Annotated in this window: 110 protein-coding genes and 2 tRNA genes (2 of these 112 only partly in view); 41 read left to right on the top strand and 71 right to left on the bottom strand. The window is 66.9% G+C overall.

Annotation, left to right across the window (positions count from 1 at the left end; all coding sequences use genetic code 11):
- The 19 genes from C0V75_RS07005 to fabF form a co-directional block, all read right to left on the bottom strand.
- Window positions 1-3,426: the 5' portion of a glycoside hydrolase/phage tail family protein gene (locus C0V75_RS07005; RefSeq protein ID WP_101920197.1), read on the bottom strand. It extends 495 nt beyond the left edge of the window; 3,426 of the gene's 3,921 nt are visible here — the first part of the coding sequence; its start codon is at window positions 3,424-3,426; the stop codon falls past the left edge of the window.
- Between the two features lie 3 nt (window positions 3,427-3,429).
- Window positions 3,430-3,864 carry an NlpC/P60 family protein gene (locus C0V75_RS07000; protein ID WP_101920196.1) on the bottom strand — a complete coding sequence of 145 codons (435 nt, stop codon included), beginning with the start codon at window positions 3,862-3,864 and terminating at the stop codon, window positions 3,430-3,432.
- A gap of 2 nt (window positions 3,865-3,866) precedes the next feature.
- Window positions 3,867-4,739, bottom strand: a complete 873-nt coding sequence (locus C0V75_RS06995) for a DUF2163 domain-containing protein (RefSeq protein ID WP_101920195.1) — start codon at window positions 4,737-4,739, stop codon at window positions 3,867-3,869.
- Window positions 4,736-5,368, bottom strand: a complete 633-nt coding sequence (locus tag C0V75_RS06990; RefSeq protein WP_101920194.1) for a DUF2460 domain-containing protein — start codon at window positions 5,366-5,368, stop codon at window positions 4,736-4,738. Before C0V75_RS06990 ends, C0V75_RS06995 begins: the two co-directional genes overlap by 4 nt.
- A gap of 10 nt (window positions 5,369-5,378) precedes the next feature.
- A complete protein-coding gene (locus tag C0V75_RS06985; RefSeq protein WP_254216398.1) occupies window positions 5,379-6,017 on the bottom strand; it encodes a phage tail tape measure protein in 639 nt (212 codons plus the stop codon).
- Window positions 5,947-6,201: a rcc01693 family protein gene (locus C0V75_RS23145; protein ID WP_173861049.1), complete on the bottom strand. Its 255-nt coding sequence runs from the start codon at window positions 6,199-6,201 to the stop codon at window positions 5,947-5,949. The genes C0V75_RS06985 and C0V75_RS23145 overlap by 71 nt, the downstream gene beginning before the upstream one ends.
- Window positions 6,201-6,524 (bottom strand): gene transfer agent family protein, encoded by a 324-nt coding sequence (locus tag C0V75_RS23140; RefSeq protein WP_173861048.1) that lies wholly within the window; start codon window positions 6,522-6,524, stop codon window positions 6,201-6,203. Before C0V75_RS23140 ends, C0V75_RS23145 begins: the two co-directional genes overlap by 1 nt.
- On the bottom strand, window positions 6,524-6,937 hold the full coding sequence (locus C0V75_RS06975) for a phage major tail protein, TP901-1 family (RefSeq protein WP_101920192.1): 414 nt from the start codon (window positions 6,935-6,937) through the stop codon (window positions 6,524-6,526). The genes C0V75_RS23140 and C0V75_RS06975 overlap by 1 nt, the downstream gene beginning before the upstream one ends.
- A gap of 10 nt (window positions 6,938-6,947) precedes the next feature.
- Complete coding sequence (locus C0V75_RS06970) at window positions 6,948-7,343, bottom strand: DUF3168 domain-containing protein (RefSeq protein WP_101920191.1); 396 nt, start codon at window positions 7,341-7,343, stop codon at window positions 6,948-6,950.
- On the bottom strand, window positions 7,340-7,666 hold the full coding sequence (locus C0V75_RS06965; protein ID WP_371410672.1) for a head-tail adaptor protein: 327 nt from the start codon (window positions 7,664-7,666) through the stop codon (window positions 7,340-7,342). Before C0V75_RS06965 ends, C0V75_RS06970 begins: the two co-directional genes overlap by 4 nt.
- A gap of 5 nt (window positions 7,667-7,671) precedes the next feature.
- Window positions 7,672-8,271, bottom strand: coding sequence for a hypothetical protein (locus C0V75_RS06960; RefSeq protein WP_101920189.1), 600 nt, complete (start codon window positions 8,269-8,271; stop codon window positions 7,672-7,674).
- A gap of 60 nt (window positions 8,272-8,331) precedes the next feature.
- Entirely contained in the window at window positions 8,332-9,513 is a 1,182-nt protein-coding gene (locus tag C0V75_RS06955) for a phage major capsid protein (RefSeq protein ID WP_254216397.1), read from the bottom strand.
- Between the two features lie 29 nt (window positions 9,514-9,542).
- On the bottom strand, window positions 9,543-10,058 hold the full coding sequence (locus tag C0V75_RS06950) for an HK97 family phage prohead protease (protein WP_101920187.1): 516 nt from the start codon (window positions 10,056-10,058) through the stop codon (window positions 9,543-9,545).
- A 3-nt stretch (window positions 10,059-10,061) separates the two neighbouring features.
- On the bottom strand, window positions 10,062-10,310 hold the full coding sequence (locus C0V75_RS06945; RefSeq protein WP_101920186.1) for a hypothetical protein: 249 nt from the start codon (window positions 10,308-10,310) through the stop codon (window positions 10,062-10,064).
- Window positions 10,307-11,485 carry a phage portal protein gene (locus C0V75_RS06940; RefSeq protein ID WP_101920185.1) on the bottom strand — a complete coding sequence of 393 codons (1,179 nt, stop codon included), beginning with the start codon at window positions 11,483-11,485 and terminating at the stop codon, window positions 10,307-10,309. Before C0V75_RS06940 ends, C0V75_RS06945 begins: the two co-directional genes overlap by 4 nt.
- A gap of 63 nt (window positions 11,486-11,548) precedes the next feature.
- Window positions 11,549-12,904: a DNA-packaging protein gene (locus C0V75_RS06935; protein ID WP_101920184.1), complete on the bottom strand. Its 1,356-nt coding sequence runs from the start codon at window positions 12,902-12,904 to the stop codon at window positions 11,549-11,551.
- Window positions 12,840-13,133, bottom strand: coding sequence for a hypothetical protein (locus tag C0V75_RS06930; RefSeq protein WP_101920183.1), 294 nt, complete (start codon window positions 13,131-13,133; stop codon window positions 12,840-12,842). Before C0V75_RS06930 ends, C0V75_RS06935 begins: the two co-directional genes overlap by 65 nt.
- A gap of 240 nt (window positions 13,134-13,373) precedes the next feature.
- Window positions 13,374-14,549, bottom strand: coding sequence for an endolytic transglycosylase MltG (mltG, locus tag C0V75_RS06925; RefSeq protein WP_101920182.1), 1,176 nt, complete (start codon window positions 14,547-14,549; stop codon window positions 13,374-13,376).
- On the bottom strand, window positions 14,549-15,811 hold the full coding sequence (gene fabF, locus C0V75_RS06920) for a beta-ketoacyl-ACP synthase II (protein ID WP_101920181.1): 1,263 nt from the start codon (window positions 15,809-15,811) through the stop codon (window positions 14,549-14,551). The genes mltG and fabF overlap by 1 nt, the downstream gene beginning before the upstream one ends.
- A gap of 251 nt (window positions 15,812-16,062) precedes the next feature.
- Between fabF and C0V75_RS06915 the strand changes: the two genes are divergently transcribed.
- A complete protein-coding gene (locus C0V75_RS06915; protein ID WP_101920180.1) occupies window positions 16,063-16,890 on the top strand; it encodes an oxaloacetate decarboxylase in 828 nt (275 codons plus the stop codon).
- A 797-nt stretch (window positions 16,891-17,687) separates the two neighbouring features.
- On the opposite strand, the gene C0V75_RS06910 is transcribed toward C0V75_RS06915, so the two are convergent.
- The 4 genes from C0V75_RS06910 to fabD form a co-directional block, all read right to left on the bottom strand.
- Window positions 17,688-17,921 carry an acyl carrier protein gene (locus C0V75_RS06910; protein WP_023666215.1) on the bottom strand — a complete coding sequence of 78 codons (234 nt, stop codon included), beginning with the start codon at window positions 17,919-17,921 and terminating at the stop codon, window positions 17,688-17,690.
- A gap of 176 nt (window positions 17,922-18,097) precedes the next feature.
- Window positions 18,098-18,835 (bottom strand): 3-oxoacyl-[acyl-carrier-protein] reductase, encoded by a 738-nt coding sequence (gene fabG, locus C0V75_RS06905; RefSeq protein ID WP_101920179.1) that lies wholly within the window; start codon window positions 18,833-18,835, stop codon window positions 18,098-18,100.
- 64 nt (window positions 18,836-18,899) lie between these two features.
- A complete protein-coding gene (locus C0V75_RS06900; protein WP_101920178.1) occupies window positions 18,900-19,373 on the bottom strand; it encodes an ASCH domain-containing protein in 474 nt (157 codons plus the stop codon).
- A 149-nt stretch (window positions 19,374-19,522) separates the two neighbouring features.
- Window positions 19,523-20,458, bottom strand: a complete 936-nt coding sequence (fabD, locus tag C0V75_RS06895; protein ID WP_101920738.1) for an ACP S-malonyltransferase — start codon at window positions 20,456-20,458, stop codon at window positions 19,523-19,525.
- A gap of 248 nt (window positions 20,459-20,706) precedes the next feature.
- Between fabD and C0V75_RS06890 the strand changes: the two genes are divergently transcribed.
- From C0V75_RS06890 to C0V75_RS06860, 7 genes are all read left to right on the top strand, one after another.
- A complete protein-coding gene (locus C0V75_RS06890; protein WP_143710404.1) occupies window positions 20,707-22,176 on the top strand; it encodes a methyl-accepting chemotaxis protein in 1,470 nt (489 codons plus the stop codon).
- Window positions 22,133-22,672, top strand: a complete 540-nt coding sequence (locus tag C0V75_RS06885) for a PACE efflux transporter (protein ID WP_216821423.1) — start codon at window positions 22,133-22,135, stop codon at window positions 22,670-22,672. Before C0V75_RS06890 ends, C0V75_RS06885 begins: the two co-directional genes overlap by 44 nt.
- A 153-nt stretch (window positions 22,673-22,825) precedes the next feature.
- Entirely contained in the window at window positions 22,826-23,263 is a 438-nt protein-coding gene (gene rpsF / locus C0V75_RS06880; protein WP_101920177.1) for a 30S ribosomal protein S6, read from the top strand.
- Window positions 23,264-23,289: 26 nt separating this feature from the next.
- On the top strand, window positions 23,290-23,517 hold the full coding sequence (gene rpsR / locus C0V75_RS06875) for a 30S ribosomal protein S18 (protein WP_023666208.1): 228 nt from the start codon (window positions 23,290-23,292) through the stop codon (window positions 23,515-23,517).
- A gap of 12 nt (window positions 23,518-23,529) precedes the next feature.
- The gene (rplI, locus tag C0V75_RS06870) at window positions 23,530-24,102 is read left to right on the top strand and encodes a 50S ribosomal protein L9 (RefSeq protein WP_101920176.1); all 573 of its coding nucleotides are present in this window, start codon (window positions 23,530-23,532) and stop codon (window positions 24,100-24,102) included.
- Between the two features lie 174 nt (window positions 24,103-24,276).
- Window positions 24,277-25,290 (top strand): GSU2403 family nucleotidyltransferase fold protein, encoded by a 1,014-nt coding sequence (locus C0V75_RS06865; protein WP_101920175.1) that lies wholly within the window; start codon window positions 24,277-24,279, stop codon window positions 25,288-25,290.
- Between the two features lie 69 nt (window positions 25,291-25,359).
- On the top strand, window positions 25,360-26,298 hold the full coding sequence (locus tag C0V75_RS06860; protein ID WP_101920174.1) for a DMT family transporter: 939 nt from the start codon (window positions 25,360-25,362) through the stop codon (window positions 26,296-26,298).
- Window positions 26,299-26,350: 52 nt separating this feature from the next.
- Here the strand turns inward: C0V75_RS06860 and tig are convergent, their stop codons facing one another.
- From tig to C0V75_RS06845, 3 genes are all read right to left on the bottom strand, one after another.
- The gene (tig, locus tag C0V75_RS06855) at window positions 26,351-27,685 is read right to left on the bottom strand and encodes a trigger factor (protein ID WP_101920173.1); all 1,335 of its coding nucleotides are present in this window, start codon (window positions 27,683-27,685) and stop codon (window positions 26,351-26,353) included.
- Between the two features lie 25 nt (window positions 27,686-27,710).
- Window positions 27,711-27,795, bottom strand: a tRNA-Leu gene (locus C0V75_RS06850).
- Between the two features lie 230 nt (window positions 27,796-28,025).
- Complete coding sequence (locus C0V75_RS06845; RefSeq protein ID WP_101920735.1) at window positions 28,026-29,654, bottom strand: NAD(P)H-hydrate dehydratase; 1,629 nt, start codon at window positions 29,652-29,654, stop codon at window positions 28,026-28,028.
- Between the two features lie 174 nt (window positions 29,655-29,828).
- Between C0V75_RS06845 and C0V75_RS06840 the strand changes: the two genes are divergently transcribed.
- The 4 genes from C0V75_RS06840 (at window position 29,829) to C0V75_RS06825 (ending at window position 34,269) form a co-directional block, all read left to right on the top strand.
- Window positions 29,829-30,167 (top strand): P-II family nitrogen regulator, encoded by a 339-nt coding sequence (locus tag C0V75_RS06840; RefSeq protein WP_101920172.1) that lies wholly within the window; start codon window positions 29,829-29,831, stop codon window positions 30,165-30,167.
- A gap of 77 nt (window positions 30,168-30,244) precedes the next feature.
- Complete coding sequence (glnA, locus tag C0V75_RS06835; protein WP_101920171.1) at window positions 30,245-31,654, top strand: type I glutamate--ammonia ligase; 1,410 nt, start codon at window positions 30,245-30,247, stop codon at window positions 31,652-31,654.
- Window positions 31,655-31,883: 229 nt separating this feature from the next.
- A complete protein-coding gene (locus C0V75_RS22935; protein ID WP_158241793.1) occupies window positions 31,884-33,137 on the top strand; it encodes a hypothetical protein in 1,254 nt (417 codons plus the stop codon).
- 244 nt (window positions 33,138-33,381) lie between these two features.
- Entirely contained in the window at window positions 33,382-34,269 is an 888-nt protein-coding gene (locus C0V75_RS06825) for a hypothetical protein (protein ID WP_101920169.1), read from the top strand.
- A gap of 4 nt (window positions 34,270-34,273) precedes the next feature.
- Here C0V75_RS06825 and C0V75_RS06820 read toward each other — a convergent pair whose 3' ends face one another.
- The gene (locus tag C0V75_RS06820) at window positions 34,274-35,056 is read right to left on the bottom strand and encodes a DUF3445 domain-containing protein (protein ID WP_101920168.1); all 783 of its coding nucleotides are present in this window, start codon (window positions 35,054-35,056) and stop codon (window positions 34,274-34,276) included.
- A 127-nt stretch (window positions 35,057-35,183) separates the two neighbouring features.
- Here C0V75_RS06820 and dddP point away from each other — a divergent pair, with 127 nt between their 5' ends.
- Complete coding sequence (dddP, locus tag C0V75_RS06815; protein WP_101920167.1) at window positions 35,184-36,527, top strand: dimethylsulfonioproprionate lyase DddP; 1,344 nt, start codon at window positions 35,184-35,186, stop codon at window positions 36,525-36,527.
- Between the two features lie 137 nt (window positions 36,528-36,664).
- Here dddP and C0V75_RS06810 read toward each other — a convergent pair whose 3' ends face one another.
- Both C0V75_RS06810 and C0V75_RS06805 read right to left on the bottom strand, forming a co-directional pair.
- Window positions 36,665-37,300, bottom strand: coding sequence for a CDGSH iron-sulfur domain-containing protein (locus C0V75_RS06810; RefSeq protein WP_101920166.1), 636 nt, complete (start codon window positions 37,298-37,300; stop codon window positions 36,665-36,667).
- Window positions 37,301-37,372: 72 nt separating this feature from the next.
- Window positions 37,373-37,726 (bottom strand): hypothetical protein, encoded by a 354-nt coding sequence (locus C0V75_RS06805; RefSeq protein WP_143710390.1) that lies wholly within the window; start codon window positions 37,724-37,726, stop codon window positions 37,373-37,375.
- A gap of 57 nt (window positions 37,727-37,783) precedes the next feature.
- On the opposite strand from C0V75_RS06805, the gene purB reads away from it, so the two are divergent.
- From purB to C0V75_RS06790, 4 genes are all read left to right on the top strand, one after another.
- Window positions 37,784-39,088, top strand: a complete 1,305-nt coding sequence (purB, locus tag C0V75_RS06800; RefSeq protein ID WP_101920164.1) for an adenylosuccinate lyase — start codon at window positions 37,784-37,786, stop codon at window positions 39,086-39,088.
- Window positions 39,089-39,248: 160 nt separating this feature from the next.
- Window positions 39,249-39,419 carry a hypothetical protein gene (locus C0V75_RS23135; protein WP_173861046.1) on the top strand — a complete coding sequence of 57 codons (171 nt, stop codon included), beginning with the start codon at window positions 39,249-39,251 and terminating at the stop codon, window positions 39,417-39,419.
- Between the two features lie 88 nt (window positions 39,420-39,507).
- Window positions 39,508-40,602 (top strand): FliG C-terminal domain-containing protein, encoded by a 1,095-nt coding sequence (locus C0V75_RS06795; protein WP_101920163.1) that lies wholly within the window; start codon window positions 39,508-39,510, stop codon window positions 40,600-40,602.
- A gap of 265 nt (window positions 40,603-40,867) precedes the next feature.
- Complete coding sequence (locus tag C0V75_RS06790) at window positions 40,868-41,743, top strand: DMT family transporter (RefSeq protein WP_101920162.1); 876 nt, start codon at window positions 40,868-40,870, stop codon at window positions 41,741-41,743.
- 3 nt (window positions 41,744-41,746) lie between these two features.
- Here C0V75_RS06790 and C0V75_RS06785 read toward each other — a convergent pair whose 3' ends face one another.
- Window positions 41,747-42,475: a thioredoxin family protein gene (locus C0V75_RS06785; protein ID WP_101920161.1), complete on the bottom strand. Its 729-nt coding sequence runs from the start codon at window positions 42,473-42,475 to the stop codon at window positions 41,747-41,749.
- 304 nt (window positions 42,476-42,779) lie between these two features.
- Between C0V75_RS06785 and acnA the strand changes: the two genes are divergently transcribed.
- Window positions 42,780-45,467, top strand: coding sequence for an aconitate hydratase AcnA (acnA, locus tag C0V75_RS06780; RefSeq protein ID WP_101920160.1), 2,688 nt, complete (start codon window positions 42,780-42,782; stop codon window positions 45,465-45,467).
- 499 nt (window positions 45,468-45,966) lie between these two features.
- Here acnA and C0V75_RS06775 read toward each other — a convergent pair whose 3' ends face one another.
- From C0V75_RS06775 to C0V75_RS06730, 10 genes are all read right to left on the bottom strand, one after another.
- Entirely contained in the window at window positions 45,967-46,506 is a 540-nt protein-coding gene (locus tag C0V75_RS06775; RefSeq protein WP_254216396.1) for a DsbE family thiol:disulfide interchange protein, read from the bottom strand.
- Window positions 46,499-46,663, bottom strand: coding sequence for a heme exporter protein CcmD (gene ccmD / locus C0V75_RS06770; RefSeq protein WP_101920158.1), 165 nt, complete (start codon window positions 46,661-46,663; stop codon window positions 46,499-46,501). Before ccmD ends, C0V75_RS06775 begins: the two co-directional genes overlap by 8 nt.
- Entirely contained in the window at window positions 46,660-47,388 is a 729-nt protein-coding gene (locus C0V75_RS06765; RefSeq protein WP_101920157.1) for a heme ABC transporter permease, read from the bottom strand. The genes ccmD and C0V75_RS06765 overlap by 4 nt, the downstream gene beginning before the upstream one ends.
- A gap of 55 nt (window positions 47,389-47,443) precedes the next feature.
- On the bottom strand, window positions 47,444-48,100 hold the full coding sequence (gene ccmB, locus C0V75_RS06760) for a heme exporter protein CcmB (RefSeq protein WP_101920156.1): 657 nt from the start codon (window positions 48,098-48,100) through the stop codon (window positions 47,444-47,446).
- A gap of 88 nt (window positions 48,101-48,188) precedes the next feature.
- On the bottom strand, window positions 48,189-48,818 hold the full coding sequence (gene ccmA, locus C0V75_RS06755) for a heme ABC exporter ATP-binding protein CcmA (protein ID WP_101920155.1): 630 nt from the start codon (window positions 48,816-48,818) through the stop codon (window positions 48,189-48,191).
- A 64-nt stretch (window positions 48,819-48,882) separates the two neighbouring features.
- Window positions 48,883-49,257: an Mth938-like domain-containing protein gene (locus tag C0V75_RS06750; RefSeq protein WP_101920154.1), complete on the bottom strand. Its 375-nt coding sequence runs from the start codon at window positions 49,255-49,257 to the stop codon at window positions 48,883-48,885.
- 9 nt (window positions 49,258-49,266) lie between these two features.
- Complete coding sequence (gene secF, locus C0V75_RS06745; protein WP_101920153.1) at window positions 49,267-50,244, bottom strand: protein translocase subunit SecF; 978 nt, start codon at window positions 50,242-50,244, stop codon at window positions 49,267-49,269.
- 14 nt (window positions 50,245-50,258) lie between these two features.
- Window positions 50,259-51,929: a protein translocase subunit SecD gene (gene secD, locus C0V75_RS06740; protein WP_101920734.1), complete on the bottom strand. Its 1,671-nt coding sequence runs from the start codon at window positions 51,927-51,929 to the stop codon at window positions 50,259-50,261.
- Between the two features lie 34 nt (window positions 51,930-51,963).
- Window positions 51,964-52,290, bottom strand: coding sequence for a preprotein translocase subunit YajC (gene yajC / locus C0V75_RS06735; protein ID WP_101920152.1), 327 nt, complete (start codon window positions 52,288-52,290; stop codon window positions 51,964-51,966).
- Window positions 52,291-52,497: 207 nt separating this feature from the next.
- Entirely contained in the window at window positions 52,498-53,337 is an 840-nt protein-coding gene (locus C0V75_RS06730) for a 2OG-Fe(II) oxygenase (protein ID WP_101920151.1), read from the bottom strand.
- Between the two features lie 439 nt (window positions 53,338-53,776).
- Here C0V75_RS06730 and serS point away from each other — a divergent pair, with 439 nt between their 5' ends.
- Window positions 53,777-55,069, top strand: coding sequence for a serine--tRNA ligase (serS, locus tag C0V75_RS06725; RefSeq protein ID WP_101920150.1), 1,293 nt, complete (start codon window positions 53,777-53,779; stop codon window positions 55,067-55,069).
- Window positions 55,066-55,773 carry a hypothetical protein gene (locus tag C0V75_RS06720; protein ID WP_101920149.1) on the top strand — a complete coding sequence of 236 codons (708 nt, stop codon included), beginning with the start codon at window positions 55,066-55,068 and terminating at the stop codon, window positions 55,771-55,773. Before serS ends, C0V75_RS06720 begins: the two co-directional genes overlap by 4 nt.
- 98 nt (window positions 55,774-55,871) lie before the next feature.
- Here the strand turns inward: C0V75_RS06720 and der are convergent, their stop codons facing one another.
- The 5 genes from der to C0V75_RS06695 form a co-directional block, all read right to left on the bottom strand.
- A complete protein-coding gene (gene der, locus C0V75_RS06715; RefSeq protein ID WP_101920148.1) occupies window positions 55,872-57,338 on the bottom strand; it encodes a ribosome biogenesis GTPase Der in 1,467 nt (488 codons plus the stop codon).
- Between the two features lie 48 nt (window positions 57,339-57,386).
- The gene (locus tag C0V75_RS06710) at window positions 57,387-58,793 is read right to left on the bottom strand and encodes a PQQ-binding-like beta-propeller repeat protein (protein ID WP_254216395.1); all 1,407 of its coding nucleotides are present in this window, start codon (window positions 58,791-58,793) and stop codon (window positions 57,387-57,389) included.
- The gene (locus C0V75_RS06705) at window positions 58,783-59,469 is read right to left on the bottom strand and encodes a hypothetical protein (protein WP_101920146.1); all 687 of its coding nucleotides are present in this window, start codon (window positions 59,467-59,469) and stop codon (window positions 58,783-58,785) included. The genes C0V75_RS06710 and C0V75_RS06705 overlap by 11 nt, the downstream gene beginning before the upstream one ends.
- Before the next feature lie 88 nt (window positions 59,470-59,557).
- Window positions 59,558-61,396, bottom strand: a complete 1,839-nt coding sequence (locus C0V75_RS06700; protein WP_101920145.1) for an ABC transporter ATP-binding protein/permease — start codon at window positions 61,394-61,396, stop codon at window positions 59,558-59,560.
- Window positions 61,397-61,487: 91 nt separating this feature from the next.
- Window positions 61,488-62,885 (bottom strand): LysM peptidoglycan-binding domain-containing protein, encoded by a 1,398-nt coding sequence (locus tag C0V75_RS06695; protein WP_143710389.1) that lies wholly within the window; start codon window positions 62,883-62,885, stop codon window positions 61,488-61,490.
- Between the two features lie 105 nt (window positions 62,886-62,990).
- On the opposite strand from C0V75_RS06695, the gene C0V75_RS06690 reads away from it, so the two are divergent.
- Entirely contained in the window at window positions 62,991-63,545 is a 555-nt protein-coding gene (locus C0V75_RS06690) for a TIGR00730 family Rossman fold protein (protein WP_101920143.1), read from the top strand.
- Here C0V75_RS06690 and rarD (C0V75_RS06685) read toward each other — a convergent pair.
- From rarD (C0V75_RS06685) to C0V75_RS06660, 6 genes are all read right to left on the bottom strand, one after another.
- On the bottom strand, window positions 63,485-64,405 hold the full coding sequence (gene rarD / locus C0V75_RS06685) for an EamA family transporter RarD (RefSeq protein WP_101920142.1): 921 nt from the start codon (window positions 64,403-64,405) through the stop codon (window positions 63,485-63,487). The genes C0V75_RS06690 and rarD (C0V75_RS06685) overlap by 61 nt on opposite strands.
- Window positions 64,406-64,606: 201 nt before the next feature.
- Complete coding sequence (locus tag C0V75_RS06680; protein ID WP_101920141.1) at window positions 64,607-65,209, bottom strand: superoxide dismutase; 603 nt, start codon at window positions 65,207-65,209, stop codon at window positions 64,607-64,609.
- 211 nt (window positions 65,210-65,420) lie between these two features.
- Window positions 65,421-65,972: a sarcosine oxidase subunit gamma gene (locus C0V75_RS06675; protein ID WP_101920140.1), complete on the bottom strand. Its 552-nt coding sequence runs from the start codon at window positions 65,970-65,972 to the stop codon at window positions 65,421-65,423.
- Window positions 65,965-68,976, bottom strand: coding sequence for a sarcosine oxidase subunit alpha family protein (locus C0V75_RS06670; RefSeq protein ID WP_101920139.1), 3,012 nt, complete (start codon window positions 68,974-68,976; stop codon window positions 65,965-65,967). Before C0V75_RS06670 ends, C0V75_RS06675 begins: the two co-directional genes overlap by 8 nt.
- A complete protein-coding gene (locus tag C0V75_RS06665) occupies window positions 68,973-69,296 on the bottom strand; it encodes a sarcosine oxidase subunit delta (protein ID WP_101920138.1) in 324 nt (107 codons plus the stop codon). Before C0V75_RS06665 ends, C0V75_RS06670 begins: the two co-directional genes overlap by 4 nt.
- Window positions 69,297-69,329: 33 nt before the next feature.
- Complete coding sequence (locus C0V75_RS06660; RefSeq protein WP_101920137.1) at window positions 69,330-70,577, bottom strand: sarcosine oxidase subunit beta family protein; 1,248 nt, start codon at window positions 70,575-70,577, stop codon at window positions 69,330-69,332.
- Between the two features lie 210 nt (window positions 70,578-70,787).
- Between C0V75_RS06660 and ccmI the strand changes: the two genes are divergently transcribed.
- From ccmI to C0V75_RS06645, 3 genes are read left to right on the top strand one after another with little or no spacing between them, the layout of a single operon-like run.
- Window positions 70,788-72,011: a c-type cytochrome biogenesis protein CcmI gene (gene ccmI / locus C0V75_RS06655; RefSeq protein ID WP_101920136.1), complete on the top strand. Its 1,224-nt coding sequence runs from the start codon at window positions 70,788-70,790 to the stop codon at window positions 72,009-72,011.
- Complete coding sequence (ruvX, locus tag C0V75_RS06650; protein WP_101920135.1) at window positions 72,008-72,490, top strand: Holliday junction resolvase RuvX; 483 nt, start codon at window positions 72,008-72,010, stop codon at window positions 72,488-72,490. The genes ccmI and ruvX overlap by 4 nt, the downstream gene beginning before the upstream one ends.
- Window positions 72,487-72,717, top strand: a complete 231-nt coding sequence (locus C0V75_RS06645) for a DUF1289 domain-containing protein (protein WP_101920134.1) — start codon at window positions 72,487-72,489, stop codon at window positions 72,715-72,717. The genes ruvX and C0V75_RS06645 overlap by 4 nt, the downstream gene beginning before the upstream one ends.
- A 156-nt stretch (window positions 72,718-72,873) precedes the next feature.
- Here C0V75_RS06645 and C0V75_RS06640 read toward each other — a convergent pair whose 3' ends face one another.
- The 5 genes from C0V75_RS06640 to C0V75_RS06620 form a co-directional block, all read right to left on the bottom strand.
- A complete protein-coding gene (locus C0V75_RS06640) occupies window positions 72,874-74,121 on the bottom strand; it encodes a Coenzyme F420 hydrogenase/dehydrogenase, beta subunit C-terminal domain (protein WP_101920133.1) in 1,248 nt (415 codons plus the stop codon).
- Between the two features lie 76 nt (window positions 74,122-74,197).
- Complete coding sequence (locus C0V75_RS06635; RefSeq protein ID WP_158241792.1) at window positions 74,198-74,698, bottom strand: hypothetical protein; 501 nt, start codon at window positions 74,696-74,698, stop codon at window positions 74,198-74,200.
- Window positions 74,699-74,863: 165 nt separating this feature from the next.
- A complete protein-coding gene (locus tag C0V75_RS06630) occupies window positions 74,864-75,370 on the bottom strand; it encodes a hypothetical protein (RefSeq protein WP_143710388.1) in 507 nt (168 codons plus the stop codon).
- 120 nt (window positions 75,371-75,490) lie between these two features.
- Window positions 75,491-79,162 (bottom strand): vitamin B12-dependent ribonucleotide reductase, encoded by a 3,672-nt coding sequence (locus C0V75_RS06625; protein ID WP_101920130.1) that lies wholly within the window; start codon window positions 79,160-79,162, stop codon window positions 75,491-75,493.
- Window positions 79,163-79,588: 426 nt separating this feature from the next.
- Window positions 79,589-80,512, bottom strand: coding sequence for a DMT family transporter (locus C0V75_RS06620; protein ID WP_371410671.1), 924 nt, complete (start codon window positions 80,510-80,512; stop codon window positions 79,589-79,591).
- 185 nt (window positions 80,513-80,697) lie between these two features.
- Between C0V75_RS06620 and C0V75_RS06615 the strand changes: the two genes are divergently transcribed.
- Genes C0V75_RS06615 through eno form a run of 3 tightly spaced genes read left to right on the top strand, consistent with a single transcriptional unit; the run spans window position 80,698 to window position 83,362 of the window.
- A complete protein-coding gene (locus C0V75_RS06615) occupies window positions 80,698-81,108 on the top strand; it encodes a Fur family transcriptional regulator (protein WP_101920129.1) in 411 nt (136 codons plus the stop codon).
- A 1-nt stretch (window position 81,109) separates the two neighbouring features.
- Window positions 81,110-82,036, top strand: coding sequence for a DMT family transporter (locus C0V75_RS06610; protein ID WP_101920128.1), 927 nt, complete (start codon window positions 81,110-81,112; stop codon window positions 82,034-82,036).
- Window positions 82,037-82,084: 48 nt separating this feature from the next.
- A complete protein-coding gene (gene eno / locus C0V75_RS06605) occupies window positions 82,085-83,362 on the top strand; it encodes a phosphopyruvate hydratase (RefSeq protein ID WP_101920127.1) in 1,278 nt (425 codons plus the stop codon).
- 107 nt (window positions 83,363-83,469) lie between these two features.
- Here eno and C0V75_RS06600 read toward each other — a convergent pair whose 3' ends face one another.
- Window positions 83,470-84,543: an FAD-binding oxidoreductase gene (locus C0V75_RS06600; protein WP_158241791.1), complete on the bottom strand. Its 1,074-nt coding sequence runs from the start codon at window positions 84,541-84,543 to the stop codon at window positions 83,470-83,472.
- 48 nt (window positions 84,544-84,591) lie between these two features.
- Here C0V75_RS06600 and C0V75_RS06595 point away from each other — a divergent pair, with 48 nt between their 5' ends.
- The 3 genes from C0V75_RS06595 to rarD (C0V75_RS06585) all read left to right on the top strand — a co-directional run bounded on the left by C0V75_RS06595 (window position 84,592) and on the right by rarD (C0V75_RS06585) (window position 87,031).
- Window positions 84,592-85,020 (top strand): cupin domain-containing protein, encoded by a 429-nt coding sequence (locus C0V75_RS06595; RefSeq protein WP_101920732.1) that lies wholly within the window; start codon window positions 84,592-84,594, stop codon window positions 85,018-85,020.
- Between the two features lie 141 nt (window positions 85,021-85,161).
- A complete protein-coding gene (locus C0V75_RS06590) occupies window positions 85,162-86,046 on the top strand; it encodes a fatty acid desaturase (protein WP_101920125.1) in 885 nt (294 codons plus the stop codon).
- 91 nt (window positions 86,047-86,137) lie between these two features.
- On the top strand, window positions 86,138-87,031 hold the full coding sequence (gene rarD / locus C0V75_RS06585; RefSeq protein ID WP_101920124.1) for an EamA family transporter RarD: 894 nt from the start codon (window positions 86,138-86,140) through the stop codon (window positions 87,029-87,031).
- Window positions 87,032-87,125: 94 nt separating this feature from the next.
- On the opposite strand, the gene C0V75_RS06580 is transcribed toward rarD (C0V75_RS06585), so the two are convergent.
- On the bottom strand, window positions 87,126-88,220 hold the full coding sequence (locus C0V75_RS06580; RefSeq protein WP_101920123.1) for an anhydro-N-acetylmuramic acid kinase: 1,095 nt from the start codon (window positions 88,218-88,220) through the stop codon (window positions 87,126-87,128).
- 60 nt (window positions 88,221-88,280) lie between these two features.
- On the opposite strand from C0V75_RS06580, the gene tyrS reads away from it, so the two are divergent.
- The 9 genes from tyrS (at window position 88,281) to C0V75_RS06535 (ending at window position 96,099) form a co-directional block, all read left to right on the top strand.
- Window positions 88,281-89,531, top strand: coding sequence for a tyrosine--tRNA ligase (tyrS, locus tag C0V75_RS06575; protein ID WP_101920122.1), 1,251 nt, complete (start codon window positions 88,281-88,283; stop codon window positions 89,529-89,531).
- Window positions 89,532-89,622: 91 nt separating this feature from the next.
- Entirely contained in the window at window positions 89,623-90,792 is a 1,170-nt protein-coding gene (locus C0V75_RS06570; protein WP_101920121.1) for a CaiB/BaiF CoA-transferase family protein, read from the top strand.
- A gap of 87 nt (window positions 90,793-90,879) precedes the next feature.
- Window positions 90,880-91,278 carry a cupin domain-containing protein gene (locus C0V75_RS06565; protein ID WP_101920120.1) on the top strand — a complete coding sequence of 133 codons (399 nt, stop codon included), beginning with the start codon at window positions 90,880-90,882 and terminating at the stop codon, window positions 91,276-91,278.
- Window positions 91,275-93,311, top strand: coding sequence for an ASKHA domain-containing protein (locus C0V75_RS06560; RefSeq protein ID WP_101920119.1), 2,037 nt, complete (start codon window positions 91,275-91,277; stop codon window positions 93,309-93,311). Before C0V75_RS06565 ends, C0V75_RS06560 begins: the two co-directional genes overlap by 4 nt.
- Entirely contained in the window at window positions 93,253-93,918 is a 666-nt protein-coding gene (locus tag C0V75_RS06555) for a sigma-70 family RNA polymerase sigma factor (RefSeq protein WP_371410670.1), read from the top strand. The genes C0V75_RS06560 and C0V75_RS06555 overlap by 59 nt, the downstream gene beginning before the upstream one ends.
- Entirely contained in the window at window positions 93,915-94,580 is a 666-nt protein-coding gene (locus tag C0V75_RS06550) for an anti-sigma factor domain-containing protein (protein ID WP_158241790.1), read from the top strand. The genes C0V75_RS06555 and C0V75_RS06550 overlap by 4 nt, the downstream gene beginning before the upstream one ends.
- Window positions 94,581-94,675: 95 nt before the next feature.
- Window positions 94,676-95,233 carry a fasciclin domain-containing protein gene (locus C0V75_RS06545; RefSeq protein WP_101920117.1) on the top strand — a complete coding sequence of 186 codons (558 nt, stop codon included), beginning with the start codon at window positions 94,676-94,678 and terminating at the stop codon, window positions 95,231-95,233.
- Between the two features lie 178 nt (window positions 95,234-95,411).
- A complete protein-coding gene (locus tag C0V75_RS06540) occupies window positions 95,412-95,957 on the top strand; it encodes an NAD(P)H-dependent oxidoreductase (protein ID WP_101920116.1) in 546 nt (181 codons plus the stop codon).
- A 68-nt stretch (window positions 95,958-96,025) separates the two neighbouring features.
- Window positions 96,026-96,099 (top strand) — tRNA-Gly (locus tag C0V75_RS06535).
- 11 nt (window positions 96,100-96,110) lie between these two features.
- Here C0V75_RS06535 and C0V75_RS06530 read toward each other — a convergent pair.
- A complete protein-coding gene (locus tag C0V75_RS06530; protein WP_216821420.1) occupies window positions 96,111-96,662 on the bottom strand; it encodes a CHAP domain-containing protein in 552 nt (183 codons plus the stop codon).
- Between the two features lie 186 nt (window positions 96,663-96,848).
- Between C0V75_RS06530 and C0V75_RS06525 the strand changes: the two genes are divergently transcribed.
- The gene (locus C0V75_RS06525; protein WP_101920115.1) at window positions 96,849-97,199 is read left to right on the top strand and encodes a RidA family protein; all 351 of its coding nucleotides are present in this window, start codon (window positions 96,849-96,851) and stop codon (window positions 97,197-97,199) included.
- Between the two features lie 72 nt (window positions 97,200-97,271).
- On the opposite strand, the gene pgi is transcribed toward C0V75_RS06525, so the two are convergent.
- The 12 genes from pgi to C0V75_RS06465 all read right to left on the bottom strand — a co-directional run bounded on the left by pgi (window position 97,272) and on the right by C0V75_RS06465 (window position 111,351).
- Entirely contained in the window at window positions 97,272-98,873 is a 1,602-nt protein-coding gene (gene pgi, locus C0V75_RS06520; protein ID WP_101920114.1) for a glucose-6-phosphate isomerase, read from the bottom strand.
- Between the two features lie 3 nt (window positions 98,874-98,876).
- Complete coding sequence (pgl, locus tag C0V75_RS06515) at window positions 98,877-99,548, bottom strand: 6-phosphogluconolactonase (protein ID WP_101920113.1); 672 nt, start codon at window positions 99,546-99,548, stop codon at window positions 98,877-98,879.
- Entirely contained in the window at window positions 99,545-100,999 is a 1,455-nt protein-coding gene (zwf, locus tag C0V75_RS06510; protein WP_101920112.1) for a glucose-6-phosphate dehydrogenase, read from the bottom strand. Before zwf ends, pgl begins: the two co-directional genes overlap by 4 nt.
- A 174-nt stretch (window positions 101,000-101,173) precedes the next feature.
- Window positions 101,174-101,887, bottom strand: a complete 714-nt coding sequence (locus C0V75_RS06505) for an MgtC/SapB family protein (RefSeq protein ID WP_101920111.1) — start codon at window positions 101,885-101,887, stop codon at window positions 101,174-101,176.
- Window positions 101,888-101,970: 83 nt separating this feature from the next.
- Window positions 101,971-102,555, bottom strand: coding sequence for an HNH endonuclease (locus C0V75_RS06500; RefSeq protein WP_101920110.1), 585 nt, complete (start codon window positions 102,553-102,555; stop codon window positions 101,971-101,973).
- Between the two features lie 278 nt (window positions 102,556-102,833).
- The gene (locus C0V75_RS06495; protein WP_101920109.1) at window positions 102,834-103,622 is read right to left on the bottom strand and encodes a xanthine dehydrogenase family protein subunit M; all 789 of its coding nucleotides are present in this window, start codon (window positions 103,620-103,622) and stop codon (window positions 102,834-102,836) included.
- A gap of 13 nt (window positions 103,623-103,635) precedes the next feature.
- Complete coding sequence (locus C0V75_RS06490; RefSeq protein ID WP_101920108.1) at window positions 103,636-106,014, bottom strand: xanthine dehydrogenase family protein molybdopterin-binding subunit; 2,379 nt, start codon at window positions 106,012-106,014, stop codon at window positions 103,636-103,638.
- A gap of 24 nt (window positions 106,015-106,038) precedes the next feature.
- Window positions 106,039-106,524: a (2Fe-2S)-binding protein gene (locus C0V75_RS06485; RefSeq protein ID WP_101920107.1), complete on the bottom strand. Its 486-nt coding sequence runs from the start codon at window positions 106,522-106,524 to the stop codon at window positions 106,039-106,041.
- A gap of 44 nt (window positions 106,525-106,568) precedes the next feature.
- Window positions 106,569-107,090: a CoxG family protein gene (locus C0V75_RS06480; protein WP_101920106.1), complete on the bottom strand. Its 522-nt coding sequence runs from the start codon at window positions 107,088-107,090 to the stop codon at window positions 106,569-106,571.
- A gap of 88 nt (window positions 107,091-107,178) precedes the next feature.
- Complete coding sequence (locus tag C0V75_RS06475; protein WP_101920105.1) at window positions 107,179-109,383, bottom strand: PAS-domain containing protein; 2,205 nt, start codon at window positions 109,381-109,383, stop codon at window positions 107,179-107,181.
- A complete protein-coding gene (locus C0V75_RS06470; RefSeq protein ID WP_101920104.1) occupies window positions 109,380-110,555 on the bottom strand; it encodes an FIST N-terminal domain-containing protein in 1,176 nt (391 codons plus the stop codon). Before C0V75_RS06470 ends, C0V75_RS06475 begins: the two co-directional genes overlap by 4 nt.
- Before the next feature lie 112 nt (window positions 110,556-110,667).
- Window positions 110,668-111,351: a response regulator transcription factor gene (locus C0V75_RS06465; RefSeq protein WP_101920103.1), complete on the bottom strand. Its 684-nt coding sequence runs from the start codon at window positions 111,349-111,351 to the stop codon at window positions 110,668-110,670.
- 170 nt (window positions 111,352-111,521) lie between these two features.
- Between C0V75_RS06465 and C0V75_RS06460 the strand changes: the two genes are divergently transcribed.
- Window positions 111,522-111,822: the 5' portion of a transglycosylase SLT domain-containing protein gene (locus C0V75_RS06460; RefSeq protein ID WP_101920102.1), read on the top strand. Its footprint extends 158 nt past the window's final position; only the first 301 of its 459 coding nucleotides appear in the window; its start codon is at window positions 111,522-111,524; its stop codon lies off the right edge, out of view.

The following is a 111,822-nucleotide window of genomic DNA, read 5'->3' as shown; positions in this document are numbered from 1 at the left end:
CGTCCCTGCCTGCCCGCGCAGCCGCATCGTCAAGGCCCAGCTTTGCGGCCCCACCAGCTCCGCCCCGGCGAACTGGAACAACTCCCAGCCATCCGCCCGCCCATCGCCGATCGCCGCAAGATTGGCCCCGTTCAGCACCGCCTCTTCGGCCCGCGCCTCCACGGCCCCGGCCGCAAAGCGCACCACCAGCGGCTCCCCCCGATCCCAAAGCCCGCCGCGTGCCGCCGCCAGGGCATTCTGGCTCTCCCCCATCACCGCCGCCGCCCCCAGCACGGAATTGAGTGCAAAGCTCTCCCCATCCCCCGGAGACCAGACCGCCACCCGCCCCGGCCAGGGCGCTGCCGCCACCGCCAGATGCGGCGCATGGGCCACCTCATCCCCCGCCATCAGCGGCAGGTCCAGAAAGACCGGCTCCACCGGCACCGCAGGCACGAAAGGCGCGATCCGGCTTTGCAGGCCGCCATCCGGGCCGGGCAGATAGACGCCGCGCTCCACCCGCACCGCCTCCACCTGCAAGGCCTCGCCCTGTTCCATCCGGTCGATCCGCCAGCGCTGCCCCTCCAGCGCCACCACATCCCCAACGCCCAGCCCGATCCGCGACCGGGGCAGCGTGAACTCCGCCACCTCGCGCCCCACCCGCAACTCCGACAGCCAGCGCTCCGCCAGCCGCCGCGCCTCCTCGGGCAAAAGCGCAACCGGCGTCTCCTGCTCCATGGCCGAGACCGCCTCCTCCCCCGGCCGCTTCGCCTCGACCACCAGCCGCTGATAATCCCCCTCCGCATCCGCATGGGTCAGCCGCAACCGCGCCGTCCCCTCGGCCTCCGCCGCCCGCCGCCGGATCAGGTCGCCCGCCTCGCCCGCCACCAGCGCCGCCGCGTCCAGAACCGCCGCCACCCGCGCCCCGCGCGACAGGAACCGCATCCGCCCCGCGCGCTCCAGCGCATCCACCCCGCCGGCCAACAGCAAAGGTTGCAAAGCCGACCGCGCCGTCCCCGTCTCGGTCAGCGCATAGCCGCGCAACAGGCCCTGCATCCCCCCGACATCCGGCATCTCCAGACCGGCGCGCTCCACGATCTCGCAGATCACCGCCTCAAGAGGCTGCGCCGTCGCCCGCCCGTTCAGCCAATGCCCCCGCTGGTAATTCGGCCCATCCGTCCAGACCTCGCCGCGCAGGGGAAAGGCCGGATAGGGCCGCGCATCCCAGGCCCAGAGATAGGCATGATCCATGTCCACCATCCGCCCGCCATAAAGAGGCGATATCGGATTGGCCGCCGCCTCTGCCCAATGGGCAGTGAAGGCGCGCACATATTGCATCTGGATCAGGTCATCGCGCTGCCCGCTCGATCCCCGCGGCACCGCCGATTCCGACGAGGCCGGATCGAAGAACAGATTGGGCTGGTTCGTCCCCCGGTCGATTGCCGGGCACCCATATTCGGTGAATCGGATCGGTTTCGACATCGGCACCCAGCCCGTGGCCTGCTCCAGCCGCACCCCGTCGATGCGGGGATGATGCGGCAGGCTCCACCAGCTCTTCAGATCCTTCACCCGCCAGATCCAGGGCTCGCCATGCTCCCCATCCGTGATCGGCTCGCGCCGCTGCGCCGCCACCCCTTCGTCCGAGGCATAGTACCAGTCGAACCCCTCGCCCCCCGCCACATTGGCGCGCAGATAGCCAAGGTCATGCACCCCCGGCCAGTCCGCATCCGCCCGCTCTTCACCCTCGCGCCAGTCCGACAGCGGCATGTAATTGTCGATCCCGATGAAATCGACAGCCGGATGCGCCCAGAGATCATCCAGATGGAAATACCGGTTCCCGTCGCGGGCAAAGCCGGAATACTCGCTCCAATCCGCCGCATAGCTGATCTTCGCCCCAGGCCCGAGGATTGCCCGCACCTCCCCCGCCAGCGTGGCAAGCGCCGCCACGGCCGGAAAGCTGTGCCCCGGCCCCCGGATCTGCGTCAGCCCGCGCAGTTCCGATCCGATGCAGAAGGCCTCCACCCCACCCGCCAGCACACAGAGATGCGCATAATGCAGGATCATCCGGCGCAGGCCCCAGTCATCGGGGGGGCCGGAATAAATCACCGCGCCCCCTTCCCGCGTGAAATGCCCCGGCATCGCCTGGCCGAAACAGGCCGCCACCTGCGCCACTGCCGCCGCCGTCCCGTCAGGCGATCCCGCCCGCCCCGGCGCGACAGACAGCGTGATCCGCCCCCGCCAGGGCCGCACCGGCTGCCCCAGCGCCCCGCTATAGGGGTCGGGCAGGGCATTGCCCGCCAATTGCTCCATCAACAGGAAGGGATAGAACATCACCGCCTGCCCGCCCGCCCGGATCGCCCTGATCGCCTCGATCACCGCGCCATCTGCCGGCGTGCCGCCATAGATCGACTTCCCCGCCTCCTGCGCCAGGACCTCGGCCTCCGCCCGCGAGATGCCCCCCGCCCGCCACGGCATCCGCGTGCCGTCATGGCCCCGCGTCTCGACCTTGGGCTTCACCTTGCACTGCCCGCAGCGCAGATCGTCGCCGAACCAGGACACCACCACCGACACCGCACCCAGGTCCGGCAATTCCCGCCGCATCTGCGCCAGCGACACCGCCATGTCGCAGGGTCCCGCCGCGCTGTGCTGATTGGCGACCGTCACCCCGCCGCCGCCACCCGACAGCAGCACCCGCTCCGTCGCCAGCGCATATTCCCCCGTCCCCGGGATAAGCGCCACCGCCCGCACCGCGCGGGCAAAAGGCGCCACCTGCGCCGCAAGCTCGCCCTGCGCCTCGCGCAGCACCTCAAAGGTGAATTGCGGCACCCGGTTGCCATAGGCCTCCAGCATCAGGTCCTCGAACACCACATAGGCCGTGCCGCGATAGGCGGGCGCCTGCTCGTCCCCCTCCAGCGCAGAGATCTTGGGATCGGGAAGTTGCACCTCGTCACCGGGATAGACGCGCAGGGTCACCGTGGCGGGGTTCACCTCCGTCCCATCCGCCCAGATGCGCCCGACGCCCTGGATCACGCCCTCGCACAGCGCCACTGCCAGGTTCACGCTATAGCTGTAGCTCGTCACCGTCGTCGTCGTGGTGGTGGACCGCGACCCGCCCTTGCCACCGCGCGTCTGGCTTTGGCTCTGGCTCTGGCTATGGGTCACATGCTCGGTAAAGGGCGAACACCAGATCACTTGCCCGCCCACCCGCATCCGGCCCCAGACCACCGGCAAGGCCCCGCCCTCGCCCGATATCATCACCCGGAGCCGGTCCAGCCGCGCCGTCTCCACCGACACCGCCTCCGACCCCGCCCCCATGAGACGCGAGTCGATGGCCCGCCCGATGGTCGCGCCCACCGCCCGCCCGATCACCGCGCCCGACAGGCCCAGCACCGTGCCGCCAAAGCCCGAACCGATGAAGGCCCCCGCCGCGCCCAGGATCAAGGTCGCCATAACTCACACTCCCAACGGAAAATCGAACCGCGCCACCACCCGCCGCGCCCAGGGCTCCGACAGCGGGCTTTCCACCACGCCATGCCCGGCATAGGCATGTACGAAACTCGCCCCCGCCCCGGTCCCGGCCTGTATCCCCAGATGCTTGGCCACCGCCCCTTCGCGCATCCGGAACAGCAGAACCTGCCCCGCCGCCACGCCCTCGCTCGGCCGCAACCAGCGCCGGGCCGCCGCCAGCAGATCCTCGCGCCCCCCCGCTTCCGACCAGTCCGCCGTATAGGCCGGCACCGCCTCCGGCTCCGCCCCCAGCACCTCGCGCCAGACCCCGCGCAACAGGCCAAGGCAATCCGCCCCCGCGCCCCGGCAACTCGCCTGATGCACATAGGGCGTGCCGATCCAGCCGCGTGCCGCGGCGACGATTCCTTCCCGCGCTGTCATGCTCAGCCCCCCGCCGCCACTTCGCGCGCTGGCGAAGCGGTCACCCAATCCTCATCCGGTACATGCGGGAAACCACGGAAATTCCTGAAATTCTGGAATTTCTGCCGACAAGTCTCCGCCCGCCCGTCACAGCCCACCACCAGCGAAACCACGCTTCCCGGCCCAGGCTGCGCCCCCGGCTCCTCCCAGAGTTCCACAAACCGCAGACCTCCCTCCGCCCGGTCGGCCTTCACCGTCCCCGACAGGCCCGCCGCCGCCCCGTCCAGAAACCGGCACAGCCCCCCCTCGAACCATCCCGGCGCAAAGGCCGTCTCCGCCTCCAGAACCAGACGCCGCCCCTCCGTCACCGATTGCAGCCGGAACCGCCCCGTATGGGCCGCCGCGTTCAGGTCCAGACCGCAGCGCCGATCCCCCACCACCGCATCGCAGCCCGACCGGATCACCCGCCCCAGCGGCCGGTTCAGCACCTCGGACAGCCCCCGCAACTCCACCCGGAATGCCTGCCCCCTCTGCTCCACCTCGCCCAGCGTGCCGCGAAAGCGCAGGCTGCGCATCTCCGGCGCGGCCCAGTTCACCAGCCACATCCGCACCACCGCCCCGTCATAGCGCCCCGCGCGCAGATCGGCCTCGGATATCCCCGCATCCGACAGCGCCCCCACCGCCTCCGAATTGTCCACCGCCAGCCCCGCCACCTGGCTCAGCGCCCGCGCCGTCATCCCCGTGCCCGCCCGGAAGGCGAATCCCTCGAAGTCCAGATCGCGGTCATGGTCGGTGAACCCCATCTCCACCCCATCCCGCCGCGTCACCGCCCAACAGAGACAGGTCGTCGCCACGCCTTCCCCCAGATGCGCCGCCAGCGCCTCGGCACCGCTCACAGCCGCACCTCCACCACCGGCACCGATGGCACCTCTCCCGCCTGAAAGGACGCGACCGACACCGCGATCCGGTCCGTGTCGAACCGCACCGGCACGTCGAATTCAAACCCCGCCGTGACCACCGCCCCCACATCCGGCGGCTCGGCAAAGGTCAGCAACCCCGCCACAGGGTCCAGCGCGTAATCCACCGTCTCCACCTTCGCATCCCCCCCCACCGCCGCCACCACCGTCCCCGCCACCGGCTTCAGGATCGGGCGGCGGAAGGCCGTGCCGAAGGGATCATAGGTCTTGGCCAGGGCAAAGACCCGCTCCGCCCCATCCCCCGCCCCCAGCACCTGATCCAGCGCCGACACCCGCGCCGAAGGCTTGCAGGATTTGAAATCCGCCCAATCCTTCCAGCGAAACCCGTAAAGCTGCCCGCGCCGCGCCTCGAAAAAGGCGATCAGCGCCGCCACATCGTCCAGCGACCGCAACCCGAGCCCCGCATCATAACGCCTCCGCGATTGCGCCCAGGGCGTGTTGCGCTCTTCAAACCCGTTGGCCAGCGTGACGATCTCCGTCCGCCGCTCCGGCCCGCCCGTCGATCCGAAACTCAGATTGGCCGGAAACCGCACCTCATGGAAACTCATCACCACCCCCTCACCGGTTCCGCTGCCCGCGCGCCAGCGCCCGCGCCGCCTGCGCCGCGATCTGGCTCTGGCTGCGCTCGAACCCCTTCACATCCGGCGTCGTGATGTTCATCACCACCGACACGGGCCGCGCCCCGCCCCCCGCCTGCACGCCCAGCCGCCCATCCGCGCCCCGCGCCAGGGGCAAAATCGCCTCCGGCCCCGCCTCGCCCATCAGCCCGATCCCGCCCCGCATGGGAAAGACCGTGGGCGAACTGACCACCCCGCCCTGCGCGAAAGGCGTCACCCGGCCCTGCGCAAAAGCCCCGCCCTTGGCGAAACCCATCACCCCGGACAACAGCCCGTTGATCCCCTCCGCCAAGGCCCCTCCCAGAGCGTTCTGCACCGGCCGCATCGCCACCGCATAGACAGACCGCGACAGGCTTTCCGCCACCTGCCCCAGCGCATCCGACAGCCGCATCCCGTCGAACACCACCCCGTCAAAGGCCCGCCGCAGCCCGCTCCCCAGGGCCGAGGACAGGCTTCCCACCTCCCGCCCCGTAAACAGCATGGTCTGGCTCAGCCGCGTCAGTTCCTGCTCAAAGGCCGCCGTCACCGGCACTGCCCCGTCCAGCCGCGCCTCCAGCTCCGCCAGATCGTCCCGCTCCATCGCCGCTCTCCCCATCCGGAAACGCCGCCGCCAGTTCCGCCAGCCGCGCGCGCGACAGGGGCGGCACCGCCGCCGCCCCCACCCCCAGCATCACCCGCAATTCCGCAGGCGTCAGACCCCAGAAATCGCGGGGCAACAGCCGCAACCCCCCGATCCCCGCCCGCATCAATCCGGGCCAATCCATCACGCCCCCTCGCCCGGCACCGCAAAGGCGCGGGCCAGCAGTTCTGCCGCCGCCCGCGCCGCCCCCACCGGGCCGCCGCCGATCTCCACCGTCATCAGATCGGCCGCGCGCCCCTGCCAGCCGCCGCCGCGCAGCCCCGCCACCAGCAGCGCCAGCACATCCCGCGTGGAAAACCGCCCCGCCTCGAACCGCGCCACCAGCGCCATCAGGCTGTCCTCGCCCAACGCCGCCTCCAGCTCCGCCAAGGCCCCCAGCGTCAGCTTCGCCAGATGGGGCCGGCCATCCAGCACCACCTCCACCTCGCCCGCAAAAGGATTGGCCATCACAGCGCCGTAAAGGCCAGGGCCCCGGCCGAGGCCAGCGTCAGCTCATAGGTCGCCTCGCCATTGTAACTCCCGGCATATTCGATGGCGGAAATCTGGAACGGCCCTTCCACCACTCCGAAATCGGGGATGATGACCTGGAATTCCGGCATTTCCCCGTCGAAGAAGATCTGCCGCGCCCGTTCATCCGTCGCCGCATCGCGAAAGACGCCCGCGCCGCTCACCTGCGCCGACCGCACGCCTGCGCCCGCCAGCAACTCCCGCCACCCCCCCGCGCTTTCCAGAGATGTCACATCCACCGTCTCGGCGTTGAAGCTGATCCGCGTCGCGCGCAGCCCCGCCACCGTCTCGAACTGGCCGTCCCCGGTCAGATCCACCTTCACCAGCACGTCCTTGCCGTTCTGCACCGCCATCACACGCTCCTCACGCCTCTACCCGCACCCGAAAGACCAGAGTGATCCGCCGCTCCGCGCCATCCTCCGACCGTTTCGCCACCGCCCGCTGAAACCGCGCGCCAACCACCCGCCCCGGCCCCGGCAGGGCGAGGCCCTCCATCGCCACGCAGACCGCCGCCGCCACGCCCTTCGCCGCCTGAAACCCCGCCGCGTCCGACAGCACCGAAATCTCCACCCGATGCTCCGCCCCCGCCCCCGTGGCGTCAGAGGCATCGCGCACCTCCTCGGCCCCGATCAGGACGAAGGTCCCTGCAGCCCCACCCGGCGGCACGGCATCCAGCACCGGCACCCCCGCCAGATCGCCCGCCGCCAGCAGCGCGCCATGCACCGCCGCCTGCACCGCCCCAGCCAGCCCATAGCTCATCCCGAAACCTCCTCGCAGGCGCAGGTCAGATAGCGCCCGCCCGCATCCGCCTCCGTCACCGCCAGCACGCGAAAGGCCCGCGCCCCGTCCCGGAACCGCATCCCCGCCACGGGCCGCAGGTCATGGCCCAGAGGCAACCCCCGCAGGATCACCCGCAAAGGCTGCACCGGCACCGCCGCCCCCAAGGCCGCAGCCTCGCGCCCCGCGCCGGGCCGGACCTCGGCCCAGACCGTGCCACGCGCCTGCCAGACCTCCGCATAGCCCCCTGCGCCATCGCCCGCGCGCATGGCGACCTCAAGCGTCAGGCGCCGCGTCAACCGCACCCCCCTCATCCCGCACCCCCGCCAAGGATACGCACCGTCCGCCAACGCTCGATCAGGGCCTGCACCGCCACCGGCAGCCCCGCCACCCCATCCCCCGGATCATGCCGCATCTCGTAGAACTGCGCCGCCAGCAGCATCACCGCCTGCCGCAGATCGGGCGGCAGATTACCCCATTCCGCCCCGAACCCCGCCGTCAGGGAAATCTCCACCCGCCCGCCCGTCGGGATCACCGGCAAGGCCCCCGAAGCCGCCACCAGCCGGGGCCGATGCGCATCCCGCTCCAGCCGGAACCGCGCCGCCTCCAGCACCAGGCGCGCGCCGGTCCCGTCCACCAACGCAATCTCGCCAAGTGCCACCACCGGCGCGATGGGCAGGGCCTGCGCCCCCTCCCCCCGCCATGCCCCCAGCACCAGCCGAAACCCCCGCGCGATCAACGCCTTGGCCGTCCGCCCTTCGATCACCGCCAGCGCCGCCCGCAAATGGCTCTCCACCAGCCCCGCCTGCAACGGGTCCCCCTGAAACGCCGTCCCCAGCCGCAGATGATCGGCCAAAGCCGCCACCGGCAGCGCCGATCCCGGCACCGCCCCCGTCTCTTCCAGCACCATCACGCCTACCCCCGCCTGCCAAACCGGGGCGGGGCCGCCAAGGCCCCACCCCCTCACCGCTCACGACACCGCAAAGCGCAAGAGCTTGATCGCCGCGTAATCCGTCACATCGCCCCCCACGCGCTTTGACGCATAGAACAGCACATGCGGCTTCGCGCTGAACGGATCGCGCAGGATGCGCAGATCGGGCCGCTCCGCGATGGTGTAACCCGCCCGAAAGTCGCCAAAGGCGATGGCATGGGCCCCCGCCGCGATATCCGGCATGTCCTCACAGATCAGGACCGGATATCCCATCAGCCGCGCCGGTTCCCCGGCCGCCAACCCGTCAGACCACAGGAAGCGCCCATCCGCATCCTTCATCTTCCGCACCGCTCCGGCGGTCTTGGAATTCATCACGAAAGACGCATTCGCCCGATACTCCGCCCCCAGCGCATAGACGAGGGTGATGATGCAATCCGCTGGATTCGTTGGTGAAAAGTCCGACGCCGCCCCCGACGGCACATAGCCCAGCGATCCCCAGGTCCAAGACGCATTCGCCACCTTCGGCGCGGTCAGAAACCCCTTCGGCTTGTCCACCCCGTCGCCCGAAACAAAGGCCGCCGATTCCGCCCGCAAGAACCGCGTGGCGATCTTCCCGGCCAGCCAGCCCTCCACGTCAAAGGCGCTGTCATCCAGCAGACGCTGGCTCGCCTTGGGCATGGCTGACAGTTCATGCAGTCGGATCGACACTCGCTCCAGAATCGGAGTCGCCGTCTCGGCCTGCGCCGCCGTCTCGGTCGCCCAGCCCGACCCCACCTCGGACCGGTCCACCAGCACGTCGAAAGACGACGCTTCCACCTGCACCACCTGCGCGATGGCGCGGATGGAGGCGGTGGAGACCAGCACCGACTTCACCGCCTCTGCCGTCTGCGGATCGACCAGATAGCCGCCATCCGCCGCCACTGCGGTATTCAGCGCCTTGCCCTCGGGGACGATGCCGCGCAGGCCATCATCATCCCCCGTCCGCAGATAGGCCGCAAAGGCCTTGCGATGCGGCACCCCCGCCTCCGCCGCCGCCGCCAAAGGCGGGCGGCCATGCCCCGCCATCTTGCGATCCAGCATCGCCACACGCTCCTGCTGCTCTTTCACCAACACTTTCACCTCACCCTGAAAGGCCCTGACCTCGCTGACGAAATCCGCCAGCGCCGCCTTCACTTCCACAGCCGCATCCGCCCCGCCGGGGGCCTCCCCGGCAGTCTGCATCCACTCCATCGCTTTCCCTCCGAAAGGCGCTACCGCGCCGCCAACCCGGCCCGCGCTGCCTTCAGCGCCGCCACCAGTTCTCCCGCCGCCCCCTTCACCGCCACCCGCGCCGCAGGCAGCATCGGAAAGGTGACCAGCGACACTTCCCACAACTCCACTTCCGCCAGAAGCCGCCGCCCCTGCGGCCCCCGCTCCGCCCGCACCGTGCGATACCCGATCGACAGCCCGTCGATCGCCCCCGCCGCCAGCAGCGCCGCCGCCTCGCGCCCCTTCTCCAGCTCCGTCAGCAACCGCCCCTTCACCCACAGGCCCCGCGCATCCTCGCGCACCTCGTCCCATACCCCGATGGGCTGGCCCGGATCATGCTGCCACAGCATCCGCACCCGGCCCCCGCTTGCCGCCATCCGCGTCAAGGACGCCGCATAAGCCCCTGGCAACACGACATCTCCGCCCCGGTCCACCACCCCGAAGACCGAGGCATATCCCTCCAGCGCCGCGCCTTTCATCACCAGCCCGGCCCCGCGCATGTCCTTCCGCTCCCACATCGCTCACCTCACCAAAGCCGCCATCACCACCGCCTCCGCCCCCTGCGCCAGCAGGAAGGCCGCCACCCCGAACACCATCAGCCACAGCCGCCGCTCCAGCCGCTCCAGCGCCGCCTCGATATGGCCCAGCCGGTAATCCAGCGCGGTCCAGCGCTCCTCGCTCACGCGCTCATGCGCCTCGATCCGCGCCGTCGTCGGATCGAAACTGTCGAACAGGAACCGCGACCCGCCCGCCGGCCCCGCCCCCTTCATCCCGGCTCCAGCGGCGGCAGACCCAGCGCCGCCCTCTTCTCCGCCGCCGTCAGGAAATCCGCCGCCGCCACCCGCGCCCAGGCCGCATCCCGCTCCACCGCCAGCGCGGGGATCATGTCGAGGTCCGGCCGCATCTCCACCGCCTCCCCCTGATGCGCCGAGAGCCAGCCCGACACCGCCGCCAGAACCCGCGCCGCCAGTGGCAGCACCGTCAGCCGATAGAAGGCCCGGTTCGCCTCGGCATAATTCGCATAGGTCGCATCGCCCGGTATCCCCAGCAGCATGGGCGGCACGCCAAAGGCCGTGGCAATCTCGCGCGCCGCCGCCTCCTTCGTCTTCTGGAACTCCATGTCGCTGGGCGAAAACCCCATCGGCTTCCAGTCCAGCCCCCCTTCCAGCAGCATCGGCCGCCCCGCATTCCGCGCGCCCTGGTGATGCGCCTCCATCTCGCCCACCAGCCGGTCATATTGATCCGGCGTCAACATCGACTGCCCATCCGCCCCCTTGTAGACAATCGCCCCCGAAGGCCGCGCCGCATTGTCCAGCAGGGCCTTCGACCAGGCGCTCGCGCTGTTATGCACGTCGATGGCCACCGCCGCCGCCTGCAAGGGCGAAAAGCCGTAATGGTCATCCTGCGGATGGAAACTGCGGATATGGCAGACGGGCGGCGCCTCCCCCGTCACGCCGAACCGATGCACCCGCCCCCCGACGGTGTAATCAAAGGCCACGGGCCAGCCATCCGCCCCCGGCACCACCGCCATCCGGTCAGACCGCAGCACATGCAATTCGCCCGGCAGCAGCCCATCCCCCGGCACCGCCTCCAGATAGGCATTCCCCGACAGCAGCAACTGCCCGTAAACCGCCTCCAGCAGTTCCGCCCGCCCCTGCGCCGCATTGGGCCGCGCCAGCAGCGCCGCCATCGGATGCGCCTCATAGCGCCGCTCGGCATCCTGCACGATCAGGGGCAGCGCCGCCGCCGCCTCGGCAATCAGCCGCACCGCCCGAAACCCCACCGGGTTGCCCATGAACCCCGTCCGCGTCAGGCTGCCCGCATCCCGCGCCGACCAGACCGCACGCCCCCCCATGCCCCAGACGGCCACGCGCCCCGCGGCACTGGCCTTCCGCTCCGGCACCGCCTGCACCACCGGGGCCTTCCTCAGAAACCGCAACACCATTCCACGCCCCCTCATCCGGCTGTCTCAAGACACCGGCGCAATCCTCTGAAATTCCGATGAAACCTACAGGCTCCGCATCTGCGGGCGCCGCCAGGCCGCCGCGCGATCCACCATCAACTCGGTCAGCGCCCAGACCAGCGCATCCACCCGATCCGGCGACCCCGGGCCGACAAAGCCGCCCCGCGTCATCTGCCCCATCTGCGCCTCCAGCCGCGCCAGCCCCGGCCCATGCGCCACGCGCCCCTGTTCATACAGCGCCGCCACAGGCTCCGCCCGCGCCACCTTGCCCTTGCTGGCATGAACCAGCGTCAGCGGCAGAAAGGCCTCCTGCTGCCGGATCACCGCCGCCACCAGATCGCCACCCATATTCGCCTCGGCCACCATCCGGTCGGCGGCATGGCGGCGAAAGGCCTCCACCGCCGCCGCCGCCCAGCCCGCCGCGCCAAGGCCCTGCACCGACGCATCCTCCATCACCACCGCGCGCCAGTCCTGCGGCGGCCCGTCCAGCATGGCCCCCACGACCAGGATGCCGCATTCATCCGCCCCCGCGCCGCTGCTGGCGGGCGGGTCCACCGCCACCACGATCCGCGATATCGCCGAGACCCGCACCCCCTGCGCCGCCGCGATCACCTCACGCGGCCAAAGCGCCCCGTCCGCATCCTCCACCAGCAGCCCGTCCAGCTCTTCAATCCCGCGCCGCGTGCCGCCATAGCGCGCCTCCATCTCGGCAAGAAAGCTCTCCGCCAGATTGGCCCGGTTAGCGCCCGTGGGCGCATGGGTCACGACTGTCGAAGGGTTCTTCAGCACCGCCTTCAGCACCGCCACATTGCGCGGTGTCGTCGTCACCACCGCCTGCGGCATCTCGCCCAGCCGCAGCGCGAATTGCAGCATGTCCCATGTCTCCTGCGCCTTGGGCCATTTCGCCAGTTCATCCGCCCAGGCGGCATCGAATTGCGGCCCCCGCAGGCTTTCGGGATCATGCGCCGAAACCACCTGCGCCACCGCGCCATTCGGCCAGACCAGCCGCTTGCGCGCGGCCTCCCAATCCGGCTTCCGGTCAGGCGGCGCGCAGGCCATGATCCCGCTTTCGCCAAAGACCATCACCTCCCGCACCTGATCCACCGTCTCGCCGACCAACGCCACGCGCCGCGCCCGGCCCGGATCGGCAGGCCCGGCCCCCTCGACCTGGCCCCGCACCCATTCCGCCCCGGCCCGCGTCTTGCCCGCGCCACGCCCTCCCATGATGACCCATGTCCGCCAGGCGCCATCCGGCGCGATCTGATGCGGCAGCGCCCAGAATTCGAACAGCCAGGGCAGCGCCAGGAAGGCCGCCTCGCTCAGCCCGTGCAGGAACTCATGCACCACCTCCGGCGTCGCGGAGGCGAGCCAGACGGCGCCCGATCTCAACCCGCGCAGCATCGAGGTCGAGGGCACGCCCTCCGACGACGCCGGCCACTTCGTTGCGAAACCTGTCAACTCTCACCCTCTCATCCAGAACCACCGCCAGGGCCATCTGCAACTCGCCCACGGCCCGCCGCGCCCGATCCGCGCCCTCGCCCTGGTCTGTCATCACCCCGGCCAAAGCCACGGCCAGATCGCGCGCCGCCCGGTCCAGCACCTCCAGCGCATGATCCAGCGCCTCGGTCATGCCCCGCCCCGAGGCCCGCCCATTTCCATCCTGCATCGAACGGCCCGCCCCCTGTCACCCCGAAAGGCGGAAAAGGAAAAGCGGCGCCGGGGTCACCCCCGGGCCGCTTGCCCACCTATTCCATCATGGCTTAAGTCCTACGCCAGACCGGCCGCAGAGTCAAGCTATTTTACAACCGATATCAATGGCTTACCGAACGTTCCGGTAACCCCGCCTTAACCTTTCGGCCCGGCCAGAGGCTCAATCCTGCACGCCCGATTCCTCCTGCGCCCCGCGCTCCCGCTCGATGGCCCGCCAGCGCGCCACGTTCTCGTTATGCTCGGCCAGCGTGCGCGCAAAGGCATGGCCACCCGTACCATCCGCCACGAAATACAGGTAATCGCTGTCCTCCGGGTCCAGCGCCGCCTCGATCGACAGCCGCCCCGGATTGGCAATCGGCGTCGGCGGCAGCCCGTCGATGACATAGGTGTTCCACGGCGTCTCGCGGCGCAGCTCGCTCTGCCGCAGCCCGCGCCCCAGCACGCCCTCGCCCCGCGTCACGCCATAGATCACCGTCGGGTCCGTCTGCAACCGCATCCCCTGCTCCAGCCGGTTGACGAACACCGCCGACACCCGCCGCCGTTCCTCCGGCACGCTGGTCTCCTTCTCGATGATCGACGCCATGATCAGCGCCTCCTCCGGCGTGTCATAGGGCAGCCCCTCCACCCGGTTCGCCCAAAGCTCCGCCAGGGTCGCCGCCTGCCGCTCCGCCATCAGCGCAAGCAGCTCCGCCCGATCCGCGCCCCGCGCCACCTCATAGCTGTCCGGCGCCAGTGTCCCCTCCGGCGGCACTTCGGCAATCTCGCCCGTCATGAACTCCGCCCGCCGCAGCGCATCCACCACCTGCCAGCTCGTCACCCCTTCGGCCAGCGTCACGCGCCAGCGGATGTCATCCGCCTCCGCCACCGCCAGATACTCCTCCGGCGCCGCTTCCACCGCCGGGTCAAAGGCCACCACCTCTACATAGCGGTTCGTCGCCGGGTCCAGTTGCCGCAGCACCACCTCGGAACTCGCCACCGATATCCGGAAATTCACCTCGCGCCCGCAGGTGGATTGCCCGCCCGCCGTCACCGAGTCCAAAACCTGCGCCATGCTCGCCCCCGGCAGCACGAGGTAGGAGCCGAATTTCAGATCATCCGCCTTGCCCGAATATTCCGCCCCGATCCGGAAGATGCGCGCATCCGAAATCGCCCCCTGTTCCTCCAGCGCGCGGCTGACGCCCGACAGCGAATCCCCCCGCTCCACCCGGAAACAGATCGCCTGTTCCAGCGGGCCAGAGCCTGCAAACTCCTCCCGCCCCCAGGCCAGCAGCCCCGCCGCCATCACCAAGAGCACGATGAACAGCGTCAGCGCATTCGACGCGATGGACCGCCACATCAGCCCGCCACCCGCCCCAGCACAAGGCTGGCATTGGTCCCGCCAAAGCCGAAGGAATTGGACAGCGCCACGTCGATCTTCCGCCGCACGGCCTTGTTCGCCGCAAGGTCCAGCTTCGGCTGAACCGCCGGATTGTCCAGGTTGATCGTCGGCGGCGCCACCTGATCGCGGATCGCCAGCACGCAGAAGATCGCCTCCACCGCGCCCGCCGCCCCCAGAAGATGCCCGATGCTCGACTTGGTGGATGACATCGTGGCCTTGCCCGCCGCATCACCCAGCAACCGCTCCACCGCGCCCAGTTCGATCGTGTCGGCCATGGTGCTGGTGCCATGAGCGTTGATGTAATCCACCTGATCCGGCCGCAGCCCGGCCCGCGCCAGCGCGGCACTCATCGACCGGAACCCGCCATCGCCATCCTCGCTCGGCGCGGTGATGTGATAGGCGTCCCCCGACAGACCATAGCCCAGCACCTCAGCATAGATCTTCGCGCCGCGCGCCTTGGCGTGCTCGTACTCCTCCAGCACCACCACACCCGCGCCTTCGCCCATCACGAACCCGTCGCGGTCGGCATCATAGGGGCGCGAGGCCTTCGTCGGATCCTCCGCCCGCTTGGTGGACAGCGCCTTGCAGGCATTGAACCCGGCAATCCCGATTTCCGAAATCGGGCTCTCCGCGCCGCCCGCCACCATCACATCGGCATCCCCCCACTGGATCAGCCGCGCCGCATCCCCGATGGCATGGGCCCCTGTCGAACAGGCCGTCACCACCGCATGGTTCGGCCCCTTGAATCCAAAGCGGATCGACACCTGACCCGAAATCAGGTTGATCAGCGCACCGGGAATGAAGAAGGGCGACACCCGCTTCGGCCCCTTCTCCTTGATCAGCACCGCCGTCTCGGCAATCGAGGTCAGCCCCCCGATCCCAGACCCGATCATGACGCCGGTCCGCAACCGGCCGTCCTCATCCTCGGGCATCCAGCCCGAATCCCGCACCGCCTGTTCAGCCGCGGCCATCCCGTAAAGGATGAAGTCATCCACCTTGCGGCGGTCCTTCGGCTCCATCCAGTCATCGGGGTTGAAGGTGCCGTCGCTGCCATCGCCGAAAGGGATCTCGCAGGCATATTGCGTCACGACATTCGACGCATCAAAACGCGTGATCGGCCCCGCCCCGGATTTCCCGGCCAGCAGTCGGCTCCAGGTCTCTTCCACCCCGCAGGCCAGCGGCGTGACCATCCCCAGACCCGTGACAACGACCCGACGCATCCCGCCCCTCCGCAATGAAAGCTTCCCGCAGGGGTGATACACGGGGGGGCAGGCCCGTGCAACACGGCCCCACCGCCAGCCCCCCCGCGCCCGCCACTCCCCGCCGGTCCGGACGGGCCTGCCAGGGCAGACGGGCGGCAACTCCCCCCCCGCCCCTCCGCGGCACCCGATCCAACCCCGCGCGCCCCTGCCACTTGCGTTCCTCTTTCGTTCCACCTACCCTGAGCCGGCGCCACCAGAAGGCCCGCGCCATGACCGATCCGCAAAGCCGCTTCACCGCCTTCAAGGCCCTGCATGACAGCGGTCCCTGCTTCGTCATGCCCAACCCCTGGGATGCCGGCTCCGCCCGGCTTCTCGCCAGCCTCGGCTTCAAGGCGCTTGCCACCACCAGCGCGGGCTATGCCTTCGCCCGCGGCAAGCGCGATTCCGCCGCCGAGCTTTCGCGTGACGAAATCCTCGACAACGCCGCCGAGATCGCCGCCGCCACCGACCTGCCGGTTTCCGCCGATCTGGAAGACGGCTTCGGCACCGCACCGGAGACCTGCGCCGAAACGATCCGCCTTGCCGCCGCCCGCGGCCTTGTCGGCGGCTCCATCGAAGATGCGACCGGCGATCCCGCCAGCCCCATCCTCGACGCGGGCCTTGCAACCGACCGCATCCGCGCCGCGGCCGAGGCCGCCCATGGCCTGCCCTTCCTGCTCACCGCCCGGGCCGAGAATTTCCTCTGCGGCCGCCCCGATCTCGATGACACGATCCGCCGCCTGCAATCCTATGCCGAGGCGGGGGCGCATGTCCTCTATGCCCCCGGCCTGCCCGATCTCGCCGCCATCCGCAGCCTCTGCGCGGCGGTGGACCGGCCGGTGAATGTGGTCATGGGCCTGCGCGGCCCGCTCTACAGCACCGCCGACCTCGCCGCCGCCGGTGTCCGCCGGATCAGCGTGGGCGGCTCCTTTGCCCGGGCCGCCTGGGGCGGGCTGATGCGCGCCGCGCAAGAGGTGCTAGAACAGGGCACCTTCACCTATGCCGAAACCGCCCTGCCCGCCGCCCGCCTGCAGGCCACGCTTCCCCCGCGCGCCTGACCGCCCCCACCTCCTGCCTCCGCGCATTTCGCCCCGACGCCCGCGTCCTCGGCCGCCGCATCCCCCCCACGTCCCCGCCAAGCTTGCCCCGCAAACCATCTCCCGAACGACCCACCCACCTTCTGTCTGAAAACATCCTCGGGGGGAGGCGCGGAACGCGCCGTGGGGGGGGTGAGACGCGCCCGGGCGATCTTCCAGTGGAAGATCGCCAGCGTGGAACGCCCGATGGTCTCACCATCGGGCCGGGTGACAGCCCCCCGTCCGACGCATCCACCCGCGCGACGCCCAAAGGCCGGGCATCAACCCACTCCCAAAGGCAGCACCCCGCAAAACCCCGAAACGACGCGCTGCACCCCGCCACGCCCCACCCACTTTCTGTCCAAAAATATCCTCGGGGGGAGGCGCGAACGCGCCGTGGGGGGCAGACAGCCCCCCGTCCAACGCATCCACCCGCGCGACGCTCATGGGCCGGGCACCAACCGCCTCCTGATGGTGAGCGCGCGGGAAGCCCCGAAACGACGTCAGCCTGCCCCGCCCGCAGGACCGCCGCCACCCATAACCCAGACCTATCCCAACCACCCGCCGCCATCACCCCGACCCCGGCGCATTAACCTTAACGCCCCGTAATCCCCCCGCGCGTGGCCACAGTTTGCGGCACAGGATGCGGCACGAAGCACGGCACAGCCAATTTCCGCCCGGCACCCGGATTAACAAGCCAGCCCAAAGGCCTGGCCCTGGCGCAAAAGAAAACGGGCGCCCCCTTTGGGACGCCCGTCATCCACAGGATCCGGATCGGATCAGGCGGCTTCCGAGATGAACTTCACCGCATCGCCGAAGGTCTGGATGGTCTCGGCCGCGTCATCCGGAATCTCGATCCCGAACTCTTCCTCGAAGGCCATCACCAGCTCGACCGTGTCGAGCGAATCCGCGCCCAGATCGTCGATGAACGAGGCGTTCTCGGTCACCTTGTCCTCTTCGACGCCCAGATGCTCGACGACGATCTTCTTCACGCGTGCGGCGATGTCGCTCATGTCTCTTCCTCTTTTCCGTGGCGGGCGCGCCCGTCCCTTGTCCCTGCCCCGAAGGGCATCTTCCCCGCCATTGCAGGCGGGTTGGCCGGGTTTCGCCCGGGCCTTTCGCCGCGCCTATACCAAGGGCGTTCCCGCAAGGCAAACGCTTTCCATGGTGCCTTCGGCGCGCACGATCCTCAGACCATGTCCATCCCGCCATTCACATGCAAGGTGGCACCGGTCACATAAGCCGCTTCCTGCGAGGAAAGATAGAGGACCGCCGCCGCGATCTCCGCCGCCTCGCCCATCCGTCCCGCCGGAACGGCCGTCAGGATGCGCGCCTTCTGTTCCTCATTCAGCTTGTCGGTCATGGCCGTGGCGATGAAGCCCGGCGCCACCACATTGACCGTGATCCCCCGGCTCGCCACCTCTGCCGCCAGCGATTTCGACAGGCCCAGAAGCCCCGCCTTCGCCGCCGAATAGTTCACCTGCCCGCCATTGCCGGTGGTCCCCACGACCGACCCGATATTCACGATCCGCCCCCAGCGCGCCTTCATCATCCCCCGGATGGAGGCCCGGCACAGCCGGAAGGTCGCGGTCAGGTTCACGTCAAGCACGCTCGCCCAATCCTCGTCCGACATCCGCATCACAAGGCCGTCCCGCGTGATTCCGGCATTGTTTACAAGGATATCCACCGATCCCATCGCCTCGGCGGCCCGCTTCACCAGCCCCTCGACCTCTTCCGCCACCGACAGGTTGCAAGGCAGCACATGCGCCCGCCCGCCCAGTTCCGCCGCCAGCGCCTCCAGAGGCTCCACCCGCGTGCCCGACAGCCCGACCGTCGCACCCGCGCCGTGCAGCGCCCGGGCAATCTCCGCCCCGATCCCGCCCGAAGCGCCGGTGACCAGCGCCGCCTTCCCCGTCAGATCGAACATCCACAGCTCCCTTGCGAAAATCTTGGGCGTCGTCCTAGCAGCATCCCGCCCGCCGCGCCACCCGTCACGCCCGCGCCGCCAGAAGGGCCCGCGCCTCCGCCTCTTCCGCCGCCACATGCTCCGCCGCCGCAGCAGCAAGCTCCGCGTCGATCACCGCGACCAGGCGGAACTCCTCCCACCACAGCCACATGTCGGGCGCAAAGACCCCCGCCTTGCGGAAGTAATCCTCATGCGCCGCCTGCCAGAAGGCCAGCGATCCGTCCCCCTCGCCCTCCAGCGCGGCAAAGGCCTCGTCGATCTGGTCATAGCGCCGCCGCCCCACGGCGACCGTCTCGATCACCGCCACGGCCCGCCCATCGGCCATCACGGCCCACCGCATGCCCGGCTCCGTCGGGTTCTCCTCCCGCCCATCCCAGACCGTCGCCCGCTTGCGCCCGGCGATCACCAGCGCCGCCAGCCGCGCATGCATCCCCTCCGACCCGAAGGAAAGACAGGGCAGCCGCCCGAAGCCCTCAACCACGACAGTCTGTTCGTCCATTTTCTGTCCCCAGATTTCCCGCAGGCGGAGGCGCCGCCCTTGCGGCGCCGGGGGCCGCACAGGCCCCCCGAACCCGAGCCGGAGCGGATGCGGAGGCGAGAGGAAAGGCTTGCAGCGGCACGCCGCCCCGCTCCCGTCCCGGCGCGGCTTCAGCCCTTCGCAGCCGCCACATCCTCCGGCGTGCCCACCGCGCGCAAGGACACCTCGCCCGACACGATCCGCTTGATCATCCCCGACAGCGCCTTGCCCGCACCGATCTCCCAGAACTCGGACACCCCCGCGCCCTCCATCCAGATCACGGATTCGCGCCAGCGCACCGATCCCGTGACCTGCGCCACCAGCAGGTCGCGGATGCGGTCCGGCTCCGTCACCGCCTCGGCCCGCACATTCACCACCACCGGCACCACCGGCTTTTCCACCACCACGGCGGCCAAGGCCTCGGCCATCACCCGCGCGGCAGGCTGCATCAGCGCGCAATGGAACGGCGCGCTCACCGGCAAGAGCAGCGCGCGCTTGGCCCCCTTGGTCTTGGCGATCTCCACCGCCCGCTCCACCGCTGCCTTGTGGCCCGAGACCACCACCTGCGCCGGATCGTTGTCATTCGCCGCCTGACAGACCTCGCCCTGCGCCGCCTCCGACGCCACCGCCACCGCCGCCTCGAAATCCAGCCCCAGCAGCGCGGCCATCGCCCCCACGCCCACCGGCACCGCTTCCTGCATCGCGCGGCCCCGGATGCGCAGCAGCCGCGCGGTATCGGACAGGCTCAGGGCCCCCGCCGCGCACAGCGCCGAATACTCGCCCAGCGAATGACCCGCCACAAAGGCCGCATTGGAGGCGACCGAAATCCCTTCCGCCTCCAGCGCCCGCAGCGCCGCGATCGAGGTTGCCATCAAGGCCGGCTGGGCGTTCTGCGTCAGCGTCAGTTCCGCGATGTCGCCTTCCCAGATCAGCGCCGACAGCTTCTCTCCCAGTGCCGCATCCACCTCGTCAAAGACGGCCTTCGCCGCCGGATAGGCCTCGGCCAGCGCCCGCCCCATCCCGATGGTCTGCGCCCCCTGGCCCGGAAACACGAATGCACGGCTCATCGCCCGCCCCTCCTTCATCACCCGGCCCTCTCCCGGCCCGCCCCCCGGCTTACCCAATGCGCCTCTGCCGCGCAATCTCCGGCCCACCCTGCCCTCAGCCCCGCGGCGGCCTCGCCATCCGCGGCTGAACTGGCACGACTTCTGCAAACCGCTCAACCATCGGTAAACCACCGGCCAGTATCGTCGTTATCCAATGCGAACTGCTGCCCGCACCGGGTCGCAGGCCTCCAGCCCATGACAAGGTGACCATGAAAGACATTTCCACCGACGAAATGCCCCTGATCGCGGATCGTGGCCCCTTCCCCGCATCGCTTGGCCCGGCAGGTGCCGCCCTCTCGATGCCCGAAACCGCCGTGATCCAGGAGATTGCGGTCGAAGTCGGCACCCTCTCCGTCTCCCTCGCCGATGTCTCCGGCGCGGTCGAAGATGTGGACAAGCTGATGACCAAGCAGGTGGAAACCCTGCGCGGATTGCGCGGCCTGTCGGAATCGCTCGCGCGCGGCAATGACGCCATCCGCGATGCCGCCCGCTCGGCCCTCGCCGCCACGGTCGATGCGCGCCAGACCGTCGCCTCGGGCCAGACCCGAATCGATGCCGCCCTTTCCGATGTCACCGCACTCGCCAATCAGGTCGCGCTCTTCGGCGAAAGGATCGAGGCGCTCACCACCGCGCTGACCAAGGTCGCCCGCGCCGCAGGCGACATCGACGCCATCGCCCGCACCACCAACCTCCTCGCCCTCAACGCCTCGATCGAGGCGGCCCGCGCCGGGGCCGCAGGGCGCGGCTTCATGGTCGTCGCGCAAGAGGTGAAACAGCTTTCCGGTCGCACCCAGGACGCCACCCGCCAGATCGAGGGCAATCTCGCCGATCTCACCCGCGAAATCACCGCCATCGCCGAAACCGGCCGCGCCGCCGCCGACCGTGCCGCGCAGGTCAAGCGCGAGGCGGGCCATGTCGCCCGCGTGATGACCGAAATCGACGGCGCGGTCCTCACCATCGCCGACCGGCAGGACCAGATCACCGAAACCACCGAAACCGCCACCAAGCTCGTCACCGCCACCGAAGACGGCTTCCACGGCATCGGCGCCGGGGTGACACAGTCGGCAGGCCGCCTCTCCGCCGCCAAGGCCAGCCTCTCCGATCTTGTCGATGCCAGCGAACGCCTCGTGTCCTCCACGGCCCGCCTCGGGGTGGAAACCGTCGATACGCCCTATATCAATGCCGTGCAGCGGGCCGCCGAGGAAATCTCCGCCGCCTTCACCGCCGAGGTGGAGGCAGGTCGCTTCTCCCTCCGCGACCTTTTCGATCACGCCTACAGGCCGATCCCCGGCAGCGATCCCGAACAGGTCATGGCCGCCTTCACCGGGCTGACCGACCGCCTGCTCCCCGCCATCCAGGAACCGATGCTGAACCTCTCCTCCGCGGTCGTCTTCTGCGCGGCGGTAGATACCAACGGCTATCTTCCGACCCATAACCGCAAATTCTCGCAACCACAGCGCCCGGGTGACCCGACCTGGAACGCCGCGAACTGCCGCAACCGCCGCATCTTCGCCGATCGCGTCGGTCTGGCCGCAGGGCGCAACACGAAACCCTTCCTGCTGCAATCCTACCGCCGCGACATGGGCGGCGGCACCTTCGCCCTGATGAAGGACGTCTCCGCCCCCATCTTCGTCAATGGCCGCCACTGGGGCGGGCTGCGGCTGGCCTATCGCGTCTGACGCGCCGGGCGCGCGGGCGCGGCGCACCCTTGCCGCCCCGCCGCCGCCATGGCACATCCGCACCATGGCCCTGCACCACCACCCCCGCCTGCGCCGCGTGATCTACGCCACCAGCTTCGAAGCGGGCGGCGTGCTCCTCTCGACCGTCATCCTCCTCGCCATGGCCGAAACCTCGGCGGGCAGCAGCCTCGTCTTCTCCATCCTCGCCTCCACCGTCGCCATGCTCTGGAACCTCGCCTTCAACGCCGGGTTCGAGGCCTGGGAATCCCGCCAGCCCGTCAAGGGCCGCAGCCTCGCCCGGCGCAGCGCGCATGCGATCCTCTTCGAGGCGGGTCTCGTCCTCTTCCTCCTGCCGCTCACAATGTGGTGGTTCTCCGTGACCCTCTGGGAGACGCTTGCCTACGAGGCCGCGCTGATCGTCGCCTTCCTGATCTACACCTGGGTCTTCACCTGGGCCTTCGACCGCCTCTTCGGCCTGCCCGCCTCGGCCCGCTGACGCAAACCGCCAACCCTTGCGCTCCAGCCGCCTTTCTGTATAAGGCCGCATCCTTTCCGCAATAACACGAACCGGCGCAGCCTCTCGTGGACGGGCCGCGGAAAGGCCGAACGCCCGCCCTATGAAATGCGCCTTGATAGAACTGGAGTGCACATGGCTCTTTACGAGCATGTCTTCATCGCGCGTCAGGACCTTTCCAACGCGCAGGCCGAAGGTCTCATCGAACATTTCTCCACGGTTCTCGCGGATAACGGCGGCAAGGTCGTCGAGTCCGAGTACTGGGGCGTCAAGACGATGGCCTACAAGATCAACAAGAACCGCAAGGGCCACTATGCCTTCCTGCGTTCGGACGCGCCCTCGGCCGCCGTGCAGGAAATGGAACGCCTGATGCGCCTGCATGACGACGTGATGCGCGTCCTGACCATCAAGGTCGAAGCGCATGGCGAAGGCCCGTCGGTGCAGATGCAAAAGCGGGATGACCGTGAACGCGGCGACCGTCCCGAAGGCGGCTTCGGCGGTGGCGAACGCCGCGAACGCAGCTTCGGCGACCGCCCGGAACGCACGGGCGACCGTGGCGGCTTCCGTCGTTGATCAGGCCCAGGAAAGGACCATAAACCATGGCGAACAAACCGTTTTTCCGCCGCCGCAAGGTCTGCCCCTTCTCGGGCGACAATGCTCCCGCGATCGACTACAAGGACGTCCGTCTCCTGCAACGCTACATTTCCGAGCGTGGCAAGATCGTCCCGTCCCGCATCACCGCCGTCTCGGCGAAAAAGCAGCGTGAACTGGCGCAGGCGATCAAGCGCGCCCGCTTCCTCGCCCTGCTTCCCTATGCCGTGAAGTAAGGAGAGACCCACATGCAAGTCATCCTCCTTCAGCGCGTGGCCAAGCTTGGCCAGATGGGCGAAGTCGTGAACGTCAAGGACGGCTACGCCCGCAACTTCCTCCTGCCGCAGGGCAAGGCGCTCCGCGCCAACGAGGCGAACATCAAATCCTTCGAGGCCAAGAAGGCCCAGCTCGAGGCGCAGAACCTCGAGACCAAGAAGGAAGCCGATGCCGTCGCCGCCAAGCTCGACGGTCAGTCCTTCGTGGTGATTCGTTCCGCCTCGGATGCCGGCGCGCTCTACGGTTCCGTCACCACCCGTGACGCCGCCGAAGCCGCGACCGCAGCCGGGTTCACCGTGAACCGCGCCCAGGTCGTGCTGGATCGCCCGATCAAGGATCTGGGCCTGCACACCGTCACGGTCGTGCTGCACCCGGAAGTGACCGTGAAGGTCACGCTGAACGTCGCCCGCTCGGCCGAAGAGGCCGAATTGCAGGCCTCGGGCAAGTCGATCCAGGAACTGGCGGCCGAAGCCGATGCCGCAGCCGATTTCGAAATCGCCGAACTTTTCGACGATATCGGCGGCGCGGCCTCCGAAGACGCGTAAGCGTCCTTCGATACCAGACCAAAGCAAACCGCGCAGGGCAACCTGCGCGGTTTTTTCTTTGCACGGCCATGTACAACAAACGCTGTCCATTGTTGTACATGGCATGGACTACAATTTTGACTCGCGTTGTCCATAGATGCTATAGACTACAAAAGAAAATTCCGTAGTCCAGAAATGCGCCCACATAGCCCCACCGCCCTCGCCGCCTATACCGACCTGCTCCGCATCCTGCGGGAAGAGGATGCCGCAGACATCACGGGTGCCCCCTTCCTCGAACGGCGCGGCAAACGGGGCTATTGGTACGAAACCCGTCGCATCGGCAGCACGGTCCGCAAACGCTATATCGGCGAAGACACGCCCGAAACCGCCGCCCTCGTCGCCCGCGCCCGCGATCTTGCCGCCACCCGCGCGGATCGCAGCGCAAGGGCCAGCCGCCTGATCCGCATCCTGCGCGCCGAAGGCTTTCTGTCGCCGGACCGTACCACCGGCGCGCTGCTCACCGCCATGGCGCGGACGGGCGTCTTCCGCCTTGGCGGCACACTTGTCGGCACCCATGCCTTCCGCCATTACGAAGGCGAACTGGGTGTCACCATCCCCCTCGACGCCGCCGCCCAGACCGACGACCTCGACATCGCCCAGTTCGAACGGCTCTCCCTCGTGCTGGAGGACAGGGTTGAAACCCCGCTCGCCGATACCTTCCGCGACCTCTCCTTCGCCCCCATCCCGACGATCGACGGGCGCGCCGTCTGGCGATGGAAACAGGCCGGAACCGAAAGCCTTGTGGAATTCCTCACCCCCTCCTTCCGCCCCGAAGAAGACATCCGCGACCTGCCCGCCCTCGGCGTCTCGGCCCAGTCGCTGCATTACCTCAATTACCTGATCGCCGAACCGATCAAGGCCGCCGCCCTCTACCGCTCCGGCATCCTGATCCAGATCCCGCGCCCCGAACGCTTCGCCATCCACAAGCTCATCGTGGCAGACCGTCGCCGCGGCGGGCCGGACCAGATCAAATCCCGCAAGGATCGTGCGCAGGCCGAATTCCTCATCCGCATCCTCGCCGAGGACCGCCCCGAAGACCTCCGCGAAGCCTGGGAGGATGCCCGCTCCCGCGGCCCCAACTGGCAGACCCGGCTCGACGCCAGCCTCGCCCGGATGCCCGAAACCGCCGCCCGCCTCGCCGCGCTCTGACCATCGCCCGCGACATTCCATGTCGCCCGCGCCCAAGCCCCGCCCCCTCGGCCCGCCTAGCCTTGGGTCATGAGAGCCACAGCCCAGCCCCTGCCCGGCCAGACCGCAAAAGGCATCGCCTTCCTGGTCTCCGGCGTTGCCGTTTTCTCCATTCAGGACCTGATCCTGAAACTCCTCTCCGGGGCCTATCCGCTGCATCAGGCCATGGTCCTGCGCTCGCTCACCGCGATCCCCTTCCTGCTGCTGCTCGTGCATTGGGAAGGGGGCTTGCGCAGCCTCTTCACCCCCGGCACCCGCGCCATGATCTGGCGTGGCGGGGTCATGTTCGCGGCCTATACCTGCTATTACCTCGCCCTCGCCGCCCTGCCGATGGCCACCACCGTCGCGCTCTACTTCTCCGCGCCGCTCTTCATCACCATCCTCTCGGTCTTCTTCCTTGCCGAAAGGGTCGGCCCCCGCCGCTGGGTCGCGCTGATGGCCGGCTTTGCCGGTGTCCTCATCATGGTCCGTCCGGGTGGCGATCTCTTCGACTGGGCGGCGCTGCTCCCGGTGCTTTCGGGCCTCACCTATGCCATCTCCATGATCTCCGCACGCCGCCTCGGCAGCACGGAAACCGCCTCGGCGCTGGCCTTCTGGGGCAATGCCGTCTTCCTGCTCGGTGCGCTGCTGCTCTCCGCGATCTTCGGCAGCGGCGCCTGGGAGGGCGATGCCCATCCCTCGCTCGCCTTCCTGCTGCGCGGCTGGGTCACGCCCAGCGGTTTCGACCTGATGCTGATGATGGCCTGCGGCATCATAGCCGCGGCGGGCCTCACCTTGCTGACGCAGGCCTATCGCGTGGCCGAAGCCTCGGCCGTGACCCCGTTCGAATATACCGGCCTCATCTGGTCGGTGATCTATGGCTGGGTCTTCTGGCAGGACTGGCCCAATGGCACCGACTGGATCGGCATCGCCATCATCGTGGGGGCAGGCCTCTACATCCTCTGGCGCGAAGCCCGAAGCCGCGTATGAAAAAGGGCCGGAGGCTGCGCCCCCGGCCCTGCCTCCCCGAAGGGAGAAAGCCTTACATCTCGTCCAGCGCCTCGATGGCCTTCTGCAACGCGTCCTTGGCGACTTCCTTCTCGGTCACCTTGGCCCCGGCCACGATATGGTCCACGACCTTGTCCTCGAAGATCGGCGCGCGAAGCTGCTGCTGCACCTGCTGGTTCTTCTGCACGAACTCGAAATAGGCGCGCTCCTGCCCCGGATAGTTGCGGGCCTGCGCCAGAACGGCCTGCGTCATCTCCGCATCCGTCACCGTCACCTCGGCCTTGCGGCCCACTTCGGCCAGCAGCAGGCCCAGACGCACCCGGCGCTCGGCCAGCGTCTTGTGCTCATCCGTCGGCTCGATGTTGCCGTGTTTGTGGCCATGTTCCTCGGGATGCTCTTCATGCCAGAGCTGATGCGCGATCTGCGCCGCCTCGGCCTCCACCAGACGTGCCGGCAGGTCGAACTTCACCATGCCGTCCAGCTGATCCAGCAGCGCCCGCTTCAGCACGGCGCGCGAGGCGCCCTTGTATTCGGCCTCCAGACGCTCCGCGATCTGCCCCTTCAGCGCGGCCAGATCCTCGGCCCCGTATTTCTTCGCCAGCTCGTCGTCGATCTCGGCCGGCTTGGCCTCCTTCACCGCCTTCACGGTGCAGGCAAAGACAGCGGCCTTCCCGGCCAGATGCTTCGCGCCATATTCCTCGGGGAAGGTCACATTGACCGAAACCTCATCCCCGACCTTGGCGCCGATCAGTTGATCCTCGAAACCCGGGATGAAGGACTTGGAGCCCAGCACCAGCGGATAATCCTCGGCCGAGCCACCCTCGAACAGCTCGCCATCGACCGATCCCTTGAAGTCGATCACGATCTGGTCGCCATCCTTGGCCTTGGCGCCCTTCTTGCGATCCTCGAAATTCTTGGCATTGCCCGCCAGATTGGCCAGCGCCTCGTCGATATCGGCCTCGGAGGCCTTCACGACCAGCTTCTCCAGCACGATCTTGCCCGCATCCAGATCCGGGATCGGCGGCAGCGCCTCGTAGGACATCTCGACGACGACGTCCTTGCCTTCCTTCCAGTTCTCGCCATCCACCATCTTCACTTCGGGTTGCAGCGCGGGGCGGTCACCGGTCTTGTCGAAATGCGCCTTCATCGCGCCGTCGATCGCATCCTGCATCGCATCGCCCAGCAGGCGCTGACCGAACTGCTTCTTCAGGATCGCCAGCGGCACCTTGCCCTTGCGGAAACCCTTCATCTCGATCTCGGGCTGCGCCTCGACCAGCTTTTCCTGAACCTTCGCGTCCAGCTCGGCCGCCGTCACCGTGATGGTGTAGGCGCGCTTCAGACCTTCGTTCAGGGTCTCGGTGACCTGCATGTTTCCGTCCTTCTCATCTCATCCCTGGTGCGGGCGAAGGGACTTGAACCCCCACGCCGTAAGGCGCCGGAACCTAAATCCGGTGCGTCTGCCAATTCCGCCACGCCCGCAAATTGCCCAAAGCGCGCCCGTCCGTCCCCCTCAGGTCCGGCCCGCACGTGCCCTGAAAATTCCGCGCCCTTCTAGCAAAGCCCCACGGGGGATGCGAGAGGAAAATCAGGGCGAAATCTGACGCAGATTTCGCACCGTTTCCTGACGCAGGAAACGGACCCCGGCCGGCGGTCTCAAAGCGGAATTTGCGCCAAATTCCGCAGCGATTTCTGCGTCAGAAATCGCCGCCTCACACCCCCAACCGCCGGAACACCGCAGGCAGCATCTCGGGCAGGTCCTCCGCGATCAGCCCCGGCCCGAATTCCCGCGCGCATTCCACATGCAGCCAGGCCCCCGTGCAGGCCGCATCAAAGGCCGAAAACCCCCGCGCCATCAGCCCCGCGATGAACCCCGCCAGCACATCCCCCGACCCCGCCGTCGCCAACCAGGGTGCCGCCCGCTCGTAATGCGCCGAATTGACCGCACAGCGCCCATCGGGTGACGCAATCACCGTATCCGCCCCCTTGAACAGCACCACACACCCCGCCCGCGCCGCCGCCTCCCGCGTCGCATCAACCTTGGAATAGGCAGGCCCCCTGGTGGCCGGCGCAGCCAGCTTCTCCGCAATATCCGGAAACAGCCGCGCAAACTCCCCGCCATGCGGCGTCAGAACGCAAGCCCGATGCAGCGCCCCAACCAAGCCCGCCTCCCGCGAAAGGATCGTCAACGCATCCGCGTCCAACACCGTAGGGCGGGGTTCACCCCGCCTCTGAAGGGGTTCACCCCGCCGTTGAAGGGGTTCATCCCGCCGCACCAACACCGCCGCCACCAACCCCGCCTCCCGCGCGGCCGTCCCCAGCCCCGGCCCCAGACACACGGCCCCGATCCGCCCATCCTCCAGGACAGCCCCCAGTGCCGCCCCATCCTCCACCACCCGCAGCATCACCGCATCCAGCCGCGCCGCGTTCTCGACCAAGGCCTCCGAAGGACAGCCCACCGTCACCAGCCCCGCGCCCACCCGCAGCGCCCCCCGCGCCGCCAGCCGCGCCGCGCCGCCGCGACCGGAGGGGCCGGAGAGAACAATCGCCGCGCCATGCCCAAACTTGTGCGAAGAAGGCGTCTTCCGAAGCAGGTCGACGTCAGGGGCTTCAACCAACGGCACCCCAACTTCACTCCTCAGGCCGATATCAGCCACCACCAGCTTGCCGCAACATTCCGGTCCTTCAGCAAGATAGTGCCCCTGTTTCGCGCAGTGAAACGTCACCGTCAGGCGCGCGCCGAGACGGTCATCAGGATCCTCATCCCCTGTTCGAAGCGGAAGACCGCTGTCGGCGCTGAGACCACTCACGATATCTACCGCCACAACATAGGCATGACCAAACCGCGCCGTGTTGGCGAGTAGTCCAGCGATGCGCCGGACATTTGGTTCAAGGGCGCGGGTAAGCCCTGTCCCGAAAAGCGCATCGAAAAAGACTGGTTTTGGGTGTCGACCTTGGTCCGCCCCGACGGCACCGAACAGCGAAGAGGCGGCATTGCGCAAGGTAAACTCACCCACCTCCCCCATCCCCCGCCACCGCTCATAATTCACCCGCGCGTCCGGCGGCATCTGCTCGGGGTCGCCGTAGAGGAACACCTCCACCTCCCACCCCCACTCCTTGAGCAACCGCGCCACCACGAACCCGTCGCCGCCATTGTTCCCCGGCCCGCACAGCACCACCGCCCGGAACGACCCCGCCGCAAGCTCCGGCCATTCCGCAAAGACCGCCTCCACGACCCCCCGCCCGGCCCGCTCCATCAGCTCCAGACCGGTCACAGCGCCGCTCTCGATGGCCGCCGCCTCGATGGCGCGCATTTGTGCAGCCGTCAGCAATTCCGTCATTTTCCCGCCCATTTCATTCGCAAACCGCCCACCAAGGAGGCTTATTGCACAACTTTTAATCACACCACTCGGAAACCCGTGGCGAAGCGCCTCATCCGGCCCGCCCGCAATTGTGGCCCCAATGCGAACATGATGAGACGTCCTTGGCAAGCCACGCGGGGGGAGAGTCGGCCCATGAAGAAGATCGAGGCGATCATCAAGCCGTTCAAGCTGGACGAGGTGAAGGAAGCCCTTCAGGAAGCCGGCATCCAGGGCCTCTCGGTCACCGAAGTCAAAGGCTTCGGTCGCCAGAAGGGCCATACCGAACTCTACCGCGGTGCCGAATATGTGGTGGACTTCCTGCCCAAGGTGAAGATCGAGGTCGTGCTGACCGACGACATGGTCGAAGCCGCGATCGAGGCGATCGTCTCCGCCGCCCGCACCGACAAGATCGGCGACGGCAAGATCTTCGTCTCTCCCGTCGAACAGGCGATCCGCATCCGCACCGGCGAAACCGGCGACGACGCGGTCTGACCTGCTGGCCCAACCCATCCCCGCCCCGGCCCCGGCCGGTGGCGGCAACTGCAACAACCAAACCGAAAGGCATCATGATGAGCGCAGTTAAGAATGCTCTGAAGCTGATGAAGGACGAGGAAGTCGAATATGTCGACATCCGCTTCACTGACCCGAAGGGCAAGCTTCAGCACGTCACCCTTGTGGCCGATCTTGTGGATGAAGACTTCTTCGAGGAAGGCTTCATGTTCGACGGCTCCTCCATCGCCGGCTGGAAGTCCATCGACCAGTCCGACATGAAGCTCATCCCCGATGCCTCCTCGGTCTATATCGACCCGTTCTATGCCGAAAAGACGATGTGCGTGCATTGCAACGTCGTCGAACCCGACACGGGCGAGGCCTATAGCCGCGACCCGCGCGGCACCGCCGCCAAGGCCGAGGCCTATCTGAAATCCTCCGGCATCGGTGACGCGGCCTATTTCGGGCCTGAGGCCGAATTCTTCATCTTCGACGACGTCCGCTATCAGGTCTCGCCGAACAAGGTTGCCTACCAGATCGACGCCGAAGCCGCCGCCTGGAACACCGACACGGTCATGGAAGGCGGCAACCTCGCCCACCGCGCCAATTACAAGGGCGGCTACTTCCCGGTGAACCCGATCGACGAAGCGCAGGACATCCGCGGCGAGATGCTCTCGACGATGAAGCGGATGGGCATGAAGGTGGACAAGCACCACCACGAAGTGGCCACCTGCCAGCATGAACTGGGCATGATCTTCGGCACGCTCACCGCGCAGGCCGACAACATCCAGAAGTACAAATATGTCATCCACAACGTCGCGGCCGCCTATGGCAAGACCGTGACCTTCATGCCGAAACCCATGAAGGGCGACAACGGCTCGGGGATGCATGTCAACATGTCGATCTGGAAGGACGGCAAGCCGCTCTTCGCGGGCGACAAATATGCCGACCTGTCGCAAGAGGCGCTCTACTTCATCGGCGGCATCCTCAAGCATGCCAAGGCGCTCAACGCGATCACCAACCCCTCCACCAACTCCTACAAGCGTCTGATCCCCGGCTTCGAAGCCCCGGTTCTGCGCGCCTATTCCGCCCGCAACCGGTCGGGCTGCGTCCGTATCCCGTGGACGGAGAGCCCGAAGGCCAAGCGTGTCGAGGCCCGCTTCCCCGATCCGTCGGCCAACCCCTATCTGGCCTTCTCGGCCCTGCTGATGGCCGGTCTGGACGGCATCAAGAACAAGATCGACCCGGGCCCCGCCTCCGACAAGGATCTCTACGATCTGCCGCCGGAAGAACTGGCCGCCATCCCCACCGTCTGCGGCTCGCTCCGCGAGGCGCTGGAAGAGCTGGAAAAGGATCACGACTTCCTGCTCGCGGGCGACGTCTTCACCAAGGATCAGCTCGAAGGCTACATGGCGCTGAAGTGGGAAGAGGTCTACGCCTTCGAACACACGCCGCACCCGATCGAATATCAGATGTATTACAGCTGCTGATCCCCGGATCGGTTGCCACAATCATCGCAAAAGGGCCGCAATCCGCGGCCCTTTTCTTTTTTCCGACATGGCAAGCGGGCGGCAAACTGGCGGTTCCTTGACATTAACGAACATCAATTCCGTCCTGGACCCCAACAATTACAGGTATTGCCGCGAACCGGTCCACAGAAAGGCCAAATTATGGACACGATTCGGTGTTTGCCTTCAAAAAAAAGAAGGGAATGCTGCCATGCTCGATTGCGATATCTCCTTCCTGCCAGTGCCCGAGTTTACCTCGTCCCGCTCCCCCCTCTCCGCCCGTCTTATGGCCGCAACGGCCCTGGCAGAGGGACCGCAAGCCGCCTCCACCTCCAGGGCTGACCATCCTGCCCAGAGTGCAGAACGGCATCCTGCGGAAACCTTTACCGCGATGCGTCCGGCTTTCTTCGACAGCCTGCCGAAATCCGACCTGCCGCCGCTGCCCGCAGTCCCGCCCCTCGCCGATCTGCGCGCCGAAGCCGCCGCCTCCCATGTCTCGCCCGCACCCGAGGCCCCGCCCGCCCCAGAGGCGCAGGCCGAAGAACCGGAGACCCGGCTGATCACCCCGCGCCGCCCGCTCCGTTTCACCTCCGCCCGCGGCGCCGAAGATGCGGCCCCCGTCTCCCTGCCCAGCTTCAACCTCTTCGACGGCGTCTTCGACGATGACAGCCTGTCAGGCCCGGATGTCGATCCCCGCCTCCTGCGCAGCCGCGCCCGCGCCCGCGCCCATATCGCCGCGATGGAAGCGGCGCTCGCTCCGGAACAGCGCAACCTCTGGCACGATGATCCGGCCCCGGAACCCAAGGCCCGGCCCGTGATGCAAACCATCGCGGAACCCGCCGCACCCATCGTGGCCGCCACCGCCGCCGAACCGGCCACCCTGATCGTGCCGCGCCGCCCGGTCCGCCACCTGACCCCGGCCGACAGCACCCGCAGCGCCCGCCCGCAGCCGCAGATCCACGATCCCCTGCGCGACCGCCTGCGCGACCTGCGCGACATCCTCTACACGCCCACCCCGGAAGAAGCAGAAGCCGCCGCCGCCGCCGAGACGCGGCAGCATCCGCTCCCCGCCCTGGCCCTCGCCGCAACCCTCGGTATGGCGCTTCAGGTGCTCGCCTTCCTGACCGGGCTGTTCCTCACCGTAATTCAGGCCGGACGGACCCTCCGCCAGCGCAGCCATGCTGCCGCGCGCCCGGCAACCGTGACGGCAACCATCACAGCCACCAGCACGTCACCCGCCACGGAAGAACGGGCCGCGCCGGAAACCACCCAAACGCAGCCCATCCCGAAACGCCGCGTCGGTGGATCACGCGCCGCCCGCCTCCTCGCCCCCATCTCCCGGCTCACCGCGCTCTGGCCTGCCCGCAGCTTCGGCCCAGGGCTCGCCGCCGCCGCAGCAGCCGCCGCCACCCTCGCCATCCCCATCGGCGCCCTCGCCTCCCCGGCCCTGCTGCCCTTCCTCTGATCGCGCGACCAGCGCGGCGACTCGCCCCCTGATTGCACCGCCGCGCTGTTCACAATCCCGATACAACCCCAGGATGATCGGCGGATTTCCGCGCGTTCGGGGTCAATCAGGGCAAGAATGGGGCATTCAACCCCGCCGATCCGGCCATTTTCCACAAACTGATCCGAAAAACGGCACAATTCACCAACATCCTTGGCAACACGCGACGCCCGTGGGGGGCAGAACGGGAAAGGAGGGTTGGACGATGGCTTTCGATGACAGCACCATCGCCCAGTTCGTGTTTGATCGTGATCCGGCGCTCAATCTCGGGCTTCTGGTCAAGGAACTCGACGCCGCGCTGGAACGCTCCGGCGCAGGTCGGCGCATCATCACCTGGGATTGCGACGATGTCGCCTTCCTCGATCTGGATGCCGTGCGCTTCACCCTCTCCTATACCGGCGAGGCCGCCGTCGGCCTGCCCGCCAGCCTGATGATCTCCGTCGGGCCCGGCCCGAACCGCCGCCACGATCCCGCAGACCGCCGCCGCTACGAAGGCCTCTGCCAGGTCATCGCCGAACGCCTGCGCTCCCGCTTCGCTCCGCGCGAAACGCTCTGGCATCAGGTCGCCGGTCCCGTCACCACCGATCTCGTGGATGACCTCTTCACCCGCCTCCCCGATCTGGCGAATGGCGCCCCCAAGACGCTGACCCGCCGCTCCGCCCCCGCCGAGGCGATCCGCGCCTTCCCCGAAGCCGAGGAAGGCATGCCCGTCTCCTTCGTGGAAAAGGCCATCGCGATCAAGGCCGCCAAGGCCGAACGCGCCCGCGCCCTCGGCCATGCCCAACCCGCAGGCGATGCCCCGCTTCCGGCCAATGACACGACCGCCGCCAATGGCCCGGACCTGCGCCGCGTCCGCGCCGCGCTCTATCCCGAAGCGGACACCCCGCCCGAAAATGTCCGGATGCGCCTTGCCGCTTCCGCCCTCGATGTCACGCTGATGGTGGTCTATCTGCCGATGGGCGCGGCCATGCTGACCCGCTCCCTCCTGCGCGGCGGCGATGTAAACGCCTCGGCCCGCGTCACGGCCCTGACCTGCACCATGCTGGGCATCGCCCATATGCTGGGGCTCAGCCCGGCCGGCCTCACGATCTGACCCGTCAGAGCCCCGCCGCGACCATCGCCTCCCGCGCCGCCGGGTCCAGCCGCTCCACCGGCACCAGATAGGTGTGGATCGAGAACAGCACCGCCTCCGTCTGTGGCAGGCGCAGCACCACCTGCCGCTCCGACCGCAGATAACGCCGCTCCACCGGACGCGGCCGCCGCTCCGTCTCCAGCCGGGGCTGATGCAGCGTCGGGTCGTCATAGATCAGCGCGTTGAACCGCTCCATCGGCTGGCCCACCCGCACCATGTCGAACAGCCGCTGCACCCGCCGCGCCAACTCCGCATCATAATGCGCCACCGGCGCATGAATGCCCGTCATCGGCCGCCCGATCTTCTGCGCCAGGGTCCAGCTTGCCGGAAAGCACAGGATCGCGCCCACCAGAACGCTCTCATCCCCCTGCTTGACCATCAGGCACAGATCCTCCTGCACCAGCCGCCCCAGCGTGATCAGGGGAAAGCTCCGGTCCACCGGCACCACCACCCCATCCGGCCGCGTCACCGCCGCCGCCCCCACGGCATAGCCCTCCCGCCGCGCCAGCAGGTCCAGCGCCGCCGCCAGCAACTCCGCCGCCGCCGCCCGCCCCTCGGGCAACAGCGCATGCACCAACGGCTGCCGTGTGGCAATCAGCCAGTCGCGTTCGGCCATCTGTCCGGCATAGGCCTCATCCACCCGCAGCCAGTCCTCCGCCCCGCAGGGCCGCATCCCCGGCAGGCGGGCAGTGGCCGGGCCCATCCACGGCACATGGGGCAATCTGTCCTGAAACACCGGCGCGCGCATGGCCCATGCCTAACCGCAGGGCCGCCCCTGGGCAAGCCGGTCTGAAACCGACGCGCCCCCGTCGCGCCCCGGCAACCCCGCCCGTCGCCGCCACGCCACCATTCCCACAGCAAGGGGAGGATCGCCGATGACCGTCCAGTACCACGCCGACCGCCGCAAGATCGACCCGACCCGCGGCCCGCGCCTCGGCGATGGCAGCCCGAATGACAATGACCGCGTCGAAATCGGCCCCACCCAGCTTGCCTTCCGGGAATGGGAGGCCGCCGGCCTCACCCCGCCCGATCTCGCCCGGATGCGCCAATACCGCTGGGATCGTCTGGTCAAGGCGCTCCACGCCCGCGATTACGGCGGCCTCCTGATGTTCGATCCGCTGAACATCCGCTACGCGACCGACACCACCAACATGCAGCTCTGGAACACCCACAACCCCTTCCGCGCCTGCCTGCTCTGCGCGGATGGGCATATGGTGATGTGGGAATACAAGAACTCCCCCTTCCTCGTGACCTTCAACCCGCTGGTCAAGGAACTCCGCTCCGGCGCCACCTTCTTCTACAACTCCACCGGCGACCGGGGCGAGGCCGCCGCCCGTGCCTTCGCCGCCCAGGTGGATGAGGTGATGCGCGACCACGCCGGCACCAACCGCCGCCTCGCCGTGGACAAGATCATGGTCCACGGCCTGCGCGCCCTGGAATCCATCGGGTTTCAGGTGATGGAAGGCGAAGAGGTCACCGAACGCACCCGCGCCATCAAGGGGCCCGACGACATGCTCGCCATGCGCTGCGCCGCCCATGCCTGCGAAAGCGCCGTCGCCGCGATGGAGGTCTTCACCCGCGAGAACGTGCCGAAGGGTGGCATCAGCGAAGATGACATCTGGTCGGTCCTGCATGCCGAAAACATCCGCCGCGGCGGCGAATGGATCGAAACCCGCCTCCTCGCCTCCGGACCCCGCACCAATCCGTGGTTCCAGGAATGCGGCCCCCGCATCGTCCAGAACAATGAAATCGTCGCCTTCGACACCGATCTCATCGGCGCCTATGGCTTCTGCATCGACATTTCCCGCACCTGGTGGGTGGGCGATGAACGCCCCAGCAATGCGATGATCTCGGCTTACGCCCATGCGCTGGACCATATCCGCGACCATCAGGCCCGGCTGAAACCCGGCGTCTCGATCCGCGAACTGACCTTCGGCGGGCATCAACTGGATGACCAGTACTGGAAGGGAAAATACTCCTGCAAGATGCACGGGGTCGGGCTCTGCGATGAATGGCCCTATGTCACCTATCCCGACGGCTGGATGGAAGGCGCCTTCGACGCCGTCCTCGAACCCGGCATGACGATCTGTGTCGAGGCGCTGGTGAGCCCCGAAGGCGGAAATTTCTCGATCAAGCTGGAAGATCAGGTGCTTATCACCGAAACCGGATGCGAAAACCTGACCCGATACCCCTTCGACAGGGCCCTAATGGGCGCGTAGGGCGGGGTTCACCCCGCCTTACGCCAAAATCCGGATAATTATTCAAAATCAATATCATAAAGGCCGAACCGAAGGCCAAGAATTAACTCCCCCGTAGGGCGGGGTTCACCCCGCCTCACCCCGCCCCACACCCCCGCTCACTCCGCCACGAACCCCGCCGCCTTGTGGCTTCCATCGCAATAGGGCTTGTTCTTCGACGCCCCGCAGCGGCACAGCCAGACCTGCGTCACCCGGTTCACCGTCCGCCCGGTGCCCGACACGATCTCCAGATTGCCCACCACCTTCAACGGCCCGTCCTTCTGCGGCTCCACCGACACCGCCCCGTCCCGCGCCTCCAGCGCCGCGCTCTCCTTCACCGCAGGCTCCCCCGTCGCCGTGAACCCCGCCGCCGCATGGCTTCCATCACAATAGGGCTTCGTCGCCGAGGCGCCGCAGCGGCACAGCGTCGCCCGCACCCCCGCCTCCGCGCCCTGCACAAGGATCGGCGCCTCGATCGCATAGGGCCCGTTCTCCCGCACCCGCAGCGTATTCACCACCGGCGCCACTTCCGACGATCCCGCCCCGTCATTCCGCTGCACCCGGATCGCGCCCGACGGGCAGTTGAACCCGATCCGCAGCACCGCCTCCGCCGGGGCCGCATCGGGAAAGATCCACTCCCCCTTCACGTTCGGAACAAAGACCTTCGGGTTCCCCAGCACGCAATTGCGCGAATGCACGCATTTCGCGCCGTCAAAGGTCACCGTGACCTCACGCCCCTTCACCACCTCGACCATCCCGCCCTCCCTGCCTGAACCAAGACCATCAGCCTGCCACGCCCCGGCCGTGACACCAAATCCTTTCACGCCTCACAGATCGCCATAAGCCCCCACCGTCTCCGACCCGTCATCCGACAGGAACCGCAACCGCACCCCGTCCCGCTCCAGGTCATAACAGGCCCAGCGATCCGATGGCGGCCAGACCGAACAGTACCGATCCCCCTCCACCCGCCACTTCCCCCAACTCTCTGCACCATAAAGCGTCCGCCCATCCGCGCGGAAATCCTGCACCGTGCCATCCTCATAGACCAGCGCCCGCCCCTCCAGCGCTGCCCGCACGCCCGCGCCATCCAGCCGCTCCCAGCCTTCCGCCGCCACGGCCATCGGCCACAGCGCCACCACCACCCCGATCCAGCGCATCCCGCTCTCCCCGATGCTTGCCACCCGTCCCGTCCCGGCATAAGGGACGTCACCGCATCCTAGCACAAAGGCCGCGCCGCAATGATCCCCCGCTATTCCCGCCCCGAGATGGTCGCCCTCTGGGACCCCCAGACCCGCTTCCGCATCTGGTTCGAGATCGAGGCCCATGCCTGCGACGCGCAGGCCGCGCTCGGCGTCATCCCCAAGGCCAATGCCGAAGCCGTCTGGAAGGCAAAGGACGTCACCTTCGACGTCGCGCGCATCGACGAGATCGAGGCCGTCACCAAACATGACGTCATCGCCTTCCTCACCCATCTGGCGGAGATCATCGGCAATGATGAGGCGCGCTTCGTCCATCAGGGGATGACCTCCTCCGACGTGCTCGACACCACGCTGAACATCCAGCTTGCCCGCGCCGCCGACCTTCTGCTTGCCGGCCTCGACCGCGTCCTCGCCGCCCTCAAGGCCCGCGCCCATGAACACAAGGACACGGTCCGCATCGGGCGCAGCCACGGCATCCATGCCGAACCCACCACCATGGGCCTCACCTTCGCGCGCTTCTACGCCGAAATGGCCCGCAACCGCGCCCGCCTCGTCAATGCCCGCGCCGAAATCGCCACCGGCGCCATCTCCGGCGCGGTCGGCACCTTCGCCAATATCGACCCGAGGGTCGAGGAACATGTCTGCAAGATGATGGGCCTCACCCCCGAACCCATCTCGACGCAGGTCATCCCCCGCGACCGCCACGCCATGTTCTTCGCCACGCTGGGCGTCATCGCCTCCAGCATCGAAAACATCGCCATCGAGATCCGCCACATGCAGCGGACCGAGGTGCTGGAGGCCGAAGAATTCTTCAGCCCCGGCCAGAAGGGCAGCAGCGCCATGCCGCACAAAAGGAACCCGGTGCTGACCGAAAACCTCACCGGCCTCGCCCGCCTCGTCCGCATGTCGGTCACCCCCGCACTGGAAAACGTGGCGCTCTGGCACGAACGCGACATCTCGCATTCCTCCGTCGAACGCGCCATCGGCCCAGACACGACCATCACCCTGGACTTCGCGCTCCACCGCCTCGCAGGCGTGATCGAAAAGCTCGTGATCTATCCCGAGAACATGCTCCGCAACATGAACAAGTTCAAAGGTCTGGTCATGTCGCAGCGCGTCCTCCTCGCGCTCACGCAGGCCGGCGTCAGCCGCGAAGACAGCTACCGCCTCGTGCAGCGCAACGCGATGAAGGTCTGGGAACAGGGGGCCGATTTCAAGACGGAACTGCTGGCCGACCCCGAGGTGACCGCCGCCCTCTCCCCGGCGGAGATCGAAGAGAAATTCGACCTCGGCTATCACACCAAACATGTGGACACGATCTTCGCCCGCGTTTTCGGCACCTGACGGCACGATCACGCAAGCGTGAGGCGATCCCCCGCCGCGCAAGAAAATTCCGCCCTTGCCCGGCGCGATTCTGTGCTAGCCTCAAAGTTACGCACCGGATGCGGATTTTCCGACCGCCGGTCGCCCTGCCCAAAGCCAAACGCGAAAGAAAGGACGACCCATGAAGATCAAGACCACGTTCATTGCCTTTACCCTCTCCCTCGCCCCGACGCTCGCCCTGGCGGGTCCGGGCTGCGACTATGAAAAGACCAAGATTTCGGCCTCCTCCTGCGTCGAAGGCACGGTCTATGACGCCGCCACCGGCACCTGCGTGCCCCAGACCACGTCGTGATCAGGCCTCTCGGGTGATCCGGCGCCGCTAAGCCCGGATTAACCCGCAGCCTCTACCCTTCCCGGCAAAGCCACCGGGAAGGGATATCATGCAGGACGAAAGCCACGTTTCACGCGCGCTTCTGACCTCCGGCTTCGGCCCGTCGTCCCCCTCTCCCTTCCCGCCGCGCCTCGTGCCACGCCCCACCTCGCCGGTGGAAAAGGTGGCGATCATCGTGCGGCTTCTCTTGACCGAAGGGATCACCCTCCCCCTCGCCGACCTGCCCGAACAGCACCAGACCCGCCTCGCCGAACAGATGGCCCGCATGGGTCTCGTGGATCGCGCGACCATGATCGCCACGGTCGAGGAATTCATCGCCGCGCTGGAGGCGACGGGTCTCACCTTCCCCGATGGTCTCGCCGGGGCGCTGGCCCTGGTCGAAGGCAATCTCTCCCCCGATGCCGCCAGCCGCCTGCGCCGCATGGCCGCCGGCCAGACCCGCGCCGATCCCTGGGATCGCATCGCCGCCCTCCCGCCCGAGGAACTGCTTCCCCTGCTCGCCGACGAGGCGCCCGAAACCGCCGCCGTAGCCCTGTCCCGCCTGCCCGTGCCCCGCGCCGCCGACCTGCTGTCGCGGATGCCCGGCGATCGCGCCCGCCGCGTCGCCCTCGCCATGTCGCGCACCGCCACCACCGCGCCCGAAACGCTGCGCCGCATCGGCCAGTCCCTCGTCGCCCAGCTCGATGCCCGCCCTCCCCGCGCCTTCCAGAACGGCCCCGTCGCCCGCATCGGCGCCATCCTCAACGTCTCGCCCAGCACCACCCGCGAAGACGTGCTCGCCGGTCTGGATGAGGCGGATGCCGCCTTTGCCGAACAGGTCCGCAAGGCGATCTTCACCTTCGCCCATATTCCCGCCCGCATCGCCCCGCGCGATCTGCCCCGCATCCTCCGCGCCACCGACCCGGCCCAGATCACCACCGCCTTCGCCGCCGCCACCGCCGACCCCGCCCTCGCCCCGGTGGTGGAAGAGATCCTCGCCGCCCTCTCCCCCCGCATGGTGCAGCAGATGCGCGACGACATGGCCGCCCGCGGCAAGGTCTCGCCCAAGGATGCCGATGCCGCCTATACCGCCCTCATCACCGCCATCCGGCAACTCGAAGCCGCAGGCGAACTCACCCTCCGGCAAGAGGAGGGGGAAGACTGACCCCGCCCCCGCCGGCCGCACCACCCGCCCGGCCCCGACACTTTCTGTCTTCAAATATCCTCAGGGGGTGAATTGCCCCGCCCTTGGCGGGGCAAGAGGGGGCGGAACGCCCCTTCACGCGGAGCCGGACGCGCGGCACGCGCGGGAGGCGACAGGAAAGGCTTGCGGCGGGCGCCCGCGCCCGGCGCTCCGCCGGATCACCGTCCCACCTGCTTGCACCCGCCCCCGCCCGCGCCTAGGGTCCGGCCAGCCCCAAGGACAGCCGATGCAGATCCCGACCGAAGCCTCCACCCGCACCGGCATCCTCCTGATGCTGGGCTCGCTCCTTCTCTTCACCGCGATGGATGCCCTGGCCAAGGGCCTCGTGCAGGATTACCCCACCGCACAGGTCGTCTGGGCGCGCTTCGCGGGCCAGCTCTTCCTCGTCGTGCTGATCCTGAACATCCGCCTCCGCCCCGCGCTGCGCACCCGCCACCCCAAGCTCCACGCACTCCGCTCCCTCACCCAGCTGGGCGCGACCGGCTTCTTCTTCGCCTCGCTCAGCCATATCGGCCTGGCCGAGGCCACCGCGCTCGCCGACATCAACCCCGTCCTCATCACGCTGGGCGCCGCCCTCTTTCTCGGTGAAAAGCTCGGCCCCCGCCGCCTCGCAGGCGTCTTCGCCGCCATGATCGGCGCCATGATCATCATCCGCCCCGGCGCCGATGTCTTCACACCCGCGGCGCTCCTGCCGCTCGCCTGTGCCGTCTCCTATGCCGCTTCCGCCCTCCTGACCCGCAAGGTCGGCATGACGGAAAGCCCCTGGACGGCCATGTTCTACGGCGCGCTTCTGGGCACCATCGTCACCTCCGCCCTCATGCCCGCCGTCTGGCAGCCCATCGCGCCCGAAGACCTCTGGCTCTTCGCCACGGTCGGCTGTCTCGGCACCGCCGCCCAGATCTGCCTGATCCGCGCCTTTTCCCTGGCCGAGGCCGGGGCCATCGCCCCCTTCGGCTATGTCGGCATCATCCTCGCCACCGGCTGGGGGATCGTGCTCTATGACGAATGGCCCGATGCGCTCACGCTCCTCGGCGCGGCGATCATCGTCATCGCAGGCCTCTATGTCTGGCACCGCGAAACCCAGGCGCGGCGCAAGGGCTAGGCGTCACTCCACCCGCGCCGCCGCCAGGATGGCGGCCGGCCCGGGCTCCTGAAGGATCACCACCACAGGCTCCGCCCCCGGCGCAGGCGCCACAAGCTCCAGCGGCGCCACGCCCGGCCAATCGCCCAGCTTCGTCCATTCCGTCACGATATTGTGGTAGGTCACCGTCTTCCCGGCATTCTCGCCACGCTCAATGGCGACCATCGCCTCCGGCAGATAGCGCACAAGCTGTACCTCCACCCCGGAAGACAGCGGCGGTTCCGCCACGGCCCGGATCACCACCTGATCCCCCTGCCGCTCCAGCGTCAGCCGCACAGGCCGCTCCGCCGCCAGATGCTTGCCGATCAGCTTCACCACGGCATCAGGCGTATTGCCCTCCACCCGGTCCAGCCCCCCAACGATCATCTGCGGCGTATAGATCATCCGGCTCTTCACCGCCCGGGCATAGCTCTTCTGCCGCTCGGTGAAGGCGGCATGGGCGAAACTGTCCTCCCAGCCGATATAGTCCCAGTAATCCACATGCAGCGCCAGCGCGATAACCTCTTCATGCGCCGCAAGCTCGGCCAGAAACTCATCCGCAGGCGGACAGGAGGCGCAGCCCTGGCTCGTGTAAAGCTCCACAACCACCGGCTGGCGAACCTCGGTCCCACCCGTCGCGCCCGCATCCTCGGCAAAAGCCGGCGCAGCCAGCGCAAGGGTCGCGCCACACAGGGCGCTGACGAAATGTCGCATAGGTTCCTTCCCGGTCGTCCCCAGTCCCATCCCTGTTACAAAAAGCCCGTCCGCCCCGCCAATCAAGGTTTTGCGAGGGGGGGCACCCCGCTTTTCACCCTCTCGCGTGGCCCCAGCGCCGCAGATGCCGCCCGCCGGATCGTGATCCTTGCGAAATCGGGGCTGGATTTTCGGCATACAATTGCATACAACATGCCCAACCCCTTGCATCTCGGGATTCCCCCGCAAGAATCCCCGTTGCAGAGGACAGAGACCGCCAGCCGTTCCGGCCCCCCGGACGACAGCCATTTTGCAGGAGGCATCCATGACCGTCACCGTCGGACATGACAGCGCGAAAACCCGTCAGACCCTTACCATCGGCGGCAAGTCCGTCGCCTATTACTCGATCCCCGCCGCACAGGCCGCGGGTCTGGGCGATTTCTCCCGCCTTCCCGCCGCGCTGAAGGTCGTGCTGGAAAACATGCTCCGCTTCGAGGATGGCAAGACCGTCTCGGTCGAGGATATCCGCGCCTTCGGCGACTGGGCAAAGCTCGGCGGCCAGAACCCGCGCGAAATCGCCTATCGCCCCGCCCGCGTCCTGATGCAGGATTTTACCGGTGTCCCGGCTGTGGTCGATCTCGCCGCGATGCGCGACGGCATCCTCGGGCTGAAAGGCTCCGCCGCCAAGATCAACCCGCTCGTCCCCGTGGACCTCGTCATCGACCATTCGGTGATGATCGACGAATTCGGCACCCCCCGCGCCTTCCAGGCGAACGTGGACCGCGAATATGAACGCAACATGGAACGCTACGTGTTCCTGAAATGGGGCCAGAAGGCCTTCAACAATTTCCGCGTCGTGCCCCCCGGCACCGGCATCTGCCATCAGGTCAATCTCGAATACCTCGCCCAGACCGTCTGGACCGACAAGGATCAGAACGGCGTCGAAGTGGCCTACCCGGACACGCTCGTCGGCACGGACTCGCACACCACGATGGTCAATGGCCTTGCCGTCCTCGGCTGGGGCGTCGGCGGGATCGAGGCCGAGGCCGCGATGCTCGGCCAACCGGTCTCCATGCTCATCCCCGAAGTGGTGGGCTTCAAGCTGACGGGAACCATGCGCGAAGGCACCACCGCCACCGACCTCGTCCTCAAGGTCGTGCAGATGCTGCGCAAGCACGGCGTGGTGAACAAGTTCGTGGAATTCTACGGCGAAGGCCTCGATCACCTGCCGCTGGCCGACCGCGCCACCATCGCCAACATGGCCCCTGAATATGGCGCAACCTGCGGCTTCTTCCCGATCGACGATGAAACCCTCCGCTACCTCCGCCAGACGGGGCGCGAGGAATCGCGCATCGCCCTGGTCGAAGCCTATGCCAAGGCAAATGGCATGTGGCGCGGCGCGGATTACGATCCGATCTACACCTCGACCCTCCACCTCGACATGTCGGAAATCGTCCCCGCCATCTCGGGCCCCAAACGCCCGCAGGACTATCTGCCGCTGACCGAGGCCAAGGCCTCCTTCGCCAAGGAAATGGAAGCCTCCTTCAAACGCCCCCTGGGCGTGGAAGTCGCGGTCAAGGGCGAAGACTACAAACTCTCCTCCGGCAAGGTCGTGATCGCCTCGATCACCTCCTGCACCAACACCTCCAACCCCTATGTGCTGATCGGCGCGGGGCTGGTGGCCCGCAAGGCCCGCGCCCTGGGCCTCAACCGCAAACCCTGGGTCAAGACCTCGCTCGCCCCCGGATCGCAGGTCGTATCCGAATACCTCAACGCCGCTGGCCTGCAAGAAGACCTCGACGCCATCGGCTTCAACCTCGTCGGCTATGGCTGCACCACCTGCATCGGCAACTCGGGGCCGCTCCAGCCGGAGATTTCGGCCGCCATCGCCGAAGGTGACCTCGTCGCCGCCGCCGTCCTGTCGGGCAACCGCAACTTCGAAGGCCGCATCTCCCCCGATGTCCGCGCCAACTACCTCGCCTCCCCGCCCCTCGTCGTGGCCTATGCGCTGGCGGGCGACATGAACATCGACCTGACGACCGAACCGCTCGGCACGGGCAAGGACGGCAAACCCGTCTATCTCAAGGACATCTGGCCCACCAACAAGGAAATCGCCGATCTCGTCCACGCCACCGTGACGCGCGAGGCCTTCCTCAAGAAATACGCCGATGTCTTCAAGGGCGACACCAAATGGCAAGGGGTGGAAATCACCGAGGCCGAAACCTACGACTGGCCCGCCTCCTCCACCTATATCCAGAACCCGCCCTATTTCCGCGGCATGGCGAAAACGCCCGGCACGATCAAGAACATCACCAATGCGCGCATCCTCGCGCTCCTCGGTGACATGATCACGACCGACCACATCTCACCCGCAGGGTCCTTCAAACCCACCACGCCCGCCGGGAAATACCTCGTCGAACGTCAGGTTCCGGTGTCGGAGTTCAACTCCTACGGCGCCCGCCGCGGCAACCACGAGGTGATGATGCGCGGCACCTTCGCCAATATCCGCATCAAGAACGAAATGCTGGACGGCGTCGAAGGCGGCTACACCAAGGGGCCGGATGGCGCGCAGACCTCGATCTTCGATGCCTCCATGGCCCATCAGGCGAATGGCACCCCGCTCGTCATCTTCGGTGGCATCGAATATGGCGCAGGCTCCTCGCGCGACTGGGCGGCCAAGGGCACCGCGCTTCTGGGCGTCAAGGCGGTGATCGCGGAAAGCTTCGAACGCATCCACCGCTCCAACCTCGTCGGCATGGGCGTAATCCCCTTCGAATTCACCAATGGCGACACGCGCAAATCGCTGGGGCTCAAGGGTGATGAAACCGTCTCGATCGAGGGTCTGGAAGGCGATCTGAAACCGCTCTCCACCGTGCCCTGCCACATCACCTATGCCGATGGCAGCACGAAGACGATCCAGATCAAGTGCCGCATAGATACGGAAATCGAGATCGAATATGTCGAACATGGCGGCGTGCTGCATTACGTGCTGCGCAACCTCGCCGCCGCCTGATCCCGGCCCCGGAACAACCCTTGCAACACCCCGCGCCCTGCCGCGGGGTGTTCGCATTTCCGCCCAACTCCTGCCCGAATTCCGGTGCAACACACCTTAACAAGCCGTCCGGTCGCCCTCGCAACAGGGCGCGCCGTAATGGCTTGTGGTGGAAACTCATTGTTTCCACCTCTCCGGGCTGATTCCCGGGGCAATTCTGGTAGAGTGATCCCGTAGCGTACGAGTGTTTCCCTCAATCCGCACCGGGTCCAGCCAGATGTCAGTCACCGATCTCCCTCCTCCCCCTGAACGGTCGCTGACGCGCCCCGGCGCAATCCTCCCTTGGGGCGAGGTTTTCGTGGCCCTCGCCCTCCTGCTCTTTGTCTGTTCCAGTGCCTGACGGTGCCACGACCGATTGCCTTAGGCGGTAGCAGCATCCGGCATCCCCAGTCCGGGTCAATGTGAAAAGGGGGGGCTTGCACGGCCCCCCCTTCTTCCTGTCCGGCAGGCGTCTCCGCCCCTATTCCGCCTCCGCCAGCGCCGCCTCCAGCGCAGGCACGAAGCGCGCCTCGTAATCCGTCCCCACCAGCGGCCCGATGAAACGGAAGGCCACCGTCCCGTCCCCCCGCAGGATGAAGGTCTCGGGCGGCGCGGTCACCCCCCATTCCACCCGGTCCCGCCCCTTGGGATCGAACCCCACGGCGAAGAAGGGATTGCCGTCCTCCTCCAGATATTTCACCGCCGCCTCGGCATCATCCATCATGTTGACGCCCGCAACCCGGATGCCCCGCGCCGCCATCTCCAGCAGAACCGGATGCTCCGCCCGGCAAGGCGGGCACCAGCTCGCCCAGAAATTCACCACCGTCACCTCACCCGTCCGCAGATCGGCATCGGTCAATCCCGCAATCCCCGGCAAGGCGGCCTTCGGCACCGGCGGCGCCTGCCGGTCCAGAAAGACCGACGGCAGGTCATCCGGCGCCGTGCGCTGCATCCCCATGTAGAACAGCCCCGCCAGACCCAGGAACAGGACCGGCGGCACCACCATCAGCCACCTAGCCATCGGCCCGCCCCTCCGCCCGCGCCTCGACCTCGGCCAGACGCCGCTTCACCCGCCGCCCCTGCCAGACCGACAGCCCCACGATCAGCCCCAGCAGCACCAGCGACGCCGCATAGGAGGACAGCACCTCGAAGGCGTATTTCCCAAGATCGGGCATCATGCCAGCCGCTCCCGCGCCAGCAGCGCCTGCAACCGCCGCGCCCTTATCTCCGTCCGCGTCCGCATCAGGACCAGCGCCACGAACAGCAGCACGAACCCCGCTATGCAGACCAGCAGCGGAAACCAGAACACATCCGCCACATTCTCCTCCTTGTCGAGCGACAGCGACGCCCCCTGATGCAGCCCCTGATTCCAGAACAGCACCGCATAGCGCGACAGCAGCGCAAAGACCGATCCGACCAGACACAGCACCGCCGTCAGGTCGGCCGCCGTATCCGGGTTCTCGATCGCCTCCCACAGCGCGATATAGCCCATGTAGAACAGCGTCAGGATCAGGAACGATGTCAGCCGCGGGTCCCAGGCCCACCAGGTCCCCCACATCGGCTGGCCCCACAGCGCCCCCGTCACCAGCGCGATCACCGTGAAGGTCAGCCCCACAGGCGCCGCCGCCTTGGCCGCCAGCGCGCTCACATGATGCCGCCGGATCAGCCAGATCAGGCTCGTGACCAGCATCATCACCCAGGCATTGATCGCCATCATCGCAGATGGCACATGCAGATAGATGATCTTCACCGTCGAACCCTGCCGGAAATCATCCGGCGTGAAGAAGAACCCCCAGACCAGCCCCGCCAGCAGGCAGAGCAGCGCCAGCCCCGCCACCCAGGGCAGCGCCCAGGCCGAGGTCTGCATGAACTTCTTCGGATTGGCATATTCCCAGATCGACATGCGCTTTCCCTAATTCCTCGGCCCGCAGACCGCAATTCACACTCCCGCGCGCCGCCTAGCGCAGATTGACGCGGATCGCCGCCGCCGCCGCAAAGGGCAGCAAGGCCACCGCCCCCAGCGTGATCCCGGACAAAAGCAGCAGCGGCACCGAAACCTCCATCCCCGCCGCGCCCCGCTTCACCACCTCCGCCCCGAAGATCAGCGTCGGCACATAAAGCGGCAGCACCAGCAGCGACAGAAGCAAGCCCCCCCGCTTCACCCCCACCACCAGCGCCGCGCCAAGGGCCCCGATCACCGAAAGCGCGGGCGTCCCCAGCATCAGCGACAGCACCAGCCAGCCATAGCCCGTCCCCGGCAGATTGAGCAGCACCCCCAGCACCGGCGCCACCACCGTCAGCGGCACCCCCGTCACCAGCCAATGCGCCAGCGCCTTCACCGCCACCACCGCCTCCAGCGGCATCGGGCTCGTGGCCAGCAGGTCCAGCGACCCGTCCTCGAAATCCAGCGCAAAGATGCGGTCCAGCGACAAAAGGCAGGACAGAAGCGCCCCCACCCACAGGATGCCCGGCGCGATGGCCCCCAGAACCCCGCCCTCCGGCCCCACACCCAAAGGCACCAGCACAGCCAGCAGCAGGAAGAAGGCCAGCCCCAGCCCGAACCCGCCCCCCGCCCGCATCGCCAGCCGCAGATCGCGGGTCAGCAGCGCCCACATGACGCCCCCCCGGCTTCATCTTGGCCCAAATACTCATTGACCACGGTGCCACCCGCGCCACGGCCGCAGGAAAAGGCACAGCCCGCCCTCATCCAAAAGCCTCGTCAAAGGCCCCGACCCGCCCGCCCGCCGCAGGCGCCTTCGCCCGGAAGGGCGACAGGTCCAGAACCCCCGCCTCCGCCAGCCCAAGGTCGATATGCGTCGCCATCAGCGCCGCCCCGCCCCCCGCCAGATGCGCCCGCACCACCGATCCGAACAGCGCGACCGATCCCGCATCCAGCGAAACCGTCGGCTCATCCAGCAGCCAGAAACTCCGCCCCGTCACCAGAAGCCGCGCCAGACCCAGCCGCCGCTTCTGCCCCGCCGACAGGTTCGCCGCCAGCCGCCCGCGCAGGGCGCGCAGGTCCATCGCCTCCAGCGCGGCCTCCACCGAATCCGTTCCATGGATCGCCGCCCAGAAGCGAAGGTTCTCCTCCACCGTCAGCACAGCCTTCAACCCGTCGGCATGGGCGGCATAGGCGATGCTTTCGCCCGGCACCGACACCCGCCCCGCCAGCGCCGGCTGCAACCCCGCCAGCGTCCGCAGAAGCGTGGTCTTGCCCACCCCGTTCGGCCCGCGCAGGATCAGCGCCGCACCCCCCACCAGCCGGAAGGACAGCCCCTCCAGCACCGGCACGCCCCCGCGCGCCACGGCCAGATGCTCGACGATCATCTCCATTCCGCGCCCCCGCCCCCCGGGCGGGCCGAAAAATCTTCGGACGAAGATTTTTCGCCGCCGCGCGTCACGACGCGCCCTCGGCGGGCAGGACCGGCAGCAGCGCCGCCGCGATCCGCCGGCCTTCGCCCAGCAGCACGTTATAGGTCCGGCAGGCGGCGGGCGAAGACATCACCTCCACCCCGATCCCCGCCTCCTCCAGCGCCGCCCGAAAGGCGCGCGGCGGATGGCCGATCTCCGCCCCCATGCCAAGGAGCAGCACGTCAATCCGCCCCACCATCGCCAGCGGCGTCTCGGTATCCGTCAACCCGCCCCACAGCCCCGCATCCCAGGGCGTGATCAGGCAGGCCCCGCGCAGCACATGCCTGCCCACGCGGAAAAACCCCGGACCATAGCCCTCTACCGGCTGCGCGCTGCCATAGCTGATCTCGGTCAGGCGCATGCGCCCTCCTCAGGCGTCGATATTGGCGAATTCGTCCGGCGTGCCTGCCTTCTTCGCCTTCTCGCTGCGGTCCAGCCCGATCATCAGAACGATGTTCTTTGCCACATAGACCGAGGAATAGGTCCCGAACAGCACGCCCAGGAAGATCGCCAGCGCAAAGCCGCGCAGCACGTCCCCCCCGAAGACCAGCATCGCCCCGACGGCCAGCAGCGTGGTCAGCGCCGTCATCAGCGTCCGCGCCAGCGTCTCGTTCACCGAAAGGTTCATCACCTCCCGCAACGGCATCTGCTTGTATTTCTGCAAATTCTCCCGCAGCCGGTCAAAGACCACCACCGTATCGTTGATGGAATAGCCAAGGATCGTCAGCAGCGCCGCCACGATGGTCAGGTCGAACTTGATCTGGAACACGGCAAAGATGCCGATGGTGATGATGACATCATGCAGCAGGGCCAGCACGGCCCCGACCCCGAACTGCCATTCAAAGCGCAGCCACATGTAGATCATGATGGCGACAGAGGTCACCGCCAGCGACAGGACCGAAGCCCAGATCAGCTCGCCCGAAACCTTCGGTCCCACCGTCTCCACGCTGGGGAAGGTCATCGCCGGGTCAATCGCCGCCCGCAGCACCTCTTCCACCTGCGCGATCTTCTCCGGCGTCACCGCCTCCGTCTCATCCTCGGCCGCGATGCGGATCATCGTCACATGCTGGTCATCGGCGAAACTCGGGTCAAAGACCTCGGTGATCGAGATGTCACCCAAGGGCAGCCCCTGCAACGCCTCGCGATAGGCCCCCACATCCACCGCCACGGTGGATTCCGTCCGGATCGTCGTCCCGCCCTTGAAGTCGATCCCGTAATTCAGCCCCATCACCGCCCAGGCGACAATGGCGATCACCGACAGCATCAGCGACCCGCCGAAGGTGATCCACTGAAAGCGGAAGAAGTCGAAATTCGTCTTGTCGGGCGCAAGCTTGAACCGCCATGCCATGTTCCGGCCCTCCCTCAGACGACCAAAGTCTTCGGCTTGCGCCGGTTGTACCAATAGGTGACGATCAGCCGCGTCACGTTGATCGCCGTGAAGACCGAGGTGATGATCCCGATGGCCAGCGTCACCGCAAAGCCCCGGATCGGCCCGGCCCCCAGGAAGAACAGCACCGCCGCCGTGATCAGCGTCGTCACATTGGCATCCACGATGGCCGACAGCGCCCGTTCAAAGCCCAGTTCGATCGCCCGCGCCGCGTTCTTCGCGCCGTTGCGCAATTCATCCCGGATGCGCTCATAGATCAGGACGTTGGCATCCACCGCCATCCCGATCGTCAGCACCAGCCCCGCGATCCCCGGCAGTGTCAGCGTCGCCCCGATCAGCGACATGATCCCGAAGATCAGCCCCATGTTGATGGCCAGCGCCACCACCGCAAAGACGCCGAACAGCCCGTAAGAGGCGATCATCAGCAGGCTCACCGACGCTGCGGCGATCACCGTCGCCACCCGGCCCGCGTCAATGGAGTCCTGCCCCAGTTCCGGCCCGATGGTGCGTTCCTCAAGGAAGGTCATGCTCGCCGGCAAGGCCCCGGCAGACAGAAGCACCGCCAGACGGTTCGCCTCCTCCACCGTGAAATTCCCGGTGATGATCCCCGAACCGCCCGGAATATGGCTCTGGATTACGGGGGCACTGATCACCTTGCCGTCCAGCACGATGGCAAAGGGTGCCCCGATATTCTGCGCCGTATAGTCGCCAAAGGCCCGCGCGCCCCGCGCATCGAACTGGAAGGCCACCGCCGGCCGCCCGTTCTGGTCGAAATCGCCCTTGGCATTGGTCAGGTCCTCGCCCGAAACGACGGGAACCTCCTCGATCGTGTACCAGACATTCTCCTCGTCCAGCGACGGCAGGCTCACATTGCCCGCGCCCGGCGTCTGGTCCTCGCTCGTGCCGCGCCGCACCACCGGGTTGAAGGTCAGCTTGGCCGTCGTCCCGATCAATTCCTTGAGTTCCGCCGCCGAGCCGATCCCCGGCACCTGGATCAGGATGCGGTCCGCCCCCTGCCGCTGGATGGTCGGCTCCCGCGTCCCGGCCTGGTCCACCCGCGTCCGGATGATCTCCAGCGATTGCTGGATGGTCCGCTGGTCCACCGCCGCCCGCTCCGGCTCCGAAAGCTGCACGATCAGCACATCGCCCTCGGCCGTCACGTCGATATCCGTCTGCCCCACCCCTGTCAGCGTGATGACATTGGACGCCAGCGCCCGCACCGCCTCCACCGCCGCTGCCATGCCGGCCGGGTTCTCGATCTGCACCCGCAGCTCATAGGGCAATTGCGTCGGCTGCCGCCGCACGCTGCCCACCTGATCGCGCACCTCGCGCAGCGCGTCGCGCACTTCCGGCCACCAGCCGTCCATCCGCGCCTTATAGACATCGGAGACCTGCACCTCGGCCAGAAGATGCGCCCCGCCCCGCAGGTCAAGACCCAGGTTCACGATCCCCGAGGGCATCCAGTCCGGCCACTGGTCCAGCGCCGCCTGCTGCTCGGTCGTGGCGAAACCCGCCTCCTCCACCGCCTTGGCCGCGTCGTTATGCGCCTCGACACGGGGATAGAACAGATTCGGCGCCGCCAGGGTCAGCCCGGCAGCGACCAGCGCCCAGACCAGAAGCTGCTTCCACAGCGGCGCATTCAGCAGCGGAGTATAGGCCATCGCTTGTATCCGTCCGGGCTCAGGCCGCAGCCGGTTCGGTCTTGTTCATCACCTGAACGATGGTGTGGCGCATGACCTTCACCTTCACGCCCTCGGCAATCTCCACCTCAAGCTGACCGTCTTCCTGCACCTTGGTCACCTTGCCGACAATCCCGCCCTGCGTCAGCACCTGGTCGCCCCGCCGCAGCGCCTCGACCATGGCCTTGTGTTCCTTCACCTTCTTCTGCTGCGGGCGGATCAGCAGGAAATACATGATCGCGAAGATCAGGATCAGCGGGATGAAGGAAGCAAAGGCAGAGCCGGCACCGGCACCGGCGGCCTGGGCATAGGCGGGGGTTGCGAACATCGTGGCGTCCTCACTGTCTCTCTCTGGGCCGGGGAACCGCCCCGACGAATTTGCGCGCACCCTATAATCGGGGGCATGGGAAGGCAAGGAGCCGCCCGAACCCGCGCGGACACCCACCGTCACGGCCCATATATGGACGCCTGCACAGATTACCAACCTCTGGCCGATCGGTGCTTCAAAACCCGGACAAGGGCCCGCGCGGGCCGGTCAGAGACCCAGCCTCCGCATCACGCCCAGCGTCTTTCGATACACGTAGGGGGGAAGCATCTCCTGCAACACCCTCCTCGTCGCCTCCGACCGATCCGCCTTGTCCGCTGTTCCGGGGCGCGGTCGGAACAGGGTGCTGTGCCCTTTTCGGGTCTCATCCCAGGTGGCCGTGTAATAGTAAAGGGCGATGGATTGCCGGGGAATGCCGTCAGGATGATTCACCGTCTCCGGATTGCCGTGCCAGCTGTCCGACGTAGTCGAAAAACACACCATACGGTTGAATTCCGGAACGAATGATTTCGCTTTGCGTGTCATCCCCTTCTCCCATAGCTCGAATGACCCGCCATATTCCGCTTTCCAATCCCGATTCAAATAGATCAAGACATTCAGACGGCGTTCCAGATTCATCTTGCCGTGATGGTTGAAATCGGCGTGGATATCCAGATGTCCGCCCGTCTCGATCCGATGGATGCCACCGCCCATGAAGTAAGGATCGGGAATAAGCCCGTTGATCCCCGTCAATTCCTCCAGGAAGGCAAGGAAAGGGCGCGAGTTCAAGGCATAGAAAAGGTTCTTGCTGTACTGCCCCAGGCGCTCCGGAACGTAGCTTGTCTTGAGCCGTTCTTGCGCCCGATCAAAGCTTGTTTCAGGCGACGGCAGATCATTCAGATCCTGCAAGACACGATCAAGGATCACCGGTGGCAAGAAATTGTCAAAGGCCGCATGCGGAAAAGGTTCTGCATTACGATAGGCCTCCGCATGGGGCCGCGCCGCATCGCGCGCCACCTCGGTTTTTACAAGCAGGCTTTCCGGATCAAGGGCATATACGGGCGGGGTCATGAGCACTCCACGAACAGGTGAAAAAAGGCACCGCAAAGATATGCCGGAAATTAACTAAAATAAATATCCTTGTATTTGAAGTTCCTTGGACACACCGCCCCGTGCCGAAAGCCTGACGACCCAATGCGCGCAGCGGCTCGGCAGCAATCCCTTCGTCATGGTGAGTCCTCGCCCCGGAACCTACTGCCCTCCTGTCAAGGAGCCGGTCCCGAGGCCCCGGATAGTCGTCGGAGCGACAACGGCTCCTGTTCACCCACGCACCCTTAACCATACCATCGCACCCTCGCCTCTCTGGATTTGTATGTACACTTTGCTGCACAGAAGGCGGCACAGTTTGCGGCACAGGCTTTTTCAACAAGATCAACCGCTTGCCGCCCCCTTTCCCTTCTTCGTCAAAACGGGCATACCTCCCCCATCCAGAGACCCGGAGGACAGGCCCATGCACGACATCCGCGCCATCCGCGAAAACCCCGCCGCCTTCGACGAAGGCCTGCGCCGCCGTGGCCTGCCCCCCGCCTCGCCCGAGATCCTCGCCCTCGACGCCGACCGCCGCGCCAAGATCGCCGCCGCCGAATCCGCCACCGCCGACCAGAACCGCGCCTCCAAGGATGTCGGCGCCGCCAAGGCCCGCGGCGATGATGCCGAATTCGAACGCCTCCGCGCGCTTGTCGCTGAAAAGAAAGCGGAAATCGCCCGCCTGACCACCGAGGCAGAGGCGCAGGATGCAGCCCTGCGCGACATGCTGATGCGCATCCCCAACCTGCCTCACCCGGATGTTCCGGAAGGCCGCGACGAGGACGACAATGTCGAACTGCGCCGCTGGGGCACCCCCCGCGCCTTCGACTTCAAGCCATTGGAACATTTCGACATTCCCGCCGTGAAGCCGGGGATGGATTTCGAAACGGCGGCCAAACTCTCCGGTTCCCGCTTCGTCGTGCTCAAGGGCGCCGTGATCCGCGTCCACCGGGCGCTGGCGCAGATGATGCTCGACACCCACATCACCGACCATGGGCTGGTTGAGACCTGGACCCCCGTCCTCGTCAAAGAAGACGCCATGTATGGCACCAACCAGCTCCCGAAATTCGCCGAGGACAGCTATCAGACGACCAATGGCTGGTGGCTTGTCCCGACTTCCGAAGTCACCCTCACCAACACCGTGGCGGGCGATATTCTGGAAGAAAATCAACTTCCTATCCGCATGACCGCCCATACCCAATGCTTCCGCTCCGAGGCAGGTTCGGCGGGCAAGGACACCACCGGCATGCTCCGCCAGCACCAGTTCGAGAAAGTGGAGATGGTGTCGATCACCACCCCCGACAGCAGCCTCGCTGAGCACGAAAGGATGACCCGCTGCGCCGAAGCCATCCTCGAAAAGCTGGGCCTGCCCTACCGCACCATCGTCCTCTGCACCGGCGACATGGGCTTCGGCGCGCAGAAGACCCATGATCTCGAAGTCTGGCTTCCCGGCCAGAACCGCTATCGAGAGATCAGCTCCGTCTCCGTCTGCGGCGATTTCCAGGCCCGCCGGATGAATGCCCGCTTCCGCCCCGCAGGCGGCGGAAAACCCGAATTCGTCCATACACTTAACGGCTCCGGCCTTGCCGTTGGCCGCACCCTGATCGCGGTGCTGGAAAACGGCCAGCAGGCCGACGGCTCCGTCGATCTGCCCGCCGCGCTCCACCCCTATCTCGGCGGCAAGACCCGCATCGCCGCCGACGGCACGCTGGCATGAAGGCCCGCGCCGCGCTCCTCCTGCTCGTCACCCTCGCCTTCGGCGCGGCCCCTTTCCTCACCCCGCCTTTTCGCGGCTATGACCCCGCGCTCTTCCCGGTGCAGATCGCCCGCCCCTCGATCCAGCCCGCAGGCTATGCCTTCGGGATATGGAGCGTGATCTACCTCTGGCTCTTCGTCCACGCTGTCACAAGCCTCTGGAAACGCATGGAAAACGCGACTTGGGACCGCACGCGCTGGCCGCTCATCCTCTCCATCGCCCTCGGCTCTGCATGGCTTTCCATTGCGCCAGTGGCGCCCATCGCCGCCACTGTGACGATCCTCATCATGGCCGCCGCAGCCATCACGGCCTTCCTGCGGGCTGACACGGGCACTGACCGCTGGCTTCTCTCTGCCCCCACGGCGATCCTCGCCGGGTGGCTCTCCGCCGCTGCCGCCGTCTCAACCGGCGTGGTGATCGCAGGCTATGGCCTTCTGTCCGACACGGCCTCGGCCCTTGCGATGATCGCGGCGACCCTCGCGCTAAGCCTTTGGGTGCAAAGCAAGAAACCCGCCATGCCCATCTACGGCCTCACGGTGATCTGGGCCCTTGGCGGGATCATCGCCGTCAATGCGGGCGTCAACCCCACCGTCGCCATCGTCGCTGGCCTTGGCATCGGAGCAATGGCGATGCTCCTTGGACGCCAGATGAAGAGCAGCCGCTAAGCCCCTTCATCTTTGCCTAATTTCCCAGGACTCCGCCCGTCCCACGAAATCGACGCGGCAGACATCTCCGGCAGTCCAAGCCGGAACGCCCGGCGGACTCAGTCCTTCCGCCCCTCGATATGCTTGCGCAACCGGCTGGGGGTGTGGAACTTCCGCTCCTTGAACGGGTTCTTGTCGCCCTGCGACCGGAACATGATGCGGATCGGCACCCCCGGCATCTCGAAGTGATCCCGCAACCCGTTGACGAGATAGCGTTTATAGCTCTCCGGCATCTCGTCCGGCCGTGAACACATGACCACGAACCCCGGCGGCCGCGCCTTCACCTGCGTCATGTAGCGCAGCTTGATCCGATGCCCGCCCGGTGCCGGCGGCGGATGCGCCTCGGTCATCGCACCCAGCCAGGAATTCAGCCGCGCCGTGGTGATCCGCTTGTTCCACACATCATGCGCCCGGCAGATCGCATCATGCAGCCGGTCCAGCCCCCGCCCTGTCTTGGCCGATACCGTCACCAGCGGCGCCCCACGCAACTGCGGCAGCAGCCTTTCGAACATCTCCTTGAGTTCGGCCAGCTTTTCCTGCTTTTCGTCTTCCAGATCCCACTTGTTCACCGCCACCACGACGGCCCGACCCTCGGTCTCCGCATAGTCGGCGATGCGCAGATCCTGCGTCTCGAAGGGTATCTCCACATCCAGCAGCACGACCACCACCTCGGCAAAGCGCACCGCGCGCAGACCGTCGGCGACGGACAGCTTTTCCAGCTTTTCCACCACGCGGGCCTTCTTGCGCATCCCTGCCGTGTCAAAGATGCGGATCGGCGTCCCCTGCCAATCGGCCCTGACGGAAATCGCATCCCGCGTGATCCCCGCCTCCGGTCCTGTCAGCAACCGGTCCTCTCCGATGATCTTGTTGATCAGCGTGGATTTTCCCGCATTCGGGCGCCCGATGACCGCAATCTGCAAGGGCCGCTTCGCGGTAGGGCGATGTGCAACCGGATCGACCTCGTCCTCGCCGATCTCGCCTTCGATTTCCACTTCGGTCTCGGGCGTATTGGCGGCCTCGCGCTCGGCAAACTCCTCGCGGAAGGGCAGAAGGATACGGTAGAGGTCATCCATCCCCTCGCCATGTTCCGCCGACAGCCGCACCGGCTCGCCCAGCCCCAGAGACCAGGCTTCAAGCGCGCCGGAATCCCCTGCCGCCCCCTCCGCCTTGTTCACACCCAGCACCACACGGGCATTCTTCTTGCGCAGGATATCGGCGAAAACCTCGTCCGATGGCGTGACGCCCACCCGCCCGTCGATCAGGAACAGGCAGACATCCGCCAGTTCCACCGCCCGCTCCGTCAGCCGCCGCATCCGGCCCTGAAGGCTGTCATCGGTCACTTCCTCAAGCCCCGCCGTGTCGATCACGGTGAAGCGCAGATCGAAAAGCTTCGCATCCCCCTCGCGCAGGTCGCGCGTGACGCCGGGCTGGTCATCGACCAGCGCCAGCTTCTTGCCGACAAGGCGGTTGAACAGCGTGGATTTGCCCACATTGGGCCGCCCCACGATCGCAAGGGTAAAGCTCATCGCCCGCTCCCGGTTTTCCGAAGGGGAACCCCTTACACGGGGTTGGCGTCAACGGAAAGCGTGAAGTTGCCCGTTGCCGGAAACGACATAAAGCGTCCCGCCCGCCAGCGCCGGAGGAGCCGAGGCCCCCCCCGGAATCTCGGCCCCGCCGACCAGCGCGCCATCCACCGGGTTGAACAGCCGAAGCTGGCCGTCACCGGACACGACCGCCAGCCGCCCGCCCGCCAGAACCGGGCCGAATTGCGGGAAGATGGCAATGCGCCGCTTCGGTTTTTCCTTGGTGAAATAGGGCATATCGACCGCCCAGATCGACTCGCCCGTCGCCGCGTCCAGCCGCACCAGACGGTTCTCGTCATTCACCAGGAAGACCGATCCCCCCACCACCAGCGGCGGGTTCAGCGCGCCCTCTACGGCAGTCCAGATCCGCTCACCGGATGAGGTATCCATCGCCGCCGTCCGCCCCGAGGCGGTGCCGACATAGGTCACGTCACCAAGGATCACCGCATCCCCGGTGATGTCGGTCAACCCGGCAAAGCCGCGCCCGACGCGCTGCCCCGTGACCGGCATCTGCCAGACCTGCACGCCCGAAACCTTCAGCGCGGCGGTGATCGACCCATTGGCAAAGGGGAACAGCACCAGTTGCTCCCCAACCGACGGGGCAGCCGAACCGATCACCCCGGTCGTGCCAACGGCCCCCGGAACGGTCCAGCGCACGCGCCCGGTATCCGCCGCCAAGGCCCAGCCCGATCCGTCGCGACCCGAGACATAGACCGTGCCGCCCGCCACGGCAGGCGCACCCGTCACCGGCGCATCAAGCCGCTGCCGCCAGATCACGCCACCCGTCGCGGCATCCAGCGCCACCAGTTCGCCATAGGCCGTCGCGGCATAGACCCGCCCGCCCTGCACCGCGAGGCCACCACCAGAAACACCACCACCACGGTCGAATTCCGCCGTCAGATCGCTGCGCCACAGGGTTGCGCCGGCGCTGGACGTGGCCTGAACGACCGAGGCGGAATCCAGCGTGAAGATGCGCCCGGCCTCTACCACAGGGGCCGCACTCACCCGGTTCTTGCGACTGTTGCCCGCCCCGACGGAAACCGACCAGACCCGCGCCGGCGCCGCCGACAAGGCGCCATGCACCGAGGCATGATTGGCCGAAGCCCCGCGCATGCCCCAATCGGCATTGCTCACGGCAGCCGGCAGGGAAATCGGCTCCGCCCGGTTTTCCGGGCGATCTGCGGGTGCCACCGGCGCCGCTTCACCCTCCACCGGGATCGAGGCGGAAAGATCGGCCCGCACCGGAAAGCGCTCGCCCGGCAGGATCAGCTCCCGCTCGCACCCGGCCAGAACCGTCACGACGGCCAGACCAGAGATCGTCCCCCAAACCCTGCGCTTCACAGTTCCGGCCCCCATCTGTCGTCCCTCGCTGCGCTGCGTGGCGCGATCAGCCCGCATCTTCTTCTGTCGCCTCGCCCGACGGGGCCGTGGTCGGTGCCACCTCGCCACCCAGCGCCACGATCATCTGCTCTGCCCGTGCCCGCAGGCCACCGGGCGATTCCTGGTCGCTCAAAAGCGCGGTCAAGGCAGCCACCGCCTCATCCGTCTTGCCTTCTTCGACCAGAAGATAGGCCATCTGTTCCAGCGCCATGGTGCGATAGGGGCGTCCGGGTGCCGCGACCGGGTCCAGCGCTGCACGCCGCTCGGCCACGGGCATGTCGGTGCCTGCGATCACGACTTTGCGCAGAACCGCAAGGTCGCGATAGCTCGGTGGCATACGTGCGTCATTGGCAAGGGTCTCCAGCGCCGCCAGCGTGCTCTCCCGATCTGCCACCGGATCCGAAGCAAGCAGCAGGTTCAGGATCGCCACCTGTTCGCCATTGGCCGGAATGGCCGCAAGGGCGGCCACCCGATCCTGCGGCGCGCCCAGATCCAGCGCATCCAGCACCGCATCCCCAAAGGCTTCGGCCCGGGCCTCGGCCTGCGCGCGCTGCCATTCTGTCCAGCCTGCGCCGCCCACGACACTCAGAACCAGCAGGACGCCGATCCAGCCATATTTGCGGAACAGCGCGAACAGCCTGTCGCGGCGGACCTCCTCGGTCACCTCGTCGATAAAGCTGTCGGGGTTGCTCACGGGCCTCTCCACATTCTTTTGCACCGTCTTACACGCAAGCGGGAACCCTTGCCAAGCCCCGCCCCTTTGGCCGCGGCGGGGCGCGGGGTCATTCCGCCGCCAGCGTCTCGTCCTCTTCCGAGGATTGCCGCGCCCACATCGCAGCATAGCGCCCGCCTTGCGCCAGCAGCACCTCATGCGTGCCCTGCTCGACGATCTCGCCCGCTTCCAGCACGACGATCTGGTCCGCATCCGCAATGGTGGAAAGGCGATGCGCGATGGTGATGACCGTCCGCCCCTGCCCCATCTCGCGCAGGCTGTCCTGGATGTCGCGCTCCGTCTGGGTATCCAGGGCGCTGGTCGCCTCGTCGAGGATCAGGATCGGCGGGTTCTTCAGCAAGGTCCGCGCAATGCCCACCCGCTGCTTTTCCCCGCCCGATAGTTTTAACCCGCGCTCGCCCACCTTCGTCTCATAGCCTTCGGGCAGCGAGATGATGAAATCATGGATCTTCGCGGCCTTCGCCGCCGCCACGATCTCCGCCTCGGTCGCCCCGTCCCGGCCATAGGCAATGTTGTAGCGCACCGTATCGTTGAACAGCACCGTATCCTGCGGCACCACCCCGATCTGTGCATGGATCGACCCCTGGGTCACATCGCGCAAATCCTGCCCGTCAATGCGGATCGCCCCGCCATTCACGTCATAAAAGCGGAACATCAGCCGCCCGATCGTCGATTTCCCCGATCCCGACGGCCCCACCAGCGCATAGCGCTGCCCCGCAGGCACCGTGAGGCTGATCCCCTTCAGGATCGGCCGGGCCGCGTCATAGCCGAACTCGACCCGGTCGAACTCGATGGCACCACCCTTCACCGCCAGATCGGGCGCACCGGGCTTGTCCACCACTTCCGCAGGCTGGCCGAGCAGACCGAACATCTCGCCCATATCCACCAGCGCCTGCCGGATTTCCCGATAGACCGTCCCGAGAAAGTTCAGCGGCATCGTGATCTGGATCATGTAGGCATTGACCATGACGAAGTCGCCCACGGTCAATTCGCCCCGCTGCACCCCCATGGCCGCCATCGCCATAACGGCGACGAGGCCCGAGGTGATCAGCAACGCCTGACCGCCATTCAGGAAAGACAGGCTCAGCCCCGTCTTCACCGCCGCCGCCTCATAGCGCTGCATCGCCACGTCATAGCGCGCCGCCTCGCGGCTTTCGGCGTTGAAATACTTGACCGTCTCATAGTTCAGCAGGCTGTCGATGGCCTTCTGGTTGGCATCCGTATCCTGCTCGTTCATCTCGCGCCGGATCTTCACCCGCCATTCCGTCACCGCGAAGGTGAACCAGACATACAGCGTGATCACCCCCACCACGACCAGCATGTAGGACATGCCGAAGACCGTGGCGAAGATCACCGCCACCATGGCCAGTTCAAGGACCAGCGGCCCGATGGAAAACAGCATGAAACGCAGAAGGAAATCGACGCCCTTCACCCCGCGCTCGATGATCCGGCTCAACCCGCCGGTCTTCCGCGTGATGTGATAGCGCAGCGAAAGCCGGTGGATATGGGTGAAGGTCTCCAGCGCCAGCCGACGCAGTGCCCGCTGACCGACCCGCACGAAGATGGCATCACGCAATTCCTGAAACGCCACCGTGCCAAGCCGGGCAAGGCCATAGGCGACGGTCAACCCGACCGCCGTCAGGCCCAGCAGGGTGCCGGTATCCGGCGTGTCACCCGCCAGCGCATCCACCGCCTGCTTGTAGAAGAACGGGGTAGAAACCGAAACGATCTTCGCCGCAACAAGCATCAGGAAGGCCGCAACCACCCGGCGTTTCACCCAACCCTGACCCTCGGGCCACAGATAGGGCAGCACACGGCGGATGGTGTGCAGCCCGCTCGCGGGCTTCTCGATATAGTCATCCGCCGAACGGACAGGGGTCTTGCGCATGGTGGGACGTCCTTTCGACGCCCTACCTAAGCGCCTTTGCGGGCACGCACCAGAGGCCGCGACGCAGCCTCAACTGTGCGCCCCCGCGCGGTCACTCCTCTGCCGGAATGGTAAAGACCTGTCCCGGATAGATCAGGTCGGGGTCGCGGATCAGGTCCTTGTTCGCCTCGAAGACCTGCACATAGCGGACACCATCGCCCAGATTCTCGGTCGCGATCCGCCAAAGGGTGAATCCCGGCTGGACCGTCACCGTCGTCGGCCCGGCCGGCGCGGCCGCCGCGACAGGCTCCGCCGCCGTTCCGCTCTCCGTCGCATCCGCCACGCCGACAGTCGCGCCCTCTGCCGCAGCCTCTGCCGCAGCTTCATCCGTCGCCACAGCCTCTGCCGCGCCCGATGCCGCAGCCAGCGCCTCCACCGTCTCGCGCTTGAACGGCGTCTCGAAGCGGCTCGTCACCGCCCCCGCCTCGTCAAGCTGATCGGCCCGCAGCACATAGACCCCCGGCGCCACATCCACGAGCGTCACGGCCCAGTCGCCAGTCGCACCGATGGCCACTTCGGCCACCTGGGCATTGTCGAGGTACAACCGCACCACCCGCTCCGCCGTCCCGCGCCCGGCCAGTTGCACCGCCCCGGCCTCGGTATAGGTGATCGTGTCGATGGTCACATTGGCAACCAGTTCCGGCGCGATCTCCGTCGCCGATTGCAGCACCTTGGCCCCCTCATCCGTCACCAGCAGGGCAGCCGGTGCCTCCGCCTCGGCCACAGGCTCTGCCGCAGGCGCGGCCTCCCCGGCGGTTTCAGCCTCGGCCAGCGCCACCGGCGCAACCGTCGGCCCGATCACGACCGTCGCCTCGGCCGGAACCACCGTTCCATCCGGCAAGGCCATGCTCATGGAAAGCACGCGCGGCGCGGGACTGGGCGCAAGATTGAACATGGCCACGAAATTGCCCTGCCCGTCGGCGGGCACCGACGCAAGCTCCGTCCCCGTCACCACGAGGGAAACCGTCGCCCCGGCCGCTGCCGATCCGGCAACCAGCGCCGAGCCGTCCTTTTCCACCCGCACCAGATCAAAACTCGGCGGTTGTGGCGCGGCCGCTTCGGGCGCGGCCTCTTCCGCCGTCACCGCATCGGCGGCCGCGGCAGTTTCGGCCCCGGCCGCAGGCGCATCCTCTGGGGCAGCAGCCTCGCTCACAGCCTCCTCCTCTGCGGGCTCTGCCGTTTCCGGTTCTGCCGCAGCTTCGGCGACCGGGGCGGCCTCGTCGCTGGCCGTCGTCTCGGCGGCAGCCTCTTCCGTCGCCGGCGCCTCGGCCGCGTCAGCTTCCGGCGCCACCTCCGGCTCTGCCTGTGTCCCGGTCGCGGTCACGGTCGCCTCTTCCATCGGCGCACGGCTCACCGTCCACGCCCCGTAGAACAGCGCCGCCACCACCGCGCCCACCACGGCCACGACGCCCGCCCGACCGCCCGATCCCATCTCAGCCCAAGACTTCATCCAGATACCCCGAAACAGGGGCCTGACCTCGGCCCCTTCTTCCCTTCATTCACCAAGCCCGATAACACGGATGAATCGATCAGCCCATAGCCCGAAAGCAGTTCCATGTCCGCCTTCCGTTCCATCTGTGTCTTCTGCGGCTCACGCGCCGGTGCCCGCCCCGCCTATGCCGCCGCCGCCCGCAGCTTCGGCCAGGCCATCGCGGCGGAAGGGTGGCGTCTGGTCTATGGTGCCGGCGACGTAGGCCTGATGGGCGAAGTGGCCCGCTCCGCGCAAGAGGCAGGTGCCCGCACCATGGGCGTGATCCCCACCCATCTGATGGCCCGCGAACAGGGCAAGCGCGACCTGTCGCAACTGGTGATCACCGAGGACATGCATGAACGCAAGAAGGTGATGTTCATGAATTCCGACGCCATCGTCGTGCTGCCCGGCGGGGCCGGATCGCTCGATGAATTCTTCGAGGTGCTGACCTGGCGCCAGATCGGCCTGCATCGCAAGCCCATCGTCCTGCTCGATGTCGAAGGCTACTGGCAACCCCTCAACGCGCTGGCCGGCCATGTGATCGCCGAAGGCTTCGCCGAACCCGCCATGCTGGATTACTACAGCACGGTCCCGGATGTGCCATCGCTCGTCACGGCACTGCGCGCCGCCCTCTCCTGACGCCACCCCTCCAGCGAATAAAGCGCCAGCGCCCCCCAGATAAGCGCGAAGGCCGCCATGTGCCAGCCGGTAAAGGCTTCGCGGAACACCATCACCGCCGATACCGCCTGAAGCGTTGGGTTCAGGTATTGCACCAGCCCCAGCGTGGACAGCCGCACCCGCTGCGCCCCCCAGGAAAACAGGATCAGCGGCCCCCCCGTGATCAACCCCGATAGCGGCAGCATCGCCGTCGTGAAGGCATCCGCCCCGAACCACCCGCCCGCCACCAGGCCGCCATGGGCCAAAGCCAGCCACAGCACCGCCAGGGGCAGCAGAAGCAGCACCTCCGCCGTGACCGAAACCGCCGCCCCCGCCGCCATCTGCTTCTTGATCAGCATGTAGGGCGCAAAGGAAAAGGCCAGCGCCAGCGCCACCCAGGGTGCCACGCCAAGGCCATAGGTCAGGACGATGACTGCCATCCCGGCCAGCCCGACCGCCACCCCCTGCCCCCGCGTCAGCCGCTCGCCCAGCACCAGAACGCCCAGAACCACCGTCACCAACGGAAAGATGTAATAGCCAAGACTCGCCTGCACCGCATGGCCGGTCTGGATCGCCCAGATGAACAGCCCCCAGTTCACCGCCACGATCCCCGCCGCCAGCCAGACCCGCCGCTGCAACGGCCCGCGCAGCAGCGACAGCACCGCCCCGAACCGCCGCTGCACCGCCAGCAGGATGCCGAAGAAGACGAAGGTCCAGACCGTGCGATGCGCCAGCACCTCCAGCGGCGGCACCACGGCCAGCGCCTTGTAGTAAAGCGTGGCCAATCCCCAGATGGTGCAGGCTGCCACAATGGCCAGAATGCCCTTCCCCGCCTCGCTCACCCCGCCCCCCGCGAAAAGCCCGCGCCTTTCCTTGCACCCTCTGCGCCTGACGGCAAGCGATCCCCCCCTTCATCTTGGCAGAAACACTCTCTGGGGGTCCGGGGGGCGAAGCGCCCCCGGGGGTTCGGCCAGACCGAAGGCCTGAAAGGAAAAGACCCGCCGCATCGCTGCGACGGGCCTTCCACAAACCTCCGGCGGAGATCAGAGCTTGGCGGCCACCGCTTCCCAGTTCACCAGCTTCTCAAGGAAGTTGGTCAGGTAAGCGGGACGCTTGTTGCGGAAGTCGATGTAATAGGAATGTTCCCACACATCGCAGCCCAGAAGCGCGGTCTGACCAAAGCAGAGCGGGTTCACACCGTTTTCCGTCTTGGTCACCTTCAGCGCGCCGTCCTTGTCCTTCACCAGCCAGGCCCAGCCCGACCCGAACTGCCCGGCACCGGCCGCCGCGAAATCCTCCTTGAACTTCGCCACAGACCCGAAAGCCTCCACCAGCGCCTTCTCAAGGCTGCCCGGCATCTTCTTGTCCTCGCCCGGACCCATCACTTCCCAGAACAGGTTGTGGTTCCAGTGCTGCGAAGCGTTGTTGAAGATGCCGTTCTGCGCCACGGCGCCAGCCTGATAGGTGCCGACGACGATCTCCTCCAGCGACTTCGCCTCCCACTCGGTCCCGGCGATCAGCTTGTTGCCGTTGTCGACATAGGCCTTGTGGTGCAGGTCGTGGTGATATTCCAGCGTCTCCTTCGACATGCCAAGCGAGGCAAGCGCATCATGGGCATAGGGAAGGTCGGGAAGCGTGAAAGCCATGGGAGTGATCCTCTCTGTTCGCGTGTTCACGGGATGGCGCAGATAAGATGCCTCGCGGCGTGAAGGTCAAGGCCGAAAGCGGCGATTTCCCAGTCAAGACAGTCTGCCGGAATCCAAGAAACCCCGCCAAGCCCTTCATATTCAGTCCGAAAATAACCCACGATAGATCGAGGGTGTCAAAGCTCCGGCGATGGCGGCGGAACCGACGGTCTCAGGAAAGCTCCGACCCCGGCTTCGCACTGGTCGCCAGCAGGTCAAAGACATAGCGCGCCACCGACCGGAAACAGACGACCGTGAACCCGTCCCCCTCCCTCCAGAAGGCCGCCGCCACCTGCGCCGCCCGTGTCCGCCGCAACTCGCCCGGTTCCAGCCGTGCAAAATCGACGGGCGACAGCTTGGCCAGCACCTGCTCGGCCTTCGCTCCCTCCACACGGAACACCGCGCGGGCATCGGACACATCCACCGCCAGATGATGCTCCTTGCCCATGGCCTGCGCCACCGCGTCGAGCACGGCAGGCACCGCCGCATAGGGCATGACCAGCAGATATTCGTCCGGGCTCATCCAGCCGCAGGCGCGGTCGCCCTCCACCACGATCCGTCGCACCGCAGGAACCCCCGTCCCCACCGCCGCCTTGATCGCCTTGGGCAGCGCCTTCACATCGGCCTTGCAACGCAGCGTGACCATGCCAAGGGGCCCGATCTCCCGGATCGTCGCAAAACCTTCAGAGACCGCACCGTTCAACGCGCTCACGGGTTCAGACATTCTGCTTCTCCCCTTCCTTGTCGTAGAAGACAGGGTCCACGACCCGGGCCTTCACGGTGCCACCCTTGACGGTGTTGAACTCCACCACCTCGCCCATCCGCTCCGGCCCGCGAAGCAGCAGGCCCATTGCGATACCCTTCTTCAGCGTGGGCGAGAAATAGGTCGATGTGACCCGCCCCTGCGTGTTCCCCTGCCCATTCGCATTAACCCCCGGCGCCACGATATAGGCCCCGTCCGGGATCACCGATCCGTCCAGCGTCTCAAACCCGACCAGTTTCCAACGATCCGCACGCGCAAGGAAATTGCGTTGCTGGCCCCGCTTGCCAAGGAAATCCGCCTTCTTCTTCGAGATTGCCCAATCGAGGTTCAGATCCTGCGGAATGACCGTGCCATCGGTTTCATCCCCGATCATGATGAAGCCCTTCTCGGCCCGCATCACATGCAATGCCTCTGTGCCATAGGGCATCGCCCCGAACTCCGCCCCGGCCTCATGCAACGCCTCCCAGAAGGCCGCGCCATGGCTGGCCGGGACCGCGATCTCATAGGACAACTCGCCCGAGAAGGAGATGCGATAGACCCGCACCTTGACCCCGCCCAGCGTGCCATCGGCCCAGGCCATGAAGGGAAGCGCCTCCTTCGACACATCCATCCCGCCCAGCTTTTCCAGCACCTTGCGCGCATTCGGCCCGACAACGGCAACCTGTGCATATTGCTCGGTCACATTGGCGGTATAGACCTGCCAATCCCACCACTCGCATTGCAGCCAGTCCTCCATCCAGGCATGGATGCGATCCGCCCCGCCCGAGGTGGTGTGGCAGAGCCACGTCTCCTCGTCGATCCGCGCCACAACGCCGTCATCGGACAGGAAGCCCTGCTCGTTGCACATCAGGCCATAGCGGCACTTGCCCACCGGCAAGGTGGACATCACGCCGGTATAGAGCATGTCGAGAAACCGCCCCGCATCCGGCCCTTTCACGATGATCTTGCCCAGCGTGGAGGCATCCAGCAGGCCCAACCGCTCGCGCGTGTTCACCACCTCGCGATGCACCGCCTGTTCATGCGTCTCGCCCGCGCGGGGGAAGCAGTAGGGGCGGCGCCAAAGGCCCACGGGTTCGAAATAGGCCCCGTTCTTTTCGTGCCATGCATGCATCGGCGTGCGGCGCAGTGGCTGGAAGATTTCCCCTCGCGCCTCGCCTGCCAGCGCGCCCAGCGTCACAGGCGTATAGGGCGGGCGGAAGGTGGTGGTGCCCACCTGCGGGATATCCTCGTTCAACGCCTGAGCAAGCACCGCCAGACCATTGATGTTGGACAGTTTCCCCTGATCCGTCGCCATGCCCAGCGTGGTATAGCGCTTGGTATGTTCGACCGATTCATACCCTTCGCGCGCCGCCAACTGCACGTCGGAGACCTTCACATCGTTCTGGTAATCCAGCCACATCTTGGACTTCAGCTCGACCGAAGCCCCCTGCGGCATGATCCAGACGGCCTCCATCGGGCCCTCTGCCGCTGTCTCGGCAACCGGAGCCTTCGCCTTCTTCGGCTTCATCCCCAGCGCCGTGACCGCCGCCTCGGCCTGCGTCGTGGCATCCGCCAGCGCGGCATTGGCCTTCATCGCCCCATTGGCCGCCCCTGCCGCCACGACCAGCGCGCCGCCGTCATGGTTCAGCGGCGGCCGCGCCGGATCGGGCCGGAAACAGGCGTGCTCCGTGTCCCAGATCAGCTTGCCACCGCAATGGCTCCACAGATGCACCACCGGCGACCAGCCGCCCGACATGGCGACGGCATCGCAGGCGATCTCGTCGATCACCGCGCCCTCGCCCGCCTGCAAACAAATGGCGACCGAGGTGACACGCTTACCCCCCTTCACCTTCGCGATCCCGCGCCCCGCCTCGATCCGCAGCCCCAGCGCCCGCGCCTTCGCCACCAGATCGCCCGCAGGATTAGCCCGCGCATCCACGATGGCCGGAACCGCCAGTCCCGCCTCGCGCAGCGCGATGGCGGTCCGATAGCCGTCATCGTTGTTGGTGACGACGACTGTCCGATCCCCCGGCGACACCGCCCAGTTCACCACATAATCCCGCACCGCCGAGGCCAGCATCACGCCCGGAATATCGTTCCCGGCAAAGCTGAGGGGCCGCTCAATCGCCCCCGTCGCCGTCAGGATCTTCCCTGCCCGGATGCGCCACAGCCGATGCTTCGGCCGCCCGTCGCCGGGCGTGTGATCCGCCACCTTCTCATCCGCCAGAACATAGCCGTGGTCATAGACCCCCGCCGCCATGCAGCGCGCGCGCAGCGTGACGTTCTCCATCCCCGACAGCGCCGCCACGGCCTCATCAACCCACACGCCCGCAGGCTTGCCGTCGATCACATCGCCATCAACCGGCGCGCGCCCGCCCCAATGGGCATTCTGCTCCAGCAGCAGCACCCGCGCCCCGGCCTTGCCCGCGACCAGCGCCGCCTGCAATCCGGCAATGCCCCCGCCCACGACCAGCAGGTCGCAAAAGGCATAGGCCTGCTCGTACCGATCCGCATCCCGATCCTTCGGCGCCTTGCCCAGACCCGCCGATTGCCGGATGACCGGCTCGAAGACATGCTTCCAGAACGGGCGCGGGTGGATGAAGGTCTTGTAATAGAACCCCGCCGGCAGGAAGCGGGACACGTAACTATTCACCACCCCCACGTCGAACTCCAGCGACGGCCAATGGTTCTGGCTTGTGGCCTCCAGCCCGTCGAACAACTCCGTCACCGTCGTGCGCTGGTTCGGCTCCAGCCGCCCCCCCGACCCGAGGTTCACAAGCGCGTTCGGCTCTTCAGGCCCCGCCGCCACGATGCCCCTCGGACGGTGATACTTGAAGGACCGGCCCACCAGCATCTGGTCATTGGCCAGCAGCGCCGCCGCCAGCGTATCGCCGCGATAGCCCTTCAGCCGCTTGCCGTTGAAGGAAAACTCCAGCGCCGCCGACCTGTCGATCAGACGGCCCCCTTTCGCAAGACGGGTGCTCATTTGTAACCCTTCCAGTCCGGCCTGCGGGCCTTGATCTTCTCGATGATGTCGGCAGGCGGCTCACCGACCTGCGCCGGATAGGTGCCGAACACCTCCAGCGTCGCCGTGCAGCGCGCGGCAAGGAACCACTTCCCGCAGCCATAGCTGTGCCGCCAGCGTTCGAAATGCACGCCCTTGGGGTTCTTTCGGGCGAACATATAGGCCTCGAACTCCTCATCCGTAGACCCCGGCCCGAAGCGTTTCAGATGCGCCTCATAGCCCGGAGAAAGCTCCGTCTCCTCGGCCTTCACGCCGCAATAGGGACATTCAAGCAGAAGCATTTTGCACCTCGTTTCCTGTCGAACGCCCAACCATCAATGCGCCACCCCGGCGGCCACCGACTCGTCGATGAACCGCCCCTCCTTGAACCGCCACATGTCGAATTCCGCCGCCAGCGGCCCCGGCTCGCCCTTCGCCATCAGCTCCGCCATCGCCCAGCCCGAACCGGGGATCGCCTTGAAGCCGCCTGTCCCCCAGCCGCAGTTGATGAAGCAATTTCCCAGCGGGGTTTTCGAGATGATGGGCGACCGGTCCCCCGTCATGTCCACGATCCCGCCCCATTGCCGCAGCATCTTGAGGCGGCTGATGATCGGAAAGGTCTCGATCAGCGCCCGCAGCGTTTCCTCGATGTGATGGAAACTGCCGCGCTGGGTATAGTTGTTGAACCCATCCGTCCCGCCGCCGATGACCATCTCGCCCTTGTCGGACTGGCTCATATAGCCATGCACCGTATTGGCCATCACCACGATGTCCATGCAGGGCTTGATCGGCTCCGACACCAGCGCCTGAAGCGCCACCGCCTCCACCGGCAGCCGGAACCCGGCCATTTCGGCCACCTGTCCCGAATGGCCCGCCACAACGATGCCCAGCTTCTTGCAGCCGATGAAACCCTTGGTCGTCTCGACCCCCGTCACCTTGCCGTTTTCCGACCGGACGCCCTTCACCTCGCATTGCTGGATGATGTCCATGCCCATCTCGGAACAGGCCCGGGCGTAACCCCAGGCCACGGCATCATGCCGCCCCGTGCCGCCTCGCGCCTGCCACAGCGCGCCAAGCACCGGATATCGCGGTCCGTCGATGTTCAAGATCGGGCACAGCTCCTTCACCCGCTGCGGCGTGATGAACTCCGTCTGCACCCCCTGCAACGCATTGGCATGGGCCGTGCGCTGATAGCCGCGCACCTCGTGATGCGTCTGCGCCAGCATCATCACGCCGCGCGGCGAAAACATCACGTTATAGTTCAGGTCCTGGCTCAGCGTTTCATAAAGCGAGCGGGACTTTTCATAGATCGCGGCACTGGAATCCTGCAAATAGTTCGACCGGATGATCGTCGTGTTCCGCCCCGTATTGCCGCCGCCCAGCCAGCCCTTCTCGATGATCGCCACATTGCGGATACCGTGGTTCTTGCCAAGGTAATAGGCCGTCGCCAGCCCATGCCCCCCGGCACCCACGATGATGGCGTCATAATCCCTTTTCGGGGCGGGCGAGGTCCAGGCCCGTTGCCACCCGGTGTGATGGCGCAGCGCCTCTCGGGCAATCGCAAAGACCGAATAGCGTTTCATGGCAACCCCCGTTCGCGCGGCCCCAGTCCGGCCTGCGCTTCTTCTGGAACGCAACCGCCTTTACGCCCCACCCTCCAGCGGCACAATCGGGAAAAATGCGACATGAACGGCCTGCGACCCCGTCGCACAGGTCACTTTCGCGTTTCCACCTTCCGATCCGCCCCCCAAGCCGTTACATCCCAGGCAAGAAACCGAAACAGGACGGACGCGATGGAGACTGCCGCATTCTGGGCTGCCGCCGGGGGCATGGGCCTCGCCGTCGCCGCGCTCTTCGTGCTGGCCCTGATCCGCGCCCGGTCGGACATCGCCGCGGCGGCAGATTTCGACCTGAAGGTCTATCGCGACCAGTTGACGGAAATCGACCGCGATCTCGCCCGCGGCACGCTGGCCGCCGAAGAGGCAGAGCGTCTTCGCACCGAAATCTCGCGCCGCCTGCTCGATGCCGACCGCCACGCCCAGACGGCCACCCGCCAGGGCAGCACCGGCGGCATCGCCCTCGCCGCCGCCCTCATCCTCGCCCTGATCGGTGGCAGCTACTGGACCTATCTGCGCCTCGGCGCGCCGGGCTATCCCGACCTTCCGCTCGCCACCCGCTTTGCGATGTCCGAAGAGATGCGCGCCAACCGCCCCAGCCAGGCCGAGATGGAGGCAGAGGCCGCCGCCACCCGCCCGGCCCCGCTGACGCCCGAACCCGATTTCGCCGCCCTGATGGACCAGCTTCGCCAGACCGTGGCCGACAGGCCCGAAGATGCGCGGGGTCTCGAACTCCTCGCCACGAACGAGGCGCGGCTCGGCAATCTGACCGCCGCCCGCACCGCCATGGAAAGCCTCCTCCGCGTCAAGGGCGACAGCGCCACCGCCGAAGACCATGCCGCATTGGCGGAACTGATGATCATGGCCGCCGGTGGCCTCGTCTCGCCCGAGGCCGAGGCCGAGCTGACGCGCGCGCTCACGCTTGATGCCGGCAATGGCACGGCCCGCTACTATTACGGCCTGATGGCTGCGCAGGTCGGCCGCTTTGACCGCACTTTCGCCCTCTGGCGTCCCCTGCTGGACGAGGGCCCTGCCGATGCCCCCTGGATCGCGCCGATCCGCGCCCAGATCGAGGATGTCGCGATGCGCGCGGGCGTGCAGTTCACCCTGCCCGATGCACCTCCCGGCCCGGATGCCGACGCCATTGCCGCCGCCGAGGACATGTCGCCCGAAGACCGGCAGGCGATGGTCGAAGGCATGGTCGCCCAGCTTGGCAACCGCCTCGCCACCGAAGGCGGCACGGTCGAAGAATGGGCGCGCCTGATCGCCTCCCTCGCCACGCTCGACCGCAAGGCCGAAGCGCAAGAAATCTATGCCGAGGCCCTCTTGCGTTTCGAAGGCTCTCCCTCGCAGCAAAGCTTCCTGCGGGAACAGGCCCTCAATGCGGGTCTCACCCCGTGATCTGCGCCACCCTGGACGAGTTCCTCGCCGCCCTCCCGCCCAACCGCGCGATCTGCGGACTCGATTTCGGCGACAAGACCATCGGCATCGCGATTTCCGACCTGCGCCGCATGGTGGCAACCCCGGCCGAGACCCTGCGCCGGGTGAAATTCACCGAAGACGCCACCCGCCTCCTCGCCCTCCTCGCCACGCGTGAGGTGAGGGGAATCATCCTCGGCCTGCCCCTCAACATGGACGGCAGCACAGGCCCCCGCGTGCAGGCGACGCAGGCCTTCGCCCGCAACCTGTCGCGACTGACCGATCTGCCCATCGCCTTCTGGGACGAGCGCCTCTCCACCGTTGCGGCAGAAAGGGCACTGCTGGAGGCGGATACGTCGCGAAAGCGTCGGAAAGAGGTGATCGACGCCGTGGCGGCAGGCTATATCCTGCAAGGGGCCCTCGACAGGATGGGCCATATGGGAAACGGGGTGCCGTCTTGAAGGACGAAGTCTGGAAGCGCGACGAGGTGCAATCGCCCTGCGTCAAGCTCTGCACCATCCATCCCGCCGAACGCATCTGCGTCGGCTGCTATCGCACGATCGAGGAAATCTCCGCCTGGTCGCGCCTGACGCATGAGGCGCGCGGCGCCATCATGGCCGAACTCCCGTCCCGCGCCCCCCGCCTTGCCAAACGCCGCGGCGGCCGCATGGGTCGGCTGCAAGACTGACAATCGCCGCTGCTGGCACTTTCTGTCTGGAAATATCCTCAGGGGGTGAATTGGCGCGCAGGCGCCAAGAGGGGGCGGAACGCCCCCTGACGGCGGAGCCGGAGCGCGGCACGCGCGCAGGCGACAGGAAAGGCTTGCGCGCAGCGCTCCGCAGGATCACCGGCGGTCGCGGCGCTCTTCCCCCGCTGTCCGTGTCAACCCGTATGGGGCCACCAGCCGCCAGACATGATCCGGAACCATGGTCTTCACCCGCGCCGGAAAGGCGCGGCGCAGGTGCAGCACTGTCTCGATGGCCTTCATCTCCACCCGCGCCCGCGCGAATTCCAGCCCACGCGGCCCGATCCGCGGTTGCAGGAAGGCCACGATGGGCCGCGCCCAGTCAGGCATCGCCCGCAAGGGCAATCCGCCCGCCGCCCGCGCCACATTTCCCAGAAAGCCCTTCACCGCCCCCTGCCGCTTGCCCCTGTCCGTCAGCGGCCGCAGCGTCAGCCGGTCGCCCAGCAGCGCCAGCATCTCCTCCCCCCGCGCATTGCGCGCGATCACCCATTGATCGCCATCCCCCCCCATATAGCCCACCGTGATGTCGGCCAGACGGTTGGTGTAATCGACGCAGGTCTTGCAGGTCATGGGAAAGAAATCGGCGGGCAGCTTCGACAGCGGCAGCTTCAGGAAGGGCACTGTCCGTGTCGCCCGCCCGTCGTCATAGCGCAGCTCCACCCGGTAATCGGCGCGGAACTCCAGATAGCTGATCCGGTCCGGGCGCGGGTCGATCTGGGCCAGGAAATGGTGGAAATTCTCGGTCGTCGTATTGTCCGAACAGGGCGTCCCGATGACATAAAGCCGCTCCAGCCCAAGCTCGGCCTCCATCACCCGCAAGGCATGAATCTGGCAGGGAATGCCCACCACGGCAATCCGCCGATGCCCCGCCGCAACCGCCGGCTCCAGCAGCGCCAGCGTCGGGGCGAATCCCATCCGCATCCCCCGCACCCCGGCAAGCGCGGCCGGGTCCGTCACGATCACCGGCAGGGGTTTCCAGCGGTCCGCCGGATCGGGGGCCGTCGCCAGCACCGCCGTCACCGCCCCTGTTTCCAGCAGCCGCGCCGCCAGCGCCGTGGTGATCCCGGTCCATTGCGCGCCTGGCAAAGGATCGGTCATCCGCGCCCGCAGCATCCGCCGCGTCACGCCAAAGAATCCCTCCTCACCCTGCCTCGGATCGGCCACGCGCCCATGCACCTCAGCCTCCCGCGCCGGATAGTCGGGGGCGATGAATTGGCAGGCCTTGCCGCAGGCCTTGCCATCGCCCATCCGCGACACGCCGCAATCGGTGCAGAGGCCGGGCCGCGCCGCCCCGAACAGGGTCGGGGCCTCAAGGCCGGGAACGGGCGGAAAGGGACCATCAGGCATGCGCGCCTCGCAGAAGGGTCGGGGTGACCTGCCAACCCAAGCTAGCCCGCGTCAGCCGATCCGTCCAGCCTGCCTGTCAACTTTGCCTGACAGTTCGACCTGCGCCCCGCGCCGGGGGGCGATGCAGATCGGCGATAAGCCCGGGCAAATCCTCCGCCTTGCAATCCCGCCCCGTCAGCAGCGCCACCGACTGACGCGCGCTCCGGGCATTGGTCAGCTTCAGCCCCGACAGAACCTCCTCCAGCGGCCGCCGCGACAGAAGCACATGCGCCTGTGCCTGCACCAGCAGCCGGTGATGCACCGCCTGTCGCAGGGCCGCCCAGGCCGCAGCATCAATCAGGCGGGTATGGCCCCAGAAGCGGATCGGAAAAGGATCGTGATGCTCCGCGCGCACCCGGCTCCAGGCCGAAAGGCCACTACAGGGATCGCCCGTGTCGCCAAGACCGTCCACCCCCTGTATCAGCGCCTCTGACAGCGTTCCGATCCGGGCGACAGAGATCAGGCTTCCTCCCACCCGGCGCGGCATAGTCCAGTCCAGCGCCACATGCGGCGCCAGAAGCGAGGCGGCAAGGGTCACTCTGTCCAGGATGCGCGACATTGGGGCAAGGCCTCCGCTAGCGTCACCGTAACTCTAGCCCATCCGGCGACGTTGCGCAGGATGGCCGGGCGGATTGGTGGCAGACCTAGGGATGGACCAAAGGAAAAGGGCGGCGCTCCCAAAGCGTCGCCCCTGTTCCAAGCACTACAAAATGATCCGCATCGCTCGTGGTTTCGATCGCCTCAAGTTCCGCTTAAATGCACTCAGCGGGACAAACCGGCGCGCCCTATCGACGTAAGTGCGATCGGTAAATGCCCTGTATGCCAGATCACTACTCGCTATCCTGTAGTCCTCCAAAGCAGTCCCACATTGCAGGAAGACAGCAGCCAAGTTTGCTTCCTCTTCTTCTAGGGTTGGAGGACGAATCGCGAACCCGGCCTCTCCCTTGTAGAGTTCGAAGTGCTTGTTGACTGCGCCGCGAGCGTGGTGATCCAACTGCACATGCCCGGCTTCGTGGGCTAGGATGAAGTTGTCAATGTAACTACCACGGACAGCATTTTCCCAAAGCTTGCTATCTGCCGTAAGAGTGACGCGCCCGCCGAAAACAATCACGGCAGCTTTCTTTGGATAGTCAGAACCATTCCCGAACCGAAAGAGATTGATCGAAACACTTCCTTGATCGTCGACAAGCTCTTTCCAGAAATCTGTCATCTTGAAGAAGTCTCGGTCGGCGCAGAAAGCGCGCCGAACCGAAAGCATCTCATCATAGATCTCCGCTGCACGTGAAGGTCTAACTTCTGGCCAACTAATACCTCTACGCATTAGAAGCCCTCAGCTACAGCCGCTCGTGCCGCCGCAGGTGTTGCACTTCATGCAGGTGCCGTTGCGCACCAGCGTATAGTTCCCGCACTCCCCGCAAGGATCGCCCTCATAGCCCTGCATCTTGGCCTTGGTCCGGGCGTCCATGCTGACAGTTCCGGTCCCCAGCGCCGTCGCAGCCCCCACATCCGGCATCATCGCGCTGATCGCGGCCATGCCTTCCGTCCCGGTGGCCAGCGCCGTCGCCCCCATACCGCCCTGGAACACCACCAGCTCTTGCGGCAGACGCTTGCGCAGATAGCCGGTCGAAGAGATGGACTTCAGCAGTTCCACCGATTTCGACGCCGCCGTGTCGCTGACTTCCCCGAAGTTGCGCTTGCCCTCGTCATCGCCGCGGCCAAGGTCATCGAAGGCCGCGCCGGTGGGCTTCACATGCGCAAGGTCCGTGCGGTCCAGATAGCTGATCGCCAGTTCCCGGAAGATGTAGTCCAGGATCGACGTCGCATTCTTGATCGAGTCATTGCCCTGCACCATGCCGGCCGGTTCGAACCGCGTGAAGGTGAAGGCCTCCACGAATTCCTCCAGCGGCACGCCATATTGCAGGCCGACCGACACCGCGATGGCGAAGTTGTTCATCATCGCCCGGAAGCCCGCGCCTTCCTTGTGCATGTCGATGAAGATCTCGCCAAGGCGACCATCGCCATATTCCCCGGTCCGCAGATAGACCTTGTGGCCCCCCACGATCGCCTTCTGGGTATAGCCCTTCCGACGCTCCGGCAGCTTTTCGCGATGGGTGCGGATGATCTCGCGCACCACGATCTTCTCGACGATCTTCTCGGCCAGAACGGCGGCCTTCTCCTGCGCCGACCCGGTGGCGAGGATTTCCTCGGCCTCCTCGTCATCCTCGACCAGCGCCGCTGCCAGCGGCTGGCTCAGCTTCGACCCGTCACGATAAAGCGCGTTGGCCTTGATCCCCAGCGACCAGGACAGCTCATAGGCCGCCAGCGTTTCCGAAATCGTCGCCGAATTCGGCATGTTGATCGTCTTGGAAATCGCACCCGAGATGAAGGACTGCGCCGCCGCCATCATGTGGATATGGCTTTCCACCGACAGGAACCGCTTGCCCGTCTTGCCGCAGGGATTGGCGCAGTCGAAGACCGGATAGTGTTCCGGCTTCAGGAAGGGCGCACCTTCCAGCGTCATCGTCCCGCAGACATGGTCATTCGCCGCCTCGATCTGCGCCTTGGTGAACCCGAGATGACGCAGCAGATCAAAGGTCGGATCGGCCAGCTTCTCCGCCGGAATGCCCAGCGTGCCCTTGCAGAACTCCTCGCCCAGCGTCCACTGGTTGAAGACAAAGCGGATGTCAAAGGCCGAAGGCAGCGCGCCTTCGATCTTCTCCAGCTCGCGGGGGCCAAAGCCATGCCCGATCAGCGCCGTGTGGTTGATGCCGGGGCAGTTGCCAAGGCTGCCATGACCCACGGCATGGGCCACGATCTCGGCGATCTGGCTGGAAGAATAACCAAGCGCCTCCAGCGCCGCCGGCACCGACTGGTTAATGATCTTGAAATAGCCGCCACCGGCCAGCTTCTTGAACTTCACCAGCGCGAAATCCGGCTCGATCCCCGTCGTGTCGCAATCCATCACAAGGCCGATCGTCCCGGTCGGCGCGATCACCGTGGTCTGGGCGTTGCGATAGCCATGCTTTTCACCCAGGGCCAGCGCCTCGTCCCAAGCCGATTTCGCAAGCGCGACAAGGCTTTGGTCGGGGCAGTTCGCGTGGTCCAGTGCCACCGGGTTGACGTTGACCGCCTCATATCCCGACGTCTCGCCATGGGCGGCGCGGCGGTGGTTGCGGATCACCCGCAGCATGTGGTGCGCGTTGCGCTGATATCCGGGGAAAGCGCCCAGTTCCGCCGCCATCTCGGCCGAGGTGGCATAGGAGATGCCAGTCATGATCGCCGTCAGCGCACCGCAGAGCGCACGCCCCTCCACCGAGTCATAGCCCAGGCCCATGTTCATCAGCAGACCGCCGATATTGGCATAGCCAAGGCCCAGCGTGCGGAAGTCATAGGAAAGCTGCGCGATCTCCTTCGACGGGAACTGCGCCATCATGACCGAGATTTCGAGCGTCACTGTCCACAGCCGCGAGGCATGGACATAGGCTTCCGCATCAAACCGGCCGTCCTTGTAGAAGGTCAGCAGGTTCATCGAGGCCAGGTTGCAGGCCGTGTCATCCAGGAACATGTATTCCGAACAGGGGTTCGACCCCCGGATCGGCCCATCCTCCGGGCAGGTATGCCAGGCGTTGACGGTATCATGGAACTGGATGCCAGGGTCCGCACAGGCCCAGGCGGCATGGCCGACCTGATCCCACAGATCGCGCGCCTTGATCGTCTTGGACACCTTGCCATCCGTCCGGCGGATCAGCGCCCAATCCTCGTCATTCTGCACGGCCTTTAGGAAGGCATCCGTCACGCGGACCGAGTTGTTCGAATTCTGGCCCGACACGGTGATATAGGCCTCGCTGTCCCAATCCGTGTCATAGGTGGGGAATTCGATGCTGGTGAAGCCCTGCCGCGCATATTGCAGCACGCGGTTGGTATAGGTGTCGGGGATCATCGCCTTCTTGGCGGACTTGATCGCCGCCTTCAGCGCCGGGTTCTTCGCCGGATCGACCGAATCCTCGGCCGACCCGTCCCACTGGCGGATCGCCGCAAAGATCTCGTTCAGCTTCTGCTCATGCGCCTTGGACCCGGCGACCAGCGAGGCGACCTTCTGCTCCTCGATCACCTTCCAGTTGATGAACTGCTCGATATCCGGGTGATCCATGTCGCAGATCACCATCTTCGCCGCGCGCCGCGTCGTGCCGCCCGACTTGATCGCCCCGGCCGCCCGGTCCCCGATCTTCAAAAAGCCCATCAGGCCCGACGACTTGCCACCGCCCGACAGCTTTTCCCCCTCGCCGCGCAGGGACGAGAAGTTGGTCCCGGTGCCCGATCCGTATTTGAACAGCCGCGCCTCGCGGACCCACAGGTCCATGATGCCACCCTCGTTCACCAGATCGTCGCTCACCGACTGGATGAAGCAGGCATGGGGCTGCGGATGCTCATAGGCGCTGTCCGATTTCGTCAGCTTGCCGGTCTGGTAATCGACGTAGAAATGCCCTTGCGACGGGCCGTCGATGCCATAGGCCCAGTGCAGCCCGGTATTGAACCACTGGGGCGAGTTCGGCGCCGCCATCTGGCGGGCCAGCATGAAACGCATCTCGTCATAATAGGCCCGCGCATCGGCCTCGGTCGTGAAATAGCCGCCCTTCCAGCCCCAATAGGCCCAAGCGCCCGCCAGACGGTCGAACACCTGCTTGGCCGAGGTTTCGCCCACGAAACGCTCCCCCTCCGGCAATTCCGCCAGCGCCGCCTCGTCGGGTACCGACCGCCATAGGAATTCGGGCACGCCTTTTTCCTTCACGCGCTTCAGGCGCGCAGGCACGCCCGCCTTGCGGAAATACTTCTGCGCCAGAACGTCCGAGGCGACCTGGCTCCATCCTTCCGGAATCTCCACCTGGTCATTGCGGAACACCACCTTGCCGTCCGGGTTCCGGATTTCCGACGTGGTCGTCGTGAAGGACATCGCGCCATAGGCGCCCGTCGCCTCCGAGGTGAATTTGCGTTCGATCTTCATCGCTGCCCCGTCTCCAATTCTGGCGGGGCCTGCGCCCCGTCCGTGTTAAATCCATGCGGTCGGCAAGGCTGCGCCGTCCCACTGCCAAGGGGCAGAAGAATATGGCATCTCCTCTGATGCCCTTTTCTGGGATGGAGTGAACCCGCCTGACGAACCGCCACTATATCTTGTGGCACCACCGCTCACTTCGTCAAACTGTCGTAAAGCCGAAGCAGGATCAACGACAATTTTAGCATCCCGAAGGCGATTTTTCGCTTGACGGTTTTCCTGCAACAGAGGCCCCCGACAGCGCCTATCCCACTCGGTCAGACGGGAAAAGCCTGGGGAAAACCGCTTGGATAACACGGGGATGACGGCGGTTTTCCGCGCTATGGCCTAGGGTTGTGCGGGGGCATTCAATGGCTGCATGAAAGCGCAATCCGCCCTTCAGCGCCCGACATCCCCGGCATCAGGCGATTCTTTCGCCACGCGCGGGCGCCGGTTGATCAGCACGATGCCCAACGCAACCAGCGCCGCAGAGCCCATCACCTGTGCGGTGACCGACTCATCAAAGAAGACCGCGCCCAGCAGGATGGCCAGGATCGGGGTCAGGAAGGAAAAGCTCGCCACCGTCGCCGCCGGATAGACCGACAGCAGCCAGAGCCAGCCGATGAAGCCCCCCGCCACCACCAGCGATGACTGGAAGATCAGGCCCGCCACATGCTCGGGCTGCAAATCCCGCACCAGCGGCCCGAAGAAGGGCGCCGCCAGCAGCAGGATCGGGCCGGAAACAAGCACCATCCAGAACAGTTGCATCTCCGCTCCGGCATGGCGCAGCCGCGATGCCCGCGCCACCAGCGCCGTCGCCGCCCAGCCGAAGGCGCCTCCCAGCGCCAGCAGATCGCCGGCAAGACTGCCCTGCGCCGCATTGGGGTCGCGCGACAGGATCGCCCAGGCCGTTCCGGCAAAGGCCAGGGCCAGCCCCGCCGCCCGCATCGGCGTGATCCGTTCCCCCGGCAGCACGAAATGGGCCATGATCGCGAACCAGACCGGCATCGAATAGAAGATGACCGAAGCCCGGCTCACCGCCGTCAGATCCAGCGCCAGGAACAGGCACAGGAATTCCAGCGCGAAAACCGTCCCGATCAGAAGCCCCGGCCCCAGATCGCTCCGCGTCAACCGCGGCGGCCGCCCGCGCCAGTGCAGCCAGGCCCAGACGAAGCCCACAGCCAGAACCGACCGGAGCCCGGCAAAGAAAACCGGCTGCAACCCTTCATTGACCCATTTCACGATGATCTGGTTGAAGGCCAGCAAAAGCGCGATCCCGAAAAGCGCCGCCCCGCCAAAGGCATCCAGCCTGTCCTTGCGCATGATGCCCGCCCTTCCGCATGACCTGCGCCACAGTTCCGCCGCCCGCCCGGCGAAGTCAACCAGAGCCGCCACGGCCACATCCGGCAACGCGATGAAAAGACTGGCAGCTTGCGAATCGTTAGCACTGGAAGCGGGCGGGGAATTTCACGTAAACGGCATGTAAGGGAACAGGAACGAGGCAGGAGATGGCCGATATCATCGCCCGCTGTGAGGCCAAGGGCCTCCGCATGACGGATCAGCGCCGGGTCGTCGCCCGCGTCATCGACGAATCCGAGGATCACCCGGATGTCGAAGAGCTTTACGCCCGCTCGGCCAAGATCGACCCGCGCATCTCCATCGCCACGGTCTATCGGACGGTGAAGCTTTTCGAAGAGGCGGGCATCCTCGACAAGCTGGAATTCGGCGATGGCCGGGCGCGCTATGAAGATGCCGAACGCGACCACCACGACCATCTGATCGACGTCAATTCCGGCGACGTGATCGAATTCGTGGACCCCGAGATCGAGGCGCTCCAGGAAAAGATCGCCGCCCGTCTCGGTTACAAGCTCGTCGGCCACCGGCTGGAGCTTCTGGGCATCCCGCTGAAGAAGTCCTGACATGGCCCGCCCGCGCCTTGCGGCAAGGGATGCCGCCGGGGCGGCGGGCAATCTGCGCGGCATCGGCCTCATGCTGGCGGTCATGGCGCTCTTCTCCGTGGAAGACATGTTCCTGAAATGGGCCGCCGAAGGCTTGCCCGTCGGTATGGTCGTCTTCATCGCAGGCGCCTTCGGCGCGCCGGTCTTCGCCCTGATGGCCCGGATGGAAGGCCGCCGCGTCCTGACCCGTGCCGCGCTGCAACCGGCCGTTCTGGCGCGCAACGCAGGCGAGATGATCGCCACCATCGCCTATATCCACGCGCTGGCCGCCGTAGACCTGTCCACCGTTTCGGCGGTGCTTCAGGCCACGCCGCTGGCTGTCACGCTCGGCGCGGCGCTCTTCCTGCGCGAAAAGGTGGGTTGGCGGCGCTGGTCGGCCATCGCGGTCGGCTTTGCCGGTGTCCTCCTCGTCATCCGCCCGGGGATGGAAGGTTTCCGCCCCGAGGCGCTCTGGGTCCTCATCTCCGTCGCGGGCCTTGCCCTGCGCGACCTCGCCGCCCGCGCCATCCCCGGCGATTGCAGCACCGCTCAGGTGTCCTGCTGGGGCCTGCTGTCCGTCGCGCTGCTCGGCGCGATGATGATGAGCCAGGGCGGCGCGGTCCGCCCGGATGCAACCCAGGTCGCCATCCTCTTCGGCGCGGTCGTCTTCGGCACTGCCGGTTACTGGGCCGTCGTCGCGGCCACGCGGATGGGCGAAGTGGCCGTCGTGTCGCCCTTCCGTTACGCGCGGCTGGTCTTCTCCATGGCGATCGGGAGTCTCGTCTTCGGCGAAAGGCCCGACGCCCTGATGCTCGTCGGGGCGGCGCTGGTGATCGGGTCGGGGCTCTATGCCTTCGCCCGCGAACGCGCCCGCAAACGCGCCCTTTCCATGCAGGGCGCCAGCGGGTAAACAGCCGCGCGAGAGCACCACGCGTTTGCCACGGAGGCCAAACAGCCCATGAGCACGATCATCGACATCCACGCCCGCGAGATTCTCGACAGCCGCGGCAACCCCACGGTCGAGGTGGACGTCCATCTCGAAGGCGGCTTCATGGGCCGCGCCGCCGTGCCGTCGGGGGCATCGACCGGCGCGCATGAGGCGGTGGAACGCCGCGACGGCGACAAGGCCCGCTACAAGGGCAAGGGCGTGCAAGAGGCCGTCGCTGCCGTAAATGGTGAAATTGCCGAGGAAATCGTCGGGTTCGACGCTCTCGAACAGGTCGGCATCGACCGCACGATGATCGAGATGGACGGCACACCGAACAAGTCCCGGCTTGGCGCGAATGCGATTCTCGGCGTCTCGCTGGCCGTGGCCAAGGCAGCGGCCGAGGCGACGGGCCAGCCGCTTTTCCGTTATGTGGGCGGCACTTCCGCGCGGGTGCTCCCGGTGCCGATGATGAACATCATCAATGGCGGCGAACATGCCGACAACCCGATCGACATCCAGGAATTCATGATCATGCCCGTCGGCGCGGACAATATCCGCGATGCGGTGCGGATGGGGTCCGAGGTGTTCCACACCCTGAAGAAGGAACTTCAGGCCGCCGGCCACAATACCGGCATCGGCGATGAGGGTGGCTTTGCGCCGAACCTCAACTCCGCCCGTGATGCGCTTGATTTCATTCTGAAATCCATCGAGAAGGCAGGCTATCGTCCCGGCGAGGACATCTTCCTCGCCCTCGATTGCGCCGCCACCGAATACTTCAAGAACGGCCGCTATGAGATGAAGGGCGAAGGGAAATCCCTTTCCATCGAAGAGAACGTCGCCTTCCTTGCGGGCCTCGCTGCCGATTACCCGATCATCAGCATCGAGGACGGCTGTTCCGAGGATGACTGGGCGGGCTGGAAGCTGCTGACCGAAACGCTGGGCAGCAAGATCCAGCTTGTCGGGGACGATCTTTTCGTCACCAATCCCAAGCGCCTTGCGGAAGGGATTTCAAAGGGTTGCGCGAATTCCATGCTGGTCAAGGTGAACCAGATCGGCACCCTGACCGAGACGTTGCAGGCGGTGGAGATGGCGCATCGCGCCCGCTATACAAATGTCATGTCGCACCGGTCGGGCGAGACAGAGGATGCCACCATCGCCGACCTCGCCGTCGCCACGAATTGCGGTCAGATCAAGACCGGGTCGCTGTCGCGGTCGGACCGTCTGGCGAAATACAACCAGCTTATCCGCATCGAAGAGATGCTGAGCGAGACGGCGGAATATGCCGGGGACTCGATCCTCAAGGGCTGAAACGCCTGTTCCGCGGGCTGTGCCGCAAACTGTGCAGCAAACTGTGCAGCAAACTGTGGCCACAGAGAACAGACAGAAGGCCCCCGTCGCAAGGCGGGGGTCTTCTGCTATCCGGTGAAGAACCGTGCCGAGCGGAACGGCGCCAGCAGCGCCTGTTCCCCCTGCCCGCCCAGTTCTGCCGCCAGAAGATCGGCGACAAGCGGGGCCAGCGTCGCGCCGGAATGCATCACCGCCAGAGACAGACCGGGCAGCACCGGCCCGATCACCGGCAGCCCGTCCCCCGGCACCGGCCGCTCGGCCAGAAACAGCCGGTCGGGCCGGATGAAGGCATTGGGAAAGAGATGGCGCAACCGCATCAGCGTGGCCTGTTCCATCTCTTGCGGCGGGGGCAGGGCTTCGGCCGCATCCGCCTGATGATGGGCGCTGGCGGGGGCGATCAGCCGCCCTTGCGCATCCTGCCGCACCTCCTGGTCGGAGGTGGCAAGGATATGGTGCAGCAGCGGCTGCAATGGCCGCGTCACCAAAAGCGCGCCGGGCCGGTGCAGCATCGGCAGATGCAGCCCCAGCGGCGCCAGCAGCGCGGGCGTCCCCGTCCCGGTGCAGAGGATGACATGATCGGCATGGATATCGCCCGCCGCCGTGCGGATGCCGGTGATGCGGTCGTCGGACTGGGTCAGCCCTTCCACCCGCAGGCCGCAGATCAGATGCGCGCTGTGCGACGAGGCGGAGCCCAGCAGGGCATGGGTCAGATCGCCGGGGTCCTGCGCGGATTCGAGCGGGAAGAAGAGCGCACGTTCAGGCGGATGGGCAAGGCGCGGCTCCAGCGCCGCGACGGCGGCACGGTCGAGCAGCCGCAGCGGATAATCCAGCGCCTCCAGCGCCGCAAGCTGGCGGTCGAAGGCCACGCCCGTCTCTTCATACCAGAGGCAGCCTTCGGGCTGATACGGGCGCGCGAGTTCGGCGGCAAGCTGACGATGCGCCTCCATCGCCGCGCGGCGCAGGTGGAAATGATCCTCCGACAGGAAGAAGCTGGCATTCACCCAGCCGAAGCTACGGCCCGACGCGCCGATGGCTGGGGCCAGCGCTTCGATCACGGTCACGGAGGCGCCATCCCGCGCCAGCCGATGCGCGAGGGCGGCACCCATGATGCCCGCACCGAGGATGAGGAAACGGGGTTGCATGGCGGCTCCTTTGCCCCATGGTGGCAGGGTCTGATGCCGGAGGGAAGCATGGATCACGCCGAAGCGATCATTGCCGCGCTGAACCTGGATCCGCATCCCGAAGGCGGCTGGTACCGCGAGACCTGGGCGGGGCCGGAGGTGGCGGGTCGTGCAGCGGGAACGGCGATCTATTTCCTGCTGAAGGCTGGCGAGCGGTCACATTGGCATCGCGTCGATGCGGGCGAGGTCTGGCTTTGGCATGCAGGCGCGCCGCTGGACTTGCTCATGGCGGAAACGGCGGCGGGGCCGGTGACGGTGAAGGCCTTGGGCGCGGATGTGCTGGCGGGGCAGCGCCCGCAGGCCGTGGTCCCCGCCGGATGGTGGCAGGCGGCCGAGGCGCGGGCGGGATGGGCCTTGGTCAGTTGCTGCGTCGCGCCGGGATTCCGCTTCGACGGGTTCGAACTGGCGGAACCGGGGTTCACGATCGACGGGCGTTAGGGCGAACTCTGACGCAGATGTCGCGGCGGGGTCACGCGCAGAAACCGCGCGGAGGCCTTTAGGCGCAGGTGACGGGGCGCGGAATTTGCGTAAAATTCCCCACCGGCTTCGGCGTCAGAAGCCATGTGCCGGAGGAGAGGCATGGATCACAAGGCATGGCTCGCCACGCTGCCGCCCGAGGTGAAGGCCGATCTGACGGCCCGGTCCGATGCGGCGGGCCTGCGCCATCTGGCGCTGCACCTGGGGCTGATCCTGCTCTGCGGCGCGGTCCTCGCGGCGGGGGCTCCGGGGTGGTGGCTGCTTTTGCCGGTGCAGGGCGTGCTGATCGTCTTTCTCTTCACGCTGGAACATGAGGCGACGCATCAGACCCCCTTCGCGCGGATCTGGCTGAACGAGGCGGTGGGGCATCTTTGCGGCTTCCTGCTGTTCCTGCCCTTTCTGTGGTTCCGCTATTTCCATCTGGCGCATCACCGCTGGACGAATATCGAGGGCAAGGACCCCGAGCTGGAAGGGGCCAAGCCCGAAACGCCGGCGGCCTGGCTCTGGCATGTGTCGGGCCTGCCCTATTGGCTGGCCGAGGCGCGGCTATTGTGGAGCCTTGCCCTTGGCCGGGCGCAGGCGCCCTATCTGCCGGACTCCGCCCTGCCCCGGATGACGCGCGAGGCACGGGTCATGCTGGCGGGCTATGGGCTGGTGGCGCTGTCGCTGTTGTGGACGGACCTCTTGCTCTGGGTCTGGCTGATCCCCGTCCTGCTGGGCCAGCCGCTGCTGCGGCTTTACCTTCTGGCCGAACATGGCGATTGCCCGCGCGTGGCCGACATGTTCCTGAACACGCGCACCACCTTTACCAACCGGATCGTCCGCTTTCTTGCCTGGAACATGCCCTATCATGCGGAACATCACGTCGCCCCCGCTGTGCCCTTTCACCGCCTGCCCGACCTGCATGCCAGGATGCGCGCCCATCTGGCCGTGACGGCGGAGGGCTATGCCGCCTTCACGCGGGACTATCTGGCCCGCCGCCTTTGATGGCCTGACGTTCTGGCGATAGGCCTGCATTATTGCCACCGTCACAATTCGGCATTGGCGCTTTGTCCCCTGACCCGATAGCAGGGGCGGCATGAGCGATCCCGTCCCCGCCCCGACCAAGAACGAGGACAGCCCCAAGGGCCTGTTCCTCGCCATCGCCGCCTATCTGATGTGGGGCTTCCTGCCGCTTTACATGAAGGCACTCTCCGCCGTGCCGGTGCTGGAGGTGCTGGCGCATCGCGTGGTCTGGTCGGTGCCGGTGGCGGGGGCGATCCTGATCTGGCTGGGGCGGACGGCGGATCTGAAGGCGGCGCTGCGCAGCCCCCGCATGATCGGGATGGCGGCGCTGACGGCGGGGCTGATCTCGGTCAACTGGGCGATCTATGTCTGGTCGATCCAGTCGGGGCAGGCGCTGGAGGCGGCCTTGGGCTATTACATCAACCCGCTCTTTTCCATCTTCCTTGGCGCGGTGTTGCTGGGGGAACGGATGAACCGGGCGCAGGGGGCGGCCATCGCATTGGCGGCTGCGGCCGTGGCGGTGCTGACATGGGAAGCGGGGCGCGTGCCGCTGGTGGCGCTGGGGCTGACCGTGAGCTGGGGGTTCTATGCCTATCTGAAGAAGCGGCTGCCGCTGGGGCCCAATCAGGGCTTCATGCTGGAGGTGCTGATCCTGTCGCCGCTGGCGCTGGGGTTCCTGCTGTGGCAGGGCGCGCAGGGCGGGCTGGTCTTCGGGGCCGATGCGGGGCTGACGGGGCTTTTGCTGCTGGCGGGCGTGGTGACGGCGGTGCCGCTGATGGTCTATGCCAATGGGGCAAAGCTGTTGCGCCTGTCCACCATCGGCATCCTGCAATATATCGCGCCGACGATGATCTTCCTGACCGCCGTCTTCGTCTTTGGCGAGGAATTCGGCACGGCCCGGGCCGTGGCCTTCCCGATGATCTGGGCGGCGCTGGTGATCTATACCGGGTCGATGCTGAAACGCTGAGCCCCGCCGGACCTGCGGGAGCGGGGGCCTGCCCCCGCACCCCCGGGATATTTGAGAACAGATGAAGCTGCGGCTTTGGGGGGATGACGGCAGATCAGTCCGGCCGGCTGACCTTGCCCCCGCCGACCAGAGCGCCAACGCCCGTGGTGGCGGGGCCGGAGGTGGGCAGGCCGCGCGCGACGCGGACGGCGAGATAGGCGAAAGCCTGCGCCTCCAGCATGTCGCCATCCAGACCCGCCGCCTCGATCGGTTCCGCCTCCAGCCGCATCCGGGCGGTCAGTTCCGCCATGATCCGGGCATTGTGCCGCCCGCCCCCGGTGACCAGAAGGCGGGTGATGGGAACAGGGAAATGCTCTGCCCCCCGCGCCACGGCGGCGGCAGCGGCGGCGGCAAGGGTGGCGGCGGCATCCTCCAGCCCGAGATTGCCGATGTCGAGCGCCGCGTGAAAAGCGTTGCGGTCGAGCGATTTGGGCGGCATCCGGTGAAAGAAGGGATGGCGCAGGAAGGCGGCAAGCCGGTCCTCATCCACCTGCCCCTGCATCCCCGTTGCACCTTCGGGGTCAAGTGGCTGGCCGGTGCGGGCGAGCATCAGGTCATTGAGCGGCGCATTGGCGGGGCCGGTGTCGAAGGCCAGAAGCGCGCCATGGCTTTCCGGCGCGGGCTGGCGCGGGTCGATCCAGGTGACATTGCCCACGCCGCCAAGGTTGAGGATCGCCAGCGGCTGCGCGGCGCCGATATGGCGCGCGCAGGCGAAATGGAAGAAGGGGGCAAGCGGCGCGCCCTGCCCGCCCATGGCGATATCGGTGCTGCGGAAGTCCCAGACCACCGGCAGGCCCAGCACCCGCGCCAAGAGCGCGCCATCCCCGGCCTGATGGGTGCCGCGCCCCTTGGGATCATGCGCCAGCGTCTGGCCGTGAAAGCCGATGATCCCGGCCCCCGTGAAACGCGACAGCAGTTCGGCATGGGCGGTTTCCACCACCTCCGCCGCCTCGGCCACCCCGTCTTCGCCCGGCCAGCGCCCCAGAGCGGCGCGCAGGACCGCCTGTTCGCCAGCGCTATAGGCGCGGAAGGCCGAGGGGCCGAACTCCAGGATGCGTTCCCCATCCGTCAGGATCATGGCCGCATCCACCCCGTCAAGCGAGGTGCCCGACATGGTTCCCAGCGCCCAGACCGCCCCGCCTTTCAGCATCTTCCTTTCACCCCCTGCCCCCGCTATACCGCCGAGGCCAAGTTAAAGCACGGGTGTCCCATGACCTACCATCCGAAATCCGACTTCCTGCGCGTGATGATGGAGCGCGGCTATCTGGCCGATTGCACCGATTATCAGGCGCTGGACGAGGCTTTGGTGAAAGGGGTCCTGCCCGCCTATATCGGCTATGATGCCACCGCGGCGAGCCTGCATGTGGGCCATCTTCTGAACATCACGATGCTGCGCTGGTTGCAGAAGACCGGCCACAAGCCGATCACCCTGATGGGGGGCGGGACGACGAAGGTGGGCGATCCCTCCTTCCGGGCCGAGGAGCGGCCCCTTCTCAGCCCGGCGCAGATCGACGCCAATATTGCCGGGATGCAGAAGGTCTTTGCCCGCTACCTGTCCTACGGGACGGGGCCGTCGGATGCGATCATGCTGAACAATGCCGAATGGCTGGACAGCCTGAACTACCTCGATTTCCTGCGGGACATCGGGCGGCATTTTTCGGTCAACCGGATGCTGTCATTTGAATCCGTGAAGTCGCGGCTGGACCGGGAGCAATCCCTTTCCTTCCTCGAATTCAACTACATGATCCTGCAAGCCTACGATTTCCTTGAGCTTTACCGCCGCTATGGCTGCCGCTTGCAGATGGGCGGGTCGGATCAGTGGGGCAATATCATCAACGGGATCGACCTGACCCGCCGCGTGCTGGATGCCGATATCTTCGGCCTCACCTCGCCCCTCCTCACAACGAGCGACGGCAAGAAGATGGGCAAGTCGGCCTCGGGTGCGGTCTGGCTGGATGGCGGGATGCTGTCGCCCTATGAGTTCTGGCAATTCTGGCGCAACACGACCGATGCCGATGTGGGCCGCTTCCTGAAGCTTTATACCGAGCTTCCGGTGGAGGAATGCAACCGCCTTGGCGCGCTGGCAGGGTCGGAGATCAACGCCGCCAAGATCATCCTCGCCAATGAGGTGACCACCCTTCTGCACGGGGCCGAAGCGGCGGCAGCGGCCGAGGCCACGGCGCGCGAAGTGTTTGAAAAGGGCGGGATCGGCGACGACCTGCCCACCGTGGCCCTGTCGGTGGACGAGGTGGCCGAGGGCGTCGGCATCGTGCAGCTTTTCGTCCGCGCGGGCCTTGCGGCCAGCGGCAAGGATGCCAAGCGGCTGATTTCCGAAGGCGGGGCCCGGCTGAATGACGAGATCGTCACCGATGCCGCGCTGCGCCTTGGGGCGGGCGATCTGGCCGAACCCGTGAAGCTGACCGCCGGGAAAAAGCGGCATGCGCTGGTGACGCTGGGCTGAGACCCGCGCCGATTGTCGCGGACCAGACGCCGCCCCTTGATCGCGGGGGGCGGCGGCGCTTTGCTGGTGCGGCCCATCAAGGAGCCTTGCGATGACCGCGCCCCAAGCCGCCCCCCTTGCCGGGATCACCGTTCTGGACCTGACCCATGTGCTGGCAGGCCCCTTCTGTTCCACCATCCTCGGCGATCTGGGCGCGCGGATCATCAAGGTGGAACGCCCCGGCACGGGCGATGACACCCGCGCCTTCCCGCCTTTCGTGGCGGGCGAGTCCGGCTATTTCGCCGCGTTGAACGCGGGCAAGCGCTCCATCGCGCTGGACCTGAAGGCGGCGGAGGACCGGATGATCTTTGACCGGCTTCTCGCCCGCGCCGATGTGCTGCTGGAGAATTTCCGCCCCGGCGTCATGGCGCGGCTGGGTTACGGGTGGGAGGTTCTGCATGCCCGCCATCCCCGCCTGATCTATGGCGCGGTGTCGGGCTTTGGCCAGACGGGGCCAGAGGCCGGGAAGCCCGCCTATGACATGGTGGTGCAGGCGCGCGGCGGCGTGATGTCGATCACCGGCGAAGAAGGCGGGCCGCCCGCGCGCGTCGGTGCCTCCATCGGGGATATCGTGGCGGGGATGTATCTGGCGCAAGGGGTGCTGGCCGCCCTCTTCGACCGGGAACGCAGCGGCGAGGGCCGGATGATCGACGTGGCGATGCTGGATGCCCAGCTTGCCATCCAGGAGCACAGCCTTGCCATCACGGCGGCCACCGGCACCCCGCCGGGGCCGACCGGCGCGCGGCATCCGACCATCACGCCCTTTTCCACCTATCGCGCGGCGGACGGGTTCTTTGTCATCGCCGCAGGGAATGACGCGCTTTTCGCCCGGCTTTGCGCGGCGCTGGCGCTGCCTCTGGCGGATGACCCGCGCTTTGCCACCAATGCCGCGCGTTGCGAGAATGTGCATCTTCTGAAACGGCTGATCGAGGCGGTGACGCTTGGGAATGGCGTGGCGCATTGGATCGGGGTGCTGGAGGCGGCAGGGGTGCCCACCGGGCGGGTGCAGGACATGGCCGAGGCGATGCGCGATCCGCAGATCCTGGCCCGCAACATGGTGCTGCCGGTGACGGCGCGGGAGGGCGGGCCGGGCTTCACCGCGGCAGGAAATCCCATCAAGATGACGGGCCTGCCCGAAGCCGCCGCCCGCGCGCCTGCGCCCACGCTGGACGGCGACCGCGCCGCGATCCTGCGCTGGCTGGAGGATGACCCGCCTGCGTGACGCCCGCAGGCCCTGACCTGACGCAATCCGACATGGACCCTGCGCGCCTGCGCCCTAGAACAGGGGGCGCGAACAGGAGACAGCCCTTTGCCGACCGCGACTGCCGTCGATGCCGCCACCCTGCCCGACGAACGCTGGGATGACCCGGCGCGCGGGACGATCCGCTTTCGCACACTGTTTTCTGCGCCGCAAACGGACAGCGATCAGCTTACCTGCGGCGTGGCGATGATGGCCGAGGGTGACACTTTCCCGCTGCACTCCCATCCGCAGGCCGAGGTCTATTTCGGGCTGGAGGGCGAGGGAGAGGTGATGGTGGACGGGATGCCGCATCGCCTTGCGCCCGGTGTGGCGCTTTACATCCCCGGCGGGGCCGTGCATGGCGTGCCGGTCGCCCGCGCCCCCTTGCGCTGGTTCTACTGCTTCGCCGCCGACAGCTTTGCCGATATCCGCTACAGCTTCCTCTTCGAAACGGACCCCAGACAATGACCGAAGACGCGCTCGTCATCTTCACCCCTTCCGGCAAGCGGGGGCGCTTCCCGCTGGGAATGCCCGTCCTGACGGCGGCGCGGCAACTGGGTGTGGACCTTGATTCCGTCTGCGGCGGGCGGGGCATCTGTTCCAAATGCCAGATCACGCCCAGCTATGGCGATTTCCCCAAACATGGGGTGACGGTGGCCGATGGCGCGCTGACGGAATGGAACGCGGTCGAGGAACGCTACAAATCCAAACGCGGGATGCTGGATGGGCGGCGCCTGGGTTGTCAGGCCAAGGTGATGGGCGATGTGGTCATCGACGTGCCGCCGGAATCCCAGGTCCACAAGCAGGTGATCCGCAAATCCGCCACCCAGCGCGACATCGTGATGGACCCGGCGACGCGGCTTCTTTACGTCGAGGTGGCCGAACCCGACATGCACGAACCGACCGGCGATTTCGAACGCCTCGCCATCGCGCTGCGCGATCAATGGCAGGTGGAGGATGTGACGGCGGACCTCGCCCTGATGCGCCGCCTGCAACCCGTGCTGCGCAAGGGCGAATGGAAGGTCACGGTCGCCCTGCACAAGGGCAACCATGACGCCACGCCCCGCATCCTCGACCTCTGGCCCGGCTTCCATGAGGGCGGGCTTTACGGGCTGGCCATCGACCTGGGCTCCACCACCATCGCGGCGCATCTCTGCGATCTGAAGGATGGCGCGGTGCTGGCCTCTTCGGGCCTGATGAACCCGCAGATCCGCTTTGGCGAGGATCTGATGTCGCGCGTCTCTTACGCGATGATGAACCCCGGCGGGGATGTGGAGATGACGCGGGCGGTGCGCGAGGCGATCAATGCGCTGGCCGCTTCCATCGCCGCCGAGGCGGGGATCGAGACCACGGCGATCTATGAGGTGGTCTTCGTCTGCAACCCGGTGATGCACCACCTGCTCTTGGGCATCGACCCGGTGGAACTGGGTCAGGCGCCCTTCGCGCTGGCGACCTCCGGCTCGCTCTCGCTTGATGCGCGCGATCTGGACCTGACGAACCTCAACCGCGCGGCACGGGTCTATGTGCTGCCCTGCATCGCGGGCCATGTGGGGGCCGATGCCGCCGCCGTGGCCCTGTCGGAGGAACCCGGCAAATCGAAGGACATGGTCCTGATCGTCGATGTCGGCACCAATGCCGAGATCCTCTTGGGCAACGAAACCCGCGTCCTTGCCTGCTCTTCCCCCACCGGCCCGGCTTTCGAGGGCGCGCAGATCAGCAGCGGCCAGCGCGCCGCGCCCGGCGCCATCGAACGGGTGGAGATCGACCCCGTGACCAAGGAACCCCGTTTCCGCGTCATCGGCAGCGACCTCTGGTCCGACGATCCCGGTTTCGCCGAGGCGACAAAGCAGAGCGGCATCACCGGCATCTGCGGATCGGGCATCATCGAGGCGGTGGCGGAACTGCGGATGGCCGGGCTTCTCGATCCCGGCGGGCTGATCGGCGGGCCGGATCAGACCGGGACGCCGCGCTGTGTGCCGGAAGGGCGCACCCACAGCTATCTTCTGCATGACGGCAGCGCCGAGGGCGGGCCGCGCATCATGGTGACGCAGGGCGATATCCGCGCCATCCAGCTTGCGAAATCCGCGCTCTATGCGGGCGCGCGGTTGCTGATGGACGAGATGGGGGTGGACAAGGTGGATCGCGTCACCCTCGCCGGGGCCTTCGGCGCGCATATCAGCCCGAAACACGCCATGGTGCTGGGCATGATCCCCGATGTCCCGCTGGACCGCGTCACCAGCGCGGGCAATGCCGCAGGCACCGGTGCGCGCATCGCGCTGTGCAACGTGGCGGCGCGCGACCAGATCGAGGCGACGGTGCATCACATCCACAAGGTGGAAACCGCCATCGAGCCGAAGTTTCAGGAACATTTCGTCAACGCCAATGCCATCCCGCACGCGACCGACCCCTTCCCGGAATTGAACGCCGTGGTCACCCTGCCCGATGTCAGCTTCAACGCCGGCGGCGCGGGGTCCGAAGGGCGCAGGCGGCGGCGCGGCTGACCGGGGTTTTCTTCCCCCGCCGCCCCGCTATGATCGCGCCGAACGCGACAGGATGACGATGACCGAAGACCCGGTAGCCGATCTTCTTTCCCGGGTGGCCGCGCAGGACCGCGCGGCCTTCCGCGCGCTTTATTCGCAAAGCGCGGCGAAACTCATGGGTGTGCTGCTGCGTATCCTTGGCAATCGGGCCGAGGCGGAAGAGGCGCTTCAGGAAGTTTTCACCCGCGTCTGGCTGCGTGCCGGGCGCTTTGACGCGACGAAGGGGCGCGGCATGACCTGGCTCATCGCCATCGCGCGCAACCACGCCATCGACCGGCTGCGGGCCCGGCCCTCCGAGGCCGCGCGGGATGACAGCGAGGGCGTCATCGACCGTATCCGCGACAGCGCCCCCACCGCCGAAACGCGGATGATCGCCCTGGGCGAGGCGGGCCGCATCGCCGACTGTTTCGCCACACTGGAACCCGACCGCGCCTCGGCAGTGCGCGGGGCCTATCTGGACGGGCTGTCCTATCAGGATCTGGCCGACCGCCATGCCGTGCCGCTGAACACGATGCGGACATGGCTGCGGCGCGGGCTCCTCAAGCTGCGGGAATGTCTGGACGCATGACCAGCGACGATACCCCCCTTTCGCCCGAAGATCAGACCGATGCCCTGGCGGCGGAATATGTGCTGGGCGTGCTGCCGCTGCCGGAACGGCTGGCGGCCGAGACGCGGATGAAGACCGATGCCGCCTTTGCCGCGCGGGTTGCGGCCTGGGAAGACAGGCTCGCCCCTCTCAACGAAGCCTATGCCGAGGCGACGGCGCCCGACCTGATGCCGCAGATCGAGGCGCGGCTCTTCCCCAGGCCCGCCCCGGCGCCAAAGCGCAATTCCCTGCTCGGCTGGCTGGCGGGGGCGGCTACCGCGGTGGCTCTGGTCCTGGCGGGGATGACCCTTCTGGTGCCGCCCTCGCCCGGAACGCTTGTCGCCGTGCTGGGCGAGGTGGATGCCAGCCTGCGCTTCGAGGCGCGTTTCGACGGGGATACGCTGACCGTGATCCGCGTCGCTGGCAGCGCCGCGCCGGCAGGTCAGGTGCAGGAAGTCTGGATCATCGCGCCCGAGGCGGCCCCCGTCTCGCTGGGTCTGATGCCCGCGGATCGTCTCGCCGTGCCTTATCCCGAGGCTCCGGCGGGCTGGACCCTCGCCGTCTCGCTGGAACCCGAGGGCGGCTCGCCCACCGGGGCGCCGACCGGGCCGGTGCTGGCGGCGGGGCTGATCACGGACCTGTGACCGGGTTTTCCGCCGGGCCTGAAACTCGCCCCGCCCTGCCCCCGTAACTCCCCGCACGACAAGGCGATGGACGCCTTCGCAACGGGAGAGACGACATGAAACTCGGATATGCCTTTCCGGCCCTGATCCTTGCCACCGGCATGGCCTTCGCGGCCAGCGACGGCAGCGAAAACCCGATGGTGGGCGGCGCGCCCATGTTCTCGGACAAGAATATCGTCGAGAATGCGGTGAATTCGGCCGATCACACCACGCTGGTCGCCGCCGTGCAGGCCGCCGGTCTGGTGGAGACGCTGCAAGGCGAAGGCCCCTTCACCGTCTTTGCCCCCACCAATGACGCCTTCGCCAAGCTGCCCGCCGGCACGGTGGAGACGCTGCTGAAGCCGGAGAACAAGGATCAACTGGTCAAGATCCTGACCTGCCATGTGGTCGCGGCGAATGCGATGGCCGCCGATATCGGCAAGATGATCGCCGATGATGGCGGGATGCATACGGTTTCCACCGTGGGCGGCTGCGACTTCACCGTGATGGCCGAGGGTGATGCGATCAAGATCAAGGATGGCATGGGCAATATCGCCACCGTGACCATCGCCGATGTGAAACAGTCGAACGGCGTGATCCATGTGATCGACACCGTGCTGCTGCCCGCCATGTAAGGCGCGCGGCAGGCGCGGGCGCGGGGGCGTCACTCCCCGGCCCGCGCAGCCGAGGTTCGTCCGCGCGCGCCATTTTCCTGTCCCCACTTCCGGCCGCGAGGACGGGCAAGAGGGTTCCGTCGGCATCTCCCCACGGAACCCTCTTGTCTTTTTCCCCGGCCATGGCCTTGATCGCGGGATGGATCGGCGGTTCCTCTTTCTTCTCTCTTCGGCCCGCAAGGGGGGCAATGCGCTAGCTCTGGCGCAGGCTGCCGCTGCCCCGATCCCGGCCGCCGCGCAGGTCTGGATCGACCTCTGCGACCCGCCCCTTCCGGCCTTCACCGATCTGCGCCCCGGTTTCGCCCTGCCCCACGGCCCCGTCGCCCAGATCCATGCGGCGATGCGCGAGGCGAGCGATATCGTGATGGTGGCCCCGATCTACTGGTATGCCCTGCCCGCCCCGGCCAAGCTGCTGCTGGATCATTGGTCGGGCTGGCTCGATGCGCCCGAGACGGGCTTTGCCGATTGGGTGAAGGGCAAGCGGATGCATCTGGTCACCGCCCGCGCCGACCCCGACCCGACGGTCCCCGACCTGGCCGAGGCGATGCTGCGGCGGTCGGCGGAATGGCTGGGCATGGTCTGGGGCGGCGCGCTGCATGGCATCGGCGATGCGCCGGGCGAGGTTTCCGGCGACCGCGCCGCGATGACCGCCGCGCGCCGCTTCCTCGGCAGCGACCTGCGCTAAGGGCGCGGCCCCGGCAGGCGCGCTTGCCGCTTGACGCCGCGCTGCGCATCGCTTACCTCAGCCCCGTCGCGGGTGTAGCTCAATGGTAGAGCCGCAGCTTCCCAAGCTGAAGACGAGGGTTCGATTCCCTTCACCCGCTCCAGCCCCACCCCTTCACTCCGCGTAGATGAACCCTTTCACCGGGTTCACGCGGCCCAGGCTGCCCGCCCCGTTTGCCACCCGCACCTTCGACCAGTCGCCCTTGGCCGAGACATCCACCACCACCGTATCCAGCGTGATGCGGTTCCTCTCCCAATTCGCCTGATCGACAAGCACCGTCCGGTCGTCGATCACCTTCGACACCACGGCGACATGGCCCTTGGGCATGGACCGGCTTGCTGCGAAAGCCATGACCGCGCCCACCTTCGGCTCATGCCCGCGCGCATAGCGGCCTCTGGCCTGATCCCACCAGGTGCGGGCATTGCCGCGGATTTCCACCCCGCTCACGGCGCGGGCGAAGGGGACGCACCAGATGCGCCCGCGCGGCGGGTTGGCCATCGCCACTTTCACCGCCGCCTTCAGTTCCGCCCGCGCCGCCCGGTCCGGCCCGCCCTTCTGCGCCGGCGCGAAAAGCGCAAGCAGACCCTGCTGCGCGCGTTCGGCCTGGGCCGGGGCGGTGAATGGAAGCAGGAGGGCGACAGAGAGGCAGAGCGGGCGCAGCAGCATCGGGAGGCCTTGATTTGTTGATCCGTCGCGCCCCCTGACACGCTCCGCCCGCCCTGCCAACCCCTCCAGCCGGATGGGCGGCGGGTTCTTGCCGCAGCGCAGCAAGACCTTCGGCGGGGTGCCGCCGCTTTTCTTTCCCGCGCGGCTGCGCTAACCAGCGCGGCAGATCAGGGAAAGGATTTCACCATGTCGGATATCAAGCGCATCGGCACCGGCCCCCGCATGTCGGAGGCGGTCTGCTACAATGGCATCGTCTGGGTTGCCGGACAGGTCGGAAATCCCGGCGACAGCGTGGCGGATCAGACCCGCACCTGCCTGGCCGAGGTGGACCGCATCCTCGCCGAAGCCGGGACCGACAAGACCCGCATCCTCTCGGCGCAGATCTGGCTGGCCGATATCGGCACATTTGCCGAGATGAACGCCGTCTGGGATGCCTGGGTCCCGCAGGGCCATACCCCCGCCCGCGCCACGGGCGAGGCGAAACTGGCGACGCCCGACTATCTGGTGGAGGTGATCGTCACGGCGGCGCTGAAGTAACCAAATTTCTTCGAAGAAATTTGCAAAATCTTCGAAGATTTTTGACCCCCGGCGTCCGGCGCCGGGGGTTTTTCATCCCCGGAACCAGGCCGCCAAGGCCGCCGTCGATCCGTCCTTGCCCTCTGTCCCCTGCCGCCCCTCCAGCACGGGTTGCAGCGCCAGCGCCAGTTCCTTGCCCAGTTCCACCCCCCACTGGTCATAGGAGTTGATCCCGAGGATCACCCCCTCGACAAAGACCCGGTGTTCATAAAGCGCGATGATCTGGCCCAGGACGAAGGGCGTTAGCCTTTCATAGGCCAGCGTCACCGAAGGCCGGTTGCCGGGAAAGACCCGATGCCGCGCCTGCCGCTCCAGTTCCGCGCCGGTCAGGCCCTTCTTCGCCATGATCGCCCGCGCCTCGTCCAGCGACCGGCCCCGCAGCAGCGCCTCGGATTGCGCGAGGCAGTTCGACACCAGAAGCACATGCTGATGCGCGAGATGCGCCTCATGCCCGCGCCGCGCGATCAGGAATTCGCACGGAACGACCCGCGTCCCCTGATGGATGAGCTGATAGAAGGCGTGCTGGCCATTCGTACCGGGTTCGCCCCAGACCACCGGGCCCGAATGCATCGGAAGGTCCGTCCCATCCATCGCCACGCGCTTGCCGTTGCTCTCCATCTCAAGCTGTTGGAGATAGGCGGGAAGGCGGCTCAGGCGCTGGTCATAGGGCAGGACCGCACGGGTGGCATGGCCGCAGATCTGGTTGTGCCAGATGCCGACCAGGGCCAGCAGCACCGGCAAGTTTGTATCGAAGGGCGCAGCGCAGAAATGCCTGTCCATCGCGTGGCCGCCCGCCAGGAAGGCGCGGAAATCCTCTGGCCCCACGGCCAGCATCAGGGCAAGGCCGATCGGCCCCCACATGGAATAGCGCCCGCCGACCCAATCCTCGAATCCGAAGACGCGGGCGGGGTCGATCCCGAAGGCCGCCGTCTTGTCGGCGGCGGTAGAGACGGCGGCGAATTGCGCCGCCGGATTGGCGACCTTGGCGGCCATCCAGTCGCGCGCCGTCTGGGCATTGGTCATCGTCTCGATGGTGGTGAAGGTCTTGGAGGCGACGATCACCAGCGTCGTTTCGGGGTTCAGCCCCTTGAGCACATCCGCCACATGCGCCCCGTCCACGTTCGACACATAATGGCAACGCGGCCCGTCGTGATAGGGCGCCAGTGCCAGCGTCGCCATGGCCGGGCCAAGGTCGGACCCGCCGATCCCGATATTGACCACATCGGTGATCCGCCCGCCCTGCCCCGTGAAACGGCCCGCGCGCACATCACGGGCAAAGGCTTCCATCCGCTCCAGCGTTTCGACGATACCGGGGATTACATCCTTGCCCTCCACCGTGACCGACCCGCCCAGATCGCGCAGGGCGGTGTGCAGGACGGCCCGCCCCTCGGTCTCGTTGATCTTCGCGCCTGCGAACATCGCCTCGCGCTTGGCCGCGACCCCGGCCGCCTCGGCCAGCGCCACCAGCAGGCGGCGGCCCTCGGCGTCGATATTGGTCTTCGACCAGTCGAGGCGCATCCCGTCCGCCTCGGCGGTGAAGGCACCCGCGCGGGCGGGATCGGCGAAGAGGTCAAGGATGCGGCGGTCCCCGACCGCCTCGTGATGCGCCGCCAGCGCGGCCCAGGGGTTACTCATGTCTCACTCCGCCCAATGCACGGTTGCGTTGTCGAGGACGGCGCGCACCGGCGCCTCCTCCGGGGGCAGGGTCAGCGCGCGTTCCAGCGCCGCACGCTTTTCCGCCCCGGTTATCAGGATATGGATGTTCATCGCGCCCTTCAGGACCGGCGCGGTCAGGGTGATGCGGGGCTCTCCCGCCGCCTCGGCCCGCAGCGCCATCAGGACCGGCGCATCGGGCGCCAGCGCCTCGGCCAGACGGTCGGCCCCGGGAAAGAGGCTGGCCGTATGCATATCCGCCCCCATGCCAAGAAGCAGGACGGAAATCGGCAGATGCGGGCGCAGCCCTTCTTCCAGTTCCGCCAGCTTCTCTTCCGGCGCTTCGGCCGGGGCATAGAGCGGCACCAGCGTCGCCCCCGCCGCCTTGCCCCGCAACAGACGTTCCCGCAACAGCCGCGTGTTGGACCGAGGGCTGTCCTCCGCCACCCAGCGTTCGTCGTTCAGGAAGACGGCGACCTGCGACCAGTCGATATCCACCCCCGACAGCGTGTCGAAGATCGGCCCCGGCGTGGTGCCGCCCGGCACGCAGAGCGAGGCCCGCCCCTCCCGCCGCAGGAAATCCGCCAACTGGCCGGCGATCACATTCGCCAGACCCAGCATCAGGAATTCCCGGTCGGGATAGGTCTCCAGCCTCATCCCTTGATCTCCCGCCAGCGCCGCCCGTCGCGATGCATCAGCATCAGCGCATCCTCCGGCCCGCTGCTGCCCGGATCATAGCCCTGCGGGCGATCCCCCCGCGCCTCCCACCCGGCGATGATGGGGTCGGCCCAGGCCCAGGCGGCCTCCACCTCGTCGCCGCGCATGAAGAGGGTCTGGTTGCCCCGGATCACATCCATGATCAGCCGTTCATAGGCATCGGGAATATCCTCGGCATCCGCGCCAAGCGCATCGGCAAAGGACATGTCCAGCGGCACCTGCATCAGGCGCATCCCCCCCGGACCGGGTTCCTTGATCATCATCATCAGGTTCATGCCCTCATTGGGCTGCAACCGGATCACCAGCACGTTCTCGCGCCAGCCGCTCGCATCGTCAAAGATCGAATGCGGCGGTTCCTTGAAGGTGATGGCGATTTCCGAGGCCCGCGCCCGCAGCCGTTTCCCCGTGCGCAGATAGAAGGGCGTGTTCTTCCAGCGCCAGTTGGAGATATGGCATTTCAGCGCGATATAGCTTTCCGTCCGGCTCTGCGGGTTCTCGGAATGCTCCACATAGCCGCCCTGCCCGCCCCCCGGCAGATATTGCCCGCGCACGATATCCTCGGGCTTCACCGGGTCCAGCGCGCGGATGACCTTCAGCTTCTCATCCCGCACGGCATCGGGATCAAAGTGATAGGGCGGCTCCATCGCGATCAGGCAGAGGAGTTGCATCAGGTGGTTCTGCACCATGTCCCGCATCGCGCCGGACTTGTCGTAATAGGCGCCGCGCCCCTCCACCCCCACGGTCTCGGCCACGGTGATCTGCACATGGTCGATGTATTCCGCCTTCCACAGCGGCTCGAACAGGATATTGGCGAAACGCACCGCCATCAGGTTCTGGACGGTTTCCTTGCCCAGATAATGGTCGATCCGGTAGATCTGATGTTCGTCAAAATGTTCCGCCAGCACCGCGTTCAGCGCGCGGGCCGAGGCGAGGTCGCGCCCGAAGGGTTTCTCCACCACGATCCGGCTCTTGTCATCGGCGATGCCATGGGCGTGCAGCCGCTCGGCCAGATCGCCGAACAGCGCCGGCGCGACGGAGAAATAGAAGGCCCGCACCACGCCGGGCCGCATCCGGCCCTTCAGCACATCCCAGCCCCCCGTCCCCTTCGCGTCGATGGAGACGAATCCCACCCGTTCGAGGAAGGCCGCGATGATCTTGTCCTCGCGCCGGTCCTGCGGGACGAATTCGGCGATGGCCTCGGCCACCATCTGGCGGAAGGCCTCATCCGTCAGATCGCCCCGCGCCGCGCCGATGATGCGGCTCTCGGCGGGCATCTGCCCTGCGAGGAAGCGGCGATAAAGGCCCGGCAGGATCTTCCGCCGGGCCAGATCGCCCGTGCCGCCAAAGATGACGAGGTCGAAAGGCTCGACCGGTATGACGCGCGAAACCATGTCTGTCCCTCGTTGACTGTCCCGGGGTTGCGCCTTTTGTTAGCGCTAACGCTGCCGCTTCTACCCCCGGAGGCCGCGCGAGTCTAGCACCGAGGCGCGTCAGGGCAACCACGGGATGCGCCCTGCGCGGTTTTCGGGCAGGACCGTCCGGCGCGGCCCGTCAGGGTGGCAGCCTTACCCTTCGTCCAGCGATTGCCAGCGCACCCGCAGCAGCCCCGGTTCGGCCACCAGGCGCTGCACGGCAAGTTCCAGCATTTCTTCCGTCACCCCATCGCCGGATACGGTGGCCGACAGGTCGATCCCCACGTCCTCTTCCGCCGGGCGGATGGCAACCTCGGACAGATGCAGCCCGCCGATGGTCAGGGTGCGCAGGATCAGGGCGCGCACCGCCGCCTCTTCCTCGCCCCGGCAGGTAAGGATCACGCGATAGGCCCGGCTGATCGGGACCCCGGCCTTGGTCTTGCGTTTCAGCCATTTCACCAGCGGACGCAGGCCCAGATTGACAAAGACCACCAGCACCGTCAGCAGCACCGCATGGGGCCAGGCCCCGGCCCCTGCCATCATCCCGACCGCCGCCGAACACCACAGCGTCGCCGCCGTGTTCAGACCGTGGATGTTGAACCCGTCGCGGAAGATGATCCCGGCCCCCAGGAAACCGATCCCCGACACGATCTGTGCCGCCACCCGCGTCGGGCTGACCTCGTCGGGGAACAGGCCCGAAAACACGACAAAGGCCGCCGCCCCCAGCGCCACCAGCGCATTGGTCCGCAGCCCCGCCATCCGCTGCCGCACCTGCCGCTCCGACCCGATCAGCGCGCCGCAGACCAGCGCGACGCCCATGTTGACCGCGGCGAATTGCAGGGCAGAGGGAAAGACGACTGACAGCATGGCGGCCCCCGAAGAAAGCCCGCATCATGCCGCGCCGCCGCTATTGTAACAGTTTTGTAACGACTGGATGACGGCTGAAACCGTCAATCCTCCAGCTCTGCATCCCAGTAGAGGAAATCCATCCAGCTTTCATGCAGATGGTTCGGCGGGAACTTCCGGCCATGCGACTGCATCTCTTCCGCCGTCGGCTGGCGCGGCGGGCGCATCAGATGCATCCCCGCCTGTTTCAGGGTCTTCGACCCTTTCCGCAGGTTGCAGGGCGAACAGGCGGCGACGACGTTTTCCCAAGAGGTGATGCCGCCGCGCGACCGGGGCAGGACGTGATCGAAGGTCAGATCCCCCTTCGCCCCGCAATATTGGCAGGAAAACTCGTCCCTCAGAAAAAGATTGAAGCGCGTGAAGGCCACGCGCTTCTGGGGTCGGACATATTCCTTCAACACCACGACAGAGGGTATCCGGAACTCCTGCCTCTGGCTGCGGACGGTGTGGTCATATTCCGCCACGATCTGCACCCGGTCCAGCACGGCGGCCTTGATCGCCTCCTGCCAGGGCCAGAGGCTGAGGGGGTAATAGCTCAGCGGGCGATAATCGGCATTCAGCACCAAAGCAGGATAATGCTTCAGCGCCGCCGGATCGCGTACAAACTGTGTCCTGAAATCGCCGTCCATGCTTTCCGAGACTCCGCCTTCATCCTGCGGTCCTGACCGACCCAGGGCGGGGAGCCCCGCCCCGACATGCGCACTATATCTGGCGTTTCGCGACTGGCAAGCCCAAGAGGCTGTGGTGTCCGGTCACATCCGCCTGACCAGCGGGATACAAGGCCAAGGTGACGGGGACGTGACGAAACCGCCTGCTTTGCAGGCAGTCCGGGGGCCAGCGCGCTGTTATCGCAAAGGAAAGGGGCGGCGCGGATGTCCCGCGCCGCCCCCCGATGGGTCTGCCCCGATCAATGCGCGGCGGCAACCGCGCGCTTGGTCAGCACCTTCACGAGGTTCGCCCGATAGGCGGGCGTCCCGTGCAGGTCGCCGATCAGGCCATCCGGGGAAACCGTCAGCCCCTCGACCGCCGCCGCCGAGAAGTTGCCCGACAGCGCCTTTTCCGCCTCGCTCCAGCGGAACACCCCGTCATTGCTCGCCCCCGTCACCGCGACCCGCACGCCATCCTTGAACTTCGCCACGAAGACGGCGGTCAGGGCAAAGCGGCTGGCGGGCTGGTTGAACTTCACATAGGCCGCCTTTTCCGGGATCGGAAAGGTGACGCCGGTGACGATCTCACCCTCTTCCAGCGCCGTGGTGAACATGCCCTGGAAATAGTCATCCGCCGCGATCTTGCGCCGGTTCGTCACCACCGTCGCGCCCGACCCCAGCACGCCCGCCGGGTAGCAGGCCGCCGGGTCGTTGTTGGCGATGGACCCGCCGATGGTGCCACGGTTGCGGACGGCAGGGTCACCGATTCCCCCCGCCAACGCGGCCAGCGCCGGGTAATGCGCCGCGGCCTCTTTCGCCACGGTCGCATGGGTGGTGGCCGCCCCTACGGACAGGCCATCCGCCCCCATGCAGACGCCCTGCATCTCGGCAATCCCGGTCAGCGAGACCAGAACCGAAGGCGCCGCCAGCCGCTGCTTCAGCGTGGGCGTCAGGGTCTGCCCGCCCGACAGGGCCTGCGCCCCCTCGGCCGACAGGGCCTTGACCGCATCGGCGATGCTGGAAGGCTTCACGAAATCGAAGTTGTGCATGGTCCTTCCTCCCTCAACCGTTGATCGCCTGCCACACCCGTGCCGGAGACACGGGCATGTCGATATGCTTGACATGCGTATGACCACCGCGATGCAGCGCGTCGATCACCGCATTCACCACCGCAGGCGGCGATCCGATGGCCCCGGCCTCGCCGCAGCCCTTCACCCCCAGCGGGTTATGCGTGCAGGGCGTGATGCAGGAATGGTCCACCTTGTAGAAGGGCACGTCATCGGCGCGCGGCATGGCGTAATCCATGTAGGACGCCGTCAGAAGCTGGCCGTTCTCGTCATAGGACGTGTTTTCCAGCAGGGCCTGCCCGATCCCCTGCCCCACGCCGCCATGCACCTGCCCCTCGACGATCATCGGGTTCATCACATGGCCGAAATCATCGGCGCAGGTGAAGCTGGCGATATCCACCTTGCCCGTTTCCGGGTCCACCTCCACCTCGCAAAGATAGGCCCCGGCGGGATAGGTGAAGTTGGCGGGGTCGTAGAAGGCGGTTTCCTCCAGCCCCGGTTCCAGCGTCTCCAGCGGATAGTTGTGCGGGACATAGGCCGAGAAGGCGATTTCGCCGAAGCTCTTCGCCTTGTCGGTGCCTGCGACACTGAACTTGCCATCGGCAAAGACGATATCGTTCTCCGAAGCTTCCAGCATATGGGCCGCGATCTTCTTGCCCTTGGCGATGATCTTGTCCACGGCCTTGCTCATCGCCGATCCGCAGACGGCGAGGCTGCGCGAGCCGTAGGAGCCCATGCCGAAGGGGATCTTCGAGGTGTCGCCATGCACGATCTCGATGGAGGATTCGGGGATGCCCAGCTTTTCCGCCACCACCTGTGCAAAGACTGTCTCATGCCCCTGCCCGTGGCTATGCGCCCCGGTCATGACGCTGATATTGCCGGTCGCGTTCACCCGCACCGTCGCCGCGTCGTAAAGGCCGACGCGGCTGCCCAGAACGCCGACAAGGTTCGACGGCGCGATGCCGCAAGCCTCGATCCAGGTCGAAAGCCCCATCCCGCGCAGCTTGCCCTTGGCCTTGGACGCCGCCGCCCGCTTTTCAAAACCCGCCACATCGGCCAGTTCGATCAGCTTGTCGAGCGTCGCCTGATAATTGCCCGTGTCATACACAAGGCCCACCGGGGTGGTGTAGGGGAACTGGTCCGGTTGGATCAGGTTCTTCCGCCGCACCTCGAACGGGTCAAGGTTCAGCTCGCGGCACATCTTGTCCACGATCCGCTCGATCGAGAACGTCGCCTCCGGCCGGCCCGCGCCGCGATAGGCATCGACGGGGGCGGTGTTGGTGAAGACCGTCTTCACGTTCACATAGACATGCGGCACCTTGTAGGGCCCCGCCATCAGCGTGCCATGCAGGAAGGTCGGCGTCGCGGTCGAGAAGTTCGACAGATACGCCCCCACATTGGCCAGCGTCTCGGTCCGGATGGCGAGGATTTCGCCGTCCTTCGTGCTGGCCATCTCGATCTTCGTCACATGGTCGCGGCCATGTGCATCGGTCAGGAAGCTTTCCGTCCGCTCCGCCGTCCAGCGCACCGGCCGGCCCAGCTTGCGCGCGGCGGCCAGAACCAGCGCCTCTTCGCCATAGTGATAGATCTTCGAGCCAAAGCCGCCGCCCACATCGGGGGCCACGACCGTCAGCTTGTTTTCCGGGATGCCCAGAACGAAGGCCGCCACCAGAAGCCGCGTCAGATGCGGGTTCTGGCTGGTCGTCGTCAGCTTGTAATCGCCCGTGCCGGGGAAATACTCGCCGATGCTGGCGCGCGGTTCCATCGCATTCGGCACCAGACGGTTGTTCACCAGTTCCAGCGTGGTGATATGCGGCGCGCTCTTGAAAGCCGCATCCACCGCCGCGCGGTTATCCTCGATCCAGCCCCAGTCGAAACAGAGGTTGTCGGGGATCTCGTCATGCACGCGGTTCGACGCATCGGCCACCGCCTTGCGCATGTCCACGATGGCGGGCAGTTCCTCGATGTCGCTGTCATCGGCCAGTTGCTGGGCCGCATCCTTGGCCTGATTGTAGGTCTCCGCAATCACGGCGGCATAGGCATCGCCCACATGGCGCACCTTGCCATGGGCCAGCACCGGGCGCTTGGGTTCGCGCATCGGCGTGCCGTCCCGGCTGTTGATCAGCCAGCCCGCCGGATTGCCCCCCACATCCTTGAAATCCTCGCCCGTGAAGATGGCCAGAACCCCCGGCATCGCGGCGGCATTGGCGGTGTTGATCGACTTGATCCGCCCATGCGCCACGTTCGACCGCACGAAGACCGCATAGGTCTGGCCGTGCATCGCCATGTCATCGGTATAGACCCCGCGCCCCGACAGAAAGCGCACATCCTCGCGCCGCTTGCTGCTGGCGCCGATCCCTGTGTCCTTCGGCATCCCAATTCCTCCCTGAAATCGCGCTTATTCGGCAGCCAGAGCGGCGGCGTCCTGCCCGGACGCGGCCAGCACCGCCTTGACGATGTTGTGGTATCCCGTGCAGCGGCAGATATTGCCTTCCAGATAATGCCGGATCTCGGCCTCGGTCGGCTTGGGGTTCTCGGCCAGAAGGGCGGCGGAAGACATCACCATCCCCGGCGTGCAAAAGCCGCATTGCAGGCCGTGATGATCCTGGAACGCCTGCTGGACCACCGACAGCGACCCGTCGGGATTGTTCATCCCCTCGATCGTCTTCACCTGCGCCCCCGCCACATCGGCGGCAAAAGTGGTGCAGGATTTCACCGCCTTGCCATCCACATGCACCACGCAGGCGCCACATTGGCTGGTGTCGCAGCCGACATGGGTGCCGGTCAGCCCAAGCCCCTCGCGCAGGAAGGTGGACAGAAGCGTCCGCCCCTCCACCTCGGCCGAGACGGCCTTGCCGTTCACGGTCATCGTGACCTTCGTCATGGTTATCCTCCCTTGGACATCCCTGGGTAATCGTTGGGGTCAGTTCAGCCGATCAGCCGCTTGAACCAGCCCTTCTTCTTTTCGCCCTCGCCCTCACCTTCGGCCTCTGCGGCCTCGTCCTCCTGCGGCCCTTCGACGGCCTCCTGGAAGCGGGTGAAGAAGTCATCGGCCATCTTCTTGGCGAAACCGTCGATGATGCGGCTGCCAAGCTGGGCGATCTTGCCGCCCACCGCCGCCTCCACATCATAGGAAAGCCGCGTACCGCCCTCCATCGGCTCAAGGCTCACCGCCGCGCCGCCCTTGGCGAAACCGGCAGGCCCGCCCTTGCCTTCACCCGAAATCTTCAGGCTCTTTCCTTCGACGATCTCGGAAAAGCTGACCGCGCCCTTGAAGGTGGCCTTCACCGGGCCGACCTTCTGGGTCACCGTGGCCTCGAATCCGTCGGCCACGCTGCCCGACATGCTTTCACAGCCCGGCACGCATTCCTTCAGCACATCCGGGTTCAGCAGGGCAGCCCAGACGGTTGCCGGATCGGCCTTGATCTCTCGAAAATCGCTCAGCTTCATGTTGGTCCCCTCACTTGCCCGGCAGATTAAGCGGCAGCCGCGCCGCCCGATATGGAACATTGGTCGTAGGGATCGCAGCGCCGCCAGTCTAACCCGCCGCAGGTAACCCCGCGATGAAGGATTCGAGAGCGCGCGCATCCAGCGGCTTCATCATCAGCCCGACCCCCGCCTCGGCACAGGCCGCGCGCAACTCTGGCCGGCGGTCGGCGGTCACGATCCGCGCCGGCACCGCCCCGTGCCGCGCCTGCACCTCGGCTGCAAAGCGCAACCCGTCCATCCCCTCGCCCAAGTTGAAATCCACGATAAAGCAGTCGGGCAGGATGCCCAACTCCTCGATCAGCTCCAGCGCCTCTTCGCCCGAAGGGGCGTCCAGCACGCTCACCCCCCATTTCTCCAGCAACAGGCCCATCGCCCGCCGCAGATCGCCGTCGTTTTCCACCAGAAAGACGATGCGGTTCTGCATCGACGGGCGCGGGCTTGGCACCGGGCGCGGCCCTTCGACCAGCGCCACCCCGTCCGACAGCGGCACCTGCACCATGAAACAGGTCCCCCGCCCGATCTCGGATGTCAGGCCAAGGGGATGGCCCAGCAGGGCGCAGGCGCGTTCGACGATGGCCAGCCCCAGCCCCATCCCCTCGCTGGCCGAGGCGCGGGCGTTCAGGCGGTGGAATTCCTTGAAGATGTTGTCCTGTTCCTCTTCCGGTATCCCCGGCCCGGTATCGCGCACCTCGATCCGCACCATCCCGCCGCGCCGCCGCACGCCCACCAGCACGCGCCCCCGGTCGGTATAGCGGATCGCATTGCCGATCAGGTTCTGAAGGATGCGCCGCAGATAGGCCGCATCCGACAGCACCACCCGCCGCGACGGCACCACTGTCAGGCGCAATCCCTTGGCCGCCGCAATCGCCCCGAATTCATCGTTCAACTGCACCAGCAGCCGCTCCAGCGGCACCGGCCCCACCGACACCGCCGCCCGCCCGCTTTCGAGTTTCGAGATATCCAGCAGCGCGCCAAGAATCCCCTCCACCGACAAAAGCGCATTCTGCGCCTTGTCCAGCGCCGCCCGCGCCTCCGCCGCCAAACCCTCTTCCGGCACAGACGAGATGAAGAGCTTCGCCGCACTCAGCGGCTGCAACAGGTCATGGCTCGCCGCCGCCACGAAACGCGACCGGCTGGCATTGGCGCGCTCGGCATGGGCCAGCGCATCCTCCAGTTCCAGCGTGCGCTCCATCACCCGCGCCTCCAGCGTCTCGTTCGCGCGGCTCAACGCCTCGATGGCCGCGCGTTCGGCGGTGACATCGGTGAAGGACATCACAAAGCCGCCATCCGGCATCCCTTGGGCAAAGACATCCATGATCATGTCGGGGCCCCGCCGCAGCTCAAAGCGGATCGCCCCGCGCCCGTCGCGCCCTGCCACCCAATCGCCCAGCCGCGCCTCGGTCATCCCCTCGCCAAAGGCCAGATCGGGACGGAACCGGTCAAGGATGGCGTCGAAACTCACTCCCATCCGGAACCGCGCCATCGGCACGGTCAGCAATTGCCCCAGACGCTGGTTCCACCCCACCAGCCGCGCCTCGGCATCGAAGATGCAGACGCCCTGGCTGATATGGTCCAGCGTGGCGCGGATCACCCGCGCCTGATCGTCCAGCATCTTGCCGCGCTCGGATCGTTCCAGCCGGATGATCTCGGTCACATCGGTTTGCAGGATCACCGTCCCGCCATCCGCCGTGCGATGTTCGCTGACCTGCACCCAGCGATCCCAGACCATGCGGACATTGAAGATGACATGCCGCTCCTGATGCCGCCGCCGCCGTGCCACGGCCCAATCCTCGGGCGTCTCGCCCGGCGGCAGTTCCAGGAACCGCGACCGGCTGACCCTGTCCACGTAATCGCCGAAGGTCAGCCCCGGCTTCAGATGATCACGCAGGTCCAGCATATGCATCCCGAAGCGGGAATTGCACATCACCAGCACATCATCGGCATCAAAGAGGGCGAACCCCTCCTGGATCGTCTCGATTGCATTGGCAAGGTTCTGCCGCGCCGCCTCGGTCGCGCGGTTCGCCTCGGCCAGCCGCGCATTGCTGTCATTCAACAGGTCCAACGCCCGTTCCAGATCGCGGGTGCGTTCCCGCACCTGATCCTCCAGCAAGGCCGCGCGCTGGAACTGCGCATAGGCCGCGCCGCTGTCATCGGTGATCTGCTCCACCCGCCGCATCAGCACCTGCGCGATGGCCAGCAGTTTCTGCGTCTGCCGTTCGGGCGGATCGGCGGGGTTGATCAGCGTCTCGATCATCCGGCCCTCTCGGGCGGATAGATCGCCACCCCCGTCATCGTCTGGTTCACATGCATGGCGTTGAACTGCTCGCCATAGGTGGAAAACCCCACCACCCCGTTCTCGCGCAGAAGGGCCGACACGGCGCCCGAGCGTTGCTTCTCCTGCGCCTCCATCCGCCGCAGGATGCAGTCGCAGGCCAGGATCGCGACCGGCGCCCCGCGCGCCGAAAGCTCCGCCATCCGCTCCGCCAGATGCGCCACCATGTCCTGCGGATCGGCCAGGGTCAGAACCACGCCCTCGTCAATGGCGGAAAAGAAGATCAGGTCGCCGCCTTCGCCCACCTCGCGGATCGCCCGCACGTGATGCTTGCCGCCGATCCGCACCACCACCGGATGGGCGGCAAAGGTGAATGACGTCAACTGTGCGGGGTCCTTGCCCAGAAGCCGCGCATATTCCTGCGCGGCGGGTTCGGCATTGATCCGATGCACGATCCGCCGCGCCGGATCGGCCCCGGTCACCACCATCCGCGCCTCGGTCGGCGTCAGATGGTCCAGGCTGAAGACCTTCACCCGGCACTCCGTCCGGATCAGCGCCAGCACGGCGGCATTCTGCAAGGCCTGCCCCTCATGCAGCACATAGGTCGCACGGAACCGCGTCCCGTCCCCCGCCGACCCCCCGAACAGGGGCACCGGGCCAAGGCCCGAGGCCAGTGCCGCCGCCAGCTCGTCCTCGCGCACCGACAGGCCATCCACCATCAGGAAGGCAAACTCCCCCTCCCAGTCCGGCCTTGCCCGCGCCAGCCCCTGCCGCGACCGGATCAACTGCCCGATCAGCGCCTCACGCTCCAGCACCGAAAGATCGGGAATCAGCAGCACATCAGCCGCGAAATGCGCAGCCGGCAGCGCCACGGCGACAATCTCGCCCTCGGTATAGCCCGCCCCCGAAATCTCCCCCGCCGTGGAACAGCCGATGACCGGCGCCCCGCCGAACCGCCCCGGCAGCCGCAGCGCCAGCGCGTCAAGATCGGCATCCGGCGACACGAACAGGATCACCAGCGCGAAAGGCCCCGGCCCCAGCGCCTCTTCCAGATGGCGCAGCGGATGGGGCATGTCCACGGGAACGGAGGCGCGCGCCACAAGGGCCGCGTCCCTGCCGGATGGCACGGGAAAATCCTCCCTCGGCTGGTTCATCGCGTCCTCCCAAACGCGTCGGATGGGGGGAAGGCTAGCCCCGCCCCCCCGCCCCGGCAAGCCCCGCCTTGGGCATCTGCGTCCCCGCAGCAGGCCGCCGCACGGGTCGCGGTCAGATATTCTCCGGCATCAGGCGGTCGAAACTGGCCTCCTGCGCGATCAGCACCGCCTGTGTCCGGCTCTGCACGCCCAGCTTGCGCATGATCGCGGTCACATGGGCCTTCACCGTCGTCTCCGCGATGGTCAGCTCATAGGCGATCTGCTTGTTCAGCATCCCCTCGCAGATCAGTTGCAGAATCTTCGCCTGCTGCCGCGTCAGCAGGGACAGCCGCGCGATCGCCTCTTCCCGCTGGCTTGCCGGCGCATTCGGATCGGCCTGCGGCACGAACCCCTCGGGCACGAACCCCTCGCCCGCCCGGATCGCATCGAAGGCCGCCTTGAACACCTCGCGCCGCGAATGTTTCGGCACGAATCCCACCGCCCCCGCCCGCAGCGCCGCCCCGATCACCCGGTTGTCGGCCAGCGAGGATACCACCACCACCGGCACCTCCCCCGCCGTCGCGCGCAACCGGATCAACCCATCCAGCCCGTTCACATCCGGCAGGTTCAAGTCGAGCACCACCACATCCGGCAAGGGCGAGATGTCCAGCCGCGCCAGCGCCGTTTCCAGCCGGTCCGCCGTCTCGATCCCCTCGATCCCCGCCACCGCCCGCAGCGTCATGGACAGGGCGTCGCAGAACAGCGGATGGTCATCCACGATCAGGGCCGTGGCCAACCTGCGCTGCGCTCCATCCATCGGAACCTCCTGTTCCCCCATCGTCACGCTAACAGCGCCCGCCCCCCCCGCCAAGCGCGCCAAAGGTCTTAGCCCCGCGCGAAGTTCCGCCCGCCACCCGGGCCTGCCCTTCCCGCCCGCGCCTGCGCCCGCTATCACCCTGACAAAGCCTGTCTTCCGGGGTCGTCACCATGTCCATCCAGCGCCGCCATCTCCTCCTCCTCGCCCTGCCCGCAGCCCTTGCCGCCTGCGGCGGCGGCCGGCGGGAAGAGCCCCCCTCGCGCGGCGCGCAAGGCCCGGAAGAGATCAACCGCCTGATCCGCAAATACGCCCGCGTCTATGACATTCCCGAAAGCCTGATCCATGAAACCGTCCGCCGCGAAAGCGGCTACAACCCCGCCGCCCGCAACGGCCCCTATTACGGGCTGATGCAGATCCACCCGCAAACGGCCCAGACCATGGGCTTTCGCGGCCACCCGTCCGAACTTCTGG

The organism is Tabrizicola sp. TH137 (assembly GCF_002855575.1).
Classification (GTDB): Bacteria; Pseudomonadota; Alphaproteobacteria; order Rhodobacterales; family Rhodobacteraceae; genus Paragemmobacter.
Note: the sequence above shows the minus strand (reverse complement) of the source record. Positions and strands in the feature narration are given on the sequence as shown.

Bases quoted from the DNA above. Each gene is read 5' to 3' on its own strand.
- C0V75_RS07000 (WP_101920196.1), bottom strand. From the start codon at position 3,864: ATGACAGCGCGGGAAGGAATCGTCGCCGCGGCACGCGGCTGGATCGGC.
- C0V75_RS06990 (WP_101920194.1), bottom strand. From the start codon at position 5,368: ATGAGTTTCCATGAGGTGCGGTTTCCGGCCAATCTGAGTTTCGGATCG.
- C0V75_RS06985 (WP_254216398.1), bottom strand. From the start codon at position 6,017: ATGGAGCGGGACGATCTGGCGGAGCTGGAGGCGCGGCTGGACGGGGCA.
- C0V75_RS23145 (WP_173861049.1), bottom strand. From the start codon at position 6,201: ATGGATTGGCCCGGATTGATGCGGGCGGGGATCGGGGGGTTGCGGCTG.
- C0V75_RS23140 (WP_173861048.1), bottom strand. From the start codon at position 6,524: ATGGCCAATCCTTTTGCGGGCGAGGTGGAGGTGGTGCTGGATGGCCGG.
- C0V75_RS06975 (WP_101920192.1), bottom strand. From the start codon at position 6,937: ATGGCGGTGCAGAACGGCAAGGACGTGCTGGTGAAGGTGGATCTGACC.
- C0V75_RS06970 (WP_101920191.1), bottom strand. From the start codon at position 7,343: ATGAGCTATGGGCTGGCTGGGGCGGTGCAGGCGGCGGTGCATGGCGCG.
- C0V75_RS06960 (WP_101920189.1), bottom strand. From the start codon at position 8,271: ATGGTGCTGGAAGAGACGGGGGCGGTGCCGGGATCGGCGCTGCCGGTG.
- C0V75_RS06955 (WP_254216397.1), bottom strand. From the start codon at position 9,513: ATGCAGACTGCCGGGGAGGCCCCCGGCGGGGCGGATGCGGCTGTGGAA.
- C0V75_RS06950 (WP_101920187.1), bottom strand. From the start codon at position 10,058: ATGTGGGAGCGGAAGGACATGCGCGGGGCCGGGCTGGTGATGAAAGGC.
- C0V75_RS06945 (WP_101920186.1), bottom strand. From the start codon at position 10,310: ATGAAGGGGGCGGGGCCGGCGGGCGGGTCGCGGTTCCTGTTCGACAGT.
- C0V75_RS06940 (WP_101920185.1), bottom strand. From the start codon at position 11,485: ATGGTGTTGCGGTTTCTGAGGAAGGCCCCGGTGGTGCAGGCGGTGCCG.
- C0V75_RS06935 (WP_101920184.1), bottom strand. From the start codon at position 12,904: ATGCTGCGCGGGTTGAGATCGGGCGCCGTCTGGCTCGCCTCCGCGACG.
- C0V75_RS06930 (WP_101920183.1), bottom strand. From the start codon at position 13,133: ATGACCGAGGCGCTGGATCATGCGCTGGAGGTGCTGGACCGGGCGGCG.
- mltG (WP_101920182.1), bottom strand. From the start codon at position 14,549: ATGTGGCGGTCCATCGCGTCGAATGCGCTGACGCTGTTCATCGTGCTC.
- fabF (WP_101920181.1), bottom strand. From the start codon at position 15,811: ATGCGTCGGGTCGTTGTCACGGGTCTGGGGATGGTCACGCCGCTGGCC.
- C0V75_RS06915 (WP_101920180.1), top strand. From the start codon at position 16,063: ATGACCGATCCGCAAAGCCGCTTCACCGCCTTCAAGGCCCTGCATGAC.
- C0V75_RS06910 (WP_023666215.1), bottom strand. From the start codon at position 17,921: ATGAGCGACATCGCCGCACGCGTGAAGAAGATCGTCGTCGAGCATCTG.
- fabG (WP_101920179.1), bottom strand. From the start codon at position 18,835: ATGTTCGATCTGACGGGGAAGGCGGCGCTGGTCACCGGCGCTTCGGGC.
- C0V75_RS06900 (WP_101920178.1), bottom strand. From the start codon at position 19,373: ATGGACGAACAGACTGTCGTGGTTGAGGGCTTCGGGCGGCTGCCCTGT.
- fabD (WP_101920738.1), bottom strand. From the start codon at position 20,458: ATGAGCCGTGCATTCGTGTTTCCGGGCCAGGGGGCGCAGACCATCGGG.
- C0V75_RS06890 (WP_143710404.1), top strand. From the start codon at position 20,707: ATGAAAGACATTTCCACCGACGAAATGCCCCTGATCGCGGATCGTGGC.
- C0V75_RS06885 (WP_216821423.1), top strand. From the start codon at position 22,133: ATGGCCGCCACTGGGGCGGGCTGCGGCTGGCCTATCGCGTCTGACGCG.
- rpsF (WP_101920177.1), top strand. From the start codon at position 22,826: ATGGCTCTTTACGAGCATGTCTTCATCGCGCGTCAGGACCTTTCCAAC.
- rpsR (WP_023666208.1), top strand. From the start codon at position 23,290: ATGGCGAACAAACCGTTTTTCCGCCGCCGCAAGGTCTGCCCCTTCTCG.
- rplI (WP_101920176.1), top strand. From the start codon at position 23,530: ATGCAAGTCATCCTCCTTCAGCGCGTGGCCAAGCTTGGCCAGATGGGC.
- C0V75_RS06865 (WP_101920175.1), top strand. From the start codon at position 24,277: ATGCGCCCACATAGCCCCACCGCCCTCGCCGCCTATACCGACCTGCTC.
- C0V75_RS06860 (WP_101920174.1), top strand. From the start codon at position 25,360: ATGAGAGCCACAGCCCAGCCCCTGCCCGGCCAGACCGCAAAAGGCATC.
- tig (WP_101920173.1), bottom strand. From the start codon at position 27,685: ATGCAGGTCACCGAGACCCTGAACGAAGGTCTGAAGCGCGCCTACACC.
- C0V75_RS06845 (WP_101920735.1), bottom strand. From the start codon at position 29,654: ATGACGGAATTGCTGACGGCTGCACAAATGCGCGCCATCGAGGCGGCG.
- C0V75_RS06840 (WP_101920172.1), top strand. From the start codon at position 29,829: ATGAAGAAGATCGAGGCGATCATCAAGCCGTTCAAGCTGGACGAGGTG.
- glnA (WP_101920171.1), top strand. From the start codon at position 30,245: ATGAGCGCAGTTAAGAATGCTCTGAAGCTGATGAAGGACGAGGAAGTC.
- C0V75_RS22935 (WP_158241793.1), top strand. From the start codon at position 31,884: ATGCTCGATTGCGATATCTCCTTCCTGCCAGTGCCCGAGTTTACCTCG.
- C0V75_RS06825 (WP_101920169.1), top strand. From the start codon at position 33,382: ATGGCTTTCGATGACAGCACCATCGCCCAGTTCGTGTTTGATCGTGAT.
- C0V75_RS06820 (WP_101920168.1), bottom strand. From the start codon at position 35,056: ATGCGCGCGCCGGTGTTTCAGGACAGATTGCCCCATGTGCCGTGGATG.
- dddP (WP_101920167.1), top strand. From the start codon at position 35,184: ATGACCGTCCAGTACCACGCCGACCGCCGCAAGATCGACCCGACCCGC.
- C0V75_RS06810 (WP_101920166.1), bottom strand. From the start codon at position 37,300: ATGGTCGAGGTGGTGAAGGGGCGTGAGGTCACGGTGACCTTTGACGGC.
- purB (WP_101920164.1), top strand. From the start codon at position 37,784: ATGATCCCCCGCTATTCCCGCCCCGAGATGGTCGCCCTCTGGGACCCC.
- C0V75_RS23135 (WP_173861046.1), top strand. From the start codon at position 39,249: ATGAAGATCAAGACCACGTTCATTGCCTTTACCCTCTCCCTCGCCCCG.
- C0V75_RS06795 (WP_101920163.1), top strand. From the start codon at position 39,508: ATGCAGGACGAAAGCCACGTTTCACGCGCGCTTCTGACCTCCGGCTTC.
- C0V75_RS06790 (WP_101920162.1), top strand. From the start codon at position 40,868: ATGCAGATCCCGACCGAAGCCTCCACCCGCACCGGCATCCTCCTGATG.
- C0V75_RS06785 (WP_101920161.1), bottom strand. From the start codon at position 42,475: ATGCGACATTTCGTCAGCGCCCTGTGTGGCGCGACCCTTGCGCTGGCT.
- acnA (WP_101920160.1), top strand. From the start codon at position 42,780: ATGACCGTCACCGTCGGACATGACAGCGCGAAAACCCGTCAGACCCTT.
- C0V75_RS06775 (WP_254216396.1), bottom strand. From the start codon at position 46,506: ATGGCTAGGTGGCTGATGGTGGTGCCGCCGGTCCTGTTCCTGGGTCTG.
- ccmD (WP_101920158.1), bottom strand. From the start codon at position 46,663: ATGATGCCCGATCTTGGGAAATACGCCTTCGAGGTGCTGTCCTCCTAT.
- C0V75_RS06765 (WP_101920157.1), bottom strand. From the start codon at position 47,388: ATGTCGATCTGGGAATATGCCAATCCGAAGAAGTTCATGCAGACCTCG.
- ccmB (WP_101920156.1), bottom strand. From the start codon at position 48,100: ATGTGGGCGCTGCTGACCCGCGATCTGCGGCTGGCGATGCGGGCGGGG.
- ccmA (WP_101920155.1), bottom strand. From the start codon at position 48,818: ATGGAGATGATCGTCGAGCATCTGGCCGTGGCGCGCGGGGGCGTGCCG.
- C0V75_RS06750 (WP_101920154.1), bottom strand. From the start codon at position 49,257: ATGCGCCTGACCGAGATCAGCTATGGCAGCGCGCAGCCGGTAGAGGGC.
- secF (WP_101920153.1), bottom strand. From the start codon at position 50,244: ATGGCATGGCGGTTCAAGCTTGCGCCCGACAAGACGAATTTCGACTTC.
- yajC (WP_101920152.1), bottom strand. From the start codon at position 52,290: ATGTTCGCAACCCCCGCCTATGCCCAGGCCGCCGGTGCCGGTGCCGGC.
- C0V75_RS06730 (WP_101920151.1), bottom strand. From the start codon at position 53,337: ATGACCCCGCCCGTATATGCCCTTGATCCGGAAAGCCTGCTTGTAAAA.
- serS (WP_101920150.1), top strand. From the start codon at position 53,777: ATGCACGACATCCGCGCCATCCGCGAAAACCCCGCCGCCTTCGACGAA.
- C0V75_RS06720 (WP_101920149.1), top strand. From the start codon at position 55,066: ATGAAGGCCCGCGCCGCGCTCCTCCTGCTCGTCACCCTCGCCTTCGGC.
- der (WP_101920148.1), bottom strand. From the start codon at position 57,338: ATGAGCTTTACCCTTGCGATCGTGGGGCGGCCCAATGTGGGCAAATCC.
- C0V75_RS06710 (WP_254216395.1), bottom strand. From the start codon at position 58,793: ATGCGGGCTGATCGCGCCACGCAGCGCAGCGAGGGACGACAGATGGGG.
- C0V75_RS06700 (WP_101920145.1), bottom strand. From the start codon at position 61,396: ATGCGCAAGACCCCTGTCCGTTCGGCGGATGACTATATCGAGAAGCCC.
- C0V75_RS06695 (WP_143710389.1), bottom strand. From the start codon at position 62,885: ATGAAGTCTTGGGCTGAGATGGGATCGGGCGGTCGGGCGGGCGTCGTG.
- C0V75_RS06690 (WP_101920143.1), top strand. From the start codon at position 62,991: ATGTCCGCCTTCCGTTCCATCTGTGTCTTCTGCGGCTCACGCGCCGGT.
- C0V75_RS06680 (WP_101920141.1), bottom strand. From the start codon at position 65,209: ATGGCTTTCACGCTTCCCGACCTTCCCTATGCCCATGATGCGCTTGCC.
- C0V75_RS06675 (WP_101920140.1), bottom strand. From the start codon at position 65,972: ATGTCTGAACCCGTGAGCGCGTTGAACGGTGCGGTCTCTGAAGGTTTT.
- C0V75_RS06670 (WP_101920139.1), bottom strand. From the start codon at position 68,976: ATGAGCACCCGTCTTGCGAAAGGGGGCCGTCTGATCGACAGGTCGGCG.
- C0V75_RS06665 (WP_101920138.1), bottom strand. From the start codon at position 69,296: ATGCTTCTGCTTGAATGTCCCTATTGCGGCGTGAAGGCCGAGGAGACG.
- C0V75_RS06660 (WP_101920137.1), bottom strand. From the start codon at position 70,577: ATGAAACGCTATTCGGTCTTTGCGATTGCCCGAGAGGCGCTGCGCCAT.
- ccmI (WP_101920136.1), top strand. From the start codon at position 70,788: ATGGAGACTGCCGCATTCTGGGCTGCCGCCGGGGGCATGGGCCTCGCC.
- C0V75_RS06640 (WP_101920133.1), bottom strand. From the start codon at position 74,121: ATGCCTGATGGTCCCTTTCCGCCCGTTCCCGGCCTTGAGGCCCCGACC.
- C0V75_RS06630 (WP_143710388.1), bottom strand. From the start codon at position 75,370: ATGACAGATTTCTGGAAAGAGCTTGTCGACGATCAAGGAAGTGTTTCG.
- C0V75_RS06625 (WP_101920130.1), bottom strand. From the start codon at position 79,162: ATGAAGATCGAACGCAAATTCACCTCGGAGGCGACGGGCGCCTATGGC.
- C0V75_RS06620 (WP_371410671.1), bottom strand. From the start codon at position 80,512: ATGCGCAAGGACAGGCTGGATGCCTTTGGCGGGGCGGCGCTTTTCGGG.
- C0V75_RS06615 (WP_101920129.1), top strand. From the start codon at position 80,698: ATGGCCGATATCATCGCCCGCTGTGAGGCCAAGGGCCTCCGCATGACG.
- C0V75_RS06610 (WP_101920128.1), top strand. From the start codon at position 81,110: ATGGCCCGCCCGCGCCTTGCGGCAAGGGATGCCGCCGGGGCGGCGGGC.
- eno (WP_101920127.1), top strand. From the start codon at position 82,085: ATGAGCACGATCATCGACATCCACGCCCGCGAGATTCTCGACAGCCGC.
- C0V75_RS06600 (WP_158241791.1), bottom strand. From the start codon at position 84,543: ATGCAACCCCGTTTCCTCATCCTCGGTGCGGGCATCATGGGTGCCGCC.
- C0V75_RS06595 (WP_101920732.1), top strand. From the start codon at position 84,592: ATGGATCACGCCGAAGCGATCATTGCCGCGCTGAACCTGGATCCGCAT.
- C0V75_RS06590 (WP_101920125.1), top strand. From the start codon at position 85,162: ATGGATCACAAGGCATGGCTCGCCACGCTGCCGCCCGAGGTGAAGGCC.
- rarD (WP_101920124.1), top strand. From the start codon at position 86,138: ATGAGCGATCCCGTCCCCGCCCCGACCAAGAACGAGGACAGCCCCAAG.
- C0V75_RS06580 (WP_101920123.1), bottom strand. From the start codon at position 88,220: ATGCTGAAAGGCGGGGCGGTCTGGGCGCTGGGAACCATGTCGGGCACC.
- tyrS (WP_101920122.1), top strand. From the start codon at position 88,281: ATGACCTACCATCCGAAATCCGACTTCCTGCGCGTGATGATGGAGCGC.
- C0V75_RS06570 (WP_101920121.1), top strand. From the start codon at position 89,623: ATGACCGCGCCCCAAGCCGCCCCCCTTGCCGGGATCACCGTTCTGGAC.
- C0V75_RS06560 (WP_101920119.1), top strand. From the start codon at position 91,275: ATGACCGAAGACGCGCTCGTCATCTTCACCCCTTCCGGCAAGCGGGGG.
- C0V75_RS06555 (WP_371410670.1), top strand. From the start codon at position 93,253: ATGTCAGCTTCAACGCCGGCGGCGCGGGGTCCGAAGGGCGCAGGCGGC.
- C0V75_RS06550 (WP_158241790.1), top strand. From the start codon at position 93,915: ATGACCAGCGACGATACCCCCCTTTCGCCCGAAGATCAGACCGATGCC.
- C0V75_RS06545 (WP_101920117.1), top strand. From the start codon at position 94,676: ATGAAACTCGGATATGCCTTTCCGGCCCTGATCCTTGCCACCGGCATG.
- C0V75_RS06540 (WP_101920116.1), top strand. From the start codon at position 95,412: ATGGATCGGCGGTTCCTCTTTCTTCTCTCTTCGGCCCGCAAGGGGGGC.
- C0V75_RS06530 (WP_216821420.1), bottom strand. From the start codon at position 96,662: ATGCTGCTGCGCCCGCTCTGCCTCTCTGTCGCCCTCCTGCTTCCATTC.
- C0V75_RS06525 (WP_101920115.1), top strand. From the start codon at position 96,849: ATGTCGGATATCAAGCGCATCGGCACCGGCCCCCGCATGTCGGAGGCG.
- pgi (WP_101920114.1), bottom strand. From the start codon at position 98,873: ATGAGTAACCCCTGGGCCGCGCTGGCGGCGCATCACGAGGCGGTCGGG.
- pgl (WP_101920113.1), bottom strand. From the start codon at position 99,548: ATGAGGCTGGAGACCTATCCCGACCGGGAATTCCTGATGCTGGGTCTG.
- zwf (WP_101920112.1), bottom strand. From the start codon at position 100,999: ATGGTTTCGCGCGTCATACCGGTCGAGCCTTTCGACCTCGTCATCTTT.
- C0V75_RS06505 (WP_101920111.1), bottom strand. From the start codon at position 101,887: ATGCTGTCAGTCGTCTTTCCCTCTGCCCTGCAATTCGCCGCGGTCAAC.
- C0V75_RS06500 (WP_101920110.1), bottom strand. From the start codon at position 102,555: ATGGACGGCGATTTCAGGACACAGTTTGTACGCGATCCGGCGGCGCTG.
- C0V75_RS06495 (WP_101920109.1), bottom strand. From the start codon at position 103,622: ATGCACAACTTCGATTTCGTGAAGCCTTCCAGCATCGCCGATGCGGTC.
- C0V75_RS06490 (WP_101920108.1), bottom strand. From the start codon at position 106,014: ATGCCGAAGGACACAGGGATCGGCGCCAGCAGCAAGCGGCGCGAGGAT.
- C0V75_RS06485 (WP_101920107.1), bottom strand. From the start codon at position 106,524: ATGACGAAGGTCACGATGACCGTGAACGGCAAGGCCGTCTCGGCCGAG.
- C0V75_RS06480 (WP_101920106.1), bottom strand. From the start codon at position 107,090: ATGAAGCTGAGCGATTTTCGAGAGATCAAGGCCGATCCGGCAACCGTC.
- C0V75_RS06475 (WP_101920105.1), bottom strand. From the start codon at position 109,383: ATGATCGAGACGCTGATCAACCCCGCCGATCCGCCCGAACGGCAGACG.
- C0V75_RS06470 (WP_101920104.1), bottom strand. From the start codon at position 110,555: ATGAACCAGCCGAGGGAGGATTTTCCCGTGCCATCCGGCAGGGACGCG.
- C0V75_RS06465 (WP_101920103.1), bottom strand. From the start codon at position 111,351: ATGGATGGAGCGCAGCGCAGGTTGGCCACGGCCCTGATCGTGGATGAC.